99 protein-coding genes, 2 tRNA genes, 3 rRNA genes, 1 other RNA gene and 1 riboswitch (2 of these 106 running past the window's edge) are annotated in these 115,343 nt (G+C 59.9%); of the genes, 63 read left to right on the top strand and 42 right to left on the bottom strand.

Going from position 1 to position 115,343, the window contains the following annotated elements:
• Both FB472_RS03565 and FB472_RS03560 read left to right on the top strand, forming a co-directional pair.
• Positions 1-815, top strand: partial view of a PHP domain-containing protein gene (locus FB472_RS03565; RefSeq protein WP_141989683.1) — the 3' portion only. 58 nt of this gene lie to the left of the window's left edge; only the last 815 of its 873 coding nucleotides appear in the window; its start codon lies off the left edge, out of view; its stop codon occupies positions 813-815.
• An 11-nt stretch (positions 816-826) separates the two neighbouring features.
• Positions 827-2,005 carry a MalY/PatB family protein gene (locus FB472_RS03560; protein WP_141989682.1) on the top strand — a complete coding sequence of 393 codons (1,179 nt, stop codon included), beginning with the start codon at positions 827-829 and terminating at the stop codon, positions 2,003-2,005.
• On the opposite strand, the gene FB472_RS03555 is transcribed toward FB472_RS03560, so the two are convergent.
• The gene (locus FB472_RS03555; RefSeq protein ID WP_246078062.1) at positions 1,995-2,444 is read right to left on the bottom strand and encodes a hypothetical protein; all 450 of its coding nucleotides are present in this window, start codon (positions 2,442-2,444) and stop codon (positions 1,995-1,997) included. The two genes, FB472_RS03560 and FB472_RS03555, sit on opposite strands and share 11 nt — an antisense overlap.
• A 381-nt stretch (positions 2,445-2,825) precedes the next feature.
• The gene (locus FB472_RS03550; protein WP_141989681.1) at positions 2,826-4,325 is read right to left on the bottom strand and encodes a DEAD/DEAH box helicase; all 1,500 of its coding nucleotides are present in this window, start codon (positions 4,323-4,325) and stop codon (positions 2,826-2,828) included.
• A gap of 175 nt (positions 4,326-4,500) precedes the next feature.
• Between FB472_RS03550 and FB472_RS03545 the strand changes: the two genes are divergently transcribed.
• The gene (locus FB472_RS03545) at positions 4,501-5,217 is read left to right on the top strand and encodes a ferritin-like fold-containing protein (RefSeq protein WP_141989680.1); all 717 of its coding nucleotides are present in this window, start codon (positions 4,501-4,503) and stop codon (positions 5,215-5,217) included.
• Positions 5,218-5,277: 60 nt separating this feature from the next.
• On the opposite strand, the gene FB472_RS03540 is transcribed toward FB472_RS03545, so the two are convergent.
• Together FB472_RS03540 and FB472_RS03535 are read right to left on the bottom strand one after the other, a co-directional pair.
• Complete coding sequence (locus tag FB472_RS03540) at positions 5,278-5,568, bottom strand: hypothetical protein (protein WP_021810020.1); 291 nt, start codon at positions 5,566-5,568, stop codon at positions 5,278-5,280.
• A gap of 1 nt (position 5,569) precedes the next feature.
• Positions 5,570-5,794 (bottom strand): DUF3107 domain-containing protein, encoded by a 225-nt coding sequence (locus FB472_RS03535; RefSeq protein ID WP_021810021.1) that lies wholly within the window; start codon positions 5,792-5,794, stop codon positions 5,570-5,572.
• Positions 5,795-5,867: 73 nt separating this feature from the next.
• Between FB472_RS03535 and FB472_RS03530 the strand changes: the two genes are divergently transcribed.
• Together FB472_RS03530 and FB472_RS03525 are read left to right on the top strand one after the other, a co-directional pair.
• The gene (locus FB472_RS03530) at positions 5,868-8,969 is read left to right on the top strand and encodes an ATP-dependent helicase (RefSeq protein ID WP_141989679.1); all 3,102 of its coding nucleotides are present in this window, start codon (positions 5,868-5,870) and stop codon (positions 8,967-8,969) included.
• Positions 8,966-12,217 (top strand): ATP-dependent helicase, encoded by a 3,252-nt coding sequence (locus FB472_RS03525; protein ID WP_141989678.1) that lies wholly within the window; start codon positions 8,966-8,968, stop codon positions 12,215-12,217. Before FB472_RS03530 ends, FB472_RS03525 begins: the two co-directional genes overlap by 4 nt.
• Before the next feature lie 45 nt (positions 12,218-12,262).
• Here the strand turns inward: FB472_RS03525 and FB472_RS03520 are convergent, their stop codons facing one another.
• Positions 12,263-13,117, bottom strand: a complete 855-nt coding sequence (locus FB472_RS03520; protein ID WP_021810024.1) for a LysR substrate-binding domain-containing protein — start codon at positions 13,115-13,117, stop codon at positions 12,263-12,265.
• Positions 13,118-13,205: 88 nt separating this feature from the next.
• On the opposite strand from FB472_RS03520, the gene FB472_RS03515 reads away from it, so the two are divergent.
• The gene (locus FB472_RS03515; protein ID WP_246078061.1) at positions 13,206-14,681 is read left to right on the top strand and encodes an MFS transporter; all 1,476 of its coding nucleotides are present in this window, start codon (positions 13,206-13,208) and stop codon (positions 14,679-14,681) included.
• Here FB472_RS03515 and FB472_RS03510 read toward each other — a convergent pair.
• Entirely contained in the window at positions 14,678-15,679 is a 1,002-nt protein-coding gene (locus tag FB472_RS03510) for a phosphotransferase (RefSeq protein ID WP_141989676.1), read from the bottom strand. The genes FB472_RS03515 and FB472_RS03510 overlap by 4 nt on opposite strands.
• Before the next feature lie 67 nt (positions 15,680-15,746).
• Between FB472_RS03510 and nudC the strand changes: the two genes are divergently transcribed.
• Together nudC and FB472_RS03500 are read left to right on the top strand one after the other, a co-directional pair.
• Complete coding sequence (nudC, locus tag FB472_RS03505) at positions 15,747-16,673, top strand: NAD(+) diphosphatase (RefSeq protein ID WP_141989675.1); 927 nt, start codon at positions 15,747-15,749, stop codon at positions 16,671-16,673.
• Entirely contained in the window at positions 16,670-18,361 is a 1,692-nt protein-coding gene (locus tag FB472_RS03500) for an ATP-dependent helicase (RefSeq protein WP_141989674.1), read from the top strand. Before nudC ends, FB472_RS03500 begins: the two co-directional genes overlap by 4 nt.
• On the opposite strand, the gene FB472_RS03495 is transcribed toward FB472_RS03500, so the two are convergent.
• Positions 18,282-19,175 carry a hypothetical protein gene (locus tag FB472_RS03495; protein WP_141989673.1) on the bottom strand — a complete coding sequence of 298 codons (894 nt, stop codon included), beginning with the start codon at positions 19,173-19,175 and terminating at the stop codon, positions 18,282-18,284. The two genes, FB472_RS03500 and FB472_RS03495, sit on opposite strands and share 80 nt — an antisense overlap.
• A gap of 55 nt (positions 19,176-19,230) precedes the next feature.
• Entirely contained in the window at positions 19,231-20,574 is a 1,344-nt protein-coding gene (locus FB472_RS03490; RefSeq protein WP_141989672.1) for a zinc-dependent metalloprotease, read from the bottom strand.
• A 167-nt stretch (positions 20,575-20,741) separates the two neighbouring features.
• Here FB472_RS03490 and FB472_RS03485 point away from each other — a divergent pair, with 167 nt between their 5' ends.
• The 3 genes from FB472_RS03485 to FB472_RS03475 all read left to right on the top strand — a co-directional run bounded on the left by FB472_RS03485 (position 20,742) and on the right by FB472_RS03475 (position 24,956).
• Positions 20,742-21,794 (top strand): YlbL family protein, encoded by a 1,053-nt coding sequence (locus FB472_RS03485; RefSeq protein ID WP_246078060.1) that lies wholly within the window; start codon positions 20,742-20,744, stop codon positions 21,792-21,794.
• A 109-nt stretch (positions 21,795-21,903) separates the two neighbouring features.
• Complete coding sequence (locus FB472_RS03480) at positions 21,904-24,792, top strand: UPF0182 family membrane protein (RefSeq protein WP_215730374.1); 2,889 nt, start codon at positions 21,904-21,906, stop codon at positions 24,790-24,792.
• Between the two features lie 90 nt (positions 24,793-24,882).
• Positions 24,883-24,956 (top strand) — tRNA-Met (locus tag FB472_RS03475).
• A 105-nt stretch (positions 24,957-25,061) separates the two neighbouring features.
• Here the strand turns inward: FB472_RS03475 and FB472_RS03470 are convergent.
• Positions 25,062-26,900, bottom strand: coding sequence for a threonine/serine exporter family protein (locus FB472_RS03470; protein WP_141989670.1), 1,839 nt, complete (start codon positions 26,898-26,900; stop codon positions 25,062-25,064).
• Between the two features lie 158 nt (positions 26,901-27,058).
• Between FB472_RS03470 and nadE the strand changes: the two genes are divergently transcribed.
• Entirely contained in the window at positions 27,059-27,883 is an 825-nt protein-coding gene (nadE, locus tag FB472_RS03465; protein WP_141989669.1) for an ammonia-dependent NAD(+) synthetase, read from the top strand.
• Here nadE and FB472_RS03460 read toward each other — a convergent pair.
• Positions 27,880-30,054 carry a S9 family peptidase gene (locus FB472_RS03460; RefSeq protein WP_141989668.1) on the bottom strand — a complete coding sequence of 725 codons (2,175 nt, stop codon included), beginning with the start codon at positions 30,052-30,054 and terminating at the stop codon, positions 27,880-27,882. The two genes, nadE and FB472_RS03460, sit on opposite strands and share 4 nt — an antisense overlap.
• A gap of 92 nt (positions 30,055-30,146) precedes the next feature.
• Here FB472_RS03460 and FB472_RS03455 point away from each other — a divergent pair, with 92 nt between their 5' ends.
• Positions 30,147-31,007: a sulfurtransferase gene (locus FB472_RS03455; protein ID WP_141989667.1), complete on the top strand. Its 861-nt coding sequence runs from the start codon at positions 30,147-30,149 to the stop codon at positions 31,005-31,007.
• On the opposite strand, the gene FB472_RS03450 is transcribed toward FB472_RS03455, so the two are convergent.
• Complete coding sequence (locus FB472_RS03450; protein WP_141989666.1) at positions 31,004-32,500, bottom strand: APC family permease; 1,497 nt, start codon at positions 32,498-32,500, stop codon at positions 31,004-31,006. The two genes, FB472_RS03455 and FB472_RS03450, sit on opposite strands and share 4 nt — an antisense overlap.
• A gap of 141 nt (positions 32,501-32,641) precedes the next feature.
• Here FB472_RS03450 and FB472_RS03445 point away from each other — a divergent pair, with 141 nt between their 5' ends.
• The gene (locus tag FB472_RS03445) at positions 32,642-33,451 is read left to right on the top strand and encodes an acetoacetate decarboxylase family protein (RefSeq protein ID WP_141989665.1); all 810 of its coding nucleotides are present in this window, start codon (positions 32,642-32,644) and stop codon (positions 33,449-33,451) included.
• A gap of 5 nt (positions 33,452-33,456) precedes the next feature.
• Here FB472_RS03445 and FB472_RS03440 read toward each other — a convergent pair whose 3' ends face one another.
• Entirely contained in the window at positions 33,457-34,803 is a 1,347-nt protein-coding gene (locus FB472_RS03440; RefSeq protein WP_141989664.1) for a glutamine synthetase family protein, read from the bottom strand.
• A gap of 108 nt (positions 34,804-34,911) precedes the next feature.
• Between FB472_RS03440 and FB472_RS03435 the strand changes: the two genes are divergently transcribed.
• Positions 34,912-35,616 (top strand): type 1 glutamine amidotransferase, encoded by a 705-nt coding sequence (locus FB472_RS03435; protein ID WP_141989663.1) that lies wholly within the window; start codon positions 34,912-34,914, stop codon positions 35,614-35,616.
• Positions 35,617-35,619: 3 nt separating this feature from the next.
• Here the strand turns inward: FB472_RS03435 and FB472_RS03430 are convergent, their stop codons facing one another.
• Genes FB472_RS03430 through FB472_RS03420 form a run of 3 tightly spaced genes read right to left on the bottom strand, consistent with a single transcriptional unit; the run spans position 35,620 to position 38,632 of the window.
• Positions 35,620-35,958: a cupin domain-containing protein gene (locus FB472_RS03430; RefSeq protein WP_141989662.1), complete on the bottom strand. Its 339-nt coding sequence runs from the start codon at positions 35,956-35,958 to the stop codon at positions 35,620-35,622.
• Between the two features lie 45 nt (positions 35,959-36,003).
• Entirely contained in the window at positions 36,004-37,374 is a 1,371-nt protein-coding gene (locus tag FB472_RS03425; protein ID WP_170192012.1) for a pyridoxal phosphate-dependent decarboxylase family protein, read from the bottom strand.
• Positions 37,375-37,378: 4 nt separating this feature from the next.
• The gene (locus FB472_RS03420; protein ID WP_141989661.1) at positions 37,379-38,632 is read right to left on the bottom strand and encodes a cytochrome P450; all 1,254 of its coding nucleotides are present in this window, start codon (positions 38,630-38,632) and stop codon (positions 37,379-37,381) included.
• Positions 38,633-38,828: 196 nt separating this feature from the next.
• On the opposite strand from FB472_RS03420, the gene FB472_RS03415 reads away from it, so the two are divergent.
• From FB472_RS03415 to FB472_RS03385, 7 genes are all read left to right on the top strand, one after another.
• Positions 38,829-39,269 carry a MarR family winged helix-turn-helix transcriptional regulator gene (locus tag FB472_RS03415; RefSeq protein WP_246078058.1) on the top strand — a complete coding sequence of 147 codons (441 nt, stop codon included), beginning with the start codon at positions 38,829-38,831 and terminating at the stop codon, positions 39,267-39,269.
• A gap of 142 nt (positions 39,270-39,411) precedes the next feature.
• Entirely contained in the window at positions 39,412-40,875 is a 1,464-nt protein-coding gene (locus FB472_RS03410; RefSeq protein WP_141989659.1) for an aldehyde dehydrogenase, read from the top strand.
• Between the two features lie 2 nt (positions 40,876-40,877).
• Entirely contained in the window at positions 40,878-41,789 is a 912-nt protein-coding gene (locus FB472_RS03405; RefSeq protein WP_141989658.1) for a DODA-type extradiol aromatic ring-opening family dioxygenase, read from the top strand.
• The gene (locus FB472_RS03400; RefSeq protein WP_141989657.1) at positions 41,782-42,660 is read left to right on the top strand and encodes a fumarylacetoacetate hydrolase family protein; all 879 of its coding nucleotides are present in this window, start codon (positions 41,782-41,784) and stop codon (positions 42,658-42,660) included. Before FB472_RS03405 ends, FB472_RS03400 begins: the two co-directional genes overlap by 8 nt.
• Positions 42,657-42,848 (top strand): ferredoxin, encoded by a 192-nt coding sequence (locus tag FB472_RS03395; RefSeq protein ID WP_021810048.1) that lies wholly within the window; start codon positions 42,657-42,659, stop codon positions 42,846-42,848. Before FB472_RS03400 ends, FB472_RS03395 begins: the two co-directional genes overlap by 4 nt.
• Positions 42,848-44,074, top strand: a complete 1,227-nt coding sequence (locus FB472_RS03390; RefSeq protein ID WP_141989656.1) for an NAD(P)/FAD-dependent oxidoreductase — start codon at positions 42,848-42,850, stop codon at positions 44,072-44,074. The genes FB472_RS03395 and FB472_RS03390 overlap by 1 nt, the downstream gene beginning before the upstream one ends.
• A 55-nt stretch (positions 44,075-44,129) precedes the next feature.
• Positions 44,130-44,945, top strand: coding sequence for a carbon-nitrogen hydrolase family protein (locus FB472_RS03385; protein WP_141989655.1), 816 nt, complete (start codon positions 44,130-44,132; stop codon positions 44,943-44,945).
• A gap of 10 nt (positions 44,946-44,955) precedes the next feature.
• On the opposite strand, the gene FB472_RS03380 is transcribed toward FB472_RS03385, so the two are convergent.
• Positions 44,956-46,158 (bottom strand): aminotransferase class I/II-fold pyridoxal phosphate-dependent enzyme, encoded by a 1,203-nt coding sequence (locus FB472_RS03380; protein WP_141989654.1) that lies wholly within the window; start codon positions 46,156-46,158, stop codon positions 44,956-44,958.
• 94 nt (positions 46,159-46,252) lie between these two features.
• On the opposite strand from FB472_RS03380, the gene FB472_RS03375 reads away from it, so the two are divergent.
• From FB472_RS03375 to FB472_RS03345, 7 genes are all read left to right on the top strand, one after another.
• Positions 46,253-46,804 carry a hypothetical protein gene (locus FB472_RS03375; protein WP_141989653.1) on the top strand — a complete coding sequence of 184 codons (552 nt, stop codon included), beginning with the start codon at positions 46,253-46,255 and terminating at the stop codon, positions 46,802-46,804.
• A gap of 41 nt (positions 46,805-46,845) precedes the next feature.
• Complete coding sequence (locus tag FB472_RS03370) at positions 46,846-47,634, top strand: PKD domain-containing protein (protein ID WP_246078056.1); 789 nt, start codon at positions 46,846-46,848, stop codon at positions 47,632-47,634.
• A gap of 44 nt (positions 47,635-47,678) precedes the next feature.
• The gene (locus tag FB472_RS03365) at positions 47,679-48,149 is read left to right on the top strand and encodes a small multi-drug export protein (RefSeq protein WP_141989652.1); all 471 of its coding nucleotides are present in this window, start codon (positions 47,679-47,681) and stop codon (positions 48,147-48,149) included.
• Positions 48,150-48,300: 151 nt separating this feature from the next.
• Entirely contained in the window at positions 48,301-49,782 is a 1,482-nt protein-coding gene (locus FB472_RS03360; RefSeq protein WP_141989651.1) for a S1C family serine protease, read from the top strand.
• 133 nt (positions 49,783-49,915) lie between these two features.
• On the top strand, positions 49,916-50,944 hold the full coding sequence (locus FB472_RS03355) for a glycosyltransferase family 2 protein (RefSeq protein WP_141989650.1): 1,029 nt from the start codon (positions 49,916-49,918) through the stop codon (positions 50,942-50,944).
• 4 nt (positions 50,945-50,948) lie between these two features.
• Positions 50,949-51,767, top strand: coding sequence for a CDP-alcohol phosphatidyltransferase family protein (locus FB472_RS03350; protein WP_141989649.1), 819 nt, complete (start codon positions 50,949-50,951; stop codon positions 51,765-51,767).
• A complete protein-coding gene (locus FB472_RS03345; RefSeq protein ID WP_141989648.1) occupies positions 51,764-52,630 on the top strand; it encodes a glycosyltransferase family 2 protein in 867 nt (288 codons plus the stop codon). The genes FB472_RS03350 and FB472_RS03345 overlap by 4 nt, the downstream gene beginning before the upstream one ends.
• A gap of 79 nt (positions 52,631-52,709) precedes the next feature.
• Here the strand turns inward: FB472_RS03345 and FB472_RS03340 are convergent, their stop codons facing one another.
• Positions 52,710-54,680, bottom strand: a complete 1,971-nt coding sequence (locus FB472_RS03340; RefSeq protein ID WP_141989647.1) for a DEAD/DEAH box helicase — start codon at positions 54,678-54,680, stop codon at positions 52,710-52,712.
• A gap of 191 nt (positions 54,681-54,871) precedes the next feature.
• Here FB472_RS03340 and FB472_RS03335 point away from each other — a divergent pair, with 191 nt between their 5' ends.
• A complete protein-coding gene (locus FB472_RS03335) occupies positions 54,872-56,164 on the top strand; it encodes a CDP-glycerol glycerophosphotransferase family protein (protein ID WP_170192010.1) in 1,293 nt (430 codons plus the stop codon).
• Between the two features lie 5 nt (positions 56,165-56,169).
• On the opposite strand, the gene FB472_RS03330 is transcribed toward FB472_RS03335, so the two are convergent.
• The 4 genes from FB472_RS03330 to FB472_RS03315 all read right to left on the bottom strand — a co-directional run bounded on the left by FB472_RS03330 (position 56,170) and on the right by FB472_RS03315 (position 59,367).
• Positions 56,170-56,979, bottom strand: a complete 810-nt coding sequence (locus FB472_RS03330; protein ID WP_215730373.1) for a hypothetical protein — start codon at positions 56,977-56,979, stop codon at positions 56,170-56,172.
• A 53-nt stretch (positions 56,980-57,032) separates the two neighbouring features.
• Positions 57,033-57,773 carry an ABC transporter ATP-binding protein gene (locus tag FB472_RS03325; RefSeq protein ID WP_215730372.1) on the bottom strand — a complete coding sequence of 247 codons (741 nt, stop codon included), beginning with the start codon at positions 57,771-57,773 and terminating at the stop codon, positions 57,033-57,035.
• On the bottom strand, positions 57,773-58,573 hold the full coding sequence (locus FB472_RS03320; protein ID WP_215730371.1) for an ABC transporter permease: 801 nt from the start codon (positions 58,571-58,573) through the stop codon (positions 57,773-57,775). The genes FB472_RS03325 and FB472_RS03320 overlap by 1 nt, the downstream gene beginning before the upstream one ends.
• Before the next feature lie 101 nt (positions 58,574-58,674).
• Positions 58,675-59,367 (bottom strand): phosphocholine cytidylyltransferase family protein, encoded by a 693-nt coding sequence (locus FB472_RS03315; RefSeq protein ID WP_141989646.1) that lies wholly within the window; start codon positions 59,365-59,367, stop codon positions 58,675-58,677.
• A 201-nt stretch (positions 59,368-59,568) separates the two neighbouring features.
• Here FB472_RS03315 and FB472_RS03310 point away from each other — a divergent pair, with 201 nt between their 5' ends.
• Genes FB472_RS03310 through FB472_RS03300 form a run of 3 tightly spaced genes read left to right on the top strand, consistent with a single transcriptional unit; the run spans position 59,569 to position 62,727 of the window.
• Entirely contained in the window at positions 59,569-60,891 is a 1,323-nt protein-coding gene (locus tag FB472_RS03310; protein WP_342775538.1) for an ABC transporter ATP-binding protein, read from the top strand.
• A complete protein-coding gene (locus FB472_RS03305) occupies positions 60,867-62,438 on the top strand; it encodes a hypothetical protein (RefSeq protein WP_246078054.1) in 1,572 nt (523 codons plus the stop codon). Before FB472_RS03310 ends, FB472_RS03305 begins: the two co-directional genes overlap by 25 nt.
• Before the next feature lie 28 nt (positions 62,439-62,466).
• Entirely contained in the window at positions 62,467-62,727 is a 261-nt protein-coding gene (locus FB472_RS03300) for a DUF3039 domain-containing protein (RefSeq protein WP_021810068.1), read from the top strand.
• A gap of 51 nt (positions 62,728-62,778) precedes the next feature.
• Here the strand turns inward: FB472_RS03300 and FB472_RS03295 are convergent, their stop codons facing one another.
• Positions 62,779-64,032 (bottom strand): nicotinate phosphoribosyltransferase, encoded by a 1,254-nt coding sequence (locus FB472_RS03295; RefSeq protein WP_141991434.1) that lies wholly within the window; start codon positions 64,030-64,032, stop codon positions 62,779-62,781.
• Positions 64,033-64,143: 111 nt separating this feature from the next.
• Here FB472_RS03295 and murI point away from each other — a divergent pair, with 111 nt between their 5' ends.
• The 4 genes from murI to FB472_RS03275 are packed head-to-tail and all read left to right on the top strand — an operon-like array spanning position 64,144 to position 66,982.
• Complete coding sequence (murI, locus tag FB472_RS03290; RefSeq protein WP_141989645.1) at positions 64,144-64,983, top strand: glutamate racemase; 840 nt, start codon at positions 64,144-64,146, stop codon at positions 64,981-64,983.
• Between the two features lie 28 nt (positions 64,984-65,011).
• Entirely contained in the window at positions 65,012-65,785 is a 774-nt protein-coding gene (rph, locus tag FB472_RS03285; RefSeq protein WP_141989644.1) for a ribonuclease PH, read from the top strand.
• Entirely contained in the window at positions 65,785-66,390 is a 606-nt protein-coding gene (gene rdgB / locus FB472_RS03280; RefSeq protein ID WP_141989643.1) for an RdgB/HAM1 family non-canonical purine NTP pyrophosphatase, read from the top strand. Before rph ends, rdgB begins: the two co-directional genes overlap by 1 nt.
• Before the next feature lie 49 nt (positions 66,391-66,439).
• Positions 66,440-66,982, top strand: coding sequence for a HEAT repeat domain-containing protein (locus tag FB472_RS03275; protein ID WP_141989642.1), 543 nt, complete (start codon positions 66,440-66,442; stop codon positions 66,980-66,982).
• A 66-nt stretch (positions 66,983-67,048) separates the two neighbouring features.
• Here FB472_RS03275 and FB472_RS03270 read toward each other — a convergent pair whose 3' ends face one another.
• A complete protein-coding gene (locus FB472_RS03270; RefSeq protein ID WP_141989641.1) occupies positions 67,049-67,786 on the bottom strand; it encodes a DedA family protein in 738 nt (245 codons plus the stop codon).
• 119 nt (positions 67,787-67,905) lie between these two features.
• Positions 67,906-67,987: transfer RNA gene (locus tag FB472_RS03265), tRNA-Leu, on the bottom strand.
• A 190-nt stretch (positions 67,988-68,177) separates the two neighbouring features.
• On the opposite strand from FB472_RS03265, the gene FB472_RS03260 reads away from it, so the two are divergent.
• On the top strand, positions 68,178-69,194 hold the full coding sequence (locus FB472_RS03260; protein WP_215730370.1) for a TauD/TfdA family dioxygenase: 1,017 nt from the start codon (positions 68,178-68,180) through the stop codon (positions 69,192-69,194).
• A gap of 7 nt (positions 69,195-69,201) precedes the next feature.
• Here FB472_RS03260 and xylB read toward each other — a convergent pair whose 3' ends face one another.
• Together xylB and xylA are read right to left on the bottom strand one after the other, a co-directional pair.
• On the bottom strand, positions 69,202-70,656 hold the full coding sequence (gene xylB, locus FB472_RS03255) for a xylulokinase (RefSeq protein WP_141989640.1): 1,455 nt from the start codon (positions 70,654-70,656) through the stop codon (positions 69,202-69,204).
• Positions 70,657-71,847, bottom strand: a complete 1,191-nt coding sequence (xylA, locus tag FB472_RS03250; RefSeq protein ID WP_141989639.1) for a xylose isomerase — start codon at positions 71,845-71,847, stop codon at positions 70,657-70,659. It abuts the gene before it with no gap.
• A 366-nt stretch (positions 71,848-72,213) separates the two neighbouring features.
• Between xylA and chvE the strand changes: the two genes are divergently transcribed.
• From chvE to FB472_RS03225, 5 genes are all read left to right on the top strand, one after another.
• A complete protein-coding gene (chvE, locus tag FB472_RS03245; RefSeq protein WP_141989638.1) occupies positions 72,214-73,320 on the top strand; it encodes a multiple monosaccharide ABC transporter substrate-binding protein in 1,107 nt (368 codons plus the stop codon).
• Positions 73,321-73,408: 88 nt separating this feature from the next.
• A complete protein-coding gene (gene mmsA, locus FB472_RS03240; RefSeq protein WP_141989637.1) occupies positions 73,409-74,938 on the top strand; it encodes a multiple monosaccharide ABC transporter ATP-binding protein in 1,530 nt (509 codons plus the stop codon).
• 4 nt (positions 74,939-74,942) lie between these two features.
• Positions 74,943-76,142: a multiple monosaccharide ABC transporter permease gene (gene mmsB / locus FB472_RS03235; protein ID WP_141989636.1), complete on the top strand. Its 1,200-nt coding sequence runs from the start codon at positions 74,943-74,945 to the stop codon at positions 76,140-76,142.
• 42 nt (positions 76,143-76,184) lie between these two features.
• On the top strand, positions 76,185-77,432 hold the full coding sequence (locus FB472_RS03230; RefSeq protein ID WP_141989635.1) for an ROK family protein: 1,248 nt from the start codon (positions 76,185-76,187) through the stop codon (positions 77,430-77,432).
• Between the two features lie 9 nt (positions 77,433-77,441).
• Positions 77,442-78,848, top strand: coding sequence for a GH1 family beta-glucosidase (locus FB472_RS03225; RefSeq protein WP_141989634.1), 1,407 nt, complete (start codon positions 77,442-77,444; stop codon positions 78,846-78,848).
• A gap of 26 nt (positions 78,849-78,874) precedes the next feature.
• On the opposite strand, the gene FB472_RS03220 is transcribed toward FB472_RS03225, so the two are convergent.
• Together FB472_RS03220 and FB472_RS03215 are read right to left on the bottom strand one after the other, a co-directional pair.
• Positions 78,875-80,548 carry a SulP family inorganic anion transporter gene (locus FB472_RS03220; protein ID WP_246078052.1) on the bottom strand — a complete coding sequence of 558 codons (1,674 nt, stop codon included), beginning with the start codon at positions 80,546-80,548 and terminating at the stop codon, positions 78,875-78,877.
• Complete coding sequence (locus tag FB472_RS03215) at positions 80,545-80,910, bottom strand: ArsR/SmtB family transcription factor (RefSeq protein WP_141989633.1); 366 nt, start codon at positions 80,908-80,910, stop codon at positions 80,545-80,547. The genes FB472_RS03220 and FB472_RS03215 overlap by 4 nt, the downstream gene beginning before the upstream one ends.
• Positions 80,911-81,050: 140 nt before the next feature.
• Here FB472_RS03215 and FB472_RS03210 point away from each other — a divergent pair, with 140 nt between their 5' ends.
• The 3 genes from FB472_RS03210 to FB472_RS03200 are packed head-to-tail and all read left to right on the top strand — an operon-like array spanning position 81,051 to position 84,081.
• A complete protein-coding gene (locus FB472_RS03210) occupies positions 81,051-82,283 on the top strand; it encodes a TadA family conjugal transfer-associated ATPase (RefSeq protein ID WP_141989632.1) in 1,233 nt (410 codons plus the stop codon).
• On the top strand, positions 82,280-83,146 hold the full coding sequence (locus FB472_RS03205) for a type II secretion system F family protein (protein WP_141989631.1): 867 nt from the start codon (positions 82,280-82,282) through the stop codon (positions 83,144-83,146). The genes FB472_RS03210 and FB472_RS03205 overlap by 4 nt, the downstream gene beginning before the upstream one ends.
• On the top strand, positions 83,143-84,081 hold the full coding sequence (locus FB472_RS03200; protein WP_141989630.1) for a type II secretion system F family protein: 939 nt from the start codon (positions 83,143-83,145) through the stop codon (positions 84,079-84,081). The genes FB472_RS03205 and FB472_RS03200 overlap by 4 nt, the downstream gene beginning before the upstream one ends.
• A gap of 142 nt (positions 84,082-84,223) precedes the next feature.
• Here the strand turns inward: FB472_RS03200 and FB472_RS03195 are convergent, their stop codons facing one another.
• Positions 84,224-84,613, bottom strand: coding sequence for a hypothetical protein (locus FB472_RS03195; protein WP_141989629.1), 390 nt, complete (start codon positions 84,611-84,613; stop codon positions 84,224-84,226).
• A gap of 1,176 nt (positions 84,614-85,789) precedes the next feature.
• Between FB472_RS03195 and FB472_RS03190 the strand changes: the two genes are divergently transcribed.
• On the top strand, positions 85,790-86,467 hold the full coding sequence (locus FB472_RS03190) for an HIRAN domain-containing protein (RefSeq protein WP_141989628.1): 678 nt from the start codon (positions 85,790-85,792) through the stop codon (positions 86,465-86,467).
• 400 nt (positions 86,468-86,867) lie between these two features.
• Here the strand turns inward: FB472_RS03190 and FB472_RS03185 are convergent, their stop codons facing one another.
• Positions 86,868-87,695, bottom strand: a complete 828-nt coding sequence (locus FB472_RS03185) for a hypothetical protein (protein ID WP_246078050.1) — start codon at positions 87,693-87,695, stop codon at positions 86,868-86,870.
• A gap of 53 nt (positions 87,696-87,748) precedes the next feature.
• Positions 87,749-87,940, bottom strand: coding sequence for a hypothetical protein (locus FB472_RS03180; RefSeq protein WP_141989627.1), 192 nt, complete (start codon positions 87,938-87,940; stop codon positions 87,749-87,751).
• Positions 87,941-88,489: 549 nt separating this feature from the next.
• On the opposite strand from FB472_RS03180, the gene FB472_RS03175 reads away from it, so the two are divergent.
• The 6 genes from FB472_RS03175 (at position 88,490) to FB472_RS03150 (ending at position 92,729) form a co-directional block, all read left to right on the top strand.
• Entirely contained in the window at positions 88,490-90,358 is a 1,869-nt protein-coding gene (locus FB472_RS03175; protein WP_141989626.1) for a BCCT family transporter, read from the top strand.
• Positions 90,359-90,463: 105 nt separating this feature from the next.
• Positions 90,464-90,646 carry a hypothetical protein gene (locus FB472_RS03170; RefSeq protein WP_425467225.1) on the top strand — a complete coding sequence of 61 codons (183 nt, stop codon included), beginning with the start codon at positions 90,464-90,466 and terminating at the stop codon, positions 90,644-90,646.
• Positions 90,646-91,026 carry a TadE/TadG family type IV pilus assembly protein gene (locus tag FB472_RS03165; protein ID WP_141989624.1) on the top strand — a complete coding sequence of 127 codons (381 nt, stop codon included), beginning with the start codon at positions 90,646-90,648 and terminating at the stop codon, positions 91,024-91,026. The genes FB472_RS03170 and FB472_RS03165 overlap by 1 nt, the downstream gene beginning before the upstream one ends.
• A 25-nt stretch (positions 91,027-91,051) precedes the next feature.
• Positions 91,052-91,495 carry a hypothetical protein gene (locus tag FB472_RS03160; RefSeq protein ID WP_141989623.1) on the top strand — a complete coding sequence of 148 codons (444 nt, stop codon included), beginning with the start codon at positions 91,052-91,054 and terminating at the stop codon, positions 91,493-91,495.
• On the top strand, positions 91,495-91,938 hold the full coding sequence (locus FB472_RS03155; RefSeq protein ID WP_141989622.1) for a Tad domain-containing protein: 444 nt from the start codon (positions 91,495-91,497) through the stop codon (positions 91,936-91,938). The genes FB472_RS03160 and FB472_RS03155 overlap by 1 nt, the downstream gene beginning before the upstream one ends.
• 137 nt (positions 91,939-92,075) lie before the next feature.
• Positions 92,076-92,729, top strand: coding sequence for an NAD(P)H-binding protein (locus tag FB472_RS03150; RefSeq protein ID WP_141989621.1), 654 nt, complete (start codon positions 92,076-92,078; stop codon positions 92,727-92,729).
• A gap of 124 nt (positions 92,730-92,853) precedes the next feature.
• Here the strand turns inward: FB472_RS03150 and FB472_RS14310 are convergent, their stop codons facing one another.
• Together FB472_RS14310 and FB472_RS03140 are read right to left on the bottom strand one after the other, a co-directional pair.
• Positions 92,854-93,051, bottom strand: coding sequence for a hypothetical protein (locus FB472_RS14310; protein ID WP_246078049.1), 198 nt, complete (start codon positions 93,049-93,051; stop codon positions 92,854-92,856).
• 54 nt (positions 93,052-93,105) lie between these two features.
• Positions 93,106-94,362 (bottom strand): MFS transporter, encoded by a 1,257-nt coding sequence (locus tag FB472_RS03140; protein WP_141989620.1) that lies wholly within the window; start codon positions 94,360-94,362, stop codon positions 93,106-93,108.
• Between the two features lie 69 nt (positions 94,363-94,431).
• Here FB472_RS03140 and prfB point away from each other — a divergent pair, with 69 nt between their 5' ends.
• The 4 genes from prfB (at position 94,432) to smpB (ending at position 97,880) form a co-directional block, all read left to right on the top strand.
• Entirely contained in the window at positions 94,432-95,538 is a 1,107-nt protein-coding gene (gene prfB / locus FB472_RS03135) for a peptide chain release factor 2 (protein ID WP_141989619.1), read from the top strand.
• Positions 95,539-95,599: 61 nt separating this feature from the next.
• Positions 95,600-96,391 carry a cell division ATP-binding protein FtsE gene (gene ftsE, locus FB472_RS03130; RefSeq protein ID WP_141989618.1) on the top strand — a complete coding sequence of 264 codons (792 nt, stop codon included), beginning with the start codon at positions 95,600-95,602 and terminating at the stop codon, positions 96,389-96,391.
• A complete protein-coding gene (ftsX, locus tag FB472_RS03125) occupies positions 96,388-97,305 on the top strand; it encodes a permease-like cell division protein FtsX (protein WP_021810098.1) in 918 nt (305 codons plus the stop codon). Before ftsE ends, ftsX begins: the two co-directional genes overlap by 4 nt.
• 95 nt (positions 97,306-97,400) lie before the next feature.
• The gene (gene smpB, locus FB472_RS03120; protein ID WP_021810099.1) at positions 97,401-97,880 is read left to right on the top strand and encodes an SsrA-binding protein SmpB; all 480 of its coding nucleotides are present in this window, start codon (positions 97,401-97,403) and stop codon (positions 97,878-97,880) included.
• 3 nt (positions 97,881-97,883) lie between these two features.
• Here the strand turns inward: smpB and FB472_RS03115 are convergent, their stop codons facing one another.
• Positions 97,884-98,156: a glutaredoxin domain-containing protein gene (locus tag FB472_RS03115; RefSeq protein WP_141989617.1), complete on the bottom strand. Its 273-nt coding sequence runs from the start codon at positions 98,154-98,156 to the stop codon at positions 97,884-97,886.
• A gap of 161 nt (positions 98,157-98,317) precedes the next feature.
• On the opposite strand from FB472_RS03115, the gene ssrA reads away from it, so the two are divergent.
• Positions 98,318-98,692: a transfer-messenger RNA gene (ssrA, locus tag FB472_RS03110) on the top strand.
• A gap of 160 nt (positions 98,693-98,852) precedes the next feature.
• Here the strand turns inward: ssrA and galK are convergent.
• Genes galK through galE form a run of 3 tightly spaced genes read right to left on the bottom strand, consistent with a single transcriptional unit; the run spans position 98,853 to position 102,123 of the window.
• Entirely contained in the window at positions 98,853-100,043 is a 1,191-nt protein-coding gene (galK, locus tag FB472_RS03105) for a galactokinase (RefSeq protein WP_141989616.1), read from the bottom strand.
• Complete coding sequence (gene galT / locus FB472_RS03100; RefSeq protein WP_141989615.1) at positions 100,040-101,149, bottom strand: galactose-1-phosphate uridylyltransferase; 1,110 nt, start codon at positions 101,147-101,149, stop codon at positions 100,040-100,042. Before galT ends, galK begins: the two co-directional genes overlap by 4 nt.
• On the bottom strand, positions 101,146-102,123 hold the full coding sequence (gene galE / locus FB472_RS03095) for a UDP-glucose 4-epimerase GalE (RefSeq protein WP_141989614.1): 978 nt from the start codon (positions 102,121-102,123) through the stop codon (positions 101,146-101,148). The genes galT and galE overlap by 4 nt, the downstream gene beginning before the upstream one ends.
• Before the next feature lie 867 nt (positions 102,124-102,990).
• Between galE and FB472_RS03090 the strand changes: the two genes are divergently transcribed.
• The 5 genes from FB472_RS03090 to FB472_RS03070 all read left to right on the top strand — a co-directional run bounded on the left by FB472_RS03090 (position 102,991) and on the right by FB472_RS03070 (position 110,261).
• Positions 102,991-104,526, top strand: a 16S ribosomal RNA gene (locus FB472_RS03090).
• A gap of 509 nt (positions 104,527-105,035) precedes the next feature.
• A 23S ribosomal RNA gene (locus tag FB472_RS03085) occupies positions 105,036-108,153 on the top strand.
• Positions 108,154-108,334: 181 nt separating this feature from the next.
• Positions 108,335-108,451 (top strand): 5S ribosomal RNA (gene rrf, locus FB472_RS03080).
• The 16S, 23S and 5S rRNA genes sit together here, the layout of an rRNA operon.
• A 148-nt stretch (positions 108,452-108,599) precedes the next feature.
• Positions 108,600-109,505 (top strand): dihydropteroate synthase, encoded by a 906-nt coding sequence (gene folP, locus FB472_RS03075; RefSeq protein ID WP_141989613.1) that lies wholly within the window; start codon positions 108,600-108,602, stop codon positions 109,503-109,505.
• Between the two features lie 6 nt (positions 109,506-109,511).
• Positions 109,512-110,261, top strand: coding sequence for a pyrimidine reductase family protein (locus FB472_RS03070; RefSeq protein ID WP_141989612.1), 750 nt, complete (start codon positions 109,512-109,514; stop codon positions 110,259-110,261).
• Here FB472_RS03070 and FB472_RS03065 read toward each other — a convergent pair.
• The 5 genes from FB472_RS03065 to rsgA form a co-directional block, all read right to left on the bottom strand.
• The gene (locus FB472_RS03065; protein ID WP_215730466.1) at positions 110,258-111,655 is read right to left on the bottom strand and encodes an L-serine ammonia-lyase; all 1,398 of its coding nucleotides are present in this window, start codon (positions 111,653-111,655) and stop codon (positions 110,258-110,260) included. The two genes, FB472_RS03070 and FB472_RS03065, sit on opposite strands and share 4 nt — an antisense overlap.
• Positions 111,656-111,859: 204 nt before the next feature.
• A riboswitch (glycine riboswitch) is annotated at positions 111,860-111,955 on the bottom strand.
• A gap of 121 nt (positions 111,956-112,076) precedes the next feature.
• The gene (locus FB472_RS03060; RefSeq protein WP_141989610.1) at positions 112,077-112,904 is read right to left on the bottom strand and encodes a siderophore-interacting protein; all 828 of its coding nucleotides are present in this window, start codon (positions 112,902-112,904) and stop codon (positions 112,077-112,079) included.
• Positions 112,905-112,986: 82 nt separating this feature from the next.
• Positions 112,987-114,225 carry a bifunctional alpha/beta hydrolase/OsmC family protein gene (locus FB472_RS03055; protein ID WP_141989609.1) on the bottom strand — a complete coding sequence of 413 codons (1,239 nt, stop codon included), beginning with the start codon at positions 114,223-114,225 and terminating at the stop codon, positions 112,987-112,989.
• A gap of 262 nt (positions 114,226-114,487) precedes the next feature.
• The gene (locus FB472_RS03050; RefSeq protein ID WP_141989608.1) at positions 114,488-115,279 is read right to left on the bottom strand and encodes an inositol monophosphatase family protein; all 792 of its coding nucleotides are present in this window, start codon (positions 115,277-115,279) and stop codon (positions 114,488-114,490) included.
• 2 nt (positions 115,280-115,281) lie between these two features.
• Positions 115,282-115,343: the final stretch of a ribosome small subunit-dependent GTPase A gene (gene rsgA / locus FB472_RS03045; protein ID WP_141989607.1), read on the bottom strand. 1,006 nt of this gene lie beyond the right edge of the window; the window shows 62 of its 1,068 coding nt (coding positions 1,007-1,068); the start codon falls outside the window, past its right edge — the gene reads right to left on this strand; it ends in the stop codon at positions 115,282-115,284.

Raw genomic sequence — 115,343 nt, 5'->3', positions numbered from 1 at the left:
CGCCCACCCAGCTGGTTCGGTCCGCCGCAAATGCAGGGCTAGGCACGATTGCGCTCACCGACCACGACTCCACCGCGGGGTGGCAAGAAGCGATCACTGCCGCCGCCACAGCGGGGGTCAGTGTGATTCCGGGGATGGAGTTGAGCACCAACTATGGGCCAGCAAGCGTGCACGTTCTTGCCTACCTCTTCGACCCCCTCGATCGCACGATTGTCACCGAAACTGCCCGCATTCGGGACGGTCGACTTCGACGTGCTGAGCGCATAGTCGAAAAAATTTCGCTGGACTACGACCTCAGCTGGGATGACGTGCTCGCCGAATCGTCGGATGGAACCACCCTCGGGCGCCCCCACATCGCCGACGCACTCGTGCGCAAAGGACACGTCGCCAATCGCAGCGCGGCGTTTGAGAGCATCCTGCACTGGCAGGGTGGCTACTACGAGAAGTACTACGCCCCGAGCCCGCTTGAGGGAGTGAAGATGATCATTGCCGCCGGTGGAGTGCCCGTGCTCGCGCATCCAGCAGCCCACGGAAAGTATCGTCAACTCACCGGCTCAGTGATCAAGTCGTTAGCTGACGCGGGCCTTTTTGGTCTTGAAGTAAACCACCGCGACAACTCGCCAGAGGGGCGCGAATTTTTGCTCGGCCTGTGTGCCAAATACGGGCTGGAAGCCACCGGAGCCAGCGACTACCACGGAATGGGCAAACCCAACCGGCTCGGCGAGAACACGACCGAACCAGAAGTGCTCGAAAAAATGATTGCGCGGGGTACCGGCTCACAAGCATTCATTGCCAACGGCACACCCGCCGAGTAGGAGAAATCATCATGAGTAATGCCGAACAGTGGAACGCCCTGACGCCTGAGCTGTTGCGCAGTCGTGGGAGCAACAAGTGGACTGCGCCCGAGGGGGAGCTGCTGTGCGCCGGTGTTGCCGAGATGGACTTCGGCACCGCTCCCGCCGTTCTTGCCGAGTGGGCCTCCATCACCGAACGGCTCGATTTTGGTTATCCACCGGAGTCTGTCGGCCTCGAGCTGAGAGCCGCGACCGCCGCCTGGCACCGGGAGCACTACGGCTGGACGGTCGATCCCGCCGACGTTTCTCCTATCGCCGATGTGCTGAAGGGGCTTGAGCTGGCCATCACCGAGTTCAGCGCGCCCGGTGCACCCGTGATCGTTCCCACACCCGCGTACATGCCCTTCCTGCTGCTGCCGACGGTGTTGGGTCGCGACGTGATTGAGTCGCCCATGCTGCGGGGAGAGGACGCCAGTTTCGCGCTCGACCTCGACGATATCGCCTCCCACTTCTCCGCCGGCGCCAACCTGCTCGTACTGGCCAACCCCGGAAATCCGACCGGCAAGGTTTACACCTCTGAAGAACTTTCTGCCCTCGCCGATGTCGCCGATGCCCATGGAGCGCGAGTATTCAGCGATGAGATCCACGCGCCCCTGGTGCTGTTCGGCAATAAGCACGTGCCATTGGCGAGTGTTTCGGATGCCGGAGCACGGGTTGCGATCACCGCAACCAGCACCTCCAAGGCTTTCAATCTGCCCGGGCTCAAGTGTTCACAGCTCATCTTGAGCAATGATGCTGACCGCGCACGCTGGGCTGAGGTTGGCATGTTTGCCACGCACGGCGCGAGCACCCCAGGTATGCGCATGAACACAGCCGCATATCTGCACGGTGCTCAGTGGCTTGCCGAGGTTCGTGAGTACATCGAGGGAAACATCACCTCGATGCGCGAGGCTCTTGCCGAGCAGCTTCCGCTGGCAGTGATGGCTCCCATGCAGGGAACCTATTTGGTGTGGCTTGACCTGCGGGCGTATTCGGACGAGCCAGAGCTCGCTGGGTGGCTTGCAGAGAAGGCGGGTATCCGAGTTAATGGTGGCGTCGGTTATGGAGCGGTGGGCGCGGGCCATATTCGGGTGAATGTCGCGACCTCGCGTTCTATCCTTGAGCGCATCGTTGCCCAGCTTGCCACGGCGATGACTCTGTCTAGGCTGTGAGTCGATAGGTGGCACTGGTTGGTGTGGCGATTCCTGACGTCTGGGGCTCCACATCCGTGAGGTTGCTGTCGACGACTAGCCGGCAATCCTCGATCGCGCTACGAAGCAGTGCTCGCATGGACGCGTCGGTGCCGGGTGAGCACGCCTGAGCAATGCCCAACACAGCAGTCCGGATGATTGAATTGGTCATTCGCGTAACGGCGCGATCTCGATGGTCGGCAGGATTCCCAGCGACGAACTTTCGCGCCCAACGTTCGGCAAGCGGCGCTTGAGCCAAAGCTGAAGCGACTCTGAGCGTGAGATTCGTATCGGCAAGCGGCCGAAGGTTAGCCAGCTGCGAGTGTGTTGCAATGATCCCGACTGCGAGAGCTCGTTGACGCTCCTCGCTGGCAATCGGCAGCGCTGCCGATGCGACTCGCAACGCGATCAAGAGTTCCACGCGTGGATCGGAGCTAGTCAAGCCGATCACCGATGGAATCAGTTCTGCCAACTCTGAGCGTTCTCCGTCAGAGGTGCAGTCGTTGACCAAACGGGCCAGAAGGGCCAGCGCTGGGTGTGTACATGGGGGGTGGTCGCTCCATTTTTCTCCCGCAAGGTAGGAGGCGAATTCCATGAAGCATCCACCCTTACGGGCAGATCGGTGACGCCCCGCTGCGAGAACAGGTATGAACTCTGGCGAATAGTTCTTCTGATGCACCGGCATTGCTCTCCTCCTTGCTTACCGTGCGCTGAGGAACATTTCTCCAATTGTGCGCCTGTTCTGCAGATAAGACCAGAGGCGGACTGAGAGTTTTCCCAACCCGCCGCCACTGGCCTTCGCTTAGGCGCTTAGGGGCGCGCTCGGTGACCCGTCGTTGCCGCCGCGACGACGACGGGTGCGCTTGCGACGCGAGGGCGCTCCGCCATCGTGGGTTCCGCCACCTTCTGGACGAACCTTCTCATCCGAGGCGCGTGCGCGGGAAACAGAGCCGGTGTCGCCGTTCGCGCCCGAATCAGAGCCCGTTGAGCGCGAACGGTCGCGTGGTGGTCGCGAAGACGAATCGCCGGAGCGCTGCGGGTCGCGCCCGCGTCCGCCAGCCGAAGCGCCGCGCCCACCCGCACTAGCGGGAGCTGCCGCGCGCACAGCAGGTGCGTGTGACCCGGGAAGACGACCCTTGGTTCCCTCGGGAATGTCGAGTTCCGAAAACAGGTGCGGGCTCGACGAGTACGTTTCGGTCGGCTCGGGGATACCCATGTCGAGCGCCTTATTGATGTGCGTCCACTTGAGCATGTCTGCCCAGTCCACGAATGTCACCGCAACACCGGTTTTGCCGGCGCGCCCGGTACGGCCAGCGCGGTGCAGGTAGGTGTCGTGGTCGTCGGGAATGGTGTGGTTGATCACGTGCGTAACGTCGCTGACATCAATGCCGCGAGCCGCAACATCCGTCGCAATAAGAATGTCTTTCTTGCCAGCCTTGAACGCCGCCATGGCGCGCTCACGCTGCTCTTGGTTGAGGTCACCGTGAACTGCCGCAGCATTGAAACCGCGATCGTTGAGCTCTTCGACCAGCTTTGCTGCCGCACGCTTCGTTCGCGTGAACACCACGGTCTTGCCGCGGCCCTCAGCCTGCAAAATGCGGGCGATTACCTCATCTTTGTCAAGGTTATGCGCACGGTAAACGATGTGCTTGATGTTCTTCTGCGTCAGACCCTCGTCGGGGTCGGTGGCGCGGATGTGGATGGGCTTGTTCATGAAGCGACGAGCGAGAGCGACAATGGGCCCCGGCATCGTGGCGGAGAACAGCATGGTGTGGCGGGTGGGGGGAGTCTGCGCAAACAGTTTCTCGATATCGGCAAGGAAGCCGAGGTCGAGCATCTTGTCTGCCTCATCCAAAACCATGACTTTGATGTCTTTCAGCGACAGCATGCGCTGGCTCGCAAGGTCAAGCAACCGGCCCGGCGTACCCACGATGACCTGCGCGCCCGCCTTGATTTGTTCAACCTGACCTTCGTAGGCCTTGCCACCATAAATGGCGGCGATCTTGGTTGAGCGATTGGATGCCGCAAGCACGAGGTCTTCGGCCACCTGAACGCACAACTCGCGAGTGGGAACCACGATGAGGGCTTTCACGCCAGGCTCGGGATCGGTGCCCAGCGACTGCAGCACAGGAAGGCCAAAGCCCAGCGTCTTGCCGGTGCCGGTTTTTGCTTGACCGATGATGTCTTGGCCAGCAAGACCCATCGGAATGGTTTGAGTTTGGATCGGGAACGGTTCGAGGATGCCCTTGGTTGCAAGTGCATCGACCATGTCCTGATCGATATTGAGTTCTGAAAAAGTCACGTATGAAGCCCGTCTAGGTGCGATGCGCCCTTTTTGACCTGGGGCGCCGGACCCCCTCCAGATTCGGGGGGATGCCCAAAGTTTAGCGTGTGCTACTGGGCTGAAGCCGCAAATTGGAGCGGCGAGGCGAGTTGCTGCTGCGTCGGGTGGTGCCAACACGCCCTAAGCTAGCGGCGTGGTTAAGTGGTTTTCGCGCAAATCCGGACGCATCGAGGTGCCTCGCCTTCGGTCACGTGCCGGTGATGCGCCGACCGAAAAAGTGGCCCTCGCAGAGTTTGCGCCCGACATCCTCGGCTTTCTGGGGCGGGCCGCCTACGTGCAACTCATGATCTTCGAGAACCTGTCACGGGCAATCACCAATGCGCCCACAACTGCAGCAAAAACAGCGATTGGCAAAGCTGCCGAGTTATCGCTGGGCAAGCATCGTGCCCTTGTTGCCGAGATCACGAAAGCGGGCGGATCGCCGGCAGAGGTGATGGATCCGTACACTGACGTGTTTGACGAATTCGAGCGTCTCGCGCGCGGCGCCGACTGGTACGAGTCCCTCATCACCGCCTATCTCAGCGCGGGATTTTTCGACGACTTTTATGCCCGACTTGCCGCCGGTCTTCCCTCAGAATCACATAACCGCTTGGTCGCGATCTTCTCCGGGGAATCGGGAGAGAAAGTGCTTGCCGAATACTTGCAGGCCGCAATTGATGCGAATCCGCGACTCGACTCGCGCTTGGCGATGTGGGGTCGCCGTCTCGTTGGGGACATGATGCTGGCGGCCCGCTCAGCACTGGTGTTCCCTGATCACACGCGTTCGACTGAAGCGCAGGTTGAACCGGTATTCACCGAACTCATAGCAGCCCACACGCGTCGGATGGACGCGCTCGGCCTTACCGCCTAACGGCCTTACTGCCCAACGGTCCTGCCGCCCAACGGTCCTGCCGCCTGACTGGCTTGCCCCTTAACTGCGGGAGAGTGCCTCGAATGCGCGCGCATCCGCAGCCTCGCGGTGACGCGGAAGTAGCAGCGCGGCCGCGAGAGCAGCGCCGATACCGGCCAGAAGACTGGCGACCCAGATCCAGCTGCCGTCAAACGTGAGGCCCACAAAGACGAGGGCGACCCAGACTGTTGCCGTTACGGCTGCGCCGATAGCAGGAAGAAGGGCGCTGCCGTACATGCCGCGTGCGGGAAGCAGATAACGGATGATCGCCGCGATTGAGGCACCAATGACGGTGACGAAAAGCAGTTCCACGCTAGGCCACGAACCCCACGCGCCGGGATTCTTCTTCACCAAGCTCGACATAGGCGACAGCTGTGGTCGGAACGATGTACAGCTTGCCCTTGGCGTCGCGCAGGCTCACGTACTTAGCATCCGAGTTCAGTGCCTCGGCAATGATCGACTCAACCTCGCTCGACGACTGGGCCGACTCGAAGTTGATCTCACGGGGGCTGTTATTGATTCCGATGCTTATGTCCACACGCCAAGATTACGACACAACGGGAGTCGGTGAATGTGCGTTCTCTGTCAGCGCATCCAGATAGCGTTGCTTCATGGTCACCTTGCCCGAGGAGCACGCGGATGTCGCGGTCACCGAGCCGCTCGAGCTTGATGACTCTCAGCGGGCGGTCGTTGCACTCGCTGACGGTCTAAGTGCGATTGTGGTTGGTGCGCCCGGCTCGGGCAAAACGGTGACGCTCGTAGAGTTGGTGGCCGAGCGGGTGCACGCCCGCGGCTGGACTCCTCAGCAAATAGTGGTGCTCTCGGCGACCCGCCAGAGCGCCACCTCGCTCAGGGATCGCCTTGCTGCCCGCATCGACGCTCCCACGCTGGGGCCCATGGCGCGCACCGCCAACTCTTTGGCCTTCGAAGTGATTCGGGAGGCGGCTGCCGCCGCAGGCGACGGCGCGCCGACGCTACTCACGGGTGCCGAACAAGACCAGATCATTGCTGAGCTTCTTGCTGGGGAGATGGCCGACGGCGGCGGTGCCCCCTGGCCAGCCCATCTCGATGACGAGGTTCGGCAACTGCGCGGATTCCGCACTGAGCTGCGCGATCTCATGATGCGCTGTGTCGAATTCGGAGTCACACCCCACGACCTTCGGCAGCTGGGGGAACGCAACGATCGCCCGGAATGGGTGGCGGCATCCGCGTTCATCTCTGTGTACGACGCCGTTAAGGCGAGCTATCGCGATCGTCACTTTGATGCAAGCGAGTTGCTTGCTGAGGCTGCCGCTCTCATCACTCAGGGTCATTACGCGGCGATCGACCGGTTGCGTCTCGTGATTGTCGACGATGCTCACGAGCTCACCGAGGCGACCATTTCGCTGCTGCGGGCTCTCGCCAGTCGGGGGATAACGATCATCGGGTTCGGTGACCCCGACCTCACGACAGGATCGTTCCGCGGGGCACAGCCCGGAGTGCTCGCTGCCTGGGCCGAACGGCTCAGCCTCACCGACAGTCGCACGCTCTTTCTCTCAGCAGTGCACCGACATGGCGCGACTCTGCGGCAGAGTGTCACCGGGCTGACCGCGCGTATCGGCGTCTCGGGGCTCATCCAGCAGCGAAAGTCGGAGTCAGTCGCCACTGAACCGTCGAGCATCCGCAGCTATCAGATGGCAACCCCGGCTGAAGAAGTTGCCTTCATTGCACGGCAGCTGCGCGAGAAACATGTGCTGGAGTCGGTGCCGTGGTCTCGCATGGCGGTCATCGTGCGCACCGGATCGTTGATCCCTTCGCTCGCTCGCCAGCTGCGCACGCTCGAGGTCGTCACGAGTGTGTCGAGCGCTCGCAGCGCTGTGCGCAATGAGTTCAGCGTGAACGGGCTTATTGTGCTGCTGGAATTGGCTTTGCACCGTCGGCCGCTAGACGCGGAATCGGCGGTGCACTTGTTGAGCAGCTCGGTCGGCGGATTTGACGCGGTGTCACTGCGTCGCCTCAAGGCGGCACTGCGCCACGAGGCCCTGGCCGCAGAAAACTATGACCCCGCCGACCAGCTCATCGCGCAGGCGCTTGCGGCCCCCGCCGGGTTCACCAGCATTGAGACCAGAGTCGCCAGGCAGGCAGCGGCAGTGGCAAAGAACCTGCGCGAAACTGCTGCCGCGGCTGCCGCTGGCGACACCATCGAAGAGCTGCTCTGGGGTGCCTGGCAGCGCAGCGGTCTTGCCGACCGATGGTTTGTCCAGGCACTCGGTTCCGGTGTGGTCGCCGAAGAAGCCAATCGCCACCTTGACGCGGTTGTTGCGCTTTTCTCCGCCGCCAAGCGCTTTGTCGAGCGCCGCCCTGATGCCCCCGCCAATCTTTTTCTCAACGAGTGGCTGTCGGCGGATGTGGCCGAAGATACCCTTGCTGCGCGCTCCGTCGTTGACTCGGTCACGGTCGGAACACCGGCATCCGTCATCGGGCAAGAGTTCGACGTGGTCGTTATTGCCGGAATGCAAGAAAACGTCTGGCCCAACCTTCGCGTGCGCGGTTCGCTGCTTGGTGCCCACGATCTGCCCCGGGTGCTTGCGGGCGAGAAGCTCGCGGTCGCCGACCGCCGACGGGAAGTACTGCACGATGAATTGCGGATGTTTGCGCAGGCCGTTTCTCGTGCCACCAGCGAGGTGATCGTGACCGCCGTCGAGGGTGATGACAGCATGCCGTCACCGTTTATGACTCTGATTCCGACACCGGACGAACCGCTGAGGGTCAGGCCGCCGCTGAGCTTGCGCGGTCTTGTCGGTGTGCTTCGACGAGAGCTAACAACATCAACCAATCCGGGGGCGGCCGCGGCATCCCTGGCACGTCTAGCCCGCGAGGGGGTGCCCGGTGCCGACCCCCGCTGGTGGTACGGGCTGCGCGCACCGAGTACGACGGCGCCGCTGGTCGATCTGAGCGATCCGGATGCCGAAGTGCGAGTGTCACCCTCACGCATGGAATCATTCGAAGGCTGCCCGCTGCACTGGGCCATCGACCAATTGGGTGGGGCGACCTCCACCGTTGCGTCGAACCTCGGTTCGCTCATCCACGGGGTCGCTGAAACCGCTACCGAGTTCAGCGCAGAGGCGCTGTTTTGTGCCGTTGAGGAACGCTGGGGTGAGATGACTTTTGAAGCGACCTGGCAGTCCGAAGCCGAAAAGCTCCGAGCGCGAAAGCTCACCCAGCATCTGGCCACCTACCTGCGCGACTTCGCGGCCAACGGTGGTGAGCTCATTAGCAACGAAATGGCCTTTGTGCTTCCGCTTGAGCACGCGCGGCTGAGCGGAAAAATTGACCGGGTGGAAATGTATGGCGGAACAACCGCAGTGATAGTTGACCTCAAGACCGGAAAAAACGAACCATCAACCGATAACGCGGTAGCTGATCACCCACAATTGGCGGCTTACCAACTCGCATTCGCATCCGGTGCGATCGAGGGAGTGCCCGGGGGTCTCGTCAACGGTGGCGCCAAGCTCGTTGTGCTGTCACCCTCGGCAAAGACCCGCGACTACGTTGACCCGAAGCAGGCACCGATGACCGATGAGCAGCTCGAACTGTTCCGCCAGCGCGTTGTTGAGGATGCCAGGGGCATGGCCGCCAACGTGTTTGTGGCCCGCATGAGCAGCCACTGCACCGATCCGTGGAGTTTCGGCAACTGTCGCATTCACGTCGTGCCGCAGGTGAGCGCCCGATGATCTCCTCCGTTGACCTTGCCGGTCTCCTGGGCATCCATGCGCCCACCGCGCAGCAGCAAGTGGTGATCGAGGCTCCGCTTACCCCCGCGCTCGTTGTCGCGGGTGCCGGCAGCGGCAAGACTGACACGATGGCCAGCCGTGTGGTGTGGCTTGTGGCCAATAACCTCACCACCCCCGATCAGATCTTGGGCCTCACCTTCACCCGCAAAGCGGCCGGTTCCCTCAGCAAGCGGGTGAGCGAGCGCATCGCGATTCTGCGGGACGTGCAAGACCGCCACCCGGAACGGTTCACGGCAACGCCAGAAACAGGGTCGATCGAGTTCGATCAGCCGACCATCTCAACCTACAACTCATTCGCCAGCGCGCTGTTCAGCGAGAACGCCCTGCTGATCGGTCGCGAACCCGAATCAACGCTGCTGAATGACCCCTCGTCGTGGCAACTTGCCCGCAAGCTTGTTGTCGCCAGCACCGATGAACGCCTGATTGGGCTCGAAAAGTCGATCACTGCGCTCACCGAGGCTGTGCTCGCCATCAGCCACGCTCTCAGCGACAACGTTGCCCATGCCGCTGACGTCGCTGCGTACGCCGCGCGCTTCACCCAACTTTCTGAGTTGCCCTTTGCCGAGACCGCACACAAAAAGACGCCATACGTTTCTGTGATCGAGGCGGTCAGCGAGGTCGGTTCACTTGCGCCGTTGCTCGACTTGGCCGTGCAGTATGCTCAACAAAAACGTCAACAGGGGTTGTTGGAGTTCAGCGATCAGGTGGCTCTAGCGCTCGAGGTCAGCGAGCGCTCCAGCGACGTTGTCGAGCACTATCAGGACCGCTACCGTGTCGTGCTGCTCGACGAGTACCAAGACACCAGCGTTGTGCAAACGCGGCTGCTCGCGCGCTTGTTCGGCAATCATGCGGTGATGGCCGTCGGCGACCCACACCAGTCAATTTATGGCTGGCGCGGAGCAAGCGCGGCAAACCTCGCCCGGTTCAGCCGCGACTTCAGTGGCACTGACGATGCACAAATCTTTGCGCTCTCGACGAGCTGGCGAAACGCCACGAGCGTGCTCGACGCCGCCAACGTGATCGTTGAACCCCTCAGCGCGCGGTCGCCAGTGCGCGTTGAGTCGTTGGATGCTCGCCCTGACTCGCCCGCCGGAACCATCGACGCCCACTACTTCGAGCACATCGACGAAGAAGCTCACGGCGTCGCGAAGTGGTTCGCGGGAGCGCTCGCCCCGCCAGCCTGGAACCACTACGACCCCGACCCTGAGGTGGCGGCCCCCACACCGCCAACGGCAGCGATCCTGTTTCGGCGTCGCAGCGACATGGATCGTTTTGCCGCAGCGTTGGCCACAGAAGAAGTCCCGTATCACGTGCTCGGAATCGGCGGACTGCTCTCCACCCCCGAAATAGTCGACCTAGTGAGCGCGCTCACCGTCATTCACGATCCCACCGCCGGATCAGAACTCATCCGACTGTTAGCCGGTGCTCGATGGTCGATCGGCCCGCGCGATCTGGCCGAACTCGCATCCCTCTCGCGATGGTTGCTGAGCCGATCTGTGACACAGCAGGAGCTGAGCGCCGAAGTGCGCCAGCGCATGCGCGAGTCAGTCGCGGTCGATGATTCGGCATCCATCGTCGATGCTCTCGACTTTGTGGGGGAGGCGCCCGCCACACACTCGCAACTTCAGGGGTTCAGCGACGAAGGAATTCTTCGGCTCAAGGATGCCGCCGCGCAGTTGGCGTTCTTCCGTTCGCGAGCCGGTCTCGAGCTGGGAGACCTTGTGCGCCTGCTTGAGCAAGAGCTACTGCTCGACATCGAAGTTGTCGCGAGCCGCCCTCAAGCGCAGGGCATGGCAAATCTGTATGCCTTCCATGATGAGCTAGCGGGTTTTCTTGCCAGTGATGATCAGGCCACCCTGGGCAGTTTCTTGTCCTGGCTTCGACGTGCGGCGCAGCAAGACATGATGGGGCCGCGCAGTGATGATGCGGAAGCTGGCACGGTTCAGTTGCTCACCATCCACGCCTCGAAAGGGCTGGAGTGGGATCTGGTCGCGCTTCCGCGGCTGGTTGCCGGTGAAATTCCGGCAACATCACGGGAGGGCAAAGGATGGGTGGGCTTCGGCAAGTTACCGTTCGCTTTCCGGGGCGACTCCGCAGAACTCCCCGAGGTTGCGTGGGAGAACGCGAACTATCAGTCCGAGTTTGATGCCTCGCTGAAAGACTTTAAAGTGGCGCTCGCTGACCGTCACCAGGCCGAAGAGCGTCGACTCGGCTACGTAGCCATCACCCGTGCGCGCGACAACCTGCTGCTCTCGGGGTCATTTTGGTCGAGCCGGAGCAAACCCCAAGCCCCCAGCGTGTTTCTGCAGGAATTGCAGGAGCGCGGCCTCATCGAGGAACTACCGACCGACCCGGTTAACGAGGAAAACCCGACCCTGAATGACCTTGTCGACCCGCTCTGGCCGTTTGATCCCCTTGGCCACCGGCGGGCGACCGTCGAAACTGCCGCACAGTCAGTGAACACTGCCGACCCGGGGGGTGAGGGGCTGTGGTCCCGCGAAATCGATCTGCTGCTGGCGGAACGCGATCAAGCCGCAAGTGACGCCACACGCACGCCGCTGCCCCAGCGCATCCCGGCCTCCCGGTTCAAGGACTACATCGCCGACCCCGAAGCGGTCGCGCTATCGCTTCGCCGGCCCATGCCCGAAAAGCCCTACCGGGCAACACGGTTGGGAACTCAGTTTCACGAGTGGGTGGAGACTCGCTTTGGCGGTTCAGCATCGGCGGACACATTCGACGCACTGCCCCTCGAAATCGACGGAACGGATGCCGACAGTGTCGCGGATGCCGAACAGTTGGCCCGTTTGCAGGCAACCTTCGAACGCTCGTCGTGGGCAACGCGCAAGCCCGTCGACGTTGAGATCGAGATTCACGTTCCGTTCGACGATCGGGTGGTGATTTGCAAGATTGACGCTGTCTACGCCGACGGCGATCGCTACGAAATTGTTGACTGGAAGACCGGTCGCGCGCCTCGTGATGCCGCCGATCTCGAAGCCAAGCAATTGCAGCTCGCGCTCTACCGATTGGCGTACGCGCAGTTCAGGGGCATAGCGCCCGAAAACATTGATGCAGCATTTTATTTCGTTGCCGACGATACCGTGATTCGGCCCGAGCATCTTTATGGCGAGAGCGAGTTACGCGCAGCGTGGGCACGATCCGTAGGTACCGCGCCAAGCTTTAGCGCCTGACGCGCCTGATCCACCCTGACACCCAGAATACGAGCAGGGAACGCGTCAGGATCGCCGCTGTACCGGTCTACTCAGGATCGCCGCACTCAACGCATCGACCGGTTCGCGAGCGACCATCGGGTTGTTGAGCAAGACGAAGTCAACATCACCGAGCTCGGGCAGTTCAAAGGAGGCCGGAACCTGCGCGAGGTCTGCCGGGATCAGTGACTGCGGAAACACCGCAATTCCGATTCCCGCCCTCACAGCAGCCAACGCACCATTCACTTCCTTCACATTGCAGGTTATCCGCCACGTGCGACCCCCAGCTTCGAGAGCGCGCATCGCGTACTCGCGCCCCAGACTGGGGGCCTGATACAAGATCAGAGGCACGGGGGAGGCGGCATCCATGTTCATGCTCTTGTGCCCGATCCAGACCATTCGGTCACGGCGCACGAGCTGGCCGCCTTCGGCTCCGGCATCCTGTTTGACAAAAATGAGATCAAGTTGGCCAGCCTTCAATCGACGCACGAGTGCGCCGCTTTGGCTCACGGTCAGTTCTAGATTGATCTGTGGGTAGAGCTGACGAAAATCCCGCAAGATGCCCGGCAGTTGTGTGAGTGCGAGGTCGTCTGCTGACCCGAAACGAAGCCGCCCCCGCATCGCGGAGCCGGTGAAATAGTTCACCGCTTGATCTTCGGCCGCCAAGATCGCGCGGGCGAAGCCCAGCATGGCTTCGCCGTTGTCGGTGAGAGATACTGCGCGGGTGTCGCGCAACACGAGAATTCGGCCGGCTGCCGCCTCAAGTTTTCGAATGTGTTGGCTGATCGTGGGCTGACTGAGACTCAGCGTTCGGGCGGCATCGGTGAAGCTGAGGGTGTCGGCGAGAGCAACAAAAGATTTCAGTAATACGGGATCGAACACGCACACTCCATTACGAAACGTAATTGAATTTATAGGCTCGATTATGCACGGGAATGAGTGGGGTGACAATACGGTTGAGGGTGTGGCTATGACATCTGAGACTTCTCCGGCAACAGTGCCCATCTCGGCTGTGATGCAGCGCCCGCTGTGGCGCGACACTTTCAGTTCGCTTCGACTACACAACTACCGGCTTTACGTCATCGCGCAATTTATCGCCTACACCGCGGCATGGGTGCAGCGCATCGCCGTTGATTGGCTCGTTCTCGAACTCACCGGCAATGTGGCGTTGGTAGGTCTCACGATCGCAATCCAGTTCACTCCCACGATTGTGCTCGGCGCCTATGCGGGCGTTATCGCCGACCGTTTTGATAAGCGCGCAACGCTGATGATCGCGCAGTCGATTATCGGTGTGCTCAGCCTTGCCCTCGCGATCGTGACGATCCTGGGGGTAGCAGAACTCTGGCTCGTATACCTGCTGGTGTTGCTCATGGGCATCATTCAAGTCTTCGACAACCCAGCGCGGGCGGTTTTTGTCAACGAGCTGGTTGGCCCGCGTCACCTGCGCAATGCGATCAGTCTCAATGCGTCGATCTTTCACTCGGGCGCGTTCTTGGGCCCGGCACTGAGTGGCGTGTTGATTGTGGCTGCGGGTTCAGGCTGGGCCATCGGTATCAACGCGGTGGCGGTCGTCATCGGTGTCATTATTTTGGCGTCAATGCGCAAGAGGGAACTCCTGATCGCCCCGCGTGCCCCAGGGACAAAGGGGCAAATTCGTGAAGCCATGCGTTACATTCGCAATAAGCCCACGCTGTTCTGGACAATGGTGATGGTTTTTGTGATCGCCGTGTTCGGCATGCCGATGCCGACTTTGTTGGCCGCGATGGCGAACACCGTCTACGAGACCGGCGCTAGTGGTTACGGCCTCTACAACTCGCTGGCGGCCATCGGTGCGCTCCTTGGAGCGCTGGCATCAGCTCGCCGCTCAAGCCTCCGGCTGCGCACCATCATCTTCGGCGCGGTGCTCTACGGCGTCGCGATGATGCTGGCCGGAATCGTGCCAATTTATTCGCTGTTCTTGGGAGTGTTGATTGGTATTGGGCTGAGCCGGCTGCTTCTCATGACGGCGGCCGAAACGATGGTGCAGCTGTCGTCCAACCTGGTGATACGCGGCCGGGTGATGGCCTTCTACGTGATGGTCATCCTCGGGGGACAGGCGGTGGGCGGACCGCTCATGGGCACCATTGCCGAACTGTGGGGTGCCAAGATCGCTTTTGTCATTGCGGGTGGGGTTCCCACGGTTGTCGCGATCACGATAGCGATCCTGCTAGCGCGCTCCGGGCGCCTGACGGTGCGCGTTGCGCCGCGTCGCACCGGTCGATGGATGGCGATCGTGCCACATCCCCGGTCGCGTGCGATCACGGAATCGATGCCGATCGTTGGCTCTGGCTCTGGCTCTGGCGCCGCCGCCGCCCACGCTCCGACATCCCGCAACCGGCTTCGTGCGCTGCGCGCCTCGCTATCCCGAGGGGCGCGCAAACGACGCTCTCCGAAAGAAGACCTCTAGCCGGCGCGATTGTTGTTGCGCAGCATGGCCTCGACCTCGTCGACAGCCATCGTGGGAACTGTGTTGGCGCTGATCGGATTCATCACGTCATCACGAATGTCGTCGAGTAGCGTCGTCAGCATTTCGACTGCGTCATCCACAATTTCGGTACTGCGGACTTCCGTTCCGTGCAGCAACCATTTGACGACGGAGAGTTCAGCATAGAAAGTGGCGCGCTGTTTGAGTTGGCGGTCGCCAGCACCGCGGGCATCCGAGTAGGCACCGAACGCGGTGTCGATGATGGCCTCGTTGCGCGGGCCGAGTAGCCACTGCAAGTCGGTTGCCGGGTCGCCGATTTTGATGTCGTGCCAGCCGAGAACACCGGTGACCGCATTGTCTGAGCTGAGGAATGAGTCAGAAACAAGCGAGCCGTTGACGACCGTCGGTTGAAACTGCCAAATTGTGGAGTCTGCGGCAGCGGCACGCCAGCGTTCGAGTAGCGCTCGGGGAACCAGCTTGGTGGCGGCGGCGCGGTCGATGATAGAAATGCACGCGCGGAGGCTTTCACCGGCGGTCTGCACGGGGAGCCCGGCATCCGCCACAAAGCTTGTTGGCAGGCTGTGAATCGCGGCGATCGCGGAACCGATAGATGCTGAGAGCGAGCCTGGGCCGGTCGTGTACGAGCGCATGGGTACTTTGCTGCCGTACACAAATTCATAAACTATCCCGCGGGTTTGGCCAACGGGTACCTGACCGGCATAGCGTGTGACGGCAAACGGTAGACGGGTGCGAACCCCGGCACTCAACGCACGAAGCGCTACGAGGTCGGCAGACTGCAGATTTTCTGCAGAGGTGTTGCGGGGCACTCGAATAATCCAGTGCTTACCGTCGCGCCCGGTGATCAGCGCGGAATCGAAGTCGTTGACGCTGCCGGTACCGAATGGAGCGGCTGCGGCAACATCGAGCCCCTCAACAGCAGAGGTCGCCAGCGCGGCTAGAGTGAGATGTGATCTGGCCATAACACTCAGGGTAGGTTGCTCAGACGCGCATTTGCCGCACGCCACGCACTTGGGACGGGGTCGATACATGTCACAGTCTTTTCTTTCGCGGCTGCCGCTGTCGCGCTATGAGATTGATCGTGACCATCTTGCTAGAGAAGACCCTCATCTTCTTGACCGCTTGTGGCGCGACACGGCGACCAGAGTTTTGCCGATTTTTGATGGCTCAGCCCTGCTCTCCGCTGAAGGATCGCTGGCGTTACTGCGGCCGGATGCGATCGAGCGCGGCGACACGAGTGTGTATCTCGGGCGATCGACCTCCACCACGGGCCCCGAGCCGGTCGGCACTGCCATCGTGACCATGGAACTCCACGACGCCGGACATTTTGCTGAAGCCAGCTGGGGAAACCTGCGCTCGATTGCTACCCGGTTGAGCGCGCGGGATGTCGGGCTGTTTACCGAAGCTCTTTCCATCCTGAACTGGCACTCATCCCACCTGTTTTCGCCGCGCACCGGTGAACCCACGGTGGTGGAGAAAGCGGGCTGGGTTCGGCGCGACGTTACGTCGAATATCGACGTATTTCCCCGCACCGACCCGGCAATCATCGTCGGCGTCACCGACAACGATGACCGCCTGCTGCTCGGGTCAAACGCGCTGTGGGAATCGAACCGGTACTCGCTTCTTGCCGGATTCGTCGAACCGGGCGAGTCACTTGAGTCAGCCGTCGAGCGAGAAATTTTCGAAGAATCCGGTGTTCCCGTGGTCGATCCGGTGTATTTAGGCAGTCAGCCATGGCCGTTCCCGGCATCGCTCATGCTCGGCTTCATGGCATCTGTAGCCCCCGGTTTTTCTGGGCCAGGCACCCCAGATGGCACCGAAATTCTTGATCTGCGCTGGTTTAGCCGCGACGAGCTTGCCGCATCGCTGAACGACATACGTTTGCCCGGGCACTCGTCCATTGCGCGCGCGATCATTGAGCATTGGTACGGCGAACCGATCGACCAGCAGTCGTGACTGTACAGGCCGACGCCCTCCTCGACGCCCTCGATGACGGCCAGCGACAAGCGGCGGAGACGCTGCTGGGGCCCGTCTGCCTGCTGGCGGGAGCCGGTACGGGAAAGACGAGGGCGATAACGCACCGCATTGCCTACGGCGTGGCGACCGGTGTCTACCCGCCCGGTCGAGTGATGGCGCTCACGTTCACCAATCGCGCTGCCGGAGAGCTGCGTGGTCGACTGCGGGCGCTCGGTGCTGATGGAGTGGCTGCTCGCACTTTTCACGCCTCCGCGCTCTCGCAACTGAACGCATTTTGGCCGCAAACCATCGGCGGAACAATGCCGCGACTGCTCGAAGGTAAAGCGCGAATGATCGCGCACGCCGCCGATACCCTGAAACTCAAGTTGGATACGGCCACCCTGCGTGACGTTGCGGCAGAAATTGAGTGGCGCAAGACCTCCCGCATCTCGATTGAACAGTATGGGGGTGCTGGCCGCACCGTGCCAGCCGCTCTCACGATGGATCGCATGGTTGCGCTGCAGACCGCATACGAGGCCACGAAGGATGCCCGCCGGCAGATTGACTTCGAAGATGTGTTGCTGGCCGCGGCCGGAATGATTGAAGCTGAACCCCGCATCGCGCAGCAGGTACGCGAGCAGTACCGATTCTTTGTCGTGGACGAGTATCAGGATGTGTCACCGTTGCAGCACGAACTGCTGCGGCTATGGGTCGGAGACCGCGACGACCTCTGTGTGGTCGGCGATGTCAGCCAAACGATTTATTCTTTCGCGGGGGCGAGCCCCGACTTCTTGCTGCGTTTTGCCGCGCACCATGACAACGCGATCGTGTTGCGGCTGGAGCGTAACTATCGGTCGACCGCCGAGATCGTGCACACCGCCAACAAGCTGATGGCAAACCAACCTGGCGCATTGACTCTGCAGGCCGCAACCGCCGAACACTCGGTGCCGCCAGCGGTCACCGGCTACGATGACGACCAGGCAGAGGCTGCGGCCGTTGCGGAGACGATCGCGGGTCAGATTGCGGCAGGAACCAGCCCCGAAGAGATCGCTGTGCTGTACCGCATCAATGCACAATCGCAGTCGATTGAGGCTGCGCTGTCGGCCGCCGGAGTTCCGTTCCTGGTGCGCGGAGCAACCCGATTCTTTGAGCAGCGCGAGGTCAAGGAGGCAATTATGTTGCTCCGGGGGGCATCCATCTCTACAGCGACGGAGCCACTGTTCAAGTCGGTCAGCGATGTGTTGAGATCGATCGGGTGGTCGCAAGATCCTCCCGAAAGCGCGGGCGCGGTGCGTGATCGCTGGGAATCGCTCAACGTGATCATGCGCCTCGCCGAGGATTCGCCCACCGAGCTGACGCTTCGCGAGTTTGTTGCCGACCTCGTCGACCGCCAGAGCAGCAATAATGAACCGCTGCGCTCCGCCGTGAACCTCGCGACTCTTCATTCAGCCAAAGGCCTGGAGTGGGATTGCGTGCACATTGTTGGGCTCAACGAGGGCCTGCTGCCGATCAGCTATGCCCGAACTCCCGCCGCGATTGATGAGGAGCGGCGTCTGCTCTATGTCGGCATTACTCGTGCACGCCGATCGCTCGGGATGTCGTGGTCGGCTAGCGCACAAACCGGTCGGGGTGGGCGTCGTGCTCCCAGTCGCTTTCTGGAGGACGTGCGCGACCGGACGTCACGCTGACGATATTGTCTACCTGCTGACAACCACAATCGGGGTGGCGGAAACGCAGGCTCTCATCACGACGACCGGTGGCGTCATCGATGCGCACTGAGGTGTGTGAATCGGCGGGGGTGTGGTCGAAGACCGTATAGCCCACCCGGCCGAGACGGTGAAGTGCCATCCGGCTAGTTTCTGCGGCAGCTTCGGCAATCAGCACGGGGGTGAGGGCATGCGACGCTCGGCCGATGAGTTGAGTCGCGATTGCTGGCCATGCCGGATCGTTGTCGCGACGGTGCAGTTCGACACAGAGCAGACATCCGGTAACTCCGGGGGTGACAACGGGCCCGATCTCGGCGGCGGAGTCGGAGATGACGACGGGGAGGTGCGGAACATCACGACGAAGCCAGTGTGTGTGCACTGAGGGTGTGAGCACAAAGTGGCCGACCACGATCGCGAGATCGGGGTGGGCGGCGGCGAGTTCATCCGCGTGTTCGGCCACGCTCACACTCACGCCACTGGCCGCGAGCACGCGCGCGATCGACTCTATGAGCGGGCTAGCGGCCCCAATAATGGCAACACTCGCATTCGGTGGTGGGGGTGGCGTGGCGATGAGTACCCGGGAGAGAGCATCGACCAGGTCGTCGCATTCGTCGGGGTGTGAGCGGGCGAGCATGGCGAGACCGCTCTGGCTGATGCCCGCCACCAGGGCGGAGAGAACCTTTTCTTGGGTTTCGGTGACATGCGGCAGCACAACGGCCGGTGGATCAACGCCGATCTGTGCGCTGGTGGGGGAGCGCCACACCAGTGGTAGCCGGGGGTCTACGCGCAAGATCATGTGAACATTGTGCCCACGCCGCCGGATCCTCAGCGCGAAGCGTCCACAGTGCAGGTTAGGGGTTCTCGCCCTCGTGGGGGCGCTCCCCGGATTCATCATTGAGAAGGTCACTGATTGCCTGATCGATGTCGTCTGGTGTGCTGCCGCCGTCACGCAGGCGAGCCACGAGGGCAGCAGGGTCGTCGATGTCGGCCGCGGTCGGCATGAGGTCGGGGTGCGACCAGAGCGCATCCCGCTGTTGGGAGCCCAGTTCGTCGTTGACGAGCTGCCACATTGTGGCGGCTTCCCGCAGTCGACGCGGTCGAAGCTCTAGGCCGACAAGTGTGGCGAAGGCAGACTCTGCCGGGCCACCGGATGCGCGGCGGCGGCGAACAGTTTCGGCAATGGCACCGCGAGATGGCAGTCGCGTCGTCGCGGCGGCAGTCACCACATCCACCCAGCCTTCCACAAGCGCCAGCACGGTTTCGAGGCGTTCGAGTGCCTCTTTTTGCTCTTGGCTCTTTGGGGGAATCAGCGACCCGTTGGTCATGGCGTCGCGCAATTCTTCGGGGTTGTTCGGGTCGAAGCCGCTAGCCAGTTCGGCAATCGCATCCGAATCAATGTGGATGTCGTGGGCATAGGCGGTAACTGAAGTCATGAACTGCAAGCGCAACCACTTCGCATGGCGAAAGAGTCTGGCGTGTGCGAGTTCGCGTACTGCAAGATACAGGTGCACTTCTTCTTCGGGGATGTCGAGGCCGCTGCCAAAGGCGAAGACGCTCTGCGGGATCAGTGCTGCTTGCTGTTCGTCAAGCAGAGGAATGCCGATATCGCCGCCGGAAACGACCTCGCTAGCGAGTTGCCCCACTACCTGGCCGAGTTGCATCGCAAATAGGGTGCCACCGATGTTGCGCATCATTTTGCTGGCGCCGCTGAGCATCTCATTCATCTCTTCCGGCGTGTTTTGCTCGAGAACCTCGGTGAGTGAGTTGGCGATTGAATTAGCGACGGGTTCGGCAAGCTGAGTCCAGATGGGCATCGTGAGGGTGACCCATTCGCTGCGGCTGAGCAGCTTCGGTTCGGTGGTGAGTTCAGAGATGTCGGTGACGTCATTGAGCCAGAGGGATGCAACGTGAAGCGATTGTTCTAGTTTGGATCGCTCTGCAGGCAGCGAGACGACCGTGCTTTGAGCGGCAAGGTTTTTTGCCTGCTCGAGCGCGATGTCCCAGTTGATTCCGTCGCCGCTTGTGGCCATTGCGCTCTGAAGTTGATCGAGCAGGTGCCGGATCATCGCGGGATCATTGGGTAGACCGGCGGCTGCGGCGAGTTTCGCAGGATCGATGTCTCCATCGCCGGAGAGAAACTCGCGCATCATGTCGCGGAACTCGTCTTCAGAATTGTTCTCAGCATCATCAGCCATTCATTAACGCTAGTCGCTCGATGCCGTGTGCGGCTGAGTTTTGACCTAGGCTAGGAACCCTTACCGTGCGCCTGTGGCGAACACCGCTTCCACCCTGTAAGGATTTAGTGGCCCTCTTTACTGACAATCGTCCCGAACCTTCGTCTTGGCGCGCCCGAAGCGGTTGGGTGGGATGGCTGATTCTCAGTGTTGCGCTCGTCGGTACGCTGTTGGCAACGCTCGTTCCGTCGCCTTACATCGTCGAGCAACCGGGTCCCGTCTACGACACTCTGGGTGACGTGGAGATCGACGGCGATCTTGTGCCGCTCATCCAGATCCCGGTGGAGACGACCTATCCCACCAAGGGCGCGCTCGACATGCTGACCGTGAATGTGCAGGGAAACCCTGAATCGCCCTTGAGCTGGTTCGAGGTTGGCGCTGCTTTCTTTGATCCCAGTCGCGCAATCGTTCCGGTCGAAGCTGTCTTTCCTCCCGGTGTGACGATCGAAGATTCGACCGAGGCTGGTCGCATCCAGATGGAAAGCTCACAGCAAGAAGCAATTGCCGCGGCGCTGTCTAATTTGGAGTACGAGTTTGACGCCACTCTCACGGTTGCCGAGACGAGTTCGGGTGGCCCTTCGGATGGCGTGCTGCAAGCGGGCGACATCATCCGTTCCGTCAATGACGAAACTTTCGGCGACGTGGCAGGTCTTCGTGACGAGATTGCCGACAACGGCACGACCACTGCCGCCATCGTCATTTTTGAACGTGAGGGCGAAGAGCAGACCGCCGAGATTACTCCCACGATGTCTGAGGGTGATGACCCGATAGCGATCATTGGTGTCGTCGTCGGCAGCGCATACAACTTCCCCGTCGATGTCAAAATTCAGCTGGAAAATGTGGGTGGTCCGAGCGCCGGCATGATGTTCGCTCTCGGCATCATCGACAGGCTCACGCCCGGTGCCATCAACGGCGGAGAAGTGGTTGCGGGAACGGGAACGATTACCGCGACCGGAGACGTCGGACCCATTGGCGGAATCCAGCAAAAAATGTACGGTGCTAGCAACGCCGGCGTCGACTTCTTTTTTGCGCCCATAGAAAACTGTGATGAGGTCACGGGCAACATTCCCGACGACCTCACCGTCTACGCAATCGACGACCTCAACGATGCCCTCGTTGCGCTTGCTAGCATCCGTGCTGGCCTGAGTGGCGCGGGGCTTCCGTCGTGTGAATCGAGTTGATCGCCGTTATTTGAGCGCTGACGCGCGACGCTGAGAGCGATTATCAGCTTCTCGCCCATAAAAGACCTTTAAGATATCGCTAGGCCCCCAATTTCAGGAGCAAGGTACAGTGTCGAGCCAAACCAAATCAGCCCCGCCGAACAAAACGAGAACCGCGTTTACGATTACGGCGATAATTCTTGCCGTAATCGTCGTTGCCTTCTTCTTGTTCTCCAACCTCTATGCAGATGTCCTCTGGTTCAGTCAGGTCGGCTATCTGGAGGTCCTTACCACCCAATGGATCGCGAATGTCGTGATGTTCGCCATCGGCTTTGTTGCCATGGCGGTTCCGGTGGGCATCAGTCTGCTGGTCGCTTTCCGGGCCCGCCCCATCTACGCCAAGCTCAATGCCCAGCTGGAGGGCTACCAGCAGGTGGTCGAGCCGTTGCGCAAAGTGGCCATGGTTGGCATCCCGGTGCTGTTGGGAATCTTTGGCGGTGTTTCCGCAGCAAGTGCCTGGCCCGTTGCTTTGCAGTGGCTCAACCGCACCGCATTCGGTCGTGTCGACCCGCAGTTTGGGTTCGACATTGGGTTCTATTTCTATGAACTTCCGTTCTATCACTCGATCGTTGGCTTCGCTTCGGCAGTGTTGATTGTCTCCTTTGTGGGGGCCCTCGCGACAAGTTACCTCTACGGTGCGCTGAGCGTTCAGGGCCGCGAGGTGCGAATTTCGCGGTCGGCACGCGTGCAGCTTGCCATTACGGCGGGGCTTTTCTTTGCACTCCAGGCGGTAAGCATCTGGCTCGACCAGTACACGACGTTGTACTCGGCCAGCCAGGGCTTCCTCCAGACCGGTGCCAGTTACACCGAGGCAAACGCCACCATTCCTGGCCGCGCAATCCTCGCTGGAATCGCGGCGATCGTGGCGATCCTCTTTATCGTGACCGCGATCATCGGCCGCTGGCGTCTGCCGATCATCGGCACAGCGCTGCTACTCATCAGTGGCCTTGTCGTCGGAAACCTCTACCCGTGGGTTGTGCAGCGCTTCCAGGTAGACCCCAACGCCCGTACCTTCGAGTCTGCATATATCGATCGGAGCATCGACGCGACACGAGATGCCTACGGCGTAGCCGACATTCAAGAGGTTCCCTATAGCGCCACAACGGATGCCGAATCGGGTGCGTTGCGTGAAGACGCGGCCACGACAGCGAACATTCGTATTCTCGATCCCGCGATCGCCCCACAGGCGTTTGCGCAGCTCCAACAGTTCAGGCAGTACTACCAGTTTGATAACCACCTGGACGTTGACCGCTATAAAATCGATGGCGAAATTCAGGACACGGTGATCGCCGCCCGTGAGCTCAACCTGTCAGGTTTGGGCGAGTCTCAGTCGTGGTACAACAACACCGTTGTTTATACGCACGGTTATGGCGTGGTGGCGGCCTTTGGTAACCAGCGTTCGCCCGATGGGGAGCCAGTGTTCTTGCAGTCGGGGATTCCGAGCTCAGGAGCGCTGGGTGAGTTCGAGCCTCGGATTTACTTCGGTGAGAAGTCACCTGAGTACTCGATTGTCGGCGCCCCTGAAGGCGCGAAACCCATTGAGCTTGATTTTCCGGCCGGTGGCGAAGAGGGTGACCAGAACGCAACCACAACGTTCGCGGGTGATGGCGGGCCACTGCTTGACAACCTGTTCAAGAAGCTTGTGTATGCGATCAAGTTCCAGTCAGAGCAGATCTTCCTCTCGTCAGATGTCACAAGCGAGTCGCAGATTTTGTATGACCGCGAGCCAATCGAGCGAGTCAAGAAAGTTGCGCCGTACCTCACGGTTGACAGCGACGTATACCCCGCAATTGTCGATGGCCGTACGGTCTGGATCGTTGACGGGTACACCACGGGGGCAAACTACCCGTACTCGCAGGTCGAGCAACTCTCGAGCGCGATTGCCGATACCTACACGCCGGCGCCGCAGTTCGCGCTCGACGACATCAACTACATCCGCAACTCAGTTAAAGCGACCGTCGATGCATATGACGGTTCGGTGACACTGTATGCGTGGGATGACGAGGACCCCGTTCTTGAAACGTGGAACAAAGTCTTCCCGAATACGTTGGTGTCGCAGGACGAGATGAGCGTTGAACTGCTTGATCACGTGCGGTACCCCGCAGATCTGTTCAAGATGCAGCGTCAAATCTTGGGTTCGTACCACGTGACCGATTCAGCCTCGTTCTATTCGAGTGACGACCAGTGGGTTAGCCCCGAAGACCCGGTGTCGACTACGGGATCAACTCAACCACCGTATTACTTGACGATGCAGGTGCCGGGAACAGAGAGCCCTGCTTTCACGCTGTACTCGACATTTATTCCCCAGGGAACCGATGACGCCAGTCGAAGCGTTCTCACGGGCTACCTGGCGGCGAACTCGGATGCTGGCCCCGACTACGGCAAACTGACGCTGCTCAACCTGCCGAAGGAGGACACGGTTCCTGGACCGGGTCAGGTGCAAAACAGCTTCAACACTGACACGAACGTAGCTAACCAGTTGGCGTTGTTGCAGCGCGGTGATACTGAGGTCAGACTCGGTAACCTCCTCACGCTGCCCGTCGGTGGTGGTCTGCTGTATGTGCAGCCCGTTTATGTTCAGTCCACCAGCGGTACGCAGTACCCGCTCTTGCGCAAGGTGCTTGTTGCGTTCGGTGATCAGATCGCCTTTGAGGACACCCTCGACGGAGCTCTCGATGTGCTGTTCGAAGGCGATTCGGGCGCTGAGGCTGGTGACGGAGACGTTCCCGAGACGGATCCTCTCGTTCCGGTCGATCCAGAGGCACCCGTAGACCCTGAGGCACCCGCTGACCCGGGCACCACCGGCGACAACGCGGTTGTTGACCAGGCCCTTGCCGACTACAGGACGGCACTGGCTGACCGTCAGGCTGCCTACGCTGCCAACGATCTGGTAGCAGCGGCAGAAGCGGATGACCGTATGGTTGCCGCAATCCAGCGGGCAATTGAAGCGAGCGAATAGTACGTTCTGACTCGGCGGGCCGCAGCACGTAGTGCGCCCGCTGAGTCAGGTTTTCGTGGCTCGAACCCTGTGTTAGTGTTGTTTACACGCCGCGGGGTGGAGCAGTTCGGTAGCTCGCTGGGCTCATAACCCAGAGGTCGCAGGTTCAAATCCTGTCCCCGCAACGAAAAGACGTCTCAGACATCGCAACTGAAATCCTTCTCCCTCGGGAGGGGGATTTTGTTGTTTCCGGCCGAAACACATGCACGCGCTGGGCGGTATCTCAGGGACTATCCAACCCCGTCGGGCGCTGAGTCTCGCCGCGGCTCCGAAACCGGGACCGGAAGCGGTTCGAGGAAGTCAAAAAGTTTCGGCAGCCGACGATCACGAAGTGAACTGGACGCGGCGAGCCCGATCAGCACACCGAGGGCAATAGCGATCATGGTGCCGAGCGCTGTCACGAGGGTTCCCCCGGCCCCGGAGTCGCCGCCGAGCACTTCGGTGACCCCAACGAGACCCAGTGCTCCGGGCACGAGAATCCAAAACGCGGGCAAGAAACTTACTATTGCGGGCGGGCCGTTTCGGTGTCGAGCGACGACCACCGCCACCGGGGTCATCGCGATCGCACCGATCAGGGCAGAAAGCACTCCACCAAACAGCACATCCCCAATAACTTGAGCGCCATACGCAACATAGAGCACGAGCAGAATCCACGGAATGGATGCTGGTCTCGCGCACTGATAAATGGTGATGCCGACGCCGAACAGCGCTACGGCGATCCAGGGGGCGAGGGGGCCTAACGGCTCGCTAGCTACGTCGAGTTCGACCCGGGGTACCCCTACGAGGGCACTGGCGGAAAGTATGCCGACGGCGAGCAGCAACAGACGCATTGCGCCCGCCGCAGCTCGTGCGGAACCGGACATGATATGGCCGGTTGCGAGTTCGATCACTGCGGTCGTCAGCAGCCCTCCCGGTAGCAGAATCACGAGCGGGGCAACTAACGATGGCAACACTCCGGGGTCACTGGCCGCCCGTGCGACGAGCAGCACGATTACGGAGGAACCGAGCGCTGCCGCGACAATCACCAGCGCGTTGTAGCTGGGCGCCAATCGTTCACCGAGTAACAGCAGCGTGCCGACACCGGCGCCGAGGATTGCGGCGACAAGGATTCCCAACCAGGATGCGCCCAAGAGCACGGCGATTGCGCCCGAGGTGAGAGCGTAGCCAAGCACTCGGGGACCGCTGGTGAATGGGGCGGCCAGTCCGCCTACCTTGGCGAGCTGGCGCGTGACCCAAGCGCTCGATCCGGCGCGAAGCCGCCCCACTTTGACGACGCGATCGATTACATCGACCTGATACAGCAGGTACGATCGCCGTCCGGCCGACACCGCTCTCGTGAGGGTGGTGCTTTCGTCGTTAAGCGATACGAAGAGGGCGGTGGGAAACACAACCACTTCGGCGGACGGGTACCCGTTAGCGGCAGCAATATCCTGCACGGCAGAGCGCACCATGCTCACGGGGTAGCCACTGTCGATCATGGCCGCACCGGTATCGGCCATCGAATCGAGCACCACGGCGGCAGCTGTCGCGCTCGTTGTCGCGGGCACTGCAGCAGAAGCGGTCGACGCGGCGTTTGGGCGTCGACGGAGCATCAGCCACAGCACGATCAGGCTGGCCGCCAACACCGAGATGGCGATCACTAGCGTCGTCAGTGAAACCTTTGACGTGGCAAAGCTCGGCGGCACAGCTGGCAGCGGTGTCACTTCGCCGGTGTCTTGCTCGACCGGCGTTTCGCTGGGCACTGGGGTTGGGGTTGGCACCGGACTCGGGATGACCGTCTCAGTCGGGGTCGGAGTTTGCGTCGGGCTTGGAGTTGGGGTCAGCGTCGGTGTTGGCGAGACAGTGGGGACAGGTTCCGGCGTCGACACTTCCGCCGGATTTAACGCCCCGGGCGGTAGAGGCTCGGGAGCCGCGGGATCATCTACCGCCATCACAATTGCGTGGGCGGGCGACGAGGTTGCGGGCGACAATGTTGCGGCTGCAGGCGCCGCAAACGTGAGCACTCCCGCGGTGCAGACAGCAAGAATGAGCATCTGCGCGCTCAGGTGGCGCATCGCAACTCTCTTCATCACCCGTCTTCTTTCTGTGGTGTCCCGATCTATGGCGTACCGAACTATCGCGTACCGATGTCACTGAAAACGTACGCGGAATTGTGGGGAACAGCGAATACCGCGGTGTGAAGAATGTGAATAATCCTAATTCAGGGTGTGCGGGTTAGATTTGAGGTATGACTTCGTTACAGGCGCGCATCATTTATGACTTGAATACCCAGCCCTCGATTGACGCTGCCGAGCAGGTCCGCATGCGCATCGATTTTCTTAAGAAGTACCTCACGGCATCTCGCGCCGCGGGTCTCGTGCTGGGCATCAGCGGTGGTCAAGATTCGTCGCTTGCCGGGCGGCTCTGCCAGTTGGCGGTTGCCGAGTTGCGTGCTGAGGGCACTGCGGCCCAGTTCGTTGCGGTACGACTTCCTTACGGTGTGCAGCACGACGAGGATGATGCGCAGGTGGCACTCGACTTTATTGAGGCTGACCGGGAGGTGACCTTCAACATCCAACGTGCCGTTGATGGCATTGTGGCGGAATTTGCGGACGCCATGGCTGAGCCAATCTCGGACTTCGTGAAGGGCAATGCCAAGGCTCGTGAGCGCATGGTGGCACAGTATGCGATTGCCGGGCAGCTCGGCTACCTCGTTGTGGGAACTGATCACGCTGCCGAAGCGGTCACCGGTTTTTTCACCAAGTTTGGTGACGGCGGTGCTGACGTGCTGCCGCTAACAGCTCTCACGAAGCGTCAGGGCAAGCAGCTGCTCAAACACCTGGGCGCACCCGAGCGGCTCTATAACAAGGTGCCGACGGCCGATTTGCTGGATGGAACGCCGGGTCAGGCTGATGAAGCTAATCTCGGGGTCACCTACGACCACATCGATGACTACCTCGAGGGGCGCGAAGTCCCTGAAAAAGTTGCTGTGCAAATCGAGACCAAGTACCTCAACACTCGCCACAAGCGCACCGTGCCGGTGTCAATGTTTGACGAGTGGTGGACCGACTAGAGCGAGCTCGCTGATCCGCGCACGGCATCGATTGTCCACGCGTAGGTGAAGGCCCGTTCACGCCACGCGCTGTAGCGACCAGAGACACCGCCGTGGCCGGCCGCCATCTCGGTCTTGAGGAGAGCATCCGCCCCCACTTCGCGCAGTCGTGCCACCCATTTCGCTGGCTCGACGTAGAGCACGCGAGTGTCATTCAGTGAGGTCACGGCGAGAATGGGCGGGTAGTGGGTGTCGTGCACATTCTCGAATGGTGAGTACGACTTCATGTAGTAGTAGACCTCCTCATTGTGGAGGGGGTCGCCCCACTCATCCCACTCGATGACGGTCAGCGGCAGCGAAGGGTCGAGGATCGACGTGAGCGGGTCAACGAACGGCACCACCGCGAGGATGCCCGAGAACAGTTGAGGGGCCAGGTTGGCCACGGCGCCCATCAGTAGTCCGCCTGCGCTGCCGCCCTCGGCAACGAGTCGGTTGCTCGACGTGGCATCGATATCGATGAGGTGTCTGGCGCACTCCACAAAGTCGGTGAAGGTGTTGCGCTTGTGCAGCTTCTTGCCGCCCTCGTACCAGGTGCGACCCAGTTCGCCACCCCCGCGCACATGGGCAACCGCAAAAATCATGCCACGGTCGAGCAGGCTCAGCCGGCCAACAGCAAAGCCAGGGTCGATGCTGATCTCATATGAGCCATAACCGTAAAGCAGAGTCGGCGCGGGTGTACCCGGCTCAACAAGATCGTTGCGGTAGACGAGAGAGATCGGCACGCGGGTGCCATCGGAGGCTGTGGCCCACTCCCGACGCTGGGTGTACAGCGCCGGATCAAAGCGGCCGAGCACCGGCTGCTGTTTGCGCAGGATTAGTTCGCTGTCATCCACCAGATAGTCGTAGACGATGGTCGGTGTGACAAAGCTTCCATAGCTGAGGCGGATGCTGGGCTGGTTCCAATCCGGATTCGAACTGAGCCCCACCGTGAAGAGTTCGTCGTCGAACTGCAGCTCGTGCGGAGTGTCTTCGTAGCGGCCACCATGCTTCGGAACCATCGCCACTGCCACCCGCGTAAGCCCCTCGCGGCGGTACTCGATCGCCACAAAATCGCGGAATGCATCGACGCTCTCGAGCCGCACGGCCTCATTGTGCGGAAGGATGATACGGCGCTCGCCGAGCGCATCATCGGCCGCGACGCTCACCAGCTCAAAATTGATGGCGTTTTTGTTGTGCACGATCAGCAGGCGATCTTGCGTGCCGACAATCACATGCTCGACGTCGTACTCGACTCCCACTTCGCGCGGCCAGACGACCTCGAATTCGCCCGTTGGGGTGCTCGTGTCGAGCAAGCGCGTTTCACTGGTCAGGCGCGAACCGGCCTCAATTGCCAAGTATTTGCCGCTGCGCGAGCGACCAACGTCCACCCAGAAACTCTCGTCGGGTTCATGAAAAACCTGAACCGCGGATGCCGTTGCAGTGCCGAGCTCGTGACGCCAGACGGTGTCGGGGCGCCACGCTTCATCGACCGTCGTGGAGAAGACGTAGCGGCCAGTGGCATCCAGCAGCGCACCCGCGGCGGTGCCGGAGATCTCATCGGGAAGGTCATCGGCAGAGCTGAAGCGCGTGATCGTGGTGGTGGTCGTGTCGCTCGTATCAGTGGCAGTGCCCAGTTGCCGAACACGAAGGGTGTAGCGTTCGTCGCCTTCGATATCGACGCCGTAGAGCAGTAGGGTTCCGTCGTCACTCAGCGAGAACGTGCCGAGGCTATAGAAGTCGTTTCCCTCGGCTTCGGCGTTATCGTCGAGCAGGATTTGTTCGCCGGGCAGCTGGTGGGCTGCAGACTCTGCGATCGTGGGGGGAGTCCAGTCATTGGCATCCGCCACGGGCACACGGCAGTGGATCGAGTATTGCTTGCCCTCTTCGGTGCGATTGAAATACCACCACTGGCCGCGGCGCACCGGAACGCTCAGGTCGGTCTCCTGGGTGCGTGCTTTAATCTCTTCGAAAATCTGCTCCTGCAACACACTGAGGTGGCCCGTGCGCGCCGCGGTGTAGGCGTTCTCGGCATGGAGGTGCGCGAGGGTGTCGGGGTGCTCTTTGTCACGCATCCACTCGTAGTTGTCGATGAAGTGGTCGCCGTGGTGTAGGCGTTCGGTGGGAACCTTTGCGGCTTCAGGGGGGGTGAGCATGACTTCAGCGTAGGCCGAATATCTGCGCTCTGCGTGCTCGAACACCCGTCGCAGCTGCAATCATGGAGCTACCCCTCTGATCGGAGCCTCGGATGCCCCACCCCCTTGTTGCCGCAAACGAGCTTGCTGCGCTGCTCAGTGCTGCCGCTAGTGGGTCGGCGCCCGTGCGGGTTCTCGATGTGCGCTGGAGTCTGGGCGGACCGGCAGGACTCCCGCTATACGAAGCAGGCCATATTCCCGGTGCCGTGTATGTCGATCTCGACACTGAACTTGCTCGCCACGGTGAACCGCAGGAGGGCCGCCATCCGCTGCCTCACGCCGACGACTTTCAGAAGGCTGCCCGTGGATGGGGCCTGAACGACGGCGATATCGTTGTGGTCTACGACGACTGGAATAGTCTCGCTGCTGGCCGGGCGTGGTGGTTGCTGCGCTACATGGGGGTCGCTGACGTGCGGGTGCTTGACGGCGCACTGCCCACATGGGCCGCGGCCGGGCATCCACTCGCCACCGGAACCGACGATATGACGAACGCAACACCGGGAACCATCACGCTGAGCGCTGGCCACGAGCCACTACTGAGTGCTGACGATGCTGCCGCCCTGCCACAGAGCGGTGTACTGCTGGATGCCCGTGCAGGCGAGCGGTACCGCGGCGAAACCGAGCCGATCGACCCTCGCGCCGGCCACATCCCCGGGGCAGTCAGCGCGCCCACCGCCGGTAATCTGGGTAGCACCGGTCGCTTTCTCGACGCCGAGACACTGCGTGAACGGTACGAGGCGCTCGGCGTGAGTGCCGATCGGGCAGTGGGTGTGTACTGCGGTTCGGGCATCACGGCGGCACACGATGCGCTGGCGCTGACGATCGCGGGCTTTCGGCCGGCGCTGTTCCCTGGCTCATGGTCGGCGTGGGCGAACCAGCCTGAACGCCCGGTCGCGACCGGCCCTACGCCTTAGGAAATAACGTCCTGCAGCAGGTCTTCGTTAGTCTTCTTGCGGGTCAGTGACACCACGAAGCCGATCACGAGAACGATGAATGGCGAGAGCACAAGGAACCAGCCGAAGGCGTTGAGCCCGAATGCGGTCACTGTGGGGTCGACTCCCGCAGCGAGCGTGAGCTCGCCGGCGAGCAGACCAAACCGTGACATCAGCAGGTACTCGGCGAGCACCAGGCCGATGAAGGCCAGCACGGGAGCGATCAGTGTGACGAACACGTTTTCGGTGCCCTTGTTTTGCAGGAAGAAGCGGATGACGGCAATACACACGAGCGCTTCAATCAGTACGATCGCAACGACGGCGAGGCCGCTGAACCAGAAGAACATGTTGCCGATGGGGTCGAGCTGGAACGCGGCGAATAGGATCATCACAATGCCGGTAATGATCGACACGATTGCGGATGCGCGGCCGGGAGCTCCGCGACCATTCACGGTTCCCGCCGAGCTCGAAATCACACCACCTCGTCCGAGGGCGAACAGGTAGCGACTTGCCGCATTCTGGAACGCGAGGAGGCCGGCGAACAGGCTCGACAGCACGAGGATGCTCATGACTGTTGCGAGCCAGGGGCCGACGTAGTCACTGGCGAGTGAGAAGAGCACACCTGCCGGGTTTTCGAGGCCGTCGGAGCGAGCGAGTGTTTCTTCTATGACGTTTGATGCGCCCATGCCGGTGACGAGTGCGAATGCGGTGACGGCGAAGAGCACCGTGATGACACCAACAGCGAGATACGTTGCGCGCGGTACGGCACGCTTCGGATTCTTGCTTTCTTCTCCATAGATTGCGGTCGCTTCAAAGCCGATAAACGAGGCGAAAGCGAAAGCGAAGGCGATTCCGGCGGAACCGGCAAGGCCGCCGGCAAGAATGAGGTCGGGCGAGAACGAGGCACCCCAGTTGAGGCCCTCTGGGCCACCATCGATGAGGATAGCGATTGCGCCGATCACAAGCACGGTGAGTTCTGCAAGCATCAGCACACCGAGTAGTTTGGCGCCGACGTCGACGCGCAGCAGAGACAGTGCGGTTACGGCGAGCCAGGCCAGAAGCGTCCAGCCCCACCAGGGGAGCACGCCGACTTGTGCCTCCATGAGGCCACCAAAGAATCCATAGATCGCGAGCTGGATCGTGAGGTAGGCGAGCACCGAAACGAACGATGCGGCGATTCCAGCGTTGCGTCCGAGTCCACGGCCAATGTAGGCGAAGAAAGCACCAGTGTTAGTGACGCGCTGGCTCATTGCGGCATAGCCGACGCTGAACAGCAGCAGGATTATGCCGGCGAAGAGGTAGGCGCCGGGGGCGGCCGCTCCGTTACCGAGCACGATTGCGACGGGAACTGCGCCCGTCATTCCGACCAGGGGTGCTGCTGCTGCCACAACAAAGAAGACGATTCCGATTACACCGAGGCGCCCTTTGCGCAGGGTTCGATCGGAGCTTTCCTGGGATTTTTGGTCAAGCGCCATAGTGAAACTCCTCATTGAGTTCTGTCCAAGTCATCCGTATCCGAACGAGTTGGATACCACCATGGCGAAGAGACACCCTCTACGTCAAGCGATTACAGATATTCATTTGGATACGAACTGTTTTGGGCTACACTCTGGCGCATGACCGAACTCAAAGGATTTCTCCCGCCCCTCACTCCGCAAGGGTCGAGTTCGCTCGTGCCTGAGATGCCCTGGTACTACTCGGGAACGCTGCTCACTGTCGAGTATCTGACCGATCCAGCCAACGTACGTGCGATTCTTCCCGCCGATATCGATCTTGCCCCGGAACAGCCCGGCGCTGTTGCCATCGTCTGGGCTGACTGGCAGTCCTGCAGCACCGGTGGTCTGGAACTCCTCGATCCTGTGCGCGCCCAGTACCTTGAGGCGTTCATGGTTGTGCGCTGCTCGTTCAAGGGCACCGTATACAGCCGCTGCGTCGCCATCTGGGTGAACAAAGACTTCGCGATCGGCCGTGGTTGGTTCCAGGGTTACCCCAAGAAGCTCGGCAACATTGCTGTCACGCGGGTGTTTAGCGCGGGCAAGGCGACGCCCAAGCTCGAGAACGGCGGGCAGTTTGGTGCGTCCATCGCGGCCTACGATCACCGTCTCGCCTCCGCAGTCGTCACGCTGCGCGAGCCCGCCGAGAGCAACGGTTTCGTTAACGGACACAAGATGCTGCACAGCCGTTTCATGCCATCCATCAGCAAGGATGCCGGCATGTCACTCGACCAGCTCATCACGATGGGCGGCACTGACGTTGAGGTTGGCGAAACCTGGAAGGGTGATGCAGAACTGCACCTGGGCGACTCCCAGTGGGACGAACTGCACTCGATTCTGCCCGTTGACGAGATACTCGGGGGCTACTACCGGGAAATCGGTGTCACCTTCAACGGTGGCGACCTCGTAGAAGACCGCTCACGCGCGATCTAAACCCTCTAGTAGTCAGCGAAATACTCGTCGATCTCCCACTGGCTCACCTCGCGGGTGTCCTTATCGGTGACAGAGTCTTCATAGCGCTTCACCTCATCGCGCTTGAGAACGCTGAAGACCTCGATGACAGTGCTGCCCATGGCGTTGCGCATCACTGTGTCGGCGTCTAAGGCGTCAAGGGCGGCTGCGAGGCTCATCGGAAGGATCGGGGCGGATTCATCTTCGTAGGCCCACCCCTCGACCGGTGCCGGGGCTGCGAGGCTTCGTGTGATGCCATCGAGCCCAGCGGCCAGTGTGGATGCGATTAGCAGGTAGGGGTTCGCCGCCGGGTCGCCGAGCCGCATTTCCAGTCGAGTGCCCGCGCCGCGCTCGGGCGGTACCCGCAGCATCGCGCTGCGGTTATCGTGGCCCCAGTTGGCGCGGTACGGAGCGAGAGTGTCTGGCCCAAGGCGCTTGTAGGCGTTCACGGTGGGATTCGAGAGCGCGGCGATTGCTCCAGCGTTCTCAAGGAGGCCCGCGATCATGTGGTCGGCAGTCTCAGAGAGACCCTGACCGCCATCCGACATGATGTTGTTGCCCTGCTCGTCGACTACGGAGAAGTGCAGGTGGAATCCGCTGCCCCCTTCGTCTCCCCACGGCTTGCCCGTGAAGAGGGCGTGCTTGCCGGTGCGTGCAACGATGTCGCGCACGGCTGTCTTGAACAGGAAGGTGCGGTCGGCGGCATCCAAGGCTCCACTGTGCCAGAGGTTGATCTCATACTGCGAGGGGCTGAATTCGTGGTTGCCGGCGAACACACCAATGTCCATGCCGTCGAGCATGCGCATGAGGTTGAGGAACTGGCCGCCGGGGTCAACACTTTCTCCGGTCGTGTAGACGCGACCGGTGCGGCTGAGGCTGCGGCTCCAGCCCTTTTCTTCGTCGTAGTTGGCGATGTAGAACTCAAGTTCGGGGCCAATGATCGGTGTGAGTCCGAGGGCGGTGTACTGGGCGATAACGCTCTGCAGTACTGAGCGGGGCGCGATTTCGCTGATGCTGTGGTCGGGGTTGAACGCATCTGCGACGACCATTGCAACGCCAGGCTCCCACGGCATCATCGCAAGCGTGTTGGGATCGATCTGTGTGAGGAGGTCGGGCAGGCCGGACGACATAATGTGGTTTCCGTCGAGTACGTCACCGCCGGTGGTAGTGACCCACACGCCCTGACAGAACATAGGAGACTTGGTGTGGTGGAGTTGGCTGACGAGAAGATCCTTGGAGCGGGTGATCCCCAGCACGTCGGGAAAAATCAGGCGCAAAACGTCGATCCCTTTGGCCTGTAAGTCTGCTTGAAGAGCGGGTATGTCGAGAGTCATTCTTCCTCCGGAAATAAATCGTTCGGCACTGAACGATTAGTGCGATACTAAGCCACAGAGTTGTCTCGCTGTAAACTCCCAGCGAGAATTTACCCGAAAGGTATCCAGATGAGAGCACTCTTCGTGCAGCACGATCACGTCACTGCTAGCGGACCAGTGGGCGACCGACTCCGCGAAAGAGGCTTTGAGATCGATGAAATTCTCATCGTTACCGCGGAAAACTACGAGAGCCCGAATGTTGATTTCGAGTTTCCGGATGCTTCGCAGTACGACCTTGTGATCCCCATGGGTGCACCGTGGGGGGCGTGGGATGATGCGTGCATCGGCCGGTGGCTGACCCCCGAACTTGAGTGGGTTCGCAGCACGATCGAGGCAGACATCCCGGTTCTCGGTATCTGTTTTGGCGGGCAACTGATCGCGCGTGCTCTTGGCGGCACCGTGGCTCGGGGTGTCAAAGCAGAAATTGGATGGACGGCGATCCACAGCGACGATACGTCTCTGGTCTCTAACGGCCCCTGGTTCCAGTTTCACTACGACCAGTGGACGATGCCCGAAGGAGCCGTCGAGATCGCCCGCACCCCTGTTGCATCCCAAGCATTCACCTATGGCCGCAGCCTTGCTGTGCAGTTTCACCCCGAGCTCAACACCTCCATTTTGACGGGGTGGCTCGGCCAGGGTGGGATCGATGAAGTCATCGCGGATGGTCAAAACCCTGACGTTATGCTCGCCCAAACCCGCGCCGAAGAGGGCATCGCCGCCCAACGTACGGCCGAGCTCGTGGATGCCTTTCTGGTGCACGCCAAGCTTGGCTAGAAGCTAGTGGGGCTTGATGACCGTCAGCAGAATCACGGAGTCCTCGAGGGCGTCGACAGCATGAACAACCTCGGGGATCGGGATAAAGTCTCCTGCTGAGCCAGCCTGTGACCCGGTCTCCCACCGCAGCGTGATTCGCCCCTTCAGTACCTGCAGGGTGGCCTCGCCCGGGCTCGAATGCTCGGCAAGCCCAGAGCCCGCCTTCAGCGCAATTAGCGTCTGGCGCAATTGTTTACCGTGGCCACCCCAAATTGTGTGTGCACTCCGGCCGCTAGATGCTGCGATCGCGTGCGCCAGTTCTGTTGCTGCAAGTTCCGTCAAAGAAACAGTTGTGTTATCCATTCGTCGCGCCTTTCCCTAGCCATCAGGCACAGGCTACTGTGCCGCCTAGCGAAGCGTTTCGAGAGCCTCCATCACGTGTGCGGTCTCGGTGTCTGGGTTCACGAACGCGAGTCGCAGCACGCTCTTGCCGTGCCACGAGGTGGGCACGCAAAGGATCACACCGTCGTGCGCGACCTGCTTTGACCACGCCGAATACTGTTCGGCCGTCCACCCTTTTCGTTCGAATAACAGCACTGAAAGTTCGGGCGCGCGCACAAGTTTGAGATAGTCGCTCTCGTCAATGGCGCGGGCAACCTCACGTGCTGTCGTGATCGAACTTTCGACCGCATCCCGATATTTGTTGGTGCCGTGGGTGGCAAGACTGAACCACAGCGGCAACCCGCGCACGCGCCGAGAAAGGTGCAAAGCGAGTTCACTAGGGTTGGACTCATTGCGGTCGATGGCATCCAAATAGCTTGCATGCTGGGAGTGCACGGCGCGGGCCAGCTCGGGCTGACGGTAGACCAATGCGCAGCAGTCGTAGGGCGCGAAAAGCCACTTGTGCGGATCAACGATAAAGCTGTCGGCTCGTTCAATGCCCGTGAAGAGGGGCCGGATGCTTGGGGCGGCGAGTCCCGCACCGCCATAGGCGCCATCGACGTGCATCCAGACACCGAATTCTTCGCAGACGTCGGCGATGTCTGCGAGGTCGTCGACGAGACCCTCATTGGTGGTTCCCGCGGATGCCACCACAGCAAACACGTTGGGTGACTGTTCGAGAGTGGTCCGCAGGGCAGCCCCGGTCATGTGCCCCCGGTCGTCGATGGGTACATCGACCACGTCGACGTCGAGCGCTTTCGCGGCCGACTGGATCGACGAGTGCGCGTTGCTGCTGCAGGCAAGCTGCCAGCCGCCAGCGGGACGACCTCCACGATGCGTCTTGGCAGTTTCGCGTGCGGTCATGAGCGCAGAGAGGTTGCCCGAGGTGCCTCCAGAAACGAAGGTTCCGCCGGCAGTGTCAGGCCACTCAAGCAGTTCGATGATCCATTGGAGGGCTTGGTTTTCGGCGAAGATCGCACCGGCACCTGACTCCCAGAGTCCACCAAATATGTTGGCGGAGCTCGTGACAAGATCGAAGGCAACCGCGGCCCGGGTGGGAGCGGCCGCGATATAGGCGAGGTTCAGCGGGTCGTCCTGAGCGCGAGTTGCGGGCTCAAGAATTTCGTCGAAAATGCGGAGCGCTTCGGCCCCTCCGATGCCTTCTGGGCGAATCGCGTTGCCGACCGCTGCGGCAAGTTCGGCTGCGGGCCGAGCTGTTGACAGGGGATCGGTTTTGCGAACCATCCGTTTGGCGGTCCAGTCGAGGGCGAGCTGCACTACTTCAGTTTCGTCGCCCCAGACTGCATGGGGTCGACCTTGTGGGCGTACCTCGCTCATGTGCCTACTCTACTAATTCGACGCGTACCGGAAGTCGTTTGATTCCGTTGACGAAGTTGCTGCGCAATCGCGCTGGTTCGCTCAGCTTTGTCATGTTGGAGATCCGGGGCAACAGGGTCTCGAACATGATGCGGATTTCTAGTCGTGCTAGAGAGTTTCCGAGACACATGTGCGGGCCACCGCGACCGAACGCCATGTGCTCGTTGGGGTTGCGGGTGACATCCATCGTGTAAGGGTTCTCAAAGACCTCGGGGTCGCGGTTGCCGGCAGCAAACCAGGTGACGACCTTCTGGCCCTCTTTGATGACCTGACCGTTGATCTCGGTGTCCTTGGTGGCCGTGCGGCGGAAGTGATACACGGGGCTTGCCATGCGCAAGAACTCTTCGACGGCCCACGGGATGAGCTCGGGCTTCTCTTGCAGAAGCGCCAGCTGGTCGGGGTTGTCGATGAGGTAATTCATGGTGTGCGTAATCGTGTGGCGAGTGGTCTCGTTGCCGGCGACGACCAGCAGCAGGAAGTAGCTGTTGAAATCGCGTTCGTTGAGCGCTTTACCATCCATCGGCTCTTGATTGACGAGGCGCGAAACGAGGTCAGTGCCATCTTTTCCGCGACGTTTGTCGGCCAGATCGTTGCCATATTCGAAGACCTCGCGGGCTGCGGGCGAACGGAACGGCAGGAGACGAAACTCTTCGCTTTCGGCAGAACTTGCCAGTACATCGGCGTGTTCGGGGTCGTCGTTGCCGATCATCCGGTCGCCCCAGTCAATGAGCTTGTGGGTGTCGGCGTCGGGAACATCAAGCATCTTGGCGAGCACGCGGATCGGGAAGTCTGCCGCCACCTGACTGACGAACTCAAACTCCTTGTTGGCAAACGCCGCATCGAGCGTGCTCGCAGTGAGCCCACGGAGAAAGATCTCATAACCACCGACCGCCTTGGGGGTGAATTCACCCTGCATTAGTCGTCGGAGTGCCCGGTGACGCGCGCCATCAGTCTCGAGCATTGATTTGCGTACCTCGAGCTGCTCGTCGTCAAGTTCCTCTATGTTGACCCCGCCACGCTCACTGGAAAACGTTTCGGTATCCCGCAGCACACCAACGATGTCGTGATATCGCGTCAGCGACCAGAAGCCGTGGTTGGGAGCCGCTTCTTCTGACCAGTGCACGGGCGCATCAGCGCGAAGCGTGTCGAACACCTGCCACGGCGTGCCGCTCTCGAATAGGTCTAAATCTGCCAGGGTGACGTTCGCCGTTGAAGTCAACTCAATCCTCCGAAGGTTGTTTGTATCCAAACAATAGGGTACTTGATCACGTTTCGGCGAGTGTACCCGCGCTAATACTTCTGTGGCCCGGGCGTTGGATAGAGTAACCGCAGCTAAACGCGAGCGAGGGGACCCCGTGGCCGGACCACACACACTGACTGAAACCGAACGCCAAGTACAGGCAAGAGTCGGGGGCTTGCCACTGGACTACTCAGCGATGGCGGTCGCGTCGAATCTTTTTCGTGCCGCCAATGCTGTGCGCAATCATTTCGAACGCACGGTTCTTTCTGAGCACAACCTCTCATGGACTGCCTTTGTGGTGCTGTGGGTGACCTGGATCTGGGAGCCCATTGAGACTCGCCAGATCGCGCTTGAGGGCGGTTTTTCAAAAGCTACTCTCACCGGTGTCTTGTCGACGCTGGAACGCCGTGGGTGGCTTACGCGTGAGCGCAGCGCCAGTGACGGACGCCTTGTTGTCGTGAAACTTACGGATGCCGGCCGAGAGCTCATGATCGAACTATTCCCGGCGTTCAATCTTCAGGAGCAAGCGGTGACGAGCCCTATCGATCGTGGGCGACGTGAAGAGCTCGCCGAGATGCTGCGGGTGATCACCGCGGGCCTGGAATCAAAAAACTAGCGCCGGGCCTATTTGTCCGGGGAGAAATGCCCTTTTTCCGTGGGGGAATACCGCTAACGCTTGTTTGGGCTGGATTCACTCGGTAGGGTAAGTCATTAGCATCCGAATGACTTAATGGTGAGCGATTCGAGACGGGAGCACTATGACTAACGCTCAAGTAGCGGGAGTGACCGTCGACACACGGCACTTCATCAACGGAGAGCGCGTCGCCTCCGACGAGACATTCACGAACACGTCTCCCATTGACGGCAGCAACCTCGGAGAAATTTCCCGCGGTGGCCAACGAGAAGTCGACCTTGCCGTCGCGGCAGCACGCGCAGCATTCCCCGGATGGGCTGCCACCAGCCCCAAAGACCGTGCCGCCATCCTGCACAAAATAGCCGACCTCGTCGACGAGCGCGTCACAGAACTCGCCAACGTTGAGACGATGGACAACGGCGCACTCCTGCGCAGCCACCTGCGCGGTGTGATGCCGCGAGTGGCCCACAATTTTAGGTTCTTCGCCGACTACCTCGTGAACGACCTCGGGCATCCCGACTTCGAAACCCGTGGTCACAATAACCACGTCTCGTGGGATCCCTCGGGAGTCGCCGCCCTGATCACCCCGTGGAATGCACCGCTCATGCTTGCCACCTGGAAGATCGCCCCCGCGCTCGCCGCCGGCGACACCGTAGTGCTGAAGCCCGCCGAGTGGACGCCGCTGACGGCATCCCTATTGGCCGACATCTCCCGCGAAGCCGGCTTGCCTGCCGGTGTGTTCAACGTCGTGCAGGGTTACGGAAAAGAAGCGGGTGCAGCCCTAGTGGCTCACCGGGACCTCAGTCGTATTTCGTTCACCGGATCAGTACCCACCGCCAAATCGATCGCCCGCGCAGCAGCAGACAACCTCACCCCGTGCAGCTTTGAACTCGGCGGCAAAAGCCCCTGCATCGTCATGCACGATGCCGACCTCGAGCTCGCAGCAACCCTTGCGGTGGAGCAGTACGACAACGCCGGCCAAGTGTGCCTCTCCGGCACGCGCATCCTCGTTCACGAAGACATTGCGGATGCCTTTGCTGACGCTTTCACGGCAAAAATTGCGACCCTGCGTCAGGGTGACCCCCGCGACCTCGAGACCGACATTGGGCCGCAGGTTCATCGTGTGCACTTTGAGCGGATCAAGGGTTTCGTGGATCGCGCGAAAGAGGGCGGCGCGAATATTGTTGTTGGTGGTGCGCCAAACGCCGAACTTGGCGGACTCTACTTTGCTCCGACTCTGGTGAAAGATCCTGAGGTTGGCAGTGAGATTGTCACCCAAGAGGTCTTCGGCCCGGTGCTGACGATGCAGACCTTTAGCACCGACGAAGAAGTCGTGGCAATGGCCAACGGCACCGAATTCGGGCTCGCCGCGATTCTGGTTTCGGGCAACCGCGACCACGCTGATGTGATCGCCAAGCAGCTGGTGGCGGGCACGATCTGGGTTAACTGCTTCTTTGTGCGTGACCTGCGGGCACCGTTTGGTGGCTCGAAGAAGTCAGGTGTTGGTCGTGAGGGCGGCACTTGGTCGTTCGATTTCTATGCAGATGTTAAGAACACGGTGGTTTCGCCGAACGGATGGAAGGAATAGTCATGGGAGAAGTTGTTGGGGTTGGGCTGATTGCTCACGTACCCACGATCATGTTGCCGAAGGAGATCCGCATGGAACTCAACGAGGGCAAAGATTCAACGCTCGTTGATGGACTCGAACGGCTCCGCAAGGATTACTTCGAGAACGACGACTACGACACTGTTGTCGTGCTCGACAGCCACTGGGCCACCACGGTCGAGTTCGTTGTTACCTCGCATGAGCGCCGTCACGGCACGTTCACCTCGGAGGAACTTCCTCGTAGCGTGAACAGTCTGCCTTTCGACTACAAAGGCGACCCTGAGCTGGCGAAGCTCATGGGGGAGCAGGCCGAAAAGAACGGCACCTGGATCACCCCGATCGACGACGAACACCTTCCCGTGATGTACGCCACGATCAATCTGTGGGACTACCTCGGCAAGGGGTTACCCGAGAAGAGGTGGCTGAGCGTCTCAATCTGCCAGACCGCCACCGATGAAGACTTCTTGCGCGCGGGACGTGCAATCGGTGAGGCCATCGCTAAGAGCGACCGCCGCGTCATCCTGCTCGCTTCTGGTGCTCTCTCGCATACCTTCTATAAGCTGCGCGAGCTGCGCAAGCATGAGATGGCCGACCCGGCACACATCTTCTCGGATGCTGCCCGCGAGGCAGACTGCGAGCGTCTTGACTGGTTCACGGAGGGCAACCACGCGAAGGTGCTGGAAACCATGCCTGCGTTCCACAAGGTTCGCCCCGAGGCGATGTTCGGCCACTGGCTGATCACTGCGGGCGCGATCGGTGAAGACAAGTGCACCGTCCCCGGCGTGATGTACAGCGAGTACGAAAATTCAATCGGCACCGCTCAGGTGCACGTGTGGTTCCCGAAGCCGGAGGGTGGCTTCCCGGCAGCCAAGGATGTGGTTCTTTCTCGTGACTGAGTTGCGCAGAGTACTTCTTGGCGGATACCCGACGCAGGTGGTGCGCCACGGCGACATGCTCGTTGCTGGCGATGGTCGCGAGGTGAGTGTCGATGAGGCAGTCCATTTGCCGCCGACTGAGCCAAGCAAAATCATTGCGGTGCATTTGAACTATGCGAGTCGCACCGAAGAGTTCATGACCAAGCTGCCGTCGGCACCGACTTACTTTCAGAAGCCGGTCACCGCACTCAACACGCACAAGGGCGATGTTGTGCGGCCCGAGGGTTGCAAGTGGTTGAACTTTGAGGGTGAGATTGTGATCGTCATTGGTCGCACCTGCCGCAATGTTTCTCCTGATGAGGCCGGCGACTATATTGCCGGGTACTCGATCGGCAATGACTACGGTTTGCACGATTTCCGCGATACGGATGCCGGTTCCATGCTCCGGGTGAAGGGCAGCGATACGCTCGCCCCGGTTGGCCCTGGCCTGGTCACGGACTGGGATTTCCGTGGCAAGCAGTTGCGCACCATCGTGAATGGTGAGGTCAAGCAAGATGACAATACCGACAATATGGAATGGGATATGAACTATCTCGTTGCCGATATTGCGCGCACGATTACGTTGAGCCCCGGCGATCTGCTGTTCTCGGGCACGCCCGCGTTCTCGCGTCCGGTTCAGCCCGGAGATGTGGTCGAGGTCGAGGTTGAGGGTCTGGGAAAGCTCACTAACCGTATTGTTGCCGGCCCGACTCCGATCCGCACCGATGTCGGTGCACAGCCGACCCAGAGTGAAGAGGTAATGTCGACCGCAATGGGTGGTGATTGGGAGTTCCGAGGTATTCGTACTCCCTCTAAAGATCTTTACCCGTCGACAGTTGAGGAAAAGCGATGATCAAAATCGAAGTTGACATGAACCAGTGCCAGAACTATGGCCAGTGTGTGTTTGAGGCGCCCGACAATTTCAAGCTCAACGACGATGACGAACTTGAGTATGTTGCTGAGGCGCCCGATTCGGAGCGCGACAACATTGAGGCTGCCGTTGATGTGTGCCCGATGCAGGCCATCCGAATCGTCGAATAGTGTCTGGGGCGAACCCTTCCGCACCGGTTGTTATTGTCGGTGCGGCAATGGGTGGGCTTCGCGCGGCGGAGTCGCTTCGTCGGTCGGGTTACACGGGTGCGATTCGGGTCGTGGGTGAGGAACTTCATGCGCCCTATAACCGTCCGCCTCTGTCTAAGGAGGTGTTGGCCACTGATGTGACTCATGAGGCTGTGGCGTTTCCGTCGCGAGCTGAGATGGGTGATGTTGAGTGGATGCTCGGGGTTCGGGCATCCACGGTGGATCTCGAGGCTCGCACGCTCACCACTGATGATGGCCAGGTGCAGCCGTGGCGTGCTCTAGTGATTGCCACTGGTTTGCGGGCTCGCCGGCTGGATTTTAGGCCGATTGCTGGGCGGCATGTGGTTCGTTCGCTGGATGATGCGATGGCGTTGCGGGCGGAACTCACTGCGGGTGCGCGCGTTGTTGTTGTCGGGTCGGGTTTTTTGGGTTGTGAGCTGAGTGCGACGGCCAGCAAGCTGGGCTGCTCGGTGACGGTTGTGACGCCGAGTGTTGAGCCGATGATTCGTCCGCTTGGTTCGCTGGTTGGGCAGGAGATGCGTCGGCGGCTTAACGTTGAGGGTGTGGAGATTTTCACCGGAGTCACTGTCGCTGCCATCAATGGCGGAACTTCGGTTGAGTCGGTCGAGTTGAGTGATGGCCGCGTTGTGCCGGCTGATGTTGTGATTGAGTCTGTTGGTTCGGACTGCAACATCGAGTGGCTTGAGGGCACCGGTCTCGATATGGGTGATGGGGTGCTCGCTGATAACGCGATGCGTGCGGTGACGACCGAGGGTGTCGCGCTCGATGACGTGTATGTTGTTGGCGATATTGCGCGGTTCCCAAATCCGATGTTTGATGATGTGCCGCGCCGAATTGAGCACTGGAATATCCCGACCGATACGGGCAAGCGTGCTGGCGCAGTGTTGGCTGCGCACCTGGCCGATGATGGTTCTTTCGATGACGTGGTCGCGAAGCCGTTCGCTCCGATGCCCTCGTTCTGGTCGAACCAGTTTGAGATCAAACTGCAGGCTTACGGACTGTTGGGTTTGGTAACGGATGACGACGTCCGCATTCTTGAGGGAGACTTGGCCGATCAGGTTGCGGTGGGTTACTACCGCGACGACCGTTTGGTGGGTGTGCTCGGAATTGGCATGAAGGCTGCGCTGCTGCCGTACCGCAAGCAGATTGCTGAGGGCGGCGTTTAGTCGTTTTTGCGCAGGTGCCCTGGTCGCTGTGGCGGCTGGGTCGTAGGCTGGGGTCATGACTTCCGCGTCGACTGTTGCTGTTGCCCAGTTTGCGCCGGGTGCTGACCGCGCTGAGAACATCGCCAGGGTCACTGAGCTTGCCGAGCGCGCGGTCGAGCGCGGTGCGAGTTTTGTCGTGTTCCCCGAGTATTCGGCGTACTTCACGCCCATGATGGGCGACGATTGGGTGGCTGCGGCTGAACCTCTCGATGGCCCCTTCGTGCAGGCTCTGACGTCGCTGGCGCAGCGCTTGCGCATTCATGTCGCTGCGGGAATGTTGGAGTCGTCGGGTGAAGAGAAGCGATTCTCGAACACCCTCATTGCGATTGCGCCCACGGGTGCCCTGGTTGCTACCTATCGCAAACAGCACCTCTATGACGCCTTCGGGCAGCGCGAATCGGATTGGGTTATTCCGGGGTCGATTGGTGCGCCTGAGACGTTTGCGTGGGAGGGCTTCACTGTCGGTTTGCAGACCTGTTACGACATCCGTTTTCCGGAGGTGTCTCGTTGGCTGGTGGATGCTGGAGCGAACCTGATTGTGGTGCCCGCCGAGTGGGTTCGTGGGCCGCTGAAGGAATACCACTGGCGCACGCTGCTGACGGCGCGCGCGATCGAGAACACAGTTTTTATCGCCGCCGCGGATCATGCCCCGCCGATTGGGGTTGGCAACAGTATGGTGGTGGACCCGATGGGCGTTGAGTTGGTGACGATTGGTGAGCGCACGGATGTTGCGGTCGCCCACATTGAGCACGCTCGCCTCGATGAGGTGCGGGCTATCAATCCCGCGCTCGAGTTGCGCCGGTATGCCGTGCACCCGCGCGAGGAGCGCTAGCTTTCGCCAATTAGTGGCGCAGTTTCATTCCGGAGAGTTGTGCTGCGGCGCGATCGAGTACGTCGGTTTTTTTGCAGAAAGCGAAGCGGATGAGGGTGTTGTAGTCGCCGTGGTTTTCGGAGTGCACGAAGGCGGTGACGGGGATTCCGACAACTCCTGCTAGTTCGGGGAGGGTGCGGCAGAATTTGGCGGCGTCGGTGACTCCGAGTGGTGCGGCATCCGCGATGATGAAGTAGCCAGCCTGGGGTGTGGTGACGTCAAATCCGGCACTGCGAAGTCCGGCTCCGAGCGTGTCGCGTTTACGGGCGAGTCCGTCGGCAACTCCGGTGAAGTATTCATCGGGTAGACCGAGGCCGACCGCGATTGCGGGTTGAAGGGGTGCACCGTTGACGTAGGTGAGGTACTGCTTGACGGCCATGATCGCTTGCAGGATCGGTTGCGGCGAGGTGATCCAGCCAATTTTCCAGCCGGTGGTGTTGAACGTTTTGCCGCCGCTGGAGATGCTGATGGTGCGGTCGAATGCTCCGGGCAGGCTGGCGATGGGGATGTGTTCGTGGCCGAAGGTGAGGTGTTCGTACACTTCGTCAGTGACGATGAGCGCATCGTATTTGTGCGCGAGTTCGACAATCAGTTCGAGAGTTTCACGGTCGAGAACGCTGCCCGTGGGGTTGTGTGGGCTGTTGAGAACGATCAGTCGCGTGCGTCCGCTGAATGCGGCGCGGATGTCGTCGTGGTTGGGCTGAAAGTTGGGGGCCCGGAGTGGCACTGTCACGTGGGATGCGCGGGCGAGGTTGATCATGGCGCCGTAGGCGTCGTAGAAGGGTTCGAGGGTGATGACTTCGTCGCCGGTGTCGGTGAGGGCGAGGATTGTGGCGGCGAGAGCTTCGGTTGCGCCTGCGGTGGCGAGTACTTGGGTGTCGGGGTCGATGTCGATCCCGTAGAACCGTTTTTGGTGTTCGGCGATGGCGTTGCGCAGCACGGGCAGGCCGTTGCCGGGCGGGTATTGGTTGATGCCGTCGCTGATGGCTGTGCGGGCGGCATCCAAAACTTCGATGGGGCCATCTTCATCGGGAAACCCTTGACCCAAATTGATGGCACCGGTGCTCGCGGCGAGGGCCGACATTTCGGCAAAAATTGTTTGGCTCAGTTGCCCGTTGGCACCCAGCAGCATGGCACCATTGGCGGCGCGTTCCCAAGATCCGGTGACTGTCATCGTTCCGCAAGCCTAACGACTTGTATCGTCTGCGTCAGCGTGTGGCTGTGGAAAGTCGGGTACCTCTTTCGTTGGCGATGTTTACGGTCGATGTATGCGGCTACCGAACCTCGTACGCGCGGCGGGCGGTGTGCTCCTCTTAGCGTTGCTGAGTGGATGCGTGCCCACCGACGCATCACCCCAACCCGAACCCACCCCCACCTTCGTTGCGCCCTACGCCTCCGACGAGGAGGCGCTCGCGGCGGCTGAGGAGGCGTATGCGGAGTACTTGCGCGTGATCAATGTGACGCTACGCACCGCGGTCGTTGACGAGGCCCTATTCAAGTCAGTGGCGGTGGGAGCTGAACTGGCTGACGCGGTAAGCGTCTACTCCCGAATCGCTAAAGAAGGAAAGTACTCGACCGCTGACATTACGTTTGATCAGACTTCGTTGCAGCGATATTCAACGGATGGTTCTCCAAAAGAGCTCGTGACGATATACGTCTGTGAGGACCTTTCCAAGGCGTATCTTCTCGACTCGGATGGCAACCGTGTGAAAGATCAAAGTGTGCCGCCTCGAATCGTTCAGATCAGCTTCGATTACTCAGTTGACCAGGAGACGCTGCTGTTGTCCGATAGGCAGCCTTGGGTGGAAACCTCGTGTTAGCTCATTTGTTTGTTTTGCTACTCACTGCTTCCGCAACATTCATGCCAGTGGTACTGATCGGAGTCCCAACCTCGTCGACTTGCCAGGCAGGCGACGAACTTGACGATGGTCCAGCCTGCCCCGCAGTAGGGGCCATCGGGGATGGCTATGTAGAGCTCGGAATCACTACCGAAGTTCCGGCATCGAACGGTTCGGGCCCACGCGACAACTCCGCAGACGGGGTTGGCCTGGAGGTTGGTGTTGGCGTCGACGCTCTCGACAACGTCGAGGAGGCGTGGTGCGACATCCAGCGAATCGAGTGCGTACCCTGGACGCCTCCAGCCGACAATGCCGAAGGCGAGACCGGCCCGGTAACCATCTCCGACATCGCGACATTCCGCCCACAACCTGCGACCGCCGGAATGCAACCCAACCAGTGGATGATCGTCGGGCTTGCAACAAACTTCTACGTCAACACATCCACCCATGTTGTTGACGGCACACTCTTCGGTGGCACCGCCCAGGTGCGTTTCACCCCAGTTGCTCACAACTGGAACTACGGCGATGGCACAACGGCCTCACTCGGAACAGCAGGCACCACCTGGGCGAAACAGAAGATTGCCGAATTCGATCCGACCCCCACCAGCCACATCTACCAAGAACCAGGTAACTACACAATCACCCTCACCGTCACCTACACCGCTGAATACCGAGTCGCAGGAAGCAGCTGGCAAAACGTCGTCGGTACCCTCACAATCGCAGCCCCACCCCTCACCGCAACAGCAGGTCACGCCACCACAGTGCTCGTCGACCAAGACTGCAACAGCAACCCCACCGGCATAGGCTGTTAACCAAGAACATCCACGCCGATCACGGCACAACCACGAAAGAACCAATGATCGACGCACTACAAAACTTCACCGAATCACTGCCACCACTCCTGCAATGGGTAGGCGTAATCCTCGCCTCAGCAATCCCCTTCATCGAATCCTACTTCGGCTCCATCATCGGCATCCTCGCCGGAATCAACCCCGTCATAGCCATCCTCGCCGCCATCATCGGCAACACACTATCCATGATCATCGTCGTACTCAGCGCACACCACGTACGCGCCAGCGTCACCAAACGCCAAAACCCCAAACCGCCCACACAACGCAAAGAACGACTACGCAAACAATTCGACAAATACGGTGTACCCGGCGTCAGCCTCCTCGGCCAAACCATCCTCCCCAGCCAAATAACCGCAGCCGCAATGGTCTCCTTCGGAGCATCCAAAAACAGCGTCATCCTCTGGCAAATCATCTCCATCACCCTCTGGGGAATCGCATTCGGCGCACTCGCAGCCCTCGGCACCAGCCTCCTCTAAACCGCAACACCCACCAGCCAACACACCACCAGCCCACACACCACCACCGACTAGCGGCCTGCGTGCAGCCACCACGCAGGCCCCATACAGCACCCCTAAATACAATGTTCAGGTTGGCGATAGAAGCTTGCATCGCCGAAAGGAGCACAACATGACCGAGGTCCCCAAAGAACCGACCCCCGCAACAACATCCAGCGACAACACCAACCACACCAACCCCACCCCAACAACTTCTGCCACCGAAGCGACACCCAGCAGCGAAACAACCGCAGATCCTGAAACCGCAACAGCCAGCGAAACAACCGCGGCCGGCGAGGCAACCCCGATTTACAGTCAAGCAGATCCTGCTGCCACCCCTGCTGGTTCCCCCGGCGGGAGCTTCGGGCCTGAAGCAACCACCAGCTCCGAGACCAACACGGCACCAGCCACCGCAAAAAAACCCACCATGACCCTCGGACTCGTGGCCAGCTTCGCCATCGTCGCGCTCCTCGGCGGTGCATCCGGAGCAGGAGTAGCGCTCTGGGCTGTCGGCAACCAAGACACCGCAGCCGTCAGCGGCACAGCCAACCCCACATCCATCACCGTCAACGACCCCGGCAACGCAACACTGGTAACCTCAGTCGTCGCCAAAGCAGCACCCGCCATCGTCACCATTAACGTGAGCGGCCAAGGCACCGGCGGCAGCGGATCCGGTGTCATCATCAGCGCCGACGGAAACGTGATCACCAACGCCCACGTCGTCACCCTCGACGGCAAAGTAGCCAACCCTGACGTCACCGTAACCACCAGCGACGGACGCCTACTCCCCGCAACCGTCGTCGGATTCGACCCCATCTCTGACATCGCCGTCATCAACATTGATGCCGCCGAAGACATGCCATTCGTTTCGATCGCCGACTCCAGCAAACTCAACGTCGGCGATGGCACCGTAGCAATCGGTGCACCGCTCGGTCTCTCCGGCACCGTCACCAGCGGAATCGTCAGTGCCCTCAACCGAAGCATCACCGTCGCATCAGCCGCACTACCCGAAGATCCCGAAACGGCACCCGAACCAGACAGCCCCGGGGCCCCCGACCTCTGGAACTTCGACCTCTTCGGCGAAAACGGCGGCCAGAGCAACGCCAACCAAGCATCAGTTGCGTTGTCGGTTATCCAAACGGATGCCGCCATCAACCCCGGCAACTCCGGAGGTGCACTGCTGAACTCCGACGGTGAACTCATCGGAATCAACGTCGCCATCGCCTCATCCGGCGGCACAGCAGGCAACATCGGCGTTGGATTTGCGATCCCCGCCAACCTAGCCAGCCGAGTAGCAAACGAAATACTCGCCACCGGAACCGCCACCCACGGACTGCTCGGTGCCGCAGTAGCAGACGTCACCGACGACCCCATCCAAAGCAACGCAACAGTCATCGGCGCAAGCATCGTCGATGTCAGCGATGGAGGAGCCGCCGCCGCCGCCGGGCTCAAAGTGGGCGACATCGTCACCAACCTCGACGGCATCCCCGTAACCAACAAAACTGACCTCACTGCACAGGTACGCGCAAAGTCAGCCGGTGAAGAAACAACCATCAGCTACGTACGTGACGGAGAGGCCTACACGGTCGACGTCACACTAGGTGCGCTGAACTAACACACCTGCACCACTCACTCTGCGGCGTGCACAAGCCCCCAAGCTCGTGCACGCCGCAGACGTGTGTAAACCGCGAGATCGTGCCCCAACGCGATATGCTCAACCGACCACCCAGCCCGACGTATTGGAACACATGGCAAAGAAGGCTCCAGCCCTCACCGGTGTGTCGTACGTGATGCCTGTGCTCAACGAAGTCGAACACATCGAGGCAGCCGTCGACAGCCTCACAGCGCAAGACTACGAAGGACCCTTCGAAATCGTGCTCGCGCTCGGCCCCAGCATCGATGGCACCAACGCCATCATCGATGAAATGGCACGCCTCGACTCGCGCATCCGACACATCCCCAACGAACTTGGCTCCACCCCGGGCGGGCTGAACGCCGCCATCCGCGCCTCGACCCACCCCATCATCGTTCGCGTCGACGCCCACTCGGTACTACCCACCAACTACACCCGCATCGCCGTCGAAACACTCGAACGCACCGGAGCCGACAACGTCGGCGGCATCATGAAAGCCGAAGGCCGCACCCCCTTCGAACGTGCCGTCGCCCACGCCTACGGATCACCGGAAGGCCTCGGCGGCACCCAACACCACACCGGCGGCAAAGAAGGCCCCGCAGAAACCGCCTACCTCGGAGTCTTCCAACGCGACCGCCTCACCGAAGTTGGACTCTTCGACGAAGACATCAAGCGTGGCCAAGACTGGGAACTCAACCGACGACTCCGTGCCACGGGCGGCACCGTCTGGTTCACCCCCAAACTCCAAGTCGTCTACCGCCCGCGCTCGAGCCTACGCAAACTCATTCGGCAATTCGTTGCCACAGGAATCTGGCGCGGAGAACTCGCGCGACGCTTCGGCACAGCAAACTCACTGCGCTACTTTGTGCCACCAATCGCCGTACTCGGCATCGTCGCCGGACTCCTACTGGGCATCATCGGCAGCGCAACCAGCGCAACCTGGCTGAGTCTCGCGTACATCGCGCCAGCAACCTACACACTCTTCGTAATCGTCGCCTCAAGCATTACGGCCGCCAAAGAGGGGCTACGATCAGGCGTCTGGTATCTGGTTGTGCTGCCGTGCATCCACTTCGGATGGGGCACAGGTTTCATCCTCGGATTCCTCACCCTCACCAAAAACATCACTGCGCAGACGGGAAGGTAACCGCGTGTCTACCCACACACCAGCAGACCCCTCAGCCCGCCCGCAGAGCATCGCGCAACTCCGCGAAGTTACCCAACCACCAGAGGTGCGGATGCGCGCCAACGCCGAACACTGGACAGCCTCGCTCTACCTGCGCGACATCTCGCCCTACATCACCTGGGTACTACTGAAGACCTCGATTAGCGCCAACGGCGTAACAGGGCTCATGATTCTCACCGGGTGGCTCACCGCGGCAGCGCTGCTAATCCCCGGAATGACCGGAGCTGCCCTCGCGCTCATTCTGGGACAACTCCAAATGCTCGTCGACTGCAGCGACGGCGAAGTTGCCCGCTGGCGCAACACCCGCTCCCCGGCCGGGGTGTTCCTCGACAAAGTCGGGCACTACACAACAGAAGCACTCATCCCGGTCGCCCTCGGCATCCGGGCCGCAGGATGGCCTCTCGACTTTCCTGCCGACTTCGCCTGGACCACCGCCGGTTTGGCCCTCGCCCTCCTGATTGTGCTGAACAAAGCACTCAATGACATGGTGCATGTTGCCCGTGCAAATGCCGGCCTCGATAAACTCAGCGACCATAAGGGGGAAGCCGAACCGAGCCACAGTGTTGTCGCCAAGCTCCGCCGGGTGGCCCGATTCGTACCATTCCACCGGCTCTATCACTCGGTAGAGCTCACCATGATCGCCTTCGCGACCGCGATTGTGGCACTCTTCGTGCCCGCACTGGCCGCCGAACGCACAGTGCTGCTGATCCTGCTGCCGTTAGCAGCTCTCGCGCTAATCGGCCACTTTGTGGCAATCATGGCATCCAAGCGCGTCCGTTCATGACCCATCGCATCGGCGTCGTGTGCCTCACCCAGGGCAAACGCCCCCAAGATCTGGCGCGCGGACTGAGGTCGCTGAACGACCAGCAAGGGGTAGAGCTCGATATCGTGGTCGTTGGCAACGGCTGGGAGCCCACAGGCCTTCTGGACGGCGTCCGCGGCCTGCACCTGCCCGCCAACCTCGGCATCCCCGCAGGCCGCAATCGTGGTGTCGAGCACGTCCACGGCGACTGGATATTCTTCCTCGATGATGACGCCAGCATCCCGTCACCCACCTTCCTCAGTGACGCTGTCGCGAAGTTCGTAGCCGACCCCACGATCGGGCTCCTGCAGCCGCGCGTCGAAGACGCCGAGGGCAAAGAGAACCCGCGCCGGTGGACCCCCCGCATCCGCAAAGGTAACCCCGAGCACCCGAGTGCAGTTTTCTCCGTCTGGGAGGGCGCCGTGCTGATCCCTCGCCAGCTGTTCGATGAGATCGGTGGATGGGGTGACCCCTACTTCTATGCCCACGAAGGCATAGAACTAGCTTGGCGCGTCTGGGGCGCCGGAAAACGCGCCTGGTATGCCGGAGATTTGGTTGCCAATCATCCGGCCATCGATCCTGCGCGACACAGCTACTACTACCGACTCAACGCCCGCAACCGCATCTGGTTGGCCAAACGCAACCTGCCCGTGCTGCTCGTACCGGCCTACGTTGCGAGCTGGACAGCAATTCAGATCGTGAGATCAGCCCGCAACCCCGTCGGCATGCGCGCCTGGTGGGGTGGCTGGTTTGCGGGCTGGCGAGAGAACCCGGGAGGCCGCCGCAGCATGGGCTGGGAGACCGTCCGACGGATGGCGCGCGCCGGCCGCCCTCCCGTGATCTAAATTCGCCAGCGGCGTTTAACTGACTCAGCAGCCACCCTCACATTTCCGTGATGAGACTGCCGCTGAGGTGGTGAAGCAACTAGCTGCGCGGCTTGCGGGTGGGGCGATCTTCATAACGGTTGCCAACAACACGGCTGCCCGCATCACGGTTGCCAGCATCACTGTTGCCGCTGTCCCGGGGGCCCTCGTCACGAGTGCCTGAATCATGCTTGTTGTAGCCGCGCGACGCCTCGCGTTCGCGGTTGGCACGAGCGCCACCTTCAAAAGAACGGTCCCGGCTCGGGTACTTTCCGGCCGCGCTGCGCGCTCCGCCGCCGTTTGCTTTGCGGTCAGGGCTAATTTCGATCAACTTGCCACTGATGCGGGTGTCGCGCAGTTTTTCTAGCACATCCTTCGACATGTCTGCGGGCAATTCGACGAGCGAGAAGTCGGGACGAATCTGGATGTGACCAAAATCTTCCCGACTGAGTCCACCCTCATTGGCGAGGGCGCCCACAATCTGGCGAGGCTCAACGCGTTGACGCTTACCCACCTCGATGCGGTACGCGGTCATGGGCTTCGTGGAACGCGGGCGACGCTCTGGTCGGTCACCGCGATCTCCGCCACGATCTCCACCGCGATCGCCGCCACGTTCCGGACGATCGCTGCGCGTGCCGCGGTCCTCGCGCTCGCTGAAACGCTGAGCGCGTTCCTCTTCGGCGGTCAGCAGCAGGGGAGTGTCACCCTGAGCCACAACGGCAAGTGCGGCAGCAACATCCGCATCGGGCACGTCGTGGTGTTCAACATAGTGAGCGATGATGTCGCGGAATGCAGTGATGCGCGCCTGCTGGTTGAGGGCCTCAGTGATTGCGTCATCGAAACGAGTGAGTCGGGTGGAGTTGACGTCTTCAACCGACGGCAACTGCATCTGCGTGAGCGGCTGGCGGGTCGCCTTCTCAATGGCGGTGAGCAGGCGACGTTCGCGCGGGGTCACAAAGCTGATTGCCGAACCACTGCGACCGGCACGACCCGTGCGGCCAATGCGGTGCACATATGACTCCGTATCGACAGGAATATCAAAGTTCACAACATGGCTGACGCGATCAACGTCAAGTCCACGAGCAGCAACATCGGTTGCAACGAGAATGTCGAGCTTGCCCGACTTGAGCTGGTTGACGGTGCGCTCACGCTGGGCCTGAGCCACATCGCCACTGATTGCTGCTGCCGAGTAGCCTCTGGCGCGCAACTTCTCGGCCAAGTTTTCGGTCTCGCTCTTGGTGCGAACGAACACGATCATGCCCTCAAAGTTTTCGACTTCAAGGATGCGCGTGAGGGCATCCACTTTCTGCGGGTACGAGACGATTAGGTAGCGCTGGCTCGTATTCGCCGAGGTGGTTGTCTGCGACTTGACGGTGATCTCTTCGGCATCGCGCAGGTACTTCTTGGAGATGCGACGAATCTGAGCGGGCATGGTCGCCGAAAACAGCGCCACCTGCTTGTCTTCGGGGGTGTCGGCAAGGATCGTCTCAACATCTTCGGCGAAGCCCATCTTCAGCATCTCGTCAGCCTCATCGAGAACCAGATACTTGAGCTCGGAAAGATCGAGGGTGCCCTTGGCCAGATGGTCCATGATGCGGCCGGGAGTGCCAACGACAACGTGAACGCCACGACGCAGTGCTGAGAGCTGCACACCATACGCTTGTCCGCCATAGACAGGGAGCACGTGAACGCCGCGCATGTGGGTGGCGTACTTCTCAAACGCCTCACACACCTGCAAAGCAAGTTCGCGGGTGGGGGAGAGCACAAGGGCCTGGGGCTTGCTCTGCGAAACATCGAGGCGAGAAAGGATGGGCAGCGCAAACGCTGCAGTTTTACCGGTTCCGGTCTGGGCGAGGCCGACGACGTCGCGGCCCTCGAGAAGAGTGGGGATCGTAGCGGCTTGGATCGCGGAAGGCGTCTCGTAGCCAATATCACGAACCGCTTTCAGTACCGCATCGCTGAGGGCGAGGTCGGAAAAAGTGATCGCGGTCTCGAGAGTGTCAGACGGTGCGGTTGAATCAGAATCGGTCATTTCATCAACCGTACCTGCTCACACTGCAAAAATATCTGTATTCGGGTAGTGTGCACCCCCGAATCCGGTGTTGGTGAGGGCGAGTACTATCGAAACCGCGGCCAAATCTCACGTCACCGCATCAGCATCGGCTCGGTAACGGTGTGGTGGGAAGTGTGCTGCACCGGCCCTCCACTGATTTGATTGAGACCATGGCTCTACTGAAAGACTTCGCAACCGCACGCAGAGTGGGGCGCGACATGCTGCGTGCACGCCACAATCGCCGGCTTATTGCGACGCGTCGTGAGGGGCATCCGATGCCGGCTCCCGGCTCAGTGAGCATCGCCGTCTACTTCGCCGATACCAAAGTCAACCTTTATCAAATGCGCCAGTGGTATGCGCCTCTTGCCGAGCTGTCGAAGCGGTACCCGGTATCGATCATTGCGCGGTCGCCGAGTTCGGTACTTGCTCTCTGGGATGAGGCCCCGGTTCCGACGGTGTATTTGCGCCGGGTGTCCGAACTTGAGCAGTTTGTGTCAGAGCAGTCGCTGAAGATCGTGTTTTACGTCAACCAGAACGCCAAAAACTTTCAAATGTTTCGTTACGGGCGCATGTGGCACGTTTTCATCAACCATGGTGAGAGCGACAAAATGTACATGACGACCAACCAGTTCAAAGCCTATGACTTCAGTTTTGTGGCCGGCGACGCAGCGCTCGACCGGTTGAGTCACAAGCTGTGGAATTTCGATCTTGAGACGCGCGCTATCGCGATCGGGCGTCCGCAGGCCGACCACTTTGCCGGGGAGCTGCCATACACACCCGATGACCGCACCGTGGTGTTATATGCCCCCACCTGGGAGGGTGACCGTGAGGCCGCCGCGTACGGGTCAATTGCCAGCCACGGTGTTGCTCTGGCAAAAGCTGTTCTTTCAAGCGACAAGCACCGCCTGATCTACCGCCCGCATCCGCGAAGTGGTGTTGTCGACGACGAGTACAAGCGGGCGAACATCGCGATCATCGCAGCGATTGCCGAAGCCAACGAAACGGATCCCTCGGTTCAGCACATTTATGATGATGGCAAAGAGTTGGGGTGGCAGTTGGTGGCGGCGGATGTCGCGATCACCGACGTTTCGGCCATGGTCTATGACCGGCTCGCGGCGGGTAAACCGCTCATCGTTACTCGACCGGCTTCGGCCCTGGTAGACATCGACGAGGCAGGCTATCTAGGATCGTGCGAGTGGTTGCGCGCCGAGCAAGCGGGCGACATTCTGTCGATCGTCAGCCGTGTGCAATTCGACGCGGACGCTCAGGAACGATTGGGTTTCTGGGCTGAGCGTCATTTTGGCGACACCAGCCAAGGATCAGCGACAGCGCGCTTTCACGACGCTGTTGACTCGCTGGTTGCGCTGTGGCACCGCCACGCTCACCTCCACATCGGAGATCGCCACGGTAGTCAGGGTGATCCATTTGAGGATGACGACGATGAGTCACCCGCTAGCGAGTAGCTGAGCTACGAGCCTGTGTCGGGCCGCCGACGAGAGCGCTGAATTCGTGTGAGTGCGCGGCGAATTCTGTGCTCGCTTCTGATCTTGGGTTCTTTCGGCGCGGTGATTACGAGCACCGGCTCGAGCCAGGCTGGAAGTGTGGCCGGCGCTGGTCCGAAACCTTGCCGTGCCGTGCGGATGATCTGGCGCCCCAAAATATTGTTGCCGCCTCCGCCGATGACCGCACCGATCCCAAACGGCATCAAGCGTCCGACAATATTGGTGCCCTGGGCTGCCGCAAACTTTTTCACAAAGGTGCGCTTGATGCGGTCAGCGATGGGGCCAACCAGTGCCGTCGGGACACCTTTAGCGAGGGTCTCTCCCCAGTATGCCGAACGGCCAAGGCCGCTGCCGGTGGCCTGAGCGGCGAGCTGTTTCACGAGGTCGCTGCCGGCGGTGCCGAGCACCATGGTCATGACGAGCGCCCGTGCGCGGTCGGGGTCATCAACGACGATCCCATGAACTTCGGTGACGGACTGGGCAAAGAGCGCACTGGCCTCAAGAAATCCCGCAGTTTCTGCACCGGAAAGGGCGAGGGATGTTCCCGTGCCGACAGCAGGAATGGCCGCGCTCGCGCCAACGAGGGCGCCCCCGGTAGTTACCGCGGCAAGATAGCGACGCTCCAGGATCGCAATGATTTCATCCGGTGTCGCCTGGGGCTTGCCGCGACGGATGCTGCGGATGTGGGCAAGCACGACGGGTCGCTGCACGGTGAGCACGCGGTCTATGCCACGCACAACCATGGGGTGCGACTTTTTCATTTCGCTTGAAGCCATAGCATTAACCGTACCGGAGCTCTCTGGCGTGGCACCGAGAGTCGCGCAGCCGCTCAGGAACCGTAATCCGCGTTGTAACGAGCCAGTACATCGCCGATGGGCCCATCGAGCACCAGTTCACCCTTGTCAAAGTAGAGGCCACGGTTGCAAAAGCGGCGAAGGTCGCGTTCGTTGTGCGAGACAAAGAAAAGGGTGCGCCCGCCTTGGAGTAGTTCCTCAATGCGGCGGTAACATTTTTCACGAAACGCTTTGTCGCCAACGGCAAGAACTTCATCCACCAAAATGATGGGCTCTTCGAGTCGCGAAATCACGGCGAAAGCGATGCGTACTTTCATGCCGCTCGAGAGATGCTTGTAGGGCGTGTCGATGAAACGTTCTATTTCGGCGAAGCTGATGATCTCATCGAAACGTTCGTTAATTTCCCGCTTCGTCATTCCATGCAAACCTGCGGTGAGGTACACATTGTCACGCACGGTCAGGTCGTCAACAAAGCCCCCCGTGATTTCGATGAGCGGGGCCACTCCGAGGGCGACGTTGACCTCACCCTCGTCGGCGAGCATGACCTCGGCCACAAGTTTGAGGAGCGTTGATTTTCCTTGCCCGTTTCGTCCGACGACACCAATTGCTTCACCGGCGGTCACATCAAAGTTCACATGTCTCAGAGCCCAGAATTCGTTGGCACGGGCACGACGTTTTCGACCAGCGAACAGATCTTTGAAGTTGCGGCGAGAACGACGATTAAGCCGAAACCGGATGCCGGCATCCCGAACGGTGATCACCAGACTGTCGGTCACTAGATCTCCTTCAATACGGCACGTTCGGTGCGCACAAAGATGAGAAGCCCAACCGCGAGCAGAATGCAACTCATCAGCGTGCCAATGAGCACCGCATACCAGTTGAGCTGGTCGGGAAAGAAGGCGGCCCGGTAGAGGGAGAAGATCCCTGCAAGCGGATTGAACGCGGCAAGACCGTCGAGCCCCAGCTTTTGCAAGTCTGGGATCCCGTAAATGATGGGGGAGGCGTAGAAAAGAAAACGCAGCGCCAGCTTGGTGGCGCGCTCCAGATCGCGAAAAAACACCACGAGGGGAGCAACGATCAGACCCACGCCCAGGGTGAGGATCGTCTGAAGCACAACTCCCAGCAGAAAGTAGACAGCTTCCCAGTTCAGCACCGCGCCGTTGACAACCGCAAAGAACGCAAGCACCGGCAGGCTGGCGATGAACTCGATTCCCTTCGAGAGCACGAGCCGCGCAACCCAGATGGTACGAGGGATTTTGGTGGACCGGATGAGCTTAGCCTCACGCAGGTAGGCACGGGTGGCATCCGAAACAGCACCGTTGAACCACATCCACGGCAGCAGAGCGGTGAGAAGAAACACGATGTATGGCTGCTCGCCCACGGGGCGATCAAAGATCTGGGTGAAGACAAACCAGTAGATTCCGGCCATCACCAGCGGGTCAAGAATGGACCACACATAGCCGAGGGCTGAGGTGGAGTACCGCACCCGCAGGTCGCGAACGGTCAGCAACCAGAGGATGCGGCGGTATCGGGTGAGGGGGGACCATGCGGGCCGGCCCAATGCTGTGTTCGCCACGCCCCTATCGTAAGCGGCAGAAGCAACGAATCTTGGCACAGCAGTGCCGCGAGGTGAGAAATTATTCGGAGTGCGCCGCTCGAACGCGCCGCCCGAACAGCTTAAACGAAGAGGTTTGCGCGCTCGAGGTCTTCAGCGAAGTCGACCTCAATTGCGTAAAGATCAGAAATGTCGATCGGCTCAATGAGCAGGCGATCTTCTTCGATAGCGAGTTCAATGCCACGTTCGAAGTAATCCTGGTCGCCAACCTTCTTGAGCTGACGCACCAGAGCTGCCTTCGCATCGCTCGAAATGTAGTTGATGCCAACGGCTTCGCCGAGGCCGCCCTTGACGGTTTTGGAAAGTTCCTTGATGAAACCTTCTGCGTCAGTGGTGTACTTGACCTCTTCGTCGGAAACCTTAGCGGTGTTGACGCTGACGAACGACTGATCGCGCGCGACCATCGCTGCGGCCCGCTCAAGTGCGGTGGGGTCAAAGACGACATCGCCGTTCATCCACAACACTCCTCCGGGGGTGGACGCCTGCAGTGCACGCATCAGGCTCTTGGAAGTGTTGGTCTGGTCGTACTGCTCGTTGTACACGAACGAGGCTTCAGGGAAGGCCTCGACAATGTGTTCCAGTTTGTAGCCGACCACGATTGTCACCTTGGCGTTGTCGCCAAATGCGTGGTGGATGTTGTCGAACTGCTGCTTCATGATGGTGCGACCATCGCTGAGCTCTGTCAGGGGCTTCGGAAGTGAGCGGCCCAAACGGCTGCCCATGCCGGCGGCTAAAATAACGATCTGTGTAGTCATGGTGGTCTCCTCAGTAATTCTAGGATCTGGGGATGCGGTGTTTGGTTAACCTACTGTTCACCCAAGATAAGTAAAATCGACACACCCTTGTGCGATAGTCAGAATAGCTGTGTGAGCCGAGAACTCCATGGATATTGGGTGGTTGTTGTCTATTTGTGATGCACGCTCATAATCGCGTCATCTGATTGGTAGGTTTGGACAGTGGAAAACGCCCAAACACCCGACGAGGGCAACAAGACTGCAAAAAAGGCAGTGACACCCCCCGCATCTGGCGCTCGCAAGCCTCCCACCAAGAAACCTGCCGGTGGCACAACCGCCGCGACGCGTTCGACAAAACCACGATCTGTGTCGAAACCAACGGCAGCGAAACCAACGGCAGCGAAACCAGCCGTGCGCAAGCCAGCTGTGTCGAAGCCCGCTGCGGCGAAACCAGCCGCAGCCAGCCCAATTGCGCCGAAGCTGGCTGTACCCGAGATCGTTGTGCCGGCGGAAGGTGAGGCTGCGATAGCCGCACCTGATGCGTCACAACCAGCAGAGAAGCCGGATGCTGTTCTTGCGGGCCTCGCTCGCCTTCGTCTCCTTGCCTCTCAGTTCGCTGCCCCAGCCTCCGCTGTCGATTCTGCTCCGGTCGAGCTCGGGATGTCTGCACCAGCGAAACCGACCCTGCCGGAACCGACCGCGCCGGAACCGACCGCGCCGGAACCGACCCTGCCGGAACCGACCGCGCCGCCGGCGCTCACTCATGCGCTTGTGGCGACATCCGACGATGTAGTCCTTGAAGTTCGCGGGCTCTCAAAAGGTTTTGGCGACACGGTCGCGGTCAATGACATCGACCTCACGGTGCGTGCCGGTGTTTTTTATGGCATTGTCGGCCCCAACGGTGCCGGTAAAACGACGACGCTTTCCATGATTACGGGCCTCCTGCGGCCCGACTCGGGGACCGCCAGCGTCAACGGTGTCAAGGTGTGGGATTCGCCGGCGATTGCGAAACGTTCGATGGGGGTACTCCCGGACCGTTTACGCATCTTTGATCGACTCACCGGCTCGCAATTGCTCTACTACTCGGGTGTGCTTCGTGGTCTTGGCGCCGCTGAGGTAAGAAAACGGTCCGCAGATCTGGCGACCGCATTCGGCCTCGAAGATGTGATGGGTCGCCTCGTGAGTGATTACTCCTCCGGCATGCTCAAAAAGGTGGCACTCGCGGCCGCGATGATCCACTCGCCGCGCCTGTTGGTACTCGACGAACCCTTCGAATCGGTTGACCCGGTCTCGGCGACAACGGTTATTCGTATCCTCAAGCAGTATGTGAGCGCTGGCGGAACCGTTGTGCTTTCCAGCCACCGCATGGAACTCGTACAACGCGTGTGTAGCCACGTCGCCGTCATCGTTGAGGGTACCCTGCTCGCTGACGGAACAATCGACGAAGTGCGAAACGGCATGTCGCTCGAAGACCGCTTTGTGCAGCTGACCGGCACGAACTCAGTCGGGGGAGGGCTCGAGTGGTTGAGCAGTTTCTCCGACTGAAACTGACCCTCTTCGCGAACACATTCCGTCGAGGGCCACTCATCGCTTTCAGTCTGGCGTTCGTGCTGTTATATGGTGCCGTCTTGTTCGTTATTGCGGTTAGTGCGGTCGCAAATTTGCGATACACCACACCCGAGGTGGCCGGGAGCACTCTGGTCGTATTCGGTTCTGTAGTGCTTGCCGGCTTTCTTCTGATTCCGCTGGGCTGGAATGCGGATGATGCACTCGACCCACGCCGGTTCTCGTTTCTGTCCGTCAGCAGATTCCGCCTCGCTCTTCTGTTGCTCCTCGCCGGTACGATCAGCATCCCCGTCATAATGTTGATCGGTATGGCGATTGCGCAGGTTGTTGCATGGTCGGGGGTGGCGGTATCCGCCTTCATCGCCGTGGCTTCGGGCATTATCGTGATCGCGACGGCAGTAGTCGGCTCTCGATTGGCGAGCCTGATCGCGTCACGCTACTTGAGTACGCGCCGACTGCGGGAAGGTTTCGGCATTCTCGCTCTCACCCTCGTCCTCGCCTCCCTTCCGCTAACGGTGCTTGTGGCGCTCTCGGACTACCAGTCGCAAGTGCTCCCCGCACTTCGGCGGATCGCCGCCATACTCGAATGGACTCCGCTCGGGGTTGCGTTTAGTGCGCCCGCCTCTGGCGCTGCCGGTGACACCGATGAAGCTGCAGCGAAGCTTGCCATTGCCTTCGGTTTTCTTGTGGTTCTTGCCGCATGCTGGTTCTTCACGCTCAGCTATGTTTTGTCACGCCCCGAACGAAGCGCAATTGAAACGTACCGCTCCGGATTGGGTTGGTTTCACCTCATGCCCGCAACGGCACTTGGCGCGATTGCTGCGCGCAGCCTCAGCTACTGGGCGCGCGATGCTCGTTACTTTGTGGCCCTAGCGGCGATCCCGATCATTCCGCTGGGTATGGTTGCCGCCCTGATAGTGGGGGGCATTAGCGTCGATATCATCGCGTGGATTCCGGTTCCCGTAATGTGCCTGTTCCTTGGCTGGAGCGCTCACAATGATGTGGCGCACGACAATACGGCGCTCTGGACCCACGTGTCAGCGCACACCCGCGGCTCTGACGACCGCTGGGGCCGAATCGTTCCAGGGTTGCTCGTCGGAATTCCCCTGGCAATCGGCGGAAGCATCCTCACCGTTGTTGTCGCGGGGCGTCCCGAAGTGCTGCCGGCACTGATTGGGCTCAGTCTGTGCCTGCTGTTTGCGGGCTTGGGGGTATCGAGCATCAGCTCAGCAGCGGCACCCTACGAGGCGCCCTTGCCCGGTCACGGAGCATTCGTCCAACCCCAAGCGTTCGTCTCTAACGCCGCACGCGTACAGGCATTCACCTTCGCGCTCACGCTCCTGTGTGGTGCGCCCGTGCTCGCGGTAGTGTTCTTCAACCCTTTCGTAGAACTGGACCCACACTGGGCTGCATTCCTTGTTGGGCTGTCTCTTGGGCTCTTCGTCTTGGTGATTGGAGTGTACGGGGGTGGCCGGATTATGGTGCGTCGCGGTCCGGAACTGCTGGCGCTGTCTTCCCGAAACTAATTCGGGCACCACGACATAGAATTGGCGTATGGCTGACACCGATCACACCGGCGGCGGAACCGACACGCTCGACCGCGAACTTGAAGAACTGCTCAACCAGGAGCAAGTCGAAGAGGGCGACCACGAACGTTTCTCGCACTACGCGCCCAAGAATAAAATCATGGAATCAGCGCTGTCTGGCAAACCCGTGCGCGCTCTCTGCGGCAAGCTCTGGACACCGGGGCGTGACCCAGAAAAGTTTCCCGTCTGCCCCCGGTGCAAAGAGGTCTACGAGAAACTCAAGGCCTAGCGCATGACGGGTGGCACTCGTCTCTGAACGCTTGCGGCCGGCTGCAGCCCGCTAACGGTAAACAGTTGGCACGACGGGTTCGCCGCGTGACAGCCCGAACGCGCTGTCGGGCAGTTCCGCCACAGCCTGCGCGCGGTGATTGCGCGCGGCGAGTGTTCCGTCATGACCGAGCCAACGGGCATCCGCCGACCCATTCACAACGAGATCGACGATGAGATCGCGGCCCTCAACATCAGGTCGGCCCTCCGCTGCCTGATAAATCGATTCCGTGTGCGCGATGCCCGCATCGAGAGCTCTGAGCGCGGCCTTGTGCCCACCGACGGTTGCTTTAGCTGTCGACTTCTTGGCGACCGAAACCCATTCGCCAGCATCATCCTGGTGAGCAACAAGTTTGTACACCATCCCCGCGGCAGGATAGCCGGATCCGGTAACGACCGACGTGCCCACGCCATACGAATCGACCGGGGCAGACCGCAGAGCGGCGATCGCATACTCGTCGAGATCGTTAGTGACGGTGATGCGGGTGTTCGTAGCCCCGAGCGAATCGAGTTGTGCGCGCACCGTCGCAACCTGCGCCGCGAGGTCACCGGAGTCGATCCGCACGGCACCCAGTTCGGGACCGGCAACTTTCACGGCAAGATCGACCGCTTTCTCGACATCAAACGTGTCGACCAGAAGGGTTGTCGATGGCCCAAAAGCATCGATCTGCGCCTGGAACGCTTCTTCTTCAGAGTCGTGCAGCAGCGTGAAAGAGTGGGCGGCGGTGCCCATGGTGGGCACGCCCCAACTGCGACCAGCCTCCACATTGCTTGTGGCGCTGAACCCGGCAATGTACGCGGCCCGGGCGGATGCCACGGCGGAACGTTCTCCGGTGCGACGCGATCCCATCTCAGCCAGCGGTCTCTCACCGGCGGCAGACACCATGCGCGCCGCAGCAGACGCGACCGCTGAGTCATAGTTCAGCACGCTCAGGGCGAGAGTCTCAAGCAGCACGGCCTCAGCAAACGAGCCTTCGACAATCAGCACGGGGGAGCCCGGGAAGTAGACTTCGCCTTCACGGTACCCAGTGATGGTGCCGGAGAAGCGATAGTTGGCGAGCCAGTCGATCGTGGTGGTGCTGACGATGCTGTTGTGTTGCAAGAATGACAGCTCGTCATCGCCAAATCGAAACTGTTCGATTAGCGCGAGGAGACGACCCGTTCCGGCGACGATGCCGTAGCGTCTTCCATTGGGAAGCCGGCGGGCGAATACTTCAAACACGCACGGGCGCTCGTGGCGGCCACTGCCGATTGCTGCATCGAGCATGGTGAGCTCGTATTGGTCAGTTAGAAGCGCGGTACTCACGCCACCAGCGTACGCGACAGACCCCGAGGGCTTCACGGGCGGTGGCGGGCATCCACCGCTACGATTGATCGCGTGACTGATGCACCCATTGGCGTTTTCGACTCAGGAGTTGGCGGGCTCACCGTCGCCAGAGCCATCATCGACCAATTGCCTCACGAATCAATTGTCTATGTGGGAGACACCCTTCATTCTCCGTACGGCCCCAAGCCGATAGCCGACGTTCGGCGCTATGCGCTCGAGGTCATGGATCGTCTCGTCGACGACGGCGTCAAGCTGCTCGTTATCGCGTGCAACACTGCATCGGCGGCCATGCTGCGGGATGCGCGGGAGCGCTACACCGAGGCGTACGGTATCGAGGTCGTCGAAGTGATCCAACCCGCCACGAGGGCGGCAGTGAGTCAGACTCGCAATCGCCGTATCGGAGTGATTGGCACCGAGGGCACCATAAAGTCGCGTGCCTATGAGGATGCGTTTGCTGCGGCATCCGATATCAAACTGTTCACGCAAGCGTGCCCACGATTTGTCGAATTTGTGGAGGCCGGGATCACCACCGGGCCGGAAGTGCTTGCGGTGGCTGAGCAGTATTTGGCGCCGCTCAAAGCGGCCGAGATTGACACCTTGGTGCTCGGGTGCACGCACTATCCGCATATTTCTGCGGCGATTCAGTATGTGATGGGGCGCGAAGTGACGCTGGTTTCGAGTGCGGAAGCGACTGCCTACGACGTCTACAGCACACTTGTGGCGCACAGCCTGTTGCGCAAATCGACGGAACCCGCCGCGCACATTTTTGAGGCCACCGGACCAGATAAGGCGGGCTTTACTCGACTCGCGTCCCGATTCATGGGGCCCAACATTGTGCGCGTGGAAACCTTTGAAACGGGCACCATTAGTTTGCCGACGTTGCCCAGCTAGCCAGGATTCACCGAAAGAGAGAAGACAGATGACACGTCACGATGGTCGCGAAAACAACGAACTGCGCACGGTAACAATCGAGCGCGGGTGGAGCGACCAGGCGGAGGGCTCAGCCCTCATCTCCTTCGGCAAGACCAAAGTACTGTGTACGGCATCATTCACCAATGGCGTTCCGCGCTGGATGGCGGGCAAGGGCAAAGGTTGGGTGACGGCCGAGTACTCGATGCTTCCCCGCAGCACGAACAGCAGAATGGATCGAGAAGCGGTCAAAGGTAAAGTGGGCGGCCGCACGCACGAGATTTCGCGCCTCATCGGCCGCAGCCTGCGTGCCGTTGTCGATATGAAAGCGCTCGGTGAGAACACCATCGTGATTGACTGCGATGTGCTTCAAGCTGATGGCGGCACCCGCACTGCAGCAATCACCGGAGCGTATGTCGCACTCGCCGATGCCATCGAATGGGGTCGCGACAAGAAGTTCATCGGCAAGAACTCGAAGGCCTTGTTCGACTCGCTTGCCGCCGTGAGCGTGGGGATTATCGATGGCGAGCCCATGCTCGACCTCGCCTACGTTGAAGATGTTCGCGCTGAAACAGACATGAACGTGGTCGTCACCGGCCGTGGACTCTTCGTTGAGGTGCAAGGAACAGCTGAAGGCGCGCCATTCGACCGGCGCGAACTGGACTCCCTGCTCGATCTAGCTGTGGCGGGAGCAGTTGATCTCACCGCGATTCAGCTTGCCTCGCTTGCCGACGCCGCTGCGGGTGCCCAGGGATCCGGCACAGCGGGATCCGCCGCAAACTAATGCGCATCGTTCTCGCCACCCACAACGCCCACAAAGTTCTTGAGTTACGCCGCATCCTCGGCCCCACGCTCGATGGTCTCGAACTCGTTGCCTACGACGGGCCAGAGCCGGTAGAGGATGGCGACACGTTTGCGGCAAACGCACTGATCAAGGCACGGGCTGCCTCCGCACACAGCGGGTTGCCGGCGCTCGCTGACGACTCTGGAATCTGCGTTGATGCGCTGGGCGGTGCCCCTGGCATCCAGTCGGCTCGGTATGCAGGCACTCGCAATGACAGTGACAATGTTGAGCTGCTGCTGAAGAACATGGCGGGCATGGATGATCGTGGCGCCCAGTTTGCGTGCGCTGCGGCATTCGTGGTGCCTGCCGCAGCCGGTGGTGCGGGGCCCGAGGAATTCGTTGAACTCGCGCTGTGGCCAGGCGCTGTGGCTGCCGAACGCAGTGGAACGCACGGTTTTGGCTACGACCCGGTTTTTCGTCCGGACGGACAGCAGATCACCTCAGCCGAACTAACCTCCGATCAGAAGGATGCGCTCAGCCACCGGGCTCAGGCCTTTGCAGCAATCATGCCAATCGTGCGGTCAACGCTGCTCGGCGAGCGCTAGCACGACTCTGCGAGTCGGGGTTTCGGGCACGACACCGTAGGGTTGAGGCGTGTCTGAACATGATGATCCCCACGCAGTTGACCTTGAACTTCCCATCGCGGCCCGTATCGCGGCTGCCAGCGAGCGGCATGGTGAAGAGGTCATTGTCGAGCGCGCAGTCTCGCTGATCGAAGGTCACAATGAGGGCAAAGAGTTTCTTCTGATTGTGGGGGGAGAGCATGCCCAGGGAATCCTTGACGGTGCCCCAGTGCTCTATTGGCCCGAACTCTGGGGAACCCGCGCACTGCTGCACGCATGGAATGACAGTGCTGTGGATGCCGTACTTGCGGCCCTCAGCAACCAGGCGTGGCGTGTGCGAGAGATGGCAACGCGGGTCGTGGCTACCCGTCGACTCGACGCGCACGAGCAGCTAGCGGCACTCCTCGCTGACGAAACTCCTCGTGTTCGTGCGGGCGCGGCACGCGCCCTCGGCACCATCGGCACCGCTGACGATGTTGACCCAATGTCAGCACTCCTCACGGACGAAGACATTGAGGTGCGCCGCAGCGCTCAGCAGGGCATGGAAGCTATTCGCAAGCGTGTAGCACGGTAGAGCCAGAGCCCGCCGCAACCCTGACGGCCTACGGCCTACGGCCCTGCCGGGCTAGTTGCTGACGGGTTAGTCGTCGAGATTCTGGTCGAAGTCTTTTGGCTGAAGAGCGAGAGCTTCTGCCTGCCGGTCGTCGAGCGCGGCAGTACGACCGGCTTCGCGTGCCTTCTTGGCTTTGTAGATGGAGCGGAAGTAGTGGTAGGCGGTGGGCAGCACTGAAATGGCCACAGCGGCCAACAGGATGACGTCAATGTACTCGACGATGAAGTCGCTCAGCGGTGGGATGTTGCCAAGCAGATACCCGGCATAGGTGAGCCCCGTGCCCCAAATAATCGCGCCAATTGCGTTGTAGAGAGAGTATTTGCGGTAGTCCATGTGGCCGACACCGGCAGCGACGGGAGCGAACGTGCGAACGATCGGCACGAAGCGGGCAAGAATTACAGCCACACCGCCGAAGCGGGCAAAGAATGCGTTGGTCCGGCGCACATTTTCGACGCTGAAGAGTCCGGTCTCTTTTCGTTCAAATACTTTGGGGCCCAGTTTGTGCCCAATGAGGTAGCCAACTTCACCGCCGAGGAACGCGGCGACGCTGATGGCCAAACACACCCACCAAATATTGAATTCGATGACGCCGGCAAACGTGAGAATTCCGGCGATAATCAGAAGCGTATCGCCGGGCAGGAAGAACCCCACAAGGAGACCGGTTTCGGCGAATACGATGAGGGCAACGCCGACCAAAGCAAAGGCGCCGAATCCCACGATGAGGTTCTCGGGGTCGAGCCAAGGAATGAGGGCGGTGCCTACCAAAGGGATCTCCAGAATCGTCGGCTAGGTGCGCGTAGTCGGCGACGTTAGCTATGAACTTTTGAAGGGTATCGCGGAACCCCGAGTTTTCGCAGTGGAGCTACTCGCGGTCTTGGACACGGTGCGGAAGGCGGGACTTGAACCCGCACGCTCGAAAGCACAGGAACCTAAATCCTGCGTGTATACCAATTTCACCACTCCCGCTGGCCAATTAATCCTAGCGCGAGAAGGGGACTGCGCTTTTCATCTTTGGCGTTGCTGCGCTTTTGCTGTGGACGCGCCCAATTTATTGAGGAGGCCCTTACTTTTAGGGCGTGAGGGTGTAATTTATGAAGTGTCTTTCCCATGGAGACAACGTCAGCGACCGCGCCATCCCAGAGCCAAGAGCCACGGCTTGCGCGTCGCACGAAGCAAGGAGAGCGACATTACCGTTCACGAGCTCCAATCGAGCCTTTTTACTGTTGACTCAGCCACTGCCGAAGCAATTCGCGCCGCTGCCGAGCGCATTACTGCGCATCCGAATGAGAGCCCGGATGACTTTGGTCGCCAGGCTCTCGCTGCGGCGTTTAGCTTGCCCGAAGAGGTTCGTGCCGCTGTTCTGAATTTTGCTGAGGTTGGTTCTGAGGCGGGAATCATGGTGGTGCGTGGACTCTACGTCGATGAAGGCCTCACAGATACCCCGCTCAACAACAAGAGTGGACTGGGGGCTAGCACCGTATTCGCTAAAGAGATGGGCATGTTGGCTCACTTGCTCGGAAGCATGGTCGCTTACGAAGCTGAGGGCAACGGTCACCTCATCCAAGACATGGTCCCCAACCCGAAGCTTGCGGTAACGCAGCAGTCGCAGGGTTCAAAGGTGGAGCTTGAAGCCCACACCGAGCAGTGTTTCTCGGTGTTCAAGCCCGATTACGTGATTCTTGGAGCCTTGCGCGGTGACGAGAACGCAAAGACCTATGCTTTCTCGGGCCGCAAGCTCGTTCAGCACCTTTCCCCTGAAGAGGTCGCTAAGCTGCGCCAGCCGCTGTGGGCCACCACGATCGATGAGTCTTTCCAGCCATACATCCCGCGCCCGGATGACGTGCGTGGCCCCTTCCCGATCCTCACCGGACCGGAAGACGACCCGTATATCTTGGTCGATCAAGACCTCATGCATGGCATCACCGCTGAAGCGCAGCGACTGCTGGGCAAGGTAGTTGAGACCTACATCGAGCACCGGGATGCTCACGTGCTGCAGCCGGGTGACTTGCTGATGCTCGACAACCTGCGTGCGATGCATGGTCGCTCAATGTATGCGCCCCGCTTTGATGGCAAGGACCGTTTTATTGCGCGCGGTTTCGTTGTGCGTGACCGTCGCAAGCTCTGGCCACAGCTGCTTGGAGACCGCCGCACGCTAGCGGCGATTCACAGCTAGAAGCTAGTTATTTCGTTGTGATGCGGGTCATCTGCTCAGGCAGGTGGCCCGCGTTTTTCGTGCGTGCCGCTGTTGAGTAGCGCGCATACTGCTGCCGAATAATAGGTTGAAAGTCGGATGCCGGCTCTGCCGTCGCGGCGATGTTCCAGTCTGGTCGGGCCCCGGCGAGCACCCACGCGGCCTGGGCTGCGGCACCGAGCGCAACATACTCAGCCGGCTCAGGCACCAGGACCGGCACGCTAAACACCTGCGACGCGATTGTCGAGACGGCGGAGTTGTGGGCAGCACCGCCAATCAGCAGGATGCGTGTAGCCGAAACTCCTTGCGCCAGCAGGGCGTCGAGGCCATCAGCGAGTCCACACAGCATGCCCTCGATCGCGGCACGCGCCAGTGACTCGCGCGTGGTCGATGCCAGTGTCATACCGAACAGGGTTGCCGTGGCATCCGGAAGGTTCGGGGTGCGTTCGCCTTCAAAGTAGGGCTGGAGCACGAGACCGTCAGCACCGGGGGCGGAGTGCAGAGCCAACGCGCCCAGTTGGTCGTGCGCTAGTGCGAGGAGGGTGGCGGTGCTGTCGAGCACGCGTGCCGCATTCAGGGTTGCGACGAGCGGAAGAAAATGGCCGCTCGCATCGGCGAAGCCGGCGACAGTTCCCGAGGGGTCGGGTACCTGCGTGTCGGCAACGGCGAAGACGGTGCCGCTGGTTCCGATCGAGACCACAACGTCACCGGTGCGCGCGCCGAGACCGAGAGCGGCCGCCGCATTGTCTCCGGCGCCGCACGCAACAGCCACGGGGGAGCCAGCGACTGTGCCGACACTCTCGCCCGGGGCGACTATGCGCGGCAGCAGCACTTCGGAGGTGTCCCGATCACGACCGAGCACCGCCGCAAACACTGCGCGGTCATAGCTGTTGGTCACCGAATTGAAGTAGCCGGTGCCGCTGGCATCGGAGCGATCGGTCGTGAGCTCATCAAGCTGCGGATTGTCGACGCCGAATCCGCGCAAACGCCAGGTCAACCAGTCATGTGGCAGGCAGACTGCGGCAACCCGGGCGGCGTTGTTTGGCTCATTGTCGCGCAACCAACGCAACTTTGTGGAGGTGAATGACGCCACCGGCACAGAGCCGGTGCGTTCAGCAAGATCAGGGAATTCCACTCGGAGATCCTCAGCTGCGGCTGCAGAGCGGGTGTCGTTCCAGAGCAGAGCGGGGCGGATGACGTGGCCGGTGGCATCCAACAGGACCATGCCGTGCTGCTGTCCTCCGACCGATATTGCGGAGACGTCATCGAGTCCACCGGTCTGAGCGATCGCCTCGGTGAGTGCCGACCACCATGCCTCGGGGTCCACCTCGGTGCCCGAAGGGTGGGATGCGCGACCGGAGCGGACGAGCGTCCCGGTCGCGGCATCCACAACTACGACCTTGCAGGATTGGGTTGACGAATCGATCCCCGCGACGAGGGTCATTTAGCGAGCGCCCATGAGGTGCTCGGTTGCCAGCTGCTGCAGGCGCACGAATCCGAATCCCTTGCCGTTGAAGTACGCGTCGTGGTCAAAGTCTTCGTACGATGAGCGGTCTGCCAAAAGGTCGTCATAGCTTTCATTCTCGTCGAGGGTGTTCTCCGAGAGTTCGAAGACTCGCGCAGCGGTGAGAGCTTCTTGCACGTCAGGATCTGCACGGAATGCTGCGGCGCGTTCTTTGAGCAGCAGGTAGGTGCGCATGTTGGCTGCGGCAGAATCCCACACGCCGGTCTCGTCTTCGGTGCGGCTCGGCTTGTAGTCGAAGTGGCGTGGGCCGGTGTAGCTCTGGCCGCCGCCGGGTCCACCGTTTTCGAGGAGATCGACGAGCGAGAACGCGTTGTGCAGATCGCCGTGGCCAAAGACGAGGTCTTGGTCGTATTTGATGCCGCGCTGGCCGTTGAGGTCGATGTGGAAGAGTTTGTCTTGGTAGAGAGCTTGGGCGATACCCGAGGTGAAGTTGAGTCCGGCCATCTGCTCGTGACCGACTTCGGGGTTCACCCCGAACAGTGCGGGGCGTTCGAGGGTTTCGATGAAAGCCATCGCGTGACCAACGGTGGGTAGCAAGATGTCGCCGCGGGGCTCGTTGGGCTTGGGCTCAATGGCAAAGCGGATGTCGTAGCCCTTTTCGGTGACATGGTCGCCAAACAGGTTGAGGGCTTCGCGGTAGCGCTCGAGCGCCGCCCGAACGTTCTTTGCCGAGTCATACTCTGCGCCTTCGCGCCCGCCCCACATGACGAAAGTCTTCGCGCCGAGTTCAACGCCGAGTGCGAGTTGTTGCATTGCTTTGCGCATGGCAAAGCGACGTACGCCGCGATCGTTGGAGGTGAAGCCGCCGTCTTTGAATACTGGGGCACTGAACAGATTGGTGGTGACCATCGGAACGATGAGTCCGGTGTCGCTCAATGCCTGTTTTAGGCGATCGATCTGTTTTTGGCGTTCGGCTGCGGTGGAGCCGAACGCGAAGAGATCGTCGTCGTGGAAGGTAAGCCCATAGGCGCCAAGCTTGGCGAGCTTCTCGACCGCGTGAACGACATCCAGCGGTGCGCGGGTGGGGCCACCAAATGGGTCTGCCCCGTTGTAGCCAACAGTCCAGAGACCGAATGAGAATTTGTCGGCGGGGGTGGGTTGTGTAGTCATTAGTGGCTTTCCGATTGGCGGCTCTGGCGATAAGTTATTTGTAACAACTTACTTGCACCCACCACTCCCGTCAATGCCGAAACCCAGTGCATGGCGGCGCAGAGAAGAGTCTGCATTCCCCAGCATCTGGGTTATTTTCAGAAAGTTCTTGCGCTTACCGTCAAAAACGATATAAGTTTTGCATGTCAACAAAATGGGCGCCAAGTGCGACCCCCGCGATACAAGGAAGTAGCGCACGCACGCGCCGGGCAACCGACGCGACCACTACTCTCCCTCTCGTGAGGATCAGCCCTCCAGCTCTCTGCCGGCAACACTCGCAGTGCTCCCGGCTTTTGTCCGGCACTCACATCCGAAAGGGACAACACAATGTCAATGAAGAAGATAATTGCCGTCGCAGCAGCGACTGTGATGACCATCGGGCTTGCCGCCTGCAGCAGCGGAGAATCAGACACTGGCGGTGGCGACAGCCTCGGCAGCGTCGGAATCTCGATGCCGACACGCAGCCTTGAACGCTGGATCAACGACGGCGAAGGCCTCAAGGCTCAGCTTGAAGATGCCGGTTACTCCGCAGACCTTCAATACGCCGACGACAAGGCAGACACTCAGATCAGCCAAATTCAGAACCAGATCGCCTCCGGTGTTGACGTTCTGGTCATCGCTGCGATCGATGGCGAGCTTCTCGCACCCGTGCTTGCTGACGCTAAAGCACAAGACATCAGCGTGATCGCCTACGACCGTCTCATCAATGGCACCCCCGACGTCGATTACTATGCAACGTTTGACAACTACAAGGTTGGCCAGCTCCAGGGCGAATTCATCGAAACACAGCTCGGATTGGCGGATGGCGCAGGCCCCTTCAACCTCGAACCGTTCGCCGGCAGCCCCGACGACAACAATGCGAAGTTCTTCTTTTCGGGTGCGTGGGATGTGCTGCTTCCGTATGTAGAGAACGGCCAGTTGGTTGTTCCCTCGGGCAAGTCGCCGGCAAGCAACGACGACTGGGCCAGCATCGGAATCCTCGGCTGGAAATCTGACTCGGCTCAGTCTGAACTCGACAACCGCATCGCCTCCTTCTACACCGGCGGCGACAAAATCGACGTAGTTCTGTCTCCCAACGACAGCCTGGCTCAGGGCATCGCCGCGTCACTGCGCAGTGCCGGATACACGGCTGACGGCGACTGGCCACTTTTGACCGGTCAAGATGGTGACAAAGCCAGCGTGACCAACATCCTCGCCGGTGAACAGTCCATGACCGTCTGGAAGGACACCCGCGAACTCGGCAAGGTTGTCTTCGGCTTCGTCGAGGCGATCCTCAATGGCGAAGAGCCTGAGATCAACGACACCGAAACCTATGACAACGGCGAAAAGGTTGTTCCGTCCTTCCTCATTGCCCCAGAGGTCGTCGTCAAGGATGATGTGCAGTCGAAGCTCATCGATTCGGGCTTCCTCAAGGCTTCGGACGTCGGACTCTAGCCCGCACCTGGTTAGAAGCAATACCATTCGACAAGCGGGGGACGGCACAGCAGCCGTCCCCCGCCAGTCACTGCGAGCGGAGCTAATCATGACTGCCATCCTCAGCATGAACACGATCACAAAAGACTTCAGCGGCGGAGTCCGTGCACTCGATGGTGTGAGCCTTGAGGTCGAGCGCGGGCAGGTGCACGCCATCTGCGGTGAAAATGGTGCCGGTAAATCGACCCTCATGAAGGTACTCAGCGGGGTATACCCCTCGGGCAGCTACGACGGCAGCATCACCTTTGAAAATCACGAGACTGCCTACCGGTCGATCAACGACTCGGAGCACGACGGCATCGTGATCATCCACCAAGAACTTGCCTTGAGCCCCTATCTGTCCATCGCAGAAAACATTTTCCTCGGAAACGAGATCGCCACCCGTGGGGTTGTCGACTGGGCGAAGACCAATCGTGAAGCCACCCTGTTGCTCGCGCGCGTCGGACTCGACGAGCAAGTGAGCACGCGCGTGCTCGAGCTGGGGGTCGGCAAACAGCAGCTGGTTGAGATTGCGAAAGCACTCTCCAAGAAAGTGAAGCTGCTGATTTTGGATGAACCCACCGCCGCCCTCAACGATGAAGATTCGGCGCACCTACTCGATCTCATTCGGAGCCTGCGGGGCCAGGGCATCACCTGCATCATCATTTCGCACAAGCTCAAAGAGATCCGCAACATCGCTGACAAGGTCACCATCATTCGTGATGGCAAAACGATCGAGACATTCGCCATGTCTGAAGAGGATGCCACGGAAGCCCGAATCATTCGTGCGATGGTCGGCCGCGACCTCGACAGCATGTTTCCCGCACACACTCCCGAAATTGGGGAAGAACTGTTCCGGGTCGAAAACTGGACGGTGCATCATCCGGTCGACACCACTCGAAAAGTGGTTGACGACGCATCATTTGTGGTGCGTGCAGGCGAGATTGTCGGTTTTGCCGGCCTGATGGGAGCCGGGCGCACCGAGCTGGCAATGAGCATTTTCGGCCGCTCCTACGGTAGCCACATCAGTGGCACCGCCTACAAGCACGGCGCCGAAATCTCGGTAAAGACCGTCAGCGAGGCGATCAGCCACGGAATCGCCTACGCCACCGAAGATCGTAAGCACTTCGGTCTCAATCTCATCGGCAGCATCGCTGTCAATATCTCGGCAGCAGCACTGGCCAAAATTTCGCGCTGGGGGATCGTCGATCGCTTTGCGGAAAACAAAGTCGCTGAGGGCTATCGCGGGCAGATGAATATCAAGGCTCCCAACGTGTCAGTGCTTTCGGGAAACCTCTCCGGGGGAAACCAGCAGAAAGTGGTGTTGAGCAAATGGATGTTCTCCGGGCCAGACATCCTCATTCTTGACGAACCAACTCGCGGAATTGACGTTGGTGCCAAGTACGAAATTTACGGAATCATCAACGCGCTCGCGGCTCAAGGCAAAGCCGTCGTTGTGATCTCGTCTGAGCTGCCCGAACTCCTCGGTCTCTGTGATCGCATTTATGCGATCTCTGAAGGCACCATTACCGGCGAAGTCGAACGCGCCGACGCTACCCAAGAACGACTCATGCAGTTGATGACCGCGGGAAAGGACTAACCCGATGACTACCACTACCCCCGATCGCAAAAAGCTCAAGCTGCAGATCGACCTCCGGCAGTACGGAATTCTTGCCGCACTAGCGGTCATCGTCGTTCTCTTTCAAGTGCTCACCGATGGGCGACTTCTGCTGCCAGGAAATATCAACAATCTGATCCAACAGAATGCCTACGTGCTGATTCTTGCCATCGGAATGGTGATCGTGATCATCGCCGGCCACATCGATCTCTCCGTCGGATCTGTGGTTGCGATGGTGGGGGCTGTGTCGGCTATTTCACTGACTCAATGGGGTCTGCCGTGGTGGGCTGCCGTGATTCTGGCTCTCGTTTTGGGGGCCGCGGTCGGTGCCTGGCAGGGTTTTTGGGTTGCGTTTGTCGGCATCCCCGCCTTCATCGTGACGCTGGCAGGAATGCTGCTCTTTCGGGGGCTCACCCTGGTCTTCCTCACCGGCGGAACCATCAACGCGCTTCCCGCGGAATTCAATGCAATCGGCGGCGGTTGGCTGCCCGAGATCTTCGGCACGATCGGTGAAGGACGTGGGGATCGCGACATCCTCACCATCGTTCTCGGAGTGTTGGCGGCAGCTCTGCTGATCGGTCAACAACTCCGCAGTCGCACAAAGCAGCGCAAACTCGAACTGCCGGTAGAGAGCGCTATCTCGTTTTGGGCCAAGATCGCCATCGCTGCCGCCGCGATTATTGCGCTGACGTTCCAACTTTCTGCTTACCGGGGTACTCCCATCATCCTGATTATTCTGGCCGTCCTGATCCTGCTGTTTACTTTTGTTCTGAACCAGACCGTATTTGGGCGCCACGTGTACGCAATCGGCGGAAACCTGTTCGCAGCCCAAATGAGCGGTGTCAAAACGTCGTGGATCAACTTCTTCGTCTTCGTCAACATGGGAGTGCTTGCGGGTCTTGCCGGGGTTGTTACCACCGCGCGTGCTGGTGGCGCAGTTGCGTCGGCGGGTCAGAGTTTCGAGCTCGACGCTATCGCTGCGGTCTTCATTGGCGGTGCCGCCGTGACCGGGGGTGTCGGAACGGTCATCGGTGCGGTCATCGGTGCACTCATCATGGGCGTGCTGAATATGGGGCTTTCTATTCTTTCGGTGGATGCCGCGTGGCAGCAGGCGATCAAGGGACTCGTGCTATTGCTCGCTGTAGCTTTCGATGTCATGAGCAAGCGGCGCACGGGACGTCGCTAGTCTTAGGTGCACGTATTACTGGTCAACTGAGTGGATGAGCCTGTGACTCTAACCCCACCGCTTTCGTCCGGCGGCACCGGTGGCAAAGGCGACCGCACTCGGCGACACAACCTGTCGCGCGTTTTGACACTGCTGCACCGTGGCGCACAGTTGCGCTCGCAGTTAACGTCACAGACAGGGCTGAACCGGTCAACAATTGCCGCTCTCGTTGCGGAACTCACAGAACTTGGTTTGGCTTACGAGAGCGAGCCCGACCCCACCCGTCAGGTTGGTCGCCCCTCACCGATGGTGAACGCGGATGCTCGCACCGTGGGGATTGCTATTAATCCTGAGATCGACGCCATCACGATTGGTGTTGTGGGTCTCGATGGAACGCTGCTGAAGCGCATTCGCTACGAGACGGAGTCACCATCGACGGTGGCTGAGTTCGTGAAGATCTCGAGTGTGATCATCGAGAGCCTGAAGGGTGAGTACGAGGCTGCTGGTCGAATAGTTGGCATTGGCGTTGCGGTCCCGGGTCTGGTGCAGGTCGACGATGGCTTGGTGCGCTGGGCTCCTCATTTGGGTTGGCGGGATGCGCCGGTCAGCCAGCTATTAGCTGCCGCCACCGGCTACCCGGTGTGGACAGCGAACGATGCGAGCGTGGGTGCGCTTGCGGAACATATTTATGGTGCTGGTCGCGGCATAACCGATCTCATCTACCTCAACGGTGGCGCCAGCGGAATAGGTGGCGGCATCATCAGTGACGGTCGCCCCGTGGCGGGTCGCGCAGGTTACGCGGGTGAGTTCGGTCATGTCCGGGTCGTTACCAATGCCAACGATGGTGACACGCGCGAAGAGGGGAGTCTCGAGACGGAGGTAAACCGAGCTGATCTCCTGCAGGCGTTGGGGCTCACCAATGCTGACAGCGAGACGTTCGATGATGCTCTCAAGGGTTCGAACGATCCCGAAGTGAGTGCGCTTGTGCGGCGCCAACTGCTCTCGCTGGGCACGTCGCTGCGCAATGCTGTCAACGTGCTCAACCCCGAAGTTATCGTGCTCGGTGGATTTTTGTCATCGATCTTTTTGACGGACCCAGAGTTTTTGATCGAACGGGTGCGTGCGCAAGCGTTAGAAGCATCGTTTGAAAGTGTGAAGATTTTGCCAGCCCAGTTGGGTGCTGATCTGTTGATGATCGGTGCGTCTGAGTTGGCTTTTGCGCCGCTACTGGAAGACCCCGCCGCGTTCTGCACTGAACTGGCTGACTCAAGAGAGAAAAACGGTGAACCCGCGGGGAGCCAGAGGCTTTAGGCTTTCTTCATGAGTTCTGACTACCGCGATAGTGGCCTAGTTTTTCCGCCTCATTTTATCGTTGGGTCGGCCACGGCCGCCTATCAGATTGAGGGCGCCGCCCGGGATGGTGGCCGAACCGAATCCATTTGGGATACCTTCAGCCATACCCCCGAGATGACGTGGAACGGCGACACGGGTGACGCTGCAGACGACCACTACTACCGTTTCGAATCAGACCTTGATCTTATGGCTGAACTGGGCCTCGACGCCTACCGTTTCTCGATCTCATGGCCGCGCGTTCAGCCCGGCGGGCACGGACCGGTAAACCCCGAGGGAGTGTCGTTCTACTCGCGCCTTGTCGATGGGTTGTTGAGCCGCGGCATCCGCCCCATTGCCACCCTGTATCACTGGGATTTACCCCAAGAGCTTGAGGATGCGGGTGGGTGGCCTGTGCGCGACACCGCCCTGCGATTCGCTGAGTATGCCGAACTCGCGGCTACTGCGCTCGGCGACCGCGTGCACACCTGGACCACCCTCAACGAACCGTGGTGTTCTGCTTACCTCGGCTACGGCTCGGGTGCCCATGCCCCCGGGCGCACCGACGGTGCCGCGGCTCTCGCCGCGGTGCACCACCTCAACCTTGCGCATGGGTTGGCGGTTCCACGCTTGCGAGCGGCGGCCAGCAACTTGCCCGAGGTTTCGGCGACACTCAACTTTCATGTCATCCGGGGTGGGGATGCTGAAGCCACGCGTCGCATTGATGCACTCGCTAATCGGGCATTCACGAGCCCCATGCTCTTGGGTCGGTACGACGATGACCTCATTGCTGATACTGGTGAAGTGACGGACTGGTCGTTCGTGCGCGAGGGCGATCTTGAGAGCATCCATCAATCGTTAGATTTCTTGGGAGTTAACTACTACTCCACGGTGACCGTGAAAATGTGGGATGGCGTGACCGAGCGCAGCAAGAATGACGGGCACAAAGATATGGGTGGATCCCCGTGGCCCGGCAGCCCTGACGTTGAGTTCTTGGAGCAACCCGGCCCGTACACGGCGATGGACTGGAACATCGCTCCCGACGGTCTCTACGAGTTGCTGGTCGATCTCGGCTCACACTTTCCTGACCTCCCGCTCATGATCACCGAGAATGGTGCCGCGTTCGATGACGAAGTGACGGATGGTCGGGTGCACGATCCCGAGCGGGTTGACTACCTCAACCGGCACTTTACGGCAGCGCACCGAGCCATCGCGCGGGGCGTCGACCTGCGGGGGTACCTCGTGTGGTCACTGCTTGACAACTTCGAATGGGGCTACGGATATTCGAAGCGCTTCGGCATTGTGCGCGTGGACTACGACACGCAAGAGCGCATCGTCAAAGATAGCGGGCTGTGGGTTTCTGAGGTTGCCAAAAATAAGGTGACGCCGCCGCTCTAGATGCTGGTGCGATCTCGGTGAGCCTTCTAGTCGGTGGCGGCGGTGCGCCGCACGTGGGAGCGCGCGTGTTCAATTGCGGGCTCAAGTTCGTCAAAGAGGTGGTTGGCGTGCCGCAGCGAGTCGATGACTCCCAGTTTTTCAAGCACGTGCCGATGTTCGGGCCGAATCCCCTTAATCAGCACGGTTACACCGCGTCGCTCAAGTGCGGTGATGAGCTCGGTGAGGGTGTGCGCCCCGGTCGAGTCGACGATTTGCAGTTGTGAGAGCCGCACAATGGCGATCTCGATGCCATCGTGGTCATTGATGCGCGTGATGATTCGTTCGGCGGCACCAAAGAAGAGGGAACCATCGACGCGAAAGAGGGCGATCCGTTCGTCGCCGGGCTGGGGCGAGCCGGGCAGTTCTTCGCGGTGTACTCCGCTCGCTGCGCTGAGAGCACGCAGAGCGAAAAAGGCGGCGGCGGCGATCCCAATGCCGACGGCAAAGATGAGGTCGAAACTGACGGTGATGATCGCGGTGATGGTGAATACGGCGGCTTCTGCCTTGCCGGCGCGAACCACTTGTTTCACCACGGTGGGTGAAATCATGCGTGCGGCGGTGGCCATGAGCACTCCCGAGAGGGCAGCGAGCGGAATCACCGCAACGACCTGCGCCGCGAGGTAGACCACAATGAGCAGCGCGAGAGCGTGTACGAGGGCCGCAACCCGCGTGCGGGCACCTGAGCGCACGTTCACCGCGGTTCTGGCGATGGCCCCGGTCGCGGGCATCCCGCCGAAGAATCCTGAAGCAATGGATGCCAACCCCTGACCCACCAGTTCACGGTCGGCGTTGTAGGCACCGGCATCCGTCATCGCCGATGCGACTCGCGCAGACAGCAGTGACTCGATGGCGGCAAGGGCAGCAACGGCGAAGGCGGCGCTGATTAGCGGTGTGAAGCTAGCGGGATCGAGGGTGGGTAGTGCGGGTGCGGGCAGGGATGCCGGAAGTGTGCCGATAGTCGCCAGCGGCAGCGAGAACGCGTGCGTCGCGATTGTCACGGCGACGATCGCGATAAAGGATGCCGGCAGCCGACCGCTGATCTTGGAGAGCACGAGCATCAGAATGATGACGGCAACGGCGACTCCGAGAGGGAGCAGCGCGGCTGGCCACTGGGCGCTACCAATAAAGGTGACGGCGGCGAGCACGGCGTTGGTGGAGTGTTCGACGCTTTCGGTGCCGAGGGCTGCGGGTACCTGTTGCAGGAAGATGATCGCGCCGATGCCAACGGTGAATCCTTCGATGACGGGCCAGGGGATGTAGCTGACGGTGCGGCCGAGTCGCAGCACGCCGGCAATGACGACGATGACGCCTGCCATGAGGCTCACGATGGCGACGGCTTCGATGCCCTGGCTGGCGACGATGGGCGCGAGTACGACAACCATGGCGCCGGTGGGTCCGGAGACTTGCACGTGGGAGCCGCCGAATACTGCGGCGACGATTCCGGCGACGATGGCGGTGATTAATCCGGCTTCGGCGCCCGCTCCAGAGCTCACCCCGAAGGCGAGGGCGAGGGGCAGCGCCACAATACCGACGGTGATGCCGGCCAGCGCATCTCCGCGCCAGCTTGAGCGGAGCCCGAGGTAGTCTGATCGCTCAGGCAGCAGTGACCGCAGTGACCGCAGTGACCGCAGTGACTTTAGGGACTTCAGCGATCTTCTCACTGGGCGTCGGGAATTACGGGCAGGGATTCGACTGAGGAGAGCTGGCGGTGCGAGTCGGCAAGGATTCCGCCGAGCAGCACGCGGGCGACACGCAATAGTTCAGCAATCTGGGGGAGAGCGAGCCGGTAGTAGACGATGCTTGCTCGCCGTTCGGAGACGACGAGCCCGTAGCGGCGAAGCACTGACAGGTGTTGTGAGAGGTGGGATGCCTCGAGCCGGGTTTCGGCGAGCATTTGTGACACCGATGATTCGTCGTTGCTCGACAAAATTTCGAGCACCCGGATTCTGTGAGGATGCGCGAGCCCTTTGAACAGGTTCGCCTTGATTTCGTAGAGTGGTCTTCGCTCATCGAGAACGGTCATTGCTGTGCTCCTCACCGCGCTTGCTTACTGACTTGATAAACTCATCATATCACTGGGGCTCTCGATGGTCGACCGGGCACCACCTTGCTTCCTGTGGATAACAGGCAGGCATGTGAGCGACCACTCACCAGACTGTGAGCATGTCTAACGCCCTGGTGACCATTGCCGATCAGGTCCGCCAACGGGTTCGCCGTGACGGGGTTGATCTTTCGAGCGACAGCGAACTCGCTTCGCGTTACGTGCGCGACGAGGTACGGCGCTATAGCGAGCGGGCCCTCGGCGGCTCGGTACCGCTCCTCGCCGACGAGGCGCAGGCGGCGCGCGAAGTCGTTGCGGCGCTCACCGGGTATGGTCCGCTCCAACCGTTTTTCGACGATGACACCGTCGAGGAACTCTGGATCAACGGCCCCGAGCATGTGTTCGTTGCTCGCAACGGGGTTCCGGAGTTCACCGGCATCCGCCTTACTGATTCTCACGTGCGTGACCTGGTCGAGAGAATGCTGCAAACCTCTGGTCGCCGTGTCGATCTGAGTTCACCGTTTGTTGATGCGTCGCTGCCTGATGGCTCCCGACTGCACGTGGTGATTCCGGATGTGACCCGCAAGCACTGGGCAGTGAATGTGCGCAAGTTCAGTCAGCGCATTCGTGATCTTGATCGCCTGGTCGAGCTGGGCAGTCTCACGCAGCATGCCGCCGACTACTTGCGGCTGTGCGTGCTGGCTGGCGAAAATATTGTGGTGTCGGGGGCCACCCAGAGTGGCAAGACCACGATGCTGAACGCGCTACTGGCTGCCGGTCGCCCCCACGAGCGTGTGGTCACCGTTGAGGAGACGTTCGAGTTGAGTGTGCCCAGCCACGACAGCGTCGGAATGCAGTGCCGCCAGCCAAGCCTCGAAGGCACCGGCGAGATCAGTCTGCGCCGCCTCATCAAAGAGGCATTGCGGATGCGCCCTGACCGGCTCGTGGTCGGCGAAGTGCGCGATGCCGAGTCGCTCGACCTGCTGATCGCCCTAAACAGTGGGCTGCCGGGGATGTCGAGCATCCACGCTAACAGCGCACGCGAAGCACTCGTGAAGCTCTGTACCCTGCCATTACTCGCTGGCCGCAACATCGATTCAAATTTTGTGGTGCCTACCGTCGCAAGTTCGGTGGATGTCGTTGTTCACTGTGAGATGACCTCGAACGGTGCCCGGCGGGTCGCTGAAATCGCCTCGCTCACGGGGGAGTGCAGTGACGGTGTCGTCGAGAGCAGTGCTCTCTTTCGCACGGTGGGGGGCGTGCTGATCCAGACGGGCGCCATTCCGGCTCGACTGTCAAAGTTCCAGGCGGTAGGGCTTGATCCCGTCTCGCTGTTATTGAGTGCTGTCGCATGAGCCTTGTGTTGGGCATAGTGCTTGCGGTGGGCGCAGTGTTGATCGCGGCACCATTCATGTGGCCTGCGCGCGACGCGCGACGGCCTCGTCCAGGCGCTGCATGGTGGCGCCGGATGAGAGAGCGGCTTGTTCAGGCAGGATTGCCGACAACGAGCCCCGCTGTTGTCGTAATCGTGTCTCTCGTCTGCTCTCTTGCGGGGGCGGCCCTCGCTTTTGTCATTACAACGGTTGTTGCCGTCGTTGTCTGCGCTGCCGCTACTGCGCTGGTAGCCCCGTCGCTCGCCATCAGCTGGCGAGCACGCGTGCGTCGCAGAGCAACCCGGGTGGTCTGGCCGGATGTGGTCGACCAGCTGGTCTCAGCAGTGCGTTCGGGGCTCGCCCTTCCCGACAGCCTGATGACTCTAGCCCACACCGGTCCGGCCGTCACGCGCAGCGCATTTGTGGCCTTTTCTCAGCGCTACCGCACCACCGCAAACTTCTCGATCTCCATCGATGAACTGAAAGTGGCGCTCGCTGACCCGGTTGCCGACCGCATCCTTGAAACACTGCGGATGTCGCGCGAGGTTGGCGGAAGCGAACTCACGAATGTTCTCCGCAGCCTCAGCCTCTATCTGCGTCAAGAGGCGGCGATCCGCTCAGAAATCGAGGCTCGGCAGTCCTGGGTCATGAACGCTGCGCGACTGGGGTTGGCTGCACCGTGGGTGGTGTTGTTTTTGCTGACGACACGCCCCGAAGCAGCTCTCGCCTACAACTCGGCCGGCGGTCTTGTGCTCATTGTGGCGGGCCTGGTGCTCTCTGTCGTTGCCTACCGAATCATGGCCGGCATCGGTCGACTCCCGGAGCAGCCACGGTGGTTTGCATGAGTGACACTCTCGCGTGGGCGATCCTTGCCGGTATTGCTGGCGGGTTGGGGCTGTGGTCGGTTCTCAGCCTCATCCCGAGGCTGAGCCGCCCCACTCTGGCAAATCGTGTTGCGCCGTATGTGATCGATGTCTCGGCTGGCGCACGCGCACACGTGTCGCCGCGTTCAATCGCACCGCTACCGGTGCTTGGCGTGCTGCTGCTTCCCATTGGCCGCTGGTTGCGGGGCACTTTGTCGACCGTTGTTGGTGGCGGCGATCAGATTGCGCGCAGGCTGCGTCAGGCGGGTTTCGAGCTAAGTGTTGAGGCGTACCGGTCCCAGCAACTGCTGGCGGGACTTGCCGGCGCACTGCTCGGGATCGTCTTCAACATCACGATTGCCAACGCACAGCAGGTGCCCCTAGTCGCCCAGCTTGTGCTTGTTTTTGTGGGGGCCGCGGCGGGCATAGCCGGCCGTGATTACTTGCTCCAACGTTCGGCTAAGCAACGAATCCGCCGTCTCACGGCTGAGTTGCCGGTGGTTCTTGAGTTCTTAGCGCTGAGCCTGTCCGCTGGTGAAGGGATACTGGATGCCGTGCGTCGGGTTTCTCAGGTCAGCGGCGGCGAACTTTCCCGAGAGCTTGCCCGCGTTGTCGCATCGGTCAACACGGGTCTTCCGTTTGGAGAAACCCTGGGTGCTCTCTCCCGCGAACTGGAGCTCGCACCGTTTGGGCGCTGTGTTGATCAGATACTGGGGGCACTTGATCGTGGGTCTCCGCTGTCCGATGTGCTGCAAGCCCAGGCACAGGATGCTCGCGAGGAATCCAAGCGGGAACTGCTGGAACTCGCCGGCAAGAAGGAGGTCGCGATGCTCTTCCCGCTTGTTTTCCTAATTTTGCCCATCACGATAGCTTTCGCGATCTTCCCGGGTATCTTTGTGCTGCAGGTCGGGTTCTAGGGTCCGACTCCAGCCCGTTCCGGAAGTCTCCCGGTCACAAATCGTTTGTCACGGGTCGCGTGGTCGATGCCGACGTGGAGTCGCCACGTCACCAAGCCATTCGCCGATGAATGCTGATTTTTTTGATTCGCGGAGCGGGTGTCTAATCGTGCAGCAAGTCGCCGTCGGTAGTGAGCTGGTACGCAGTGACGCCTGCCTGCCTGTATCGGGACCATCCATCGCCATCGGGGGCGTCCCATTGGAAGCTTCGGCCTGTGCGATTCAGTCGGTCGTGCTCGTCAGCGGTAACCCAGCACTTTACGAGGAGCCGATCGAAGATCGAGATCAGGTGTTCCGGAGATATCGCCGGTCCGCCGGCAATCGGGTCGGAGACGGAGTTCGAGCGGGGGTCGGCCTCACGCGGGTCAACAATCTCGATCACGATCCGCTTCATTGGGATGACGTGCTCCACGATTCGCTGATCACGGTCTAGTTGCATCGCATCGCCCGTCGCCAACACTACGGCGTGAGCGTCGTCAAGGCCTTGAATCATCTGACGAAGCCGAGTTGGGTATCCTCGCGAACCTTTAGACCACGATCGGCCGCCGGCGGCGAGGAAGGGACGAACTTCACCTGCGATGAGATCGTACGCCTCCTCGGCGATCCGAAGGCGACGTTCAGGGCCAGCAGGGAGGCGCTTCGCACAATCATCGCACTACGGATGCGTGCGTCAAAGGTGCAGCGCCGCGTCACTTACGCAGTTGACGTCAGCCGAAGCGCTAGGCCAAACGGGAGCTAAAGAGTCCTATTTAATTGCTTAGCCCGCTGTTTTTGATCTTGCTGATTGCGAACGCTTCCGCGATCTTTCCCCGGGATTTCTGTGCTGCAGGTGGGGTTCTAGCGCTGGTGATCTGAAGGGAGCTAGAGTCTAGGCATTGTCGACATCGCAACTTGGTCATCGACCTGAAGACTTGGAGTCGTATTGTTTTTTCGCCGAAGCACATCGAAGCCGATGCTCCCGAAGGTGCAGGGGCAGACCAGGGGGAACACACTAGTAGTCCGTCTCACGGAGGCGCACGACAAGGCGCTGTTTGAGATGTGGTACCGGCTGAAGGACGATCGTGCCCTGTCGGCGGCATGGTCACGGATCAGCATGGCATTTCACGTCGCAACCGACCACGAATATTCAGCTTGGGAAGAGACGTCGGTCCCTGGCCACCGGGAAAACACCGCGTGTATGACATGTGGGCTTGTATTACGTCTGCACAGGAGTCTTCGGAAGCCTTATCCCGTGGTGTTCAATATCTCCGAAGCCCAGTAAGCCGCACTTTCGCACACCTTGGCTCGCGAGGCCAGCATTGGCTCGATCGAACTCAAGGAGGCTTGGGCGGCAATTTCTCGCAGTCAATCCCAAGCGCCCATCCACTTGTATGGCACAAGCGAGGTGGATTCGTGGGCCGGTCTACGTTTCCGGGCGGATATCGCTTGCGTTGTCTGCGGTCTTTCATTGGCTCGACACACGAAGTGATTTAGGTGCGCTCACCAGCCGCGGCGGCGTCCGCCAAGCAGTAAGCGACTGAGGCGGCGAGTGGCGCCCAAAATCCTTGATGAGCCGGCGGGCCTTTCGATTCTTTCGGGACGGAATCACACGCGCTCCCGCAATCCAAACAATAGAGGGCATGGCCACTCGCCCCCCCCCGCCCCGACAGCGCTGCGCTACTATCCGAGCATGGGATTCCTCCGTGAAGCATGGCGAGTATTGTCCGCCCGACCCGAGCGCGTCCAAGATGTGATTTCTCCCGCTGTCCCGAAACCAAAGCTGTCTGCGGCGGAACGATCAGCGATCGCTCAGGAGATGGTCGATGCCGAAGCAGCCGAACCCGACGAGTCACACTGGGACGTAAAGGCCCGAGTAGCGGACAGACATGGGATCAGCCTCTTCGATGTCCTTGACGAACACGTGAAAATCTCGGAAGCGGAAGACCGCCGCGCTTATGCGCGTGAGAATCCGGCGAAGGTCGCAAAAATTAACTTAGACTCGCGGGAGATTTTAGATCTTCGCTCCGTTGCATCTACTCGAATGCGGGTCGTTGGATCCGCGAACTGGGTGACCGACAAGCAACGCGCGAAATATGGCGGCACTGACTACCTCCTCGTTCGAGAACCAAAGAACAAGTTCGACGTAAACGCAGTAGCTGTCTATGGCAAGGGTCGAAAAATGGGCTATATTTCGGCAGCGAAAGCGGCAGCATTGGCGCCAATCCTCGACCCATTGCCGTTCGATTCATTTCAAATCGGTGGTACTTCTGTAATCGAGAACAGCATCCGCTTATGGGTTGATGTGCCGAAACTCCCTGACCTGCGCAACTTCGTCAAGACTCTGGGAACAGCACAGGAGCGACAGTGAGCGACCTCTCTTGCAGCTTTGCCAACGGCAGGATCATCAGCCCCGTTTCTTGCCGTTGACTCATCTCTGCCTGCGCTGTGATCCCTTAGAAGCTCCTCATTGCGTGACTCTTTGATTCGCAAAAAAATGAGGGTTTTAGTCCCGGTACCTTCCCGCTTAGTTTCTAATTTTACCCATCACGATCGCTTTCGGGGAATTTCTCTAAGGCGCTCACAGCGGCCTGTCCCCCCACGCACGCCCTAGAAAGAACCTGGCATGAACATCACCTTGTAACCACATGCATCTCACTGTGGTCGTTGCGTGTGGTCGCCATAAACGTTCTGCTCTCGATCTTTCTTCGGAAAAGCAGAGGGACCCCCTGCTGAAGATCCAGCGAGGGGGTCCGGTTGATGAGGCGAGGTTATTTGACGGCGACGAACACCTTGTCGCCCATCATTGTCGGATTGACTGCGAGGACTCCGTCGGCTGCGGTGTCGGCGGGTACTTGTAACGCTTGATTGCCGGTAATTGATGCCCCTTCATAAAGGGTAGAGAGGCTTTCGAATGGCTCTGGTGCCGAAATAAACTTTGCAAGGCCGTCGATGGTGTTCCCGTCCGCGGTGATGTAGTTGACTGTGGCCCAGACCGAGTCACCGTCTGGGTCGGTGCCGTTGTAGGTGGCTGTCATGTTCACGAGGATATAGACGCTGCCAGCGTCAGGCGCGTCGTTGAACATGTTGTCTTCAAGGAGTTCGTCGGTCGCATCAAGATTCACGCTGTTAATGGTGACTGTCCAGTCTCCTTGCGTGATCGCGCTGCCGATCGGGTACGGGTTTGCGCGTGTCCCCTGCTCGTCGTCAGCTTTTTCACTTTCCTCAGTTTCCTCAGTTTGGCCTTCGGGGGCTGCCACCGTTGTGTCCCCGCCTGAGAAAGCGTCGTCGAATGCGTTGGCTACTACGGCCGTGAATACGACCGCGCCGACGATGGTCCCGAGAACTGAGATGATGAGCCCTATGAGGGCAAGCGTCTTGCTTTTTCCCTTGAGGAAGAGAGCGACGATCGCGAGGATGAATGCGATTGGCAAAAGAATCCAACCGACAATAAGTGCGCCCGGGATGCAGGCGAAGACGAACCCGACGATCGCTACTATGAAGGCGGTGATGCCGAGGACGTTCTTCTCTTTCGCAGGACTAGCTGCCTGTGGGGGAAGATTCGGTTGGGATTCTTGGTCTGCGGGTGGGATAGTCATGACCTCAGCATGTCGTGACCTTCTGACATCCGTGAAACTCAGACCCTGCGTAATCAGAACGTTATCCCTCTTCCTCGTACTCTTATTCGTCTATATTCCGCGAGGGCTCCCGAATAATGCTGAGACACAAGTAAGAGAATGACGAGAGCGACGAGAGCGACGAGAGCGACGAGAGCGACGAGAGCGACGACCTCGATACCGCGAACTGTGAGCGTTGCCTGATCCGCATGGAGCCTGTCGAGCATGGCAGCACGGTCGTCTGGGAGTGTTCAGGATGCGGTTTGGTGAGGCTTTAGGGGCCCACGAGTTTCTCGGACGGTCACGGCCGTTCGCCCTAGAGTGGCGGCTGGCGAAAAGGGTAAGCCCAACCGCCGCGCGGGTGCTAAACACCAAACGAGACTCAGACGTTTGAGGTTGAGGGCTCTGAAATCTTGCTACGTCACTCCGAAAATCTTTTTAATGATTCGAGATCGGCACGCCCGCTCAGCTCACTCCGCAACCCTTAGCAGCGCAATGCGTGTTTTAGTCCCGGTACCTTCCCTCTTGTATTCCTTATTTTGCCCATCACGATAGCTTTCGCGATCTTCCCGGGTATCTTTGTGCTGCAGGTCGGGTTCTGAGGCATGGAGCGCAACCGGTGTGTGGTCCAGGTTCTCGACTGGTTGAGACCGGCGATCTTGCAGGGCGGCATCGGCAGCAAGAATCCTCGTGTTTGTTCCGTGTTTTCTGCCTAGCTTGTCCGCACCACTCAGCGGTATTCTGAATAACGTCCTACCCAGGCGATCGGAGACGCAATGACTGCAGGATCGAACGGTTCTACGCAACCCGGGATCGGGATGCCTGCGCCGCCCACCGCTAGTCGGCTGTTGGCGCCGTGGGTGTTTTGGCCTGCTGCCGGCCTGGTTATTGCGATCACAGCTTTCTCGATGGTTACGCCGACGATCGCAAAAAATGTATTCGACACCCTTCAGTCAAGTGTCGTCAACTCATTCAGTTGGTATTACGTTCTCATCGCTGCATTCTTTGTTGCGTTTGCGCTCTGGCTAGGATTTAGCCGTTTCGGCGATATCAAACTGGGCAAGGATGAGGACGAGCCCGAGTTCTCGATGCTTGCGTGGATCTCATTTCTTTTTGCCGCTGGGATGGGTATCGGCCTTGTTTTCTACGGAGTCGCTGAGCCTCTCAGCCATTTCGCGAACCCGCGCCCGGGAGTCACTGGCAACGAAATTGAACTCGCGCAGCAAGCGATGAGTCAAACGTTCCTTCATTGGGGCGTGCATGCGTGGGCCATTTATGTGGTTGTCGGGCTTGCGCTCGCCTACGCAATCCACCGTCGCGGGAGGCCCATTTCGATCCGTTGGACACTTGAGCCGCTACTCGGCAAGCGGGTGCATGGCGGCTGGGGCAATCTCATTGACGTCATCGCTCTCGTTGGCACGGTCTTTGGTGTTGCGACGTCGCTGGGTTTGGGCGTTTTGCAGATATCGGCGGGTCTGGAGAAAACGGGTATTGCCGAGGCCAACCTCAGCACGCAGATCATTGTCATCATCGTGATCGTGGCGTTCACGATTGCGTCACTCGTGACGGGCATCGGCCGCGGAATGAAATGGTTGTCCACTACCAACCTGCTGCTCGCAGCGGTGCTGCTGGTATTTCTTCTGATCGTTGGCCCCACCACGTTCCTGTTCCGCGAGTTTGTGCAGTCAATGGGCAACTATTTGCAAAACTTCATTGGGCTCAGCTTTACTGTCAGTGCTTACGCGGGCGAAGCGGGCGAGCAGTGGCAGGCCGGGTGGACCACCTTCTACTGGGGCTGGTGGATGTCGTGGGCACCCTTCGTCGGTGTCTTCATTGCGCGGGTATCAAAGGGGCGTACCGTGCGCGAGTTTGTCGGCGGCGTGATGCTTGTCCCCACCGTTCTTACTTTCCTCTGGTTCAGCGTGCTCGGGGGAAATGCGATCTATCGTGAACTTTACGGTCAGGGTGGCCTCATCGCCGCAGACGGATCAGTGGATGCCGACTCTGCCCTGTTCGACCTCTTCGCCGGGTTGCCGGCCGGGACAGTGCTCACCTTTGGCGCCATCCTGCTTATTGGAATCTTCTTTGTCACTTCGGCCGATTCGGGCGCACTGGTGATGTCGATGATTGCGACCGGTGGCGCTACCGAACCCCCCAAACGTATCCGGATCTTCTTCGCGCTGCTCGCCTCGTTCTTGGCGATCGCACTGCTGATTACGGGCGGCCTACAAACCCTGCAAACCGCGGCGATACTTTCTGCCCTTCCCTTCAGTGTCGTAATGCTGATGATGTGTGCGGCCACCGTGACGGCGTTTAGTCGGGAACGTCGCGCTTACGAAAAGGCTCGACGCGCCCAGTTCGTCGATCACATTGGTGAGTTTTACGGGCTTGAAGTCGAAGAGCCACTCCTTCGCGAGCCTGCCCACCCGCTTCGGGCTGCCCTCGATCGGTTGCGACAGAAAGCGGGGCCGACCGGTGCGGGGATCTCGCAGGGCACCGAGAACGCGATCCTTGCCGACACGAGGGGGGGCTCGCCCGACGAGCTTGCTCAGACTGACGCTATCGCTGAGGACGAAGTGCGGTCGGTTCAGGCAGAGCAGAGGGATTCCAACGCTAAAAGCAAGCGAGACGCGTCGAAGGAGTAGCCGTCGTGCGCCGTGGATCGTACGTCGCGTGGTTTGCCAGAGCTGTGGAAAAGCTCCACACATATTCGTTTTTTGCTCGATGCTTGCAGAGTGAAATCAACTCAATTGATCCGAAAGAGCGGGCTAACTCGAGGTATACGACCGATCATTTCTGATCGTGGAGACGTTCCGGGTTGGGTGCTCATCACTCTCATGACCGCAGGTCTTGTGATCATCATCTGGGGTCTCGCTGGCCCGGCACTCAGCTCGGTTTTCGAGCAGGCGATTGATCGCGTAACCGGGTTCTAGTGCGCAAAGACGAGTCTGGTTCTGCTGTGGTTGAGTTCGTGCTCGTGTCCGTTCTGCTCACGGTCCTTACCCTCAGCGTCATTCAGTTGGGTCTGGCCCTCCACATTCGCAATACCGCTCTGGATGCTGCGGCCGAGGGTGCGCGTTTCGCCTCGCTGGCCGATACGTCACTCAACGACGGGGTCTCGCGCACTCGCGACCTCATTTCCACGGCATTATCGCCCGGCTATGCCGGTGACATAACCGCACGCTCCACGAATCACCTGGGGCAGCCGTCAGTGATGGTCACTGTTCGTGCGCCACTACCACTGATCGGATTGATTGGCATTGACGATGGATTGGAGGTGTCCGCGCATGCTCCGATTGAGCAGGTTCGCTAGCTTCTGCCGCCGGGTTCGAACGCGCATGAGCTGGCTGCGGCAAGAGCAGGGTTCGGCATCCCTCGAGTTCATCACCGTTGGCATGGTCATGCTCGTTCCTCTGGTGTACTTGGTTCTCACCATGGCTGCGATTCAGTCGGGGGCCCTCGCGGCAGAGGGCGCGGCGCGGCAGGCTGCCCGAGTTTTTGTGCAGGCCGAAAACCTCGAGAAGGCAGAGTCGGCTGCGGCGCGGGCAATCGAGTTCGCGCTCGACAATCACAATGTTGTTGCCGCTGCTGCCCAGGTCAGTATTACGTGCGCTCCCGATCCCAATGACTGCCTCACCCGTCACGGCTATGTGACGGTACAGGTAGCAATCACCATTGATCTCCCGCTGGCACCCCCTGTGTTGAGTGGAGCTTTCCCGCTCCAGGTGCCCTTGGATGCTGCAGCCACACAACAGGTCTCACAATTTTCGGGAGCACGCTAATGCCCGCGCGCTGTCGCCTAGCCAATGACGAGGGCTCCGCGCTCATACTCACGATCTTCTACGGTTTCTTGTCGCTCGTACTGATTTTTATGGTCGTCGCAGCGACGTCTCTCTACCTTGAACGAAAGAGACTTTTCACTCTTGCGGATGGCGCAGCCCTCGTCGGCGCAGAATCCTACGATCTCGATGAGGTCGTCCGTACTCCGAATGGCTTCCGACCTCGGCTCACACCCGCGAAAGTTGCCACCGCAGTGGAGGAGTATCTCGCGACCGCTCCCCGTGCGGAGTTCACGGAGCTGCAGATTGAGCAGGCAACAAGTGCCGACTCAAGCAGCGCTACTGTCTCTCTGTCGGCGTACTGGCGTCCACCATTTGTATCGTTGCTGGTTCCCGAGGGCCTGCGTATCGAGGTCACGGCACGCGCGCGGTCTGTGTTCTCGTAGCATGCGGCCGACGCGTTGACGACTTCCAGCAAACGCTCGTGCAGCAAACAGGGAGTTTCACTTCGTACCGTGGAGAGTGCTCAGAACGCACGTGCGCAAAGCACGGACGTGCGCAAACCACGCAAAAGGAGTTAGCCATGAAACGAATCGTTATCGTCGGAGGCCACGGCAAAATCGCAATGAGCCTTGCGGAGCTGCTCAGCGGCAGGGGTCACCACGTGCATTCCCTGATTCGCAATCCTGACCAAGAAGCTGATATCAGCGCAACAGGCGCGGTGCCAGTGGTCGCAGACATCGAAGCGCTCAGCGCCGAAGAGCTCTCCGAAATCTTTACCGGCAACGACGCGATCGTGTTCGCCGCGGGTGCTGGTGGTGGTAGCCCTGAGCGCACCTACTCTGTTGACCGCGATGCCGCCATCCGAACAATGGATGCTGCAGCACACGCAGGAGTTCACCGCTATGTCGTGCTGTCCTACCGGGGTGCAAGCCTCGACCACGGCGTGCCAGAAGACAATGACTTTTTTGCCTACGCTGAGGCCAAGGCTGCGGCAGACGACCACCTGCGCAAAGGCCCCCTGCGGTACACAATCGTGGGGCCGGGGGCGCTTTCAAGCGAACCAGCATCAGGAAAGATCGATGTTGGCGATGCAGCAACCGCCGAAAAGGCATCGCGCGAAAATGTCGCTCATGTGATTGCCGCTGTGATTGACAGCGACAACACGATCGGTCACACCATCGAGTTCATGGACGGGTCGACACAAATTACCGATGCGGTCGCCGCTATCGCTTAGCGTGCGGGATAAGTAGCGAACCAATGCCGAGCCCGATCAGGGCGAAGCCGCCAACGGCGGAAAGGTTCGTTATCCGGCGGGGTGAGTTAGCAAACCAATCGCGAGCGAACCCCGCCGCCAGTGCCTACGCGGTGTCGGAGACTACGGCAATGGCCATGAAAATCAAGCCAAGTAGCAAGAGTTGCGCTTGCACGCTGCCGGTGCCGACCCCGAAGGCCACCGCAAACACGAGCACTACACCACCGGTGGCGTTACCGAGCGAGCTCACGATCCCGCCAAGCTTGACGAGCACGAACGCGACGAGGCTTGCGGTGGGGATCATCGCGCCAGTTTAGGGCGATAGCCAACAGCTCACATATCAGGCAAAGCGCAGCTCTTAGCGCTGTGGTTTGTGGATGTAGCGGGGCACATAGCGAATCATCACGCCGGCGCCGATTAGCCCGAGCACGCCCACCGTTCCTGCCGCTACTGAGAGCGAAGCGATTGCTGTGATTCCCGCGATCATGAGTGGTGAAGTTGCTTGTCCGAGCCCGCCGGTAAAACGCCAAGCTCCCAGGAAGGGGGCGGGATTGTTGGCGGGTGCGAGGTCGGCGCCCAATGTCATCACGATGCCGCTTCCGAGACCATTGGCCAATGACAAGAACATTGCGGCACCAATAAACCACGCGGTGTTGGCGCTGAGATCGTGAGTGGACGAGAGCACGAGGTGACCGATGCTGAGCCCAATCAGCGATGGTACTGCGGTCCAGAGCCGCCCAAAGCGGTCCATTATTTGGCCTCCCGTGTAGAAGAGGGCGAAGTCGACGGCGCCGGCGATCCCAATGATGATCGCGGTGTTGGCATCCGCGATCCCGATGCTCACCGCCCAGAGCGGGAGAATCACCTGTCGACTGGCGCGCATCGCGCCGATGATCGCGGCACCAATGCCGAGGCGTGAGAGCACGGCTCGGTTCTGCCGAATTGTGGCAAACAGCCCGTTTGATTGCTTCTCCACAAGCGCTTCTCCGTCGCGCAGGGTGCGGTTGTTTATCCGCGAGGTGTGAACCGCCCCGAAGGTGGTGGCGGGGTCGGGGAGGAGGATCAGTACTAGGGCGGCGGCGGCGCACGCGACAACGTGAATCCAGAATGCGACAATTGCTGCACCCGTGAGCTGAATGATCACCGCTGAGATGAATGGGCCGATAAACATTCCGAGTCGAAAGGTGCCACCGAGGGTAGAGAGTGCTCGAGCCCGGTATGCGAGGGGCACGAAGCTCGTAAGAAACGCGTGGCGTGCCAGAGCGAAGACGGCGGTCGCCAAGCCGATCAGTAGCACCCCGAATCCGAGGGCAACAGGGTTGGGGGCAAGAATGCAGATCACGACTCCCACGATGGAGAGGGCACTTGCGCCGATCATGGCTGGTCGTTCGCCAATGCGGGAGATGAGCCATCCGCTGGGAATATTACCGAACAGCTCCCCGAGGGTCAGCAGCGCAGCCACGAGTCCTGCGATCGCCAGCGTGGCACCCAGGTTGTTTGCAGCGATCGGGATCAAAGGAATGATCGCGCCTTCACCGATCGAGAACAGGAGCGTCGGTAAGAGAACGGGCAGCCCAATTGAGCGCCAGCTGAAGGGTTTTTCCGTTGTGCTCATCGCCGTCAATAGTATGTCGTGGCCGCTCAACACCTGCCGCGTGAGCCAGCGGGTAGTCTGGTGAATGATATGGATGAACTGGACTTTTCTGACGACATCGCCGCCTTGCGCTCAACTTTCGCTGATATTCGCCAGGTTGTCGACACGGATCGACTGACGGCGGAGATTGCAGAGCTCAGCAAACTGGCAGGTGCTCCCGATCTGTGGGACGACACCGACAAGGCACAAAAGGTTACGAGCGACCTCAGCCACCGTCAGGCGGAGCTCGCCAAGATCGTTTCCCTCTCCAGCCGACTCGACGACCTCGAAATCATGGTTCAGCTCGCCAATGAAGAGAGTGATGCGCAGGCTGCAGCGGATGCTCGCTCCGAACTTGTTGGCATCACGAAGACGTTGGGCGACCTAGAGGTTCAGACACTCCTCAACGGCGAGTTTGATCAGCGACCGGCCGTCATCACCATTCGCGCCGGAGCAGGTGGGGTTGACGCGGCAGACTTCGCCGAAATGCTGTTGCGCATGTACCTTCGGTATGCCGAGCAGCACTCGTACCCCACCCGCGTCCTTGACACGAGCTACGCCGAAGAAGCGGGCATCAAGTCAGCCACCTTTGAGGTCGATGCGCCCTTCGCGTTTGGAACGCTCAGCGTCGAAGCGGGTACACACCGCCTCGTGCGGATGAGCCCGTTCAACTCTGCCGGTAAGCGCCAGACCAGTTTTGCTGCGGTCGAGGTTGTTCCCCTGATCGAGACGACGGATGTTGTCGAAGTTCCCGAGAACGACATCCGGGTTGATGTCTTCCGCTCTTCCGGTCCTGGCGGCCAGTCGGTGAACACCACCGACTCTGCTGTTCGCATCACCCACTTGCCCACGGGCATTGTGGTGAGTTGTCAGAATGAGAAGAGCCAGATCCAAAACCGTGCGGCGGCAATGCGGGTGCTTCAGTCGCGCCTGCTGTTGTTACAGCGCGAGCAGGAGGCGGCAACAAAGAAGGAGATCGCGGGCGTGATCACCGCGAGTTGGGGCGATCAGATGCGCAGCTACGTCTTGGCGCCGTACCAAATGGTGAAAGATTTGCGTACCGAGTTCGAGGTCAACAACCCGTCGAATGTGTTTGATGGCGATCTGGATGGTTTTATTTCGGCGGGCATCAAGTGGCGCAAGCGCGCCATCCTGTGAGTCTTGGCACGCGGTGGGTCGCTGCCACATTCCGCGCTGGGCGTCTCTAGGCTGACTCCAAATGATTCGTTTTGATGCTGTTTCGAAGTCGTATCCGGGCACCACGAGGCCGGCACTGAATTCGGTTGACCTTGAAATACTCAAGGGCGAGTTTGTCTTTTTGGTGGGAGCTTCCGGTTCGGGCAAGTCCAGTTTTTTGCAGTTGATCCTCAAAGAGGAGAACCCAAGCAAGGGAACCGTTCACGTGCTGGGTCAGCACTTGAACACCCTGTCGAGTCGCAAGGTGCCCTACTTCCGTCGCAACCTTGGCGTGGTGTTTCAGGATTTCCGCCTGCTGCCCAATAAGACTGTCTTCGATAACGTTGCTTTCACTCTTCAGGTGATAGGTAAGAGTCGCGGCTACATTCAGGAGGCGGTTCCGGATGCTCTCAAGATGGTCGGTCTCGCTGGCAAATCGAGTCGCTTTCCCCATGAGCTTTCTGGTGGCGAGCAGCAGCGAGTAGCGATTGCGCGAGCCGTCGTGAATAAGCCTGCGATCATGCTCGCGGATGAGCCGACGGGAAACCTTGACCCGGCGACTTCTGCCGGAATCATGACACTCCTTGAGCGAATCAACCTGGGTGGCACCACCGTAATCATGGCCACCCATGATGCTGGCATTGTTGACCAGATGAAGCGCCGGGTGATTGAGCTCATTGGTGGGCAGATCGTGCGCGATGAGCGCCAGGGTGGGTACCAAACGCAGTCGGTTCCGGCTCAAGCGCGCATCCCACATCCGGCTGCAAGTGGACCCGGCGTGCCGGTGTCGACGGCCTCTGCGCAGCCTTCGCAGGGTCAGGGGCTCGACGCGTGAGACTTGGCTTAATTCTTGGCGAGGTTGGCAGCGGGCTGCGCCGCAACCTGTCGATGGTGGTCTCTGTTGTTCTTGTGACCTTCATTTCGCTCACGTTCGTGGGCGCGTCGATTTTGTTGCAGATGCAAATCGGCCAGATGAAGGGGTATTGGTACGACCGCGCTCAGGTGGCGGTTTATATGTGCACCGATATCGATACGACCGGCAATTGCACGTTGGCAGAAGCTACCGAAGACCAGATTGATGCGGTCGGGCAGCAGTTGGATTCGGCAACACTCGCGCCGTACATCAACGAGGTTCAGTTTGAGACGAACGAACAGGCGTACGAGAACTTTAAGGAGCAGTTCGCTGACACTACCTTTGCTGGCATCATCACGCCGGAGACCTTGAACGAAAGCTTCCGGGTGAATCTGGTCGATCCGGAGCAGGCAGATGTGCTGATTGAGAGTCTGTCCGGGCTTGCTGGCGTTGAGAGCGTTCAGGATCAGCGTTCCTATCTTGAGCCGATCTTCGCCATCCTCAACGCTGCGAGCTTCACGGCAATTGGGGTCGCCGGTCTCATGCTTGTTGCTGCTGTCTTGCTCATTGCAACCACGATCAGGCTGAGCGCGTTCTCGCGTCGTCGAGAGCTGGGCATTATGCGGCTTGTTGGTGCATCGAACCGGTTCATCCAAACCCCGTTCATTCTTGAGGGCGTATTCGCCTCTCTCATCGGTTCGGTGTTGGCCAGCGGCGCGATTGTCGCTATCGTTCAGTTCTTTGTTCGGGGATATCTGGCATCCACCCTGCCGGTCAACACGAGCCTGCTGGGAATGGATGAGGCGTTGCTCGTTGTTCCTGTCCTCATCGTGTCCGGTGCGGGGCTGGCGGCGATTTCTGCTGGCGTTGCGATCAGCAGATACTTGAAGGTCTAGGCGGTTTGCACCTCTCGCGCTAAACTTATTTGCTGCACTGTCGGCATTCGCCGTGCCGGTGCTGGCATCCGCCCCAATTGAGAGAGAAGTGAATCATGCCTAAGGATGGCGACCGAAAGGTTGTGGCAAGCAACCGTAAGGCTCGCCATGATTACAGCATCGAAGACACCTTTGAGGCGGGTCTTGTCTTGTCGGGTACTGAGGTGAAGTCGTTGCGGTTGGGGCGCGCTAGTTTGATTGACGGCTACGGCTACATTGACGATCATGCGGAAGCGTGGCTGGATGCCGTGCATATTCCTGAGTTCTTTCAGGGATCGTGGAACAACCATCCACCGCGGCGCAAGCGCAAGATGCTGTTGCATAAAGAGCAGATCGTGAAGATCCACAACAAGATTAAGCAGGGTGGCTACACGCTTGTGCCGTTGTCCATATATTTTCTGGATGGCCGGGCCAAGGTAGAGCTGGCGGTTGCCAAGGGTAAGCGTGAATACGACAAGCGTCAGACGTTACGTGAGCGTCAAGATAAGCGTGAGTCAGATCGTGCGATTGCCGCACGAAAGAATATGGGGGAGTAGCGGTTAGATCTCGCCGAGCTCGGTGAGCTTGGCTGTGAGCTCTTTGTCGCTGGGCTCAACTTGGAAGGTTCCGTCGGTGAACTGCACGACGGGGATGTTGAGGCGACCGCTGATGGCATGGGCGCGGTCGGCTGCGGCCGGGTCTTTTTCAACATCGATTTTGTCCCACTCGATGTTCAGTGAATTGAGCAGAGCTTCGGAGCGAACGCAGTCGCGGCACCAGTCTGCGCCGAACATTGTGGTTTTGGTGGGAAGTTCTTGTGTTTTATCGCTCATGGATCAAATCTACTTCGCCCGTGGCGGGATGCGGGCCCAGGTTCGCTCGTAGCGTGTTCGTCACGCGGGCTGGTCTCGATCGCGGTTGTGAACTAGGATTGAGGGCTACCTGTTCTTTGGGTAGTTTTGATAACTCCACAGCGCGACAACGACCTTCTCAGGGGGATGATCGGTTTCGACATTGCCTGCAAAACGATGAGAAGCGGGTCGAGAATGCAGCCTTATCTCGTTAACGATGACTGCAAACTATAAGTGCCAATTCAAAGCGCACTGACTTCGCCCTCGCTGCCTAAGCGAGCGCACTAAAGAAGTCCGTCAGATCGGGAATGCTCTCTACCCGAATCCTGGCGCAATTTAGAGAGATTGCTGCGTAGTTACGCCTGAGGGCTACGTGGGACTTGCACTCTGGCTGGGCTTGTTGATCTAGGTGCTTGTGGCAAAGATCAGAGCCGAGTAGAACGTCTGCACAAGCTACACCCGTAGAAGGCATGGAATTACAGCAGTGGACGGGGGTTCAATTCCCCCCATCTCCACCATCGGTCGTTGTCGCGCTGAGTTCTCCGAGAGATCAGGGAGCACAGGTGGATAGACGGAGATAGGCGGGCTGTATGGTCGGCTGGCTTATCTCTGTTTGTGGTGTTTCCGCTAGCACCGCGCGAACTTCCTACGACTACCTGATCGATGCCACACTTAGTTCTAGGCCTCGGGGGTCGCGGCGGTGTTCCGCTCGGCGCCCTGTGATGGAGTCACGGTGAAGGTGACGGGCTCGGTGAATCCGCGTGCGGCAAAGGCTTCCTTCACTGCGCCTTCGACCTCAGAAACACGGGCGTGCGGAACGAGAGCAATTGCTGCTCCGCCGAAACCTCCGCCGGTCATCCGCGCTCCAATAGCGCCATGTTCTCGCGCAGTCTCGACGGCAAGATCGAGTTCAGGGATCGAGATCTCGAAGTCGTCGCGCATCGACACGTGTGAGGCGTCGAGCAGGGCACCAATGGCGAGTGGTCCTTGGTCGTTGAGGGCGCGAACCGTGTCCAGCACTCGCTGATTTTCGGTGACCACGTGACGAACACGTCGGAACGTCACGTCGTCAAGAATTTCGCGCGCGCGGTCGAGGTCAGCGACGCTCACGTCGCGCAACGACGAGGTACCCATGGCGGATGCGCCCGCTTCACAGGACGCGCGACGCTCGGAGTAGCCGCCCGTGGCGTGGGAGTGCGAGACGCGGGTGTCCATCACCAGGATGCTGAGCTCCGCGTTCGTTAGTCTGAGCGGTACGACTGTCGCATCGAGCGACCGGCAATCGAGAAACACGGCCGAATCCGGCGCCCCGAGAAGGGATGCTGACTGGTCCATGATCCCGGTGGGAGCACCGACGACGTCGTTTTCGGCCATCTGTCCGACTTTTGCGAGCTTCTCGCGCGAGAAGCCGAGGCTCCAGAGGTCGTTGAGCGCCAGGGCCACTGAGCTTTCGATGGCGGCAGACGACGACAGCCCAGCGCCAACAGGAACGGTGGAATCGATGATGATGTCGACGCCGGCAACAGTAGTCAGATCTGCGCCGTGTTGTCCAAGAGCCCAGGCGACACCGAGCGGATAGGCGCTCCAGCCGGTGATTTTGCCTGCGGCACGCGCAGCATCGAGGTCCGACAGCGGAATCTCAACGGGGGTGTCGTCGAACGTGCTAGTGACTCGGATGATTCCGTCACTGCGCAGCCCAACGGCAGCACGCGTGCGGCGGTCGATCGCGAACGGCAGCACGAAACCTTCGTTGTAGTCGGTGTGTTCGCCGATGAGGTTGACGCGGCCAGGTGCCGACCACACGCCATCTGGCTTCCGTCCGGTAAGGCTGCTGAAGTGTTCGCTTAGCTGTTGCACTGTGACACTCATGCTCGTTCGGTGGCCTTTCGGATGTTCTCGGCGGCGGCCTCTGGCGTGACGTCAGCGATCCACGCGCCCATCGCAGACTCAGATCCTGCAAGATATTTCAGTTTGTCGGCCGCGCGACGAGGTGAGGTCAGTTGCAGGTGGAGGCGGAACGTGTCGCGTGCCGTGTTGACGGGAGCCTGATGCCACGCTGCGATGTACGGCGTGGGGGAGTCGTAGATCGCGTCAATACCGCGCAGTAGTTTCAGATACATTGTGGCGAGCTCGTCACGTTCGTCATCCGAGGTAGCAGCGAAGTCGGGGATCTGGCGGTGCGGCAACATATGCACCTCGATGGGCCAGCGTGCGGCGAACGGCACGAACGCCGTCCAGTGTTCTCCACTCAGTACGACGCGGTCGCCAGCGCGTTCGAAGTCGAGGATGCGCTGAAACATGTCGGGGCTGGTGCGATCAATCGCATCCAGAGTCCGTTGCGTTTTGGGGGTGATGTACGGGTACGAGTAGATCTGTCCGTGCGGGTGTAGCAGCGTCACGCCGATTGCTTCACCACGGTTCTCAAAGGGGAATACTTGCTGCACGCCGTCGAGCGCCGAAAGCGCTTCGGTGCGATCCGCCCACGCCTCGATCACGGTGCGGGCGCGACTGGGGGTTTGCGTGCCGAATGATCCTTCGTGGTCGGGGCTGAAGCACACGACTTCACACCGACCAATGGAGCTTCGGATGCGGCCGAGCCCGAGATCTGCGAGATCGTCGAGGCCCGTCGGGCTGTTGTCGCTTCCGGCAAGGGCCGGCCCGAACGATGGTGAACGGTTCTCGAAGACGGCGACGTCATAGAGCGCCGGAACTTCGGAGGGGTTCTGGGGAGTCTGTGGTGCTAGCGGATCTTGATCGGCGGGCGGCAGAAACACTCGGTTCTGGCGGGCAGCCGCTACGGACACCCATTCTCCCGTCAGGATATCTTGTCTCATGGTCGCGGTTGCGGGCCGTGGATCAAGAACTCTGCTGTCGACAGAACGTTCTTCCCCGAGTGTGGTGTCGGCGTCGTCGAAGTAGATGAGCTCTCGGCCATCGGCGAGTGTGGTGGGGCGCTTGGCGATCCTCGACGTCATTCTGCACTTCCTTTTTCTGCACGGAGGCGGGCTTCCCAGGCGCTGCGAACCATTTCTTCTGTGCTGAACCGCATTTTCCATTCGAGGTCGCGGCTCGCGAGGTCACCGTTCGCGACGATGCGGGGTGGGTCTCCGGCCCGACGCGGTGCTATTTCAGGAGTGAAGGGGATGCCGGTGACTGCTGCTACAGCGGCCATTATTTGGGCAACCGAGAGTCCGTCTCCGCTTCCCAAGTTGTACGCGGGTTCGATCTCTTCGTGTGCTTCGAGTCGGCGGGCGGCTGCGACGTGCGCGGCCGCAATGTCGGCGACGTGAACGTAGTCACGCACGTTGGTGCCATCGGGAGTTGGATAGTCGGTGCCGTTGATGCGTGGGGTTTTTCCCGCGACAAGAGCTTCGAATACCAGGGGGAAAAGATTATGGGGGCTGGTGTCATAGACCGCAGGGTCACCGGAGCCGACAACATTGAAGTAGCGCAGAGATGTGTGGCGCAGGCCGGTGGCGACTGCTTGGTCACGCAAAAGCCATTCACCAATCAGCTTGGACTCTCCGTACGGAGATAGGGGCTGCTTGGGCGTGCTCTCGGTCACTAGGTCGACGTCTGGAGTTCCGAAGACTGCTGCGCTGGAGGAGAACACCACTTGATCGACACCGCACTCCTGCATGGCTTCGAGCAGAGTGACCGTGGCGGTGACGTTTTGGTTATACGTGTGCAGGGGGCGCTCTACGGACACGCCGGCGTATTTGAATCCGGCAACATGAATTACGCCGGTAACCCCGTGTGTGGTCATTGCCTGAACGAGCGAGACTTTGTCGAGGATGTTGGCGTGCACGAACGGTACGTCGTCCGGAATGAAACTGATGAGCCCGCTGGAGAGGTCATCCACGATCACCGCCGCCATATCGGCGTTCGCTAGAGCGCGAGCGACGTGGGCGCCGATATAGCCAGCACCGCCGGTTACCATCCAAGTCATTGTGATTCCTCGTATCCGGGCAGCGGTCCAGCCACAATTGCAACTCTTCACTCTGCGAGTCGGTCAATTGTATGAATATTAGTTTGACGCGTCCAGCCGAGGAATCAGCTCGGAGGCGAGGGCTGAGAGAACGTTTCGTGCCCCATCGCGGAGCCGATGAGCGGACTGTTCCACATCGCTGGGCGTCGATGCCGAGATCCCGGCTCTCTGGCGACATACCACCCGACACGCCCGGGATGTGGTTGGTGTTGGTGAGGGGGGCGGAATGCACGTAATGTTTCCTCTTGTCACCCCAAAGGTGCGGACAACCCGGGCAGTTCTGCTGCTAGGTTTCCGGCCTCAAGTGGGGGCCACCATCGGTCTGAAGCTGCTATAGTTTTAGTCCGGTCAGTTGCTGGGATTCCTTTTGTGGGTTCTGGTGGGTGATCGTACGATGAGTATCCGCTTTGTGCGTGTGTTGGTCAGGTGTTGCTAGCCGTTCTGGTTTGTTTCTTCTGATTTGACAGACACGCTGGGGCTGGTAGGCTAGACAGGTTGCTTTCTGCAGTCTTGTGGGGGTGGCTGATACAGGTTTGTTGCCCTGGGGTGAAACCGTTTTGCGGTGGAGGTCAGGAGCGTCCGATCCTTGAGAACTCAACAGCGTGCACAATGTCAAATGCCAAAAACCCGACTGTGCTTTTTGTGATCAACCTATTTCGGGTTGGTTGTGGGGGTGCAGCGGATTCCTTTGGAAAAGATATAAATAACAAAGCAAGTCAGTTTTGATTTGTTCTGTCAGTTTCAAACTTGCAAGGTTCTGACCTATTCCGGTTGGTCTTTGCACAAGATGTGCTTCTGCAGGCTTTGGTTTGTGGTTGCTATCAAACATTTATGGAGAGTTTGATCCTGGCTCAGGATGAACGCTGGCGGCGTGCTTAACACATGCAAGTCGAACGATGAAGCAGAGCTTGCTCTGTGGATTAGTGGCGAACGGGTGAGTAACACGTGAGTAACCTGCCCTTGACTCTGGAATAAGCGTTGGAAACGACGTCTAATACTGGATACGAGCTTCAGCCGCATGGCTAGGAGTTGGAAAGATTTTCGGTCAAGGATGGACTCGCGGCCTATCAGGTAGTTGGTGAGGTAATGGCTCACCAAGCCTACGACGGGTAGCCGGCCTGAGAGGGTGACCGGCCACACTGGAACTGAGACACGGTCCAGACTCCTACGGGAGGCAGCAGTGGGGAATATTGCACAATGGGCGAAAGCCTGATGCAGCAACGCCGCGTGAGGGACGACGGCCTTCGGGTTGTAAACCTCTTTTAGTAGGGAAGAAGCGATGTGCTTGTCACATCATGACGGTACCTGCAGAAAAAGCACCGGCTAACTACGTGCCAGCAGCCGCGGTAATACGTAGGGTGCAAGCGTTATCCGGAATTATTGGGCGTAAAGAGCTCGTAGGCGGTTTGTCGCGTCTGCTGTGAAAACCGGAGGCTCAACCTCCGGCCTGCAGTGGGTACGGGCAGACTAGAGTGCGGTAGGGGAGATTGGAATTCCTGGTGTAGCGGTGGAATGCGCAGATATCAGGAGGAACACCGATGGCGAAGGCAGATCTCTGGGCCGTAACTGACGCTGAGGAGCGAAAGCATGGGGAGCGAACAGGATTAGATACCCTGGTAGTCCATGCCGTAAACGTTGGGAACTAGATGTAGGGACCATTCCACGGTTTCTGTGTCGCAGCTAACGCATTAAGTTCCCCGCCTGGGGAGTACGGCCGCAAGGCTAAAACTCAAAGGAATTGACGGGGGCCCGCACAAGCGGCGGAGCATGCGGATTAATTCGATGCAACGCGAAGAACCTTACCAAGACTTGACATATACGAGAACGGGCTAGAAATAGTTCACTCTTTGGACACTCGTAAACAGGTGGTGCATGGTTGTCGTCAGCTCGTGTCGTGAGATGTTGGGTTAAGTCCCGCAACGAGCGCAACCCTCGTTCTTTGTTGCCAGCACGTAATGGTGGGAACTCAAAGGAGACTGCCGGGGTCAACTCGGAGGAAGGTGGGGATGACGTCAAATCATCATGCCCCTTATGTCTTGGGCTTCACGCATGCTACAATGGCCGATACAAAGGGCTGCAATACCGCAAGGTGGAGCGAATCCCAAAAAGTCGGTCTCAGTTCGGATTGAGGTCTGCAACTCGACCTCATGAAGTCGGAGTCGCTAGTAATCGCAGATCAGCAACGCTGCGGTGAATACGTTCCCGGGCCTTGTACACACCGCCCGTCAAGTCATGAAAGTCGGTAACACCCGAAGCCAGTGGCCTAACCTGCAAGGGGAGGAGCTGTCGAAGGTGGGATTGGTGATTAGGACTAAGTCGTAACAAGGTAGCCGTACCGGAAGGTGCGGCTGGATCACCTCCTTTCTAAGGAGCATGTGCAAGCCGTGGGGAGCGTTCCTGTTTACAGTTCGCGAGTCTACGGAGTTACTTGCCAAGTCGTGCCAACCTGTTCGGGTTGGACGGCGCTCATGGGTGGAACATTGACATTGTGATCAGAGGAACTGTTTTCTTTTCAGTACGCCAGCTTGCTGGTAGGAACGAGGGTTTATGGGGGTGCTGGTCTTCGCACGTTGTTGGGTCCTGAGGGACCGGGCCCGGATTGTTATGATTCGGTTTCGTACCTTAGGACTTGAGATATCCGAAAGGGTGTCTGGGTCTAACGGATCCTGGTGCTATTGCCGACGTTGTTGGTGGTGGTGGGGGATACCGCCCGTATTTTGAGAACTACACAGTGGACGCGAGCATCTTAGATTCGACCGAAAGGTCGGATCACAAGAAATAAACGATGACGTTCGACAACTTTGTTGTTGGATCAATCATTGGTCAATCTCAGCACCTTTGGGTGTTGCGATCGATTCTTATACTCATGTGATAATCAATTTTCTAAGAGCAAACGGTGGATGCCTTGGCATCTGGAGCCGAAGAAGGACGTATAAATCTGCGATAAGCCTCGGGGAGCTGATAATAGAGCTGTGATCCGAGGATTTCCGAATGGGGAAACCCCGCTGGGCGTTGCAAGACGACTCAGTGACTCCCGCCTGAATATATAGGGCGGGTAGAGGGAACGTGGGGAAGTGAAACATCTCAGTACCCACAGGAAGAGAAAACAACCGTGATTCCGTTAGTAGTGGCGAGCGAAACCGGAAGAGGCCAAACCGATCATGTGTGATAGCCGGCAGGCGTTGCATGGTCGGGGTAGTGGGACTTTTCAGCTGTTACTGCCGTACAGCAAGAATTACAACGATATATAGACGAAGTGGATTGAAAGCCACGCCATAGCGGGTGCTAGCCCCGTAGTCGAAATGTGTCAATGGTTCGAGGAGTATCCCAAGTAGCACGGGGCCCGAGAAATCCCGTGTGAATCTGTCAGGACCACCTGATAAGCCTAAATACTTCCAGATGACCGATAGCGGACAAGTACCGTGAGGGAAAGGTGAAAAGTACCCCGGGAGGGGAGTGAAATAGTACCTGAAACCGTTTGCTTACAAACCGTTGGAGCCTCCTTAGTAGGGGTGACAGCGTGCCTTTTGAAGAATGAGCCTGCGAGTTAGTGATCAGTGGCGAGGTTAACCCGTGTGGGGCAGCCGTAGCGAAAGCGAGTCTTAATAGGGCGTTATAGTCGCTGGTTCTAGACCCGAAGCGAAGTGATCTATCCATGGCCAGGTTGAAGCGCGTGTAAGAGCGCGTGGAGGACCGAACCCACTTAGGTTGAAAACTGAGGGGATGAGCTGTGGATAGGGGTGAAAGGCCAATCAAACTTCGTGATAGCTGGTTCTCTCCGAAATGCATTTAGGTGCAGCGTTGCGTGTTTCTTGCCGGAGGTAGAGCTACTGGATAGCTGATGGGCCCTAAAAGGTTACTGACGTTAGCCAAACTCCGAATGCCGGTAAGTGAGAGCGCAGCAGTGAGACGGTGGGGGATAAGCTTCATCGTCGAGAGGGTAACAGCCCAGACTACCAACTAAGGTCCCCAAGCGTGTGCTAAGTGGGAAAGGATGTGGAGTTGCACAGACAACCAGGAGGTTGGCTTAGAAGCAGCCACCCTTGAAAGAGTGCGTAATAGCTCACTGGTCAAGTGATTCCGCGCCGACAATGTAACGGGGCTCAAGCACACCACCGAAGTTGTAGATTTCGTATTTTAGGTAAGCCTTCGTGGTTCAGCCGTACGGAGTGGTAGGAGAGCGTCGTGTGGGCAGTGAAGCGGCGGTGTAAACCAGCCGTGGAGCCTACACGAGTGAGAATGCAGGCATGAGTAGCGAAAGACGGGCGAGAAACCCGTCCTCCGAATGATCAAGGGTTCCAGGGCCAGGCTAATCCGCCCTGGGTAAGTCGGGACCTAAGGCGAGGCCGACAGGCGTAGTCGATGGACAACGGGTTGATATTCCCGTACTGACGAAGAACCGCCCCAACTAATCCAGTAATGCTAAGTATCTGAATCCCCTAGACCGATCCCTTCGGGGTGAGGCGTGGGGCCTAGCGTACGACCCTATTCTGGTGCGGTTAGCGTATTAACAGGTGTGACGCAGGAAGGTAGCTGAGCCGGGCGATGGTTGTCCCGGTCTAAGGATGTAGGGCGAACGATAGGCAAATCCGTCGTTCATTAAGCCTGAGACCCGATGGGTAGTCCTCACGGACGAAATCAGTGATCCTATGCTGCCAAGAAAAGCATCGACGCGAGGTTCAAGTTACCCGTACCCCAAACCGACTCAGGTGATCAGGTAGAGAATACCAAGGAGATCGAGAGAATCGTGGTTAAGGAACTCGGCAAAATGCCCCCGTAACTTCGGGAGAAGGGGGGCCTAAGGCGTGAACGGATTTACTCCGGGAGCGCTGCAGGGCCGCAGAGACCAGTGGGAAGCGACTGTTTACTAAAAACACAGGTCCGTGCTAAGTCGCAAGACGATGTATACGGACTGACGCCTGCCCGGTGCTGGAAGGTTAAGAGGAACGGTTAGCCGTAAGGCGAAGCTGTGAATTTAAGCCCCAGTAAACGGCGGTGGTAACTATAACCATCCTAAGGTAGCGAAATTCCTTGTCGGGTAAGTTCCGACCTGCACGAATGGCGTAACGACTTCCCAGCTGTCTCAACCGCGAACTCGGCGAAATTGCACTACGAGTAAAGATGCTCGTTACGCGCAGAAGGACGGAAAGACCCCGTGACCTTTACTATAGCTTTGTATTGGTGTTCGGTGTGGCTTGTGTAGGATAGGTGGGAGACTGTGAAGCTTGGACGCTAGTTCAGGTGGAGTCGTTGTTGAAATACCACTCTGGTCACTCTGGATATCTAACTTCGAACCGTGATCCGGTTCAGGGACAGTGCATGGTGGGTAGTTTAACTGGGGCGGTTGCCTCCCAAAAAGTAACGGAGGCGCCCAAAGGTTCCCTCAACCTGGTTGGTAATCAGGTGTCGAGTGTAAGTGCACAAGGGAGCTTGACTGTGAGACTGACAAGTCGAGCAGGGACGAAAGTCGGGACTAGTGATCCGGCAGTGGCTTGTGGAAGCGCTGTCGCTCAACGGATAAAAGGTACCTCGGGGATAACAGGCTGATCTTGCCCAAGAGTCCATATCGACGGCATGGTTTGGCACCTCGATGTCGGCTCGTCGCATCCTGGGGCTGGAGTAGGTCCCAAGGGTTGGGCTGTTCGCCCATTAAAGCGGTACGCGAGCTGGGTTTAGAACGTCGTGAGACAGTTCGGTCCCTATCCTCTGCGCGCGCAGGAAATTTGAGAAGATCTATCCCTAGTACGAGAGGACCGGGATGGACGAACCTCTGGTGTGTCAGTTGTTCCGCCAGGAGCACCGCTGATTAGCTACGTTCGGAATGGATAACCGCTGAAAGCATCTAAGCGGGAAGCCAGCTTCAAGATGAGATTTCCATGGCTTAGGCCGAGAGACTCGCAGCTAGACTACTGCGTTGATAGGCTGGATGTGGAAGCAGGGACTAACGACCTGTGGAGCTGACCAGTACTAATAAGTCGATAAATTGATAACACCCCACCTCACTGGGTATCCTCGGATCCCCAATGGTGAATGAGAAGAATTCTCGCGTCCACTTTGTGGTTCCCGATTTACGGTCGGGAACTGCGCCCAGCACACACTGCTCGGGGCCCTCATAACAGAGGAGTCTCAAGTGTTGTGAACTGGCCCAGACTGATACATAAATCAATAGTGTTTCGGCGGCCATAGCGAGAGGGAAACGCCCGGTCACATTCCGAACCCGGAAGCTAAGACTCTCTGCGCCGATGGTACTGCAAGGGGGACCTTGTGGGAGAGTAGGACACCGCCGGACTTCAATTGTGAAAAAGCCACAGCCAGTGCTGAAATGCACCGGGTGTGGCTTTTTCGCTTTAACCAGGGCGGGAAGAATCGCGCTGCCGTGGCTGCTGACTGCCCAGTTTCCGGTCTGGTTGTCAGGGTTGTCGCTGAGAATAGAAGGTATGAGTTTCCCGCTGCCTCCGCTTCATAATCCGCACCGTCAAATCGGTGACCGGGTTTTCGACTTCTCCAAACAGGTTGCGGTGATGGCGATCATCAATCGCACGCCCGATTCTTTCTACGATTCAGGAACCAATTTTGCGCTGGAGGACGCGGTCGCCGCAGCCCTGCGCGCTGTCGACGAAGGTGCAGACTGGGTAGACATCGGCGGCGTGCCATTTGCCCCGGGGGATCCACTTGATGTGAACGATGAAGCTGATCGAGTTATCCCGGTCGTTCGCGCGTTGCGGGAGAAATCCGACGTCGTGATCTCCGTCGACACATTTCACGCGGAGGTGGCTCGCCGTAGCATAGAGGCAGGTGCCACCGTGATCAACGACACCACCGGCCTCAGCGATCCGAACCTGGCGTCGGTAGTCGCGGACAGCGAAGCATCGCTCGTTCTGGTGCATTCACGGGCGCGCCCACGCACACAGTTTGCGCGACCGCAGTACGACGACGTTGCGATCGAAGTCCGCGACTTTTTGGCCGCCCGCGTTCAACGAGCCCTCGACTCCGGTGTGCCGGACTCGCGCCTGTTCGTTGATCCCGGTCACGACCTGAATAAGAACACACTCCACAGCCTTGAACTTGTTCGCAGGCTCGATGTTATTACCGAGCTGGGATTTCCCACCCTCGTCGCTCTGTCCAACAAGGACTTCATCGGGGAGGTACTCGATCGTGCCAAGCGGGAGCGTCTCGAGGGATCGCTCGCGTCAGCTGTGGCGTGTGTGCTCCTTGGAGCTCGCGTCGTCAGGGTTCACGAGGTCGCCCAGAGCGTGGCCGCGATACGGATGGCAGAGGCGATTCTCGGGTTGCGAGAGCCGGCATTCTTGAAGCACAACATGTCTGACGAGAACGAAAGGTAGGTTCCGGTGGCATCGGCATCCGACATCCATTTCCTGCAGTCAACCCAATCGCTGACCGACGAAGAGCTCCTTGCTCACTATGCGGTTCGGAATCGTGATCTGCCCTGGCTACGAGCAAACTTTGTCTCCAGCATTGATGGGGCCTCCACCCATGAGGGCGTTTCGGGCGGTCTGGGAACTGAATCCGATGGCCGCGTCTTCGCTCTGCTGCGCAGGCTCGCAGACGTGATCGTGGTGGGTGCAGGAACCGTGCGTCAGGAGGGGTACCGTAACCTCGCCCTCGATGATGCCGCCGTCGAGTGGCGCACGCGCAATGGGCTCTCGCCCCAGCCACCGTTCGCGCTCGTCAGCGGATCGCTGACGCTTGACCCGCAGGAGCTAGCGGCCTACGCGGCGCGGCCGCTAGTCATCACCACACAGAGTTCTCCCGAAGGTGACCGGGAGCGGCTGAGCGAAGTCGCGGAGGTGATCATTGCTGGCGAGAACGAGGTCGACACGGTTGTACTAAAGAGAGAGCTGGCTGAGCGCGGCTACCCGCAACAGCACAGCGAAGGCGGACCGAAGTTGTTTGCGACCATGATCCGCGAGGGAATCGTGGATGAACTCTGTCTCACCGTGAGCCCGCGGCTGGAAGGTGGTTCAGCGCGGCGGATCGTCGACGCCGAGGAAGCGAGCCCCCAAGCGATGACTCTCGCACACGCCCTCAGCGCCGATGACGGAACACTACTGCTGCGCTATGTGCGAGCGGCGGGCTAGCACTCCACGACGTTGACAGCGAGGCCACCCATCGACGTTTCTTTGTAGCGCGAACTCATGTCTTTGCCCGTCTCAGCCATCGTGATGATGACCTCGTCAAGAGATACCCGGTGAGTACCGTCACCCCAGAGCGCCATCTTGGCGGCATTGATTGCCTTAGCTGCCGCGATTGCGTTCCGCTCGATGCAGGGGATCTGAACGAGACCGCCGATGGGATCGCACGTCAGTCCAAGGTTATGTTCCATGGCGATCTCCGCGGCATTCTCAACCTGCTCGGGGGTTCCGCCCAAGATCTCGGCCAACCCGGCCGCCGCCATCGAAGACGCAGACCCGACCTCACCCTGGCATCCGACTTCCGCCCCAGAGATAGACGCCATGCGCTTGTAGAGCACTCCGACGGCAGCGCTGGCCAGCAAGAAGCGCACGGTAGCGGCATCCTTCGTAGCCTGGTCAGCATCGTGCATGCCCGGGGCATAGTGCGTGGCGTAGAAGAGTACGGCGGGAATAATGCCGGCGGCGCCGTTGGTGGGGGCGGTCACTACTCGCCCACCCGAGGCATTCTCTTCATTCACAGCGAGGGCAACGAGGTTGACCCACTCCTGCCAAAACGCGGGATCGCGATCGGGGTCCTCCTGGCGAAGGCGGGCATGCCAAGCTGGAGCGCGTCGGCGCACGTTGAGGGTACCGGGAAGGTTGCCGGAGCGTTCCAAACTGTTGTTCTTGCACTCGTCCATGACGTCGCGGATGTGCAGAAGGCCGGCGGTGACCTCAGCCTGCGTGCGGCGAGCGAGTTCGTTGCGAAGCATCACGCCGCTGAAACTGAGGCCCTCCGCTCGGCAGTGGGCAAGCAACTGCGCGGCAGTGCGGAACGGTAGGGGATCGGCGACTGTGGCGGCGTCGGTGGGCGAGCTGCCGTCACGGTTGTCACCCTCGCGGTAGATGAATCCGCCTCCGATTGAGAAGTACGTCGCCTCAAGTACGGCGCCACCTTCCGCGTCGTATGCCGCGAAACGCATGCCGTTCGGATGCCCGTCAAGCACCGTGAGCGGATGCAGCGCAATCGCACCCTCGGTGAAGGGAACTTCACGGCTGCCGGCAAGCTGCAGCACTCCTGAATTCTCAATACGCTCGAGGGTCGTCTCCATTTCCGCGGGAAGAACCTGGTCGGGAAGCTTGCCCTCCAACCCAATGAGCACTGCGCTCATGGTGCCGTGACCGGCACCCGTGGCAGCGAGAGAGCCGTAGAGCCGCACGCCGAGAGTGGCGACGGAGTTGAGCATCCCGTGTCCGGCGAGATCGGCTGCGAATGATGCGGCAGCGCGCATGGGGCCGACCGTGTGGGAACTGGAGGGACCGATTCCGACGGTGAAGAGATCGAAGCTGCTCAGCGGCACCTCTTCGAGGGAAGGGGTTGGTACTTCAGTTCTGGGCGTCAGATTGCGAATTGGCACGGTGACTCCATTTCTTCACCACACATCATCGTGCGGGTGTCGTTGAGTCCTCTCCGCTCTGTATTGGGCCTGAGAGTTTCCGCACGCTTGTGGCGTTGCGTTGCCCCGCCGGCGAGTCGGGCAGGGCCGACTGCTTTTCAGAGTTGCCTATCCGCTGCGGTACTGGTGCCTGAGAGATTCCCGGAGAGGGTTTGCTCCTACGGCGCCAACCATCGATCGGAAGGACTCTCCCGCAGCGGTATGACGGCTATTCATTTGTTCTTTCAGCATACACTTCGGCCAGCAGGCACCAGCCTCTAATTTTCGGGTGCTGGGAAGACGCTAGTTTCTCGACCGACTGCGCTGAACCGCAGAGCTTCGCACGCTAGTCCTCGGGGTCGTTGGGGTCGATCGGGGCATGGTGGTCAGCGTCGACAACGCCACGGCGCCAATACCCGTCGATGGAAACCTGCTGCTTGGGCAGCCCCAGCTCGCGACGCAGGTAGCGGCGTAGTGACACAAGGGTGCCCGCTTCACCAGCGAGGAAAACAAAGGTCGATTCTTCGATCGAACCAAGAGAGCGCAGCGCGCTGTCCAACTGCCCGAGACCATCGCGGCGGTACAGCCATTCAGCAGTGATCCGAGCGTGCTGTTCCACGCTGAAATAGTCCTTGACGCTTTCGTCGGCAACATCGAATAGCGCTGAGATGTGTACCGAAGTGGGGAGCATGTCGATCCAGCGAGAGCACGCAGGTAAAGCGGTCTCATCGGCGATAAGGATGACGTGGGTCGCCCCCTGGGGAAGGAGGCGTGAACCACGCGGTCCCGCGATCGCGAGCGCATCGCCAACAGCGGCTCGAGCAGCCCACGCGGACGCTGGACCGTCATCGCCATGAACGACAAAATCGATGTCGAGTTCGTGATGGTCGGTGTGACTACGGAAGCCCAATGGAGTGTAATAGCGCGAAATTGTCACGCCCGTTTTAGATTTTTTCACCCCATCTTCCGTCACAACGGGCGCTGATAGATTGCCTGTTTCGGGGTCAGGGAGGAAGACCTTGATGTGATCTGCTGGACCGCTGCTCACGAATCCAGCAAGCTCATCACCGCTCAGAGTGATCCGCGTGATGGAAGCGGTGGGGCGAGTGATCGCGCTCACTGTGACGTGGCGCACAGCGGGGGGATGTTTGACGGTTTCGCGTTCAATAGTCATGGTTGGTTGGCGATCCCGCCGGCTCATTTCGCTCAAGAAGTTAGGCTTACCTAATAAGCCTAACGCTCGGAGGCCGCTTGGGCTACCCGCCCGCCATTGTGACTCTCGTCGAAATTGAGATTTCACCCTCTAGCGTGAGGTGCACGGGACACCTGTTGGCGATGGCGAGCAGCGACTCGCGCTGTTGATCGGAGAGGTCGCCGTCGAGAGCGAGTTCACGCGTGATGTGCTCAACCATGCCCTCCGAAGAAGAACAGTGATCGCACTCGGCAGCATCAATCCGCTCTCGAGTCAACCGCACGCTGAGCCCATCGAGGGGAATCTTCTTGCGATTGGCATACATGCGTACCGTGATTGAGGTACAACTACCGAGCCCCGCGAGAACAAAATCGTAGGGCGCCGGCCCATGATTCTCGCTGAGGGGTGCCGGCTCGTCTGCGGCGAACTCATGGCCCGAAGCGAAGACCCGTTGCTCGTAGCGTGCCGGGCCGCTCTCAGCGACGACAACAGATTTTCCATCGCTCGTGACGGATGCCGCACTCGCGGTGGCTGTCGAGCGTGGCGCCGACGGGCCGAAAGCATAGCGTGCGCCCCAAGCCGCAATAACGCTGGCGGCAAACTCGGCGTCGCCTCGATTGCTGAGCATATGGTCTGCACCGTCGAGGGCGATGAAGGACTTTGGGTGTGTGGCAGCGTCGAAAATCTCGCGCGCGTTATCGATGCCGACAATCTGGTCACTGGGTGAATGCACGACAAGAAGTGCGGCATCCAAATCTCGAAGTCGCCCCGACTGGGATTGCGCGGCAATATCGTCGAGCAACTGTTTGCGGATTGTGAAATCGCGCCCACCAAGATGAACCTGTGCTTCGCCCTCGCGCACGATCGTAGCGGTGGTCCCACCAAATAGGTTGGCGACGTGCGACGGATCGCTTGGGCTGCCGATTGTCACGAGAGCACGTGCGGAGGGAACCTGGTGGGCTGCGGCAAGAATGGCAGCCCCACCGAGCGAGTGCCCGATGAGCAGAGTGGGAGCGCGGTGGTTGTCGCGCAGGTACTCAGTGGCCGCGACAACATCCTCGACATTCGAACTGAAGTTAGTGTTCGAGAAGTCGCCATCGGAGCCCCCGAGGCCGGTGAAATCGAACCTCAGCACCGCAATCCTGTAGTTAACGAGCGCTTTTGAGATGCGGGATGCCGCGAACGAATCCTTCGAACACGTGAAGCAGTGAGCGAATAGCGCGAAAGCCGCAGGTGTACCGGCGGGCAACTCGAGGTTCGCCGCCAACATGTGATTACCTGACCCCGAAAACTCAATCTTCACTAGTTACTCCTGCTCTATGTTCGAAGTCTATGCACCATTCCCTAACGATCTATCAGGCTAGCGGGTGCGACACAGGTGATCGCTACTTGGCTGCCCCAGCGAGTGAACCCGTGATTTGTTCTCCGGAGGGATCGAAAGCGATGTACAAAATCTCGCCCTCATGCGGCTCAGCACAGTCGATAACTTTCGTGAAATCTAGCGACAATTTTTACCGCCCAGCCTGCTGTTCTCAGCGTATTCGCAGAAATGTCGGGAGGAAATTTTAGTGAGAATTCAAAAAATTCAACACTTCGTCATGAAGTACTCCGTTGGTGGCCAACGCGCTTCCGTGCCAGGGCCCTACCTCGCCCTCAACTGACGTGAAGCTTCCTCCGGCCTCACACACAATCGGGATCAACGCCGCCAGATCGTAAGGCTGCAGATCGAATTCGCCAACGACATCCAATGCTCCCTCAGCCAACAACATATACGCCCACATGTCACCGATCGCGCGCGAACGCCACGTCGCGCGGGTGAGAGCCACCGCCGCATCAAGACGGCCTGCTTGATCCCACCCTGACAGACTGTTGTAGCTTATGGATGCAGACTCAAGGCTACTGACCTTACTTACGCTGATAGGGTGCGGCTCTGCACCGTGAGCCTGAGCGAATGCACCGTGGCCGGTGGCCGCCCACCAACGCTTGCCGAGGGCGGGCGAACTGACAACGCCGACCTGTGGCACACCATCAATTGCCAAAGCAATGAGAGTGCCCCAGATGGGAACGCCACGCAGAAAGTTTGAGGTCCCGTCGATGGGATCGATGATCCACTGGCGCCGCGAATTTCCTGCCTCGCCAAACTCCTCGCCCAGAATGGAATCACCGGGACGCGCAGCCGCAATTCCCGCACGGATGCCGCGCTCAACAGCCTTGTCGGCATCCGTTACCGGAGTGCGGTCCGGCTTGGTGGTGACTTCGAGGTCGAGAGCGGTGAAGCGATCGAGTGAGATGAGATCAGCGTCTGCGGCAAGTGCGAGAGCAAGAGACAGATCGTCGGCGAGAGTGTATTCGGTCACCCCTACACGCTAGTGGAACCCAGCGTCGTGATCAGCCTCTGAAAAGAATCCAAACGGAGTCGGC

It is taken from the genome of Rhodoglobus vestalii (assembly GCF_006788895.1).
Classification (GTDB): Bacteria; Actinomycetota; Actinomycetes; order Actinomycetales; family Microbacteriaceae; genus Rhodoglobus; species Rhodoglobus vestalii.
Note: the sequence above shows the minus strand (reverse complement) of the source record. Positions and strands in the feature narration are given on the sequence as shown.

Bases quoted from the DNA above. Each gene is read 5' to 3' on its own strand.
- FB472_RS03560 (WP_141989682.1), top strand. From the start codon at position 827: ATGAGTAATGCCGAACAGTGGAACGCCCTGACGCCTGAGCTGTTGCGC.
- FB472_RS03530 (WP_141989679.1), top strand. From the start codon at position 5,868: ATGGTCACCTTGCCCGAGGAGCACGCGGATGTCGCGGTCACCGAGCCG.
- FB472_RS03525 (WP_141989678.1), top strand. From the start codon at position 8,966: ATGATCTCCTCCGTTGACCTTGCCGGTCTCCTGGGCATCCATGCGCCC.
- FB472_RS03515 (WP_246078061.1), top strand. From the start codon at position 13,206: ATGACATCTGAGACTTCTCCGGCAACAGTGCCCATCTCGGCTGTGATG.
- FB472_RS03510 (WP_141989676.1), bottom strand. From the start codon at position 15,679: ATGGCCAGATCACATCTCACTCTAGCCGCGCTGGCGACCTCTGCTGTT.
- nudC (WP_141989675.1), top strand. From the start codon at position 15,747: ATGTCACAGTCTTTTCTTTCGCGGCTGCCGCTGTCGCGCTATGAGATT.
- FB472_RS03495 (WP_141989673.1), bottom strand. From the start codon at position 19,175: ATGATCTTGCGCGTAGACCCCCGGCTACCACTGGTGTGGCGCTCCCCC.
- FB472_RS03490 (WP_141989672.1), bottom strand. From the start codon at position 20,574: ATGGCTGATGATGCTGAGAACAATTCTGAAGACGAGTTCCGCGACATG.
- FB472_RS03470 (WP_141989670.1), bottom strand. From the start codon at position 26,900: ATGAAGAGAGTTGCGATGCGCCACCTGAGCGCGCAGATGCTCATTCTT.
- nadE (WP_141989669.1), top strand. From the start codon at position 27,059: ATGACTTCGTTACAGGCGCGCATCATTTATGACTTGAATACCCAGCCC.
- FB472_RS03460 (WP_141989668.1), bottom strand. From the start codon at position 30,054: ATGCTCACCCCCCCTGAAGCCGCAAAGGTTCCCACCGAACGCCTACAC.
- FB472_RS03455 (WP_141989667.1), top strand. From the start codon at position 30,147: ATGCCCCACCCCCTTGTTGCCGCAAACGAGCTTGCTGCGCTGCTCAGT.
- FB472_RS03450 (WP_141989666.1), bottom strand. From the start codon at position 32,500: ATGGCGCTTGACCAAAAATCCCAGGAAAGCTCCGATCGAACCCTGCGC.
- FB472_RS03445 (WP_141989665.1), top strand. From the start codon at position 32,642: ATGACCGAACTCAAAGGATTTCTCCCGCCCCTCACTCCGCAAGGGTCG.
- FB472_RS03440 (WP_141989664.1), bottom strand. From the start codon at position 34,803: ATGACTCTCGACATACCCGCTCTTCAAGCAGACTTACAGGCCAAAGGG.
- FB472_RS03435 (WP_141989663.1), top strand. From the start codon at position 34,912: ATGAGAGCACTCTTCGTGCAGCACGATCACGTCACTGCTAGCGGACCA.
- FB472_RS03430 (WP_141989662.1), bottom strand. From the start codon at position 35,958: ATGGATAACACAACTGTTTCTTTGACGGAACTTGCAGCAACAGAACTG.
- FB472_RS03425 (WP_170192012.1), bottom strand. From the start codon at position 37,374: ATGAGCGAGGTACGCCCACAAGGTCGACCCCATGCAGTCTGGGGCGAC.
- FB472_RS03410 (WP_141989659.1), top strand. From the start codon at position 39,412: ATGACTAACGCTCAAGTAGCGGGAGTGACCGTCGACACACGGCACTTC.
- FB472_RS03405 (WP_141989658.1), top strand. From the start codon at position 40,878: ATGGGAGAAGTTGTTGGGGTTGGGCTGATTGCTCACGTACCCACGATC.
- FB472_RS03395 (WP_021810048.1), top strand. From the start codon at position 42,657: ATGATCAAAATCGAAGTTGACATGAACCAGTGCCAGAACTATGGCCAG.
- FB472_RS03385 (WP_141989655.1), top strand. From the start codon at position 44,130: ATGACTTCCGCGTCGACTGTTGCTGTTGCCCAGTTTGCGCCGGGTGCT.
- FB472_RS03380 (WP_141989654.1), bottom strand. From the start codon at position 46,158: ATGACAGTCACCGGATCTTGGGAACGCGCCGCCAATGGTGCCATGCTG.
- FB472_RS03375 (WP_141989653.1), top strand. From the start codon at position 46,253: ATGCGGCTACCGAACCTCGTACGCGCGGCGGGCGGTGTGCTCCTCTTA.
- FB472_RS03370 (WP_246078056.1), top strand. From the start codon at position 46,846: ATGCCAGTGGTACTGATCGGAGTCCCAACCTCGTCGACTTGCCAGGCA.
- FB472_RS03365 (WP_141989652.1), top strand. From the start codon at position 47,679: ATGATCGACGCACTACAAAACTTCACCGAATCACTGCCACCACTCCTG.
- FB472_RS03360 (WP_141989651.1), top strand. From the start codon at position 48,301: ATGACCGAGGTCCCCAAAGAACCGACCCCCGCAACAACATCCAGCGAC.
- FB472_RS03355 (WP_141989650.1), top strand. From the start codon at position 49,916: ATGGCAAAGAAGGCTCCAGCCCTCACCGGTGTGTCGTACGTGATGCCT.
- FB472_RS03345 (WP_141989648.1), top strand. From the start codon at position 51,764: ATGACCCATCGCATCGGCGTCGTGTGCCTCACCCAGGGCAAACGCCCC.
- FB472_RS03340 (WP_141989647.1), bottom strand. From the start codon at position 54,680: ATGACCGATTCTGATTCAACCGCACCGTCTGACACTCTCGAGACCGCG.
- FB472_RS03335 (WP_170192010.1), top strand. From the start codon at position 54,872: ATGGCTCTACTGAAAGACTTCGCAACCGCACGCAGAGTGGGGCGCGAC.
- FB472_RS03330 (WP_215730373.1), bottom strand. From the start codon at position 56,979: ATGGCTTCAAGCGAAATGAAAAAGTCGCACCCCATGGTTGTGCGTGGC.
- FB472_RS03315 (WP_141989646.1), bottom strand. From the start codon at position 59,367: ATGACTACACAGATCGTTATTTTAGCCGCCGGCATGGGCAGCCGTTTG.
- FB472_RS03300 (WP_021810068.1), top strand. From the start codon at position 62,467: ATGGCTGACACCGATCACACCGGCGGCGGAACCGACACGCTCGACCGC.
- FB472_RS03295 (WP_141991434.1), bottom strand. From the start codon at position 64,032: ATGCTCGATGCAGCAATCGGCAGTGGCCGCCACGAGCGCCCGTGCGTG.
- rph (WP_141989644.1), top strand. From the start codon at position 65,012: ATGACACGTCACGATGGTCGCGAAAACAACGAACTGCGCACGGTAACA.
- rdgB (WP_141989643.1), top strand. From the start codon at position 65,785: ATGCGCATCGTTCTCGCCACCCACAACGCCCACAAAGTTCTTGAGTTA.
- xylB (WP_141989640.1), bottom strand. From the start codon at position 70,656: ATGACCCTCGTCGCGGGGATCGATTCGTCAACCCAATCCTGCAAGGTC.
- xylA (WP_141989639.1), bottom strand. From the start codon at position 71,847: ATGACTACACAACCCACCCCCGCCGACAAATTCTCATTCGGTCTCTGG.
- chvE (WP_141989638.1), top strand. From the start codon at position 72,214: ATGTCAATGAAGAAGATAATTGCCGTCGCAGCAGCGACTGTGATGACC.
- mmsA (WP_141989637.1), top strand. From the start codon at position 73,409: ATGACTGCCATCCTCAGCATGAACACGATCACAAAAGACTTCAGCGGC.
- mmsB (WP_141989636.1), top strand. From the start codon at position 74,943: ATGACTACCACTACCCCCGATCGCAAAAAGCTCAAGCTGCAGATCGAC.
- FB472_RS03225 (WP_141989634.1), top strand. From the start codon at position 77,442: ATGAGTTCTGACTACCGCGATAGTGGCCTAGTTTTTCCGCCTCATTTT.
- FB472_RS03215 (WP_141989633.1), bottom strand. From the start codon at position 80,910: ATGACCGTTCTCGATGAGCGAAGACCACTCTACGAAATCAAGGCGAAC.
- FB472_RS03210 (WP_141989632.1), top strand. From the start codon at position 81,051: ATGTCTAACGCCCTGGTGACCATTGCCGATCAGGTCCGCCAACGGGTT.
- FB472_RS03205 (WP_141989631.1), top strand. From the start codon at position 82,280: ATGAGCCTTGTGTTGGGCATAGTGCTTGCGGTGGGCGCAGTGTTGATC.
- FB472_RS03200 (WP_141989630.1), top strand. From the start codon at position 83,143: ATGAGTGACACTCTCGCGTGGGCGATCCTTGCCGGTATTGCTGGCGGG.
- FB472_RS03195 (WP_141989629.1), bottom strand. From the start codon at position 84,613: ATGATTCAAGGCCTTGACGACGCTCACGCCGTAGTGTTGGCGACGGGC.
- FB472_RS03190 (WP_141989628.1), top strand. From the start codon at position 85,790: ATGGGATTCCTCCGTGAAGCATGGCGAGTATTGTCCGCCCGACCCGAG.
- FB472_RS03185 (WP_246078050.1), bottom strand. From the start codon at position 87,695: ATGACTATCCCACCCGCAGACCAAGAATCCCAACCGAATCTTCCCCCA.
- FB472_RS03180 (WP_141989627.1), bottom strand. From the start codon at position 87,940: ATGCTCGACAGGCTCCATGCGGATCAGGCAACGCTCACAGTTCGCGGT.
- FB472_RS03175 (WP_141989626.1), top strand. From the start codon at position 88,490: ATGACTGCAGGATCGAACGGTTCTACGCAACCCGGGATCGGGATGCCT.
- FB472_RS03160 (WP_141989623.1), top strand. From the start codon at position 91,052: ATGAGCTGGCTGCGGCAAGAGCAGGGTTCGGCATCCCTCGAGTTCATC.
- FB472_RS03155 (WP_141989622.1), top strand. From the start codon at position 91,495: ATGCCCGCGCGCTGTCGCCTAGCCAATGACGAGGGCTCCGCGCTCATA.
- FB472_RS03150 (WP_141989621.1), top strand. From the start codon at position 92,076: ATGAAACGAATCGTTATCGTCGGAGGCCACGGCAAAATCGCAATGAGC.
- FB472_RS14310 (WP_246078049.1), bottom strand. From the start codon at position 93,051: ATGATCCCCACCGCAAGCCTCGTCGCGTTCGTGCTCGTCAAGCTTGGC.
- FB472_RS03140 (WP_141989620.1), bottom strand. From the start codon at position 94,362: ATGAGCACAACGGAAAAACCCTTCAGCTGGCGCTCAATTGGGCTGCCC.
- prfB (WP_141989619.1), top strand. From the start codon at position 94,432: ATGGATGAACTGGACTTTTCTGACGACATCGCCGCCTTGCGCTCAACT.
- ftsE (WP_141989618.1), top strand. From the start codon at position 95,600: ATGATTCGTTTTGATGCTGTTTCGAAGTCGTATCCGGGCACCACGAGG.
- smpB (WP_021810099.1), top strand. From the start codon at position 97,401: ATGCCTAAGGATGGCGACCGAAAGGTTGTGGCAAGCAACCGTAAGGCT.
- FB472_RS03115 (WP_141989617.1), bottom strand. From the start codon at position 98,156: ATGAGCGATAAAACACAAGAACTTCCCACCAAAACCACAATGTTCGGC.
- galK (WP_141989616.1), bottom strand. From the start codon at position 100,043: ATGAGTGTCACAGTGCAACAGCTAAGCGAACACTTCAGCAGCCTTACC.
- galT (WP_141989615.1), bottom strand. From the start codon at position 101,149: ATGACGTCGAGGATCGCCAAGCGCCCCACCACACTCGCCGATGGCCGA.
- galE (WP_141989614.1), bottom strand. From the start codon at position 102,123: ATGACTTGGATGGTAACCGGCGGTGCTGGCTATATCGGCGCCCACGTC.
- folP (WP_141989613.1), top strand. From the start codon at position 108,600: ATGAGTTTCCCGCTGCCTCCGCTTCATAATCCGCACCGTCAAATCGGT.
- FB472_RS03060 (WP_141989610.1), bottom strand. From the start codon at position 112,904: ATGACTATTGAACGCGAAACCGTCAAACATCCCCCCGCTGTGCGCCAC.